96 protein-coding genes and 1 pseudogene (2 of these 97 only partly in view) are annotated in these 115,343 nt (G+C 65.3%); 46 read left to right on the top strand and 51 right to left on the bottom strand.

The annotated features are described in order from the left end of the window. The 3 genes from APT63_18505 to APT63_18515 all read right to left on the bottom strand — a co-directional run. Nucleotides 1-305: the 5' end (the start) of a PhoPQ-activated pathogenicity protein gene (locus APT63_18505; protein AMA47459.1), read on the bottom strand. It extends 1,126 nt beyond the left edge of the window; 305 of the gene's 1,431 nt are visible here — the first part of the coding sequence; the start codon lies at nucleotides 303-305; the stop codon falls past the left edge of the window. Nucleotides 306-489: 184 nt separating this feature from the next. Further along, the gene (locus tag APT63_18510; GenBank protein ID AMA47460.1) at nucleotides 490-2,310 is read right to left on the bottom strand and encodes a GTP-binding protein TypA; all 1,821 of its coding nucleotides are present in this window, start codon (nucleotides 2,308-2,310) and stop codon (nucleotides 490-492) included. 127 nt (nucleotides 2,311-2,437) lie between these two features. After that, nucleotides 2,438-3,892 (bottom strand): tRNA 4-thiouridine(8) synthase ThiI, encoded by a 1,455-nt coding sequence (locus APT63_18515; GenBank protein ID AMA47461.1) that lies wholly within the window; start codon nucleotides 3,890-3,892, stop codon nucleotides 2,438-2,440. Nucleotides 3,893-4,222: 330 nt separating this feature from the next. On the opposite strand from APT63_18515, the gene glnA reads away from it, so the two are divergent. From glnA to glnG, 4 genes are all read left to right on the top strand, one after another. After that, complete coding sequence (gene glnA / locus APT63_18520) at nucleotides 4,223-5,629, top strand: glutamine synthetase (protein ID AMA47462.1); 1,407 nt, start codon at nucleotides 4,223-4,225, stop codon at nucleotides 5,627-5,629. Nucleotides 5,630-5,885: 256 nt separating this feature from the next. Beyond that, a complete protein-coding gene (locus tag APT63_18525) occupies nucleotides 5,886-6,341 on the top strand; it encodes a chorismate mutase (protein AMA47942.1) in 456 nt (151 codons plus the stop codon). A 254-nt stretch (nucleotides 6,342-6,595) separates the two neighbouring features. Then, a complete protein-coding gene (locus APT63_18530) occupies nucleotides 6,596-7,681 on the top strand; it encodes a PAS domain-containing sensor histidine kinase (protein ID AMA47463.1) in 1,086 nt (361 codons plus the stop codon). Then, nucleotides 7,678-9,114 carry a nitrogen regulation protein NR(I) gene (gene glnG / locus APT63_18535; protein AMA47464.1) on the top strand — a complete coding sequence of 479 codons (1,437 nt, stop codon included), beginning with the start codon at nucleotides 7,678-7,680 and terminating at the stop codon, nucleotides 9,112-9,114. The genes APT63_18530 and glnG overlap by 4 nt, the downstream gene beginning before the upstream one ends. Before the next feature lie 205 nt (nucleotides 9,115-9,319). On the opposite strand, the gene APT63_18540 is transcribed toward glnG, so the two are convergent. After that, complete coding sequence (locus APT63_18540) at nucleotides 9,320-9,757, bottom strand: hypothetical protein (GenBank protein ID AMA47465.1); 438 nt, start codon at nucleotides 9,755-9,757, stop codon at nucleotides 9,320-9,322. Between APT63_18540 and APT63_18545 the strand changes: the two genes are divergently transcribed. Continuing rightward, the gene (locus APT63_18545) at nucleotides 9,756-10,211 is read left to right on the top strand and encodes a tRNA (cytosine(34)-2'-O)-methyltransferase TrmL (GenBank protein AMA47466.1); all 456 of its coding nucleotides are present in this window, start codon (nucleotides 9,756-9,758) and stop codon (nucleotides 10,209-10,211) included. The genes APT63_18540 and APT63_18545 overlap by 2 nt on opposite strands. Nucleotides 10,212-10,560: 349 nt before the next feature. On the opposite strand, the gene APT63_18550 is transcribed toward APT63_18545, so the two are convergent. The 3 genes from APT63_18550 to APT63_18560 are packed head-to-tail and all read right to left on the bottom strand — an operon-like array spanning nucleotide 10,561 to nucleotide 11,754. Continuing rightward, nucleotides 10,561-11,043, bottom strand: coding sequence for a preprotein translocase subunit SecB (locus tag APT63_18550; GenBank protein ID AMA47467.1), 483 nt, complete (start codon nucleotides 11,041-11,043; stop codon nucleotides 10,561-10,563). A 41-nt stretch (nucleotides 11,044-11,084) separates the two neighbouring features. Next, entirely contained in the window at nucleotides 11,085-11,339 is a 255-nt protein-coding gene (locus tag APT63_18555; GenBank protein ID AMA47468.1) for a glutaredoxin, read from the bottom strand. Nucleotide 11,340: 1 nt separating this feature from the next. Next, entirely contained in the window at nucleotides 11,341-11,754 is a 414-nt protein-coding gene (locus APT63_18560) for a sulfurtransferase (GenBank protein ID AMA47469.1), read from the bottom strand. 207 nt (nucleotides 11,755-11,961) lie between these two features. On the opposite strand from APT63_18560, the gene APT63_18565 reads away from it, so the two are divergent. From APT63_18565 to APT63_18580, 4 genes are all read left to right on the top strand, one after another. Further along, nucleotides 11,962-13,497: a 2,3-bisphosphoglycerate-independent phosphoglycerate mutase gene (locus tag APT63_18565; protein ID AMA47470.1), complete on the top strand. Its 1,536-nt coding sequence runs from the start codon at nucleotides 11,962-11,964 to the stop codon at nucleotides 13,495-13,497. 150 nt (nucleotides 13,498-13,647) lie between these two features. Further along, nucleotides 13,648-14,955 (top strand): peptidase M23, encoded by a 1,308-nt coding sequence (locus APT63_18570; GenBank protein ID AMA47471.1) that lies wholly within the window; start codon nucleotides 13,648-13,650, stop codon nucleotides 14,953-14,955. Between the two features lie 90 nt (nucleotides 14,956-15,045). After that, on the top strand, nucleotides 15,046-16,359 hold the full coding sequence (locus APT63_18575; protein ID AMA47472.1) for a peptidase S41: 1,314 nt from the start codon (nucleotides 15,046-15,048) through the stop codon (nucleotides 16,357-16,359). An 8-nt stretch (nucleotides 16,360-16,367) separates the two neighbouring features. After that, the gene (locus tag APT63_18580) at nucleotides 16,368-17,132 is read left to right on the top strand and encodes a hypothetical protein (protein AMA47473.1); all 765 of its coding nucleotides are present in this window, start codon (nucleotides 16,368-16,370) and stop codon (nucleotides 17,130-17,132) included. 15 nt (nucleotides 17,133-17,147) lie between these two features. Here APT63_18580 and APT63_18585 read toward each other — a convergent pair whose 3' ends face one another. Together APT63_18585 and APT63_18590 are read right to left on the bottom strand one after the other, a co-directional pair. Continuing rightward, nucleotides 17,148-21,821, bottom strand: a complete 4,674-nt coding sequence (locus tag APT63_18585; protein ID AMA47474.1) for a hypothetical protein — start codon at nucleotides 21,819-21,821, stop codon at nucleotides 17,148-17,150. Nucleotides 21,822-21,961: 140 nt separating this feature from the next. Continuing rightward, nucleotides 21,962-23,965, bottom strand: a complete 2,004-nt coding sequence (locus APT63_18590; protein AMA47475.1) for a beta-aspartyl-peptidase — start codon at nucleotides 23,963-23,965, stop codon at nucleotides 21,962-21,964. Nucleotides 23,966-24,385: 420 nt separating this feature from the next. Between APT63_18590 and APT63_18595 the strand changes: the two genes are divergently transcribed. From APT63_18595 to APT63_18620, 6 genes are all read left to right on the top strand, one after another. After that, nucleotides 24,386-25,051, top strand: coding sequence for a transcriptional repressor BetI (locus APT63_18595; GenBank protein ID AMA47476.1), 666 nt, complete (start codon nucleotides 24,386-24,388; stop codon nucleotides 25,049-25,051). 31 nt (nucleotides 25,052-25,082) lie between these two features. Then, nucleotides 25,083-26,555, top strand: a complete 1,473-nt coding sequence (locus APT63_18600; protein ID AMA47477.1) for a betaine-aldehyde dehydrogenase — start codon at nucleotides 25,083-25,085, stop codon at nucleotides 26,553-26,555. A gap of 148 nt (nucleotides 26,556-26,703) precedes the next feature. Next, nucleotides 26,704-28,395 (top strand): choline dehydrogenase, encoded by a 1,692-nt coding sequence (locus tag APT63_18605; GenBank protein ID AMA47478.1) that lies wholly within the window; start codon nucleotides 26,704-26,706, stop codon nucleotides 28,393-28,395. A gap of 535 nt (nucleotides 28,396-28,930) precedes the next feature. Beyond that, entirely contained in the window at nucleotides 28,931-30,673 is a 1,743-nt protein-coding gene (gene cvrA / locus APT63_18610; GenBank protein ID AMA47943.1) for a K+/H+ antiporter, read from the top strand. A gap of 35 nt (nucleotides 30,674-30,708) precedes the next feature. Then, nucleotides 30,709-34,023, top strand: coding sequence for a potassium transporter KefA (locus APT63_18615; protein AMA47479.1), 3,315 nt, complete (start codon nucleotides 30,709-30,711; stop codon nucleotides 34,021-34,023). 119 nt (nucleotides 34,024-34,142) lie between these two features. Further along, nucleotides 34,143-35,603, top strand: coding sequence for a hypothetical protein (locus APT63_18620; GenBank protein ID AMA47480.1), 1,461 nt, complete (start codon nucleotides 34,143-34,145; stop codon nucleotides 35,601-35,603). A 24-nt stretch (nucleotides 35,604-35,627) separates the two neighbouring features. Here the strand turns inward: APT63_18620 and APT63_18625 are convergent, their stop codons facing one another. From APT63_18625 to APT63_18635, 3 genes and pseudogenes are all read right to left on the bottom strand, one after another. Beyond that, the gene (locus APT63_18625) at nucleotides 35,628-35,984 is read right to left on the bottom strand and encodes a transcriptional regulator (GenBank protein ID AMA47481.1); all 357 of its coding nucleotides are present in this window, start codon (nucleotides 35,982-35,984) and stop codon (nucleotides 35,628-35,630) included. Next, nucleotides 35,974-36,282, bottom strand: a complete 309-nt coding sequence (locus tag APT63_18630; protein AMA47482.1) for an addiction module toxin RelE — start codon at nucleotides 36,280-36,282, stop codon at nucleotides 35,974-35,976. The genes APT63_18625 and APT63_18630 overlap by 11 nt, the downstream gene beginning before the upstream one ends. 132 nt (nucleotides 36,283-36,414) lie before the next feature. Next, nucleotides 36,415-37,290 (bottom strand): annotated as a pseudogene (locus tag APT63_18635) (LysR family transcriptional regulator). A 139-nt stretch (nucleotides 37,291-37,429) separates the two neighbouring features. On the opposite strand from APT63_18635, the gene APT63_18640 reads away from it, so the two are divergent. Beyond that, nucleotides 37,430-38,662: a hypothetical protein gene (locus APT63_18640; GenBank protein ID AMA47944.1), complete on the top strand. Its 1,233-nt coding sequence runs from the start codon at nucleotides 37,430-37,432 to the stop codon at nucleotides 38,660-38,662. Between the two features lie 345 nt (nucleotides 38,663-39,007). Here the strand turns inward: APT63_18640 and APT63_18645 are convergent, their stop codons facing one another. The 11 genes from APT63_18645 to APT63_18695 form a co-directional block, all read right to left on the bottom strand. After that, the gene (locus APT63_18645) at nucleotides 39,008-39,355 is read right to left on the bottom strand and encodes a stress-induced protein YgiW (protein ID AMA47483.1); all 348 of its coding nucleotides are present in this window, start codon (nucleotides 39,353-39,355) and stop codon (nucleotides 39,008-39,010) included. Between the two features lie 110 nt (nucleotides 39,356-39,465). After that, nucleotides 39,466-40,530: a uroporphyrinogen decarboxylase gene (gene hemE / locus APT63_18650; protein AMA47484.1), complete on the bottom strand. Its 1,065-nt coding sequence runs from the start codon at nucleotides 40,528-40,530 to the stop codon at nucleotides 39,466-39,468. 209 nt (nucleotides 40,531-40,739) lie between these two features. Beyond that, nucleotides 40,740-42,158, bottom strand: coding sequence for a glutamate synthase (locus tag APT63_18655; GenBank protein AMA47485.1), 1,419 nt, complete (start codon nucleotides 42,156-42,158; stop codon nucleotides 40,740-40,742). A gap of 120 nt (nucleotides 42,159-42,278) precedes the next feature. Beyond that, nucleotides 42,279-46,724, bottom strand: a complete 4,446-nt coding sequence (gltB, locus tag APT63_18660; protein AMA47486.1) for a glutamate synthase large subunit — start codon at nucleotides 46,722-46,724, stop codon at nucleotides 42,279-42,281. Between the two features lie 375 nt (nucleotides 46,725-47,099). Then, a complete protein-coding gene (locus APT63_18665; GenBank protein AMA47487.1) occupies nucleotides 47,100-48,707 on the bottom strand; it encodes a cell division protein in 1,608 nt (535 codons plus the stop codon). Beyond that, nucleotides 48,704-49,819: a 3-dehydroquinate synthase gene (locus tag APT63_18670; protein ID AMA47488.1), complete on the bottom strand. Its 1,116-nt coding sequence runs from the start codon at nucleotides 49,817-49,819 to the stop codon at nucleotides 48,704-48,706. Before APT63_18670 ends, APT63_18665 begins: the two co-directional genes overlap by 4 nt. A 90-nt stretch (nucleotides 49,820-49,909) precedes the next feature. Next, on the bottom strand, nucleotides 49,910-50,428 hold the full coding sequence (locus APT63_18675) for a shikimate kinase (protein AMA47489.1): 519 nt from the start codon (nucleotides 50,426-50,428) through the stop codon (nucleotides 49,910-49,912). 4 nt (nucleotides 50,429-50,432) lie between these two features. Then, on the bottom strand, nucleotides 50,433-51,683 hold the full coding sequence (locus tag APT63_18680) for a pilus assembly protein PilQ (protein ID AMA47490.1): 1,251 nt from the start codon (nucleotides 51,681-51,683) through the stop codon (nucleotides 50,433-50,435). Further along, nucleotides 51,607-52,617 carry a hypothetical protein gene (locus tag APT63_18685; protein ID AMA47491.1) on the bottom strand — a complete coding sequence of 337 codons (1,011 nt, stop codon included), beginning with the start codon at nucleotides 52,615-52,617 and terminating at the stop codon, nucleotides 51,607-51,609. Before APT63_18685 ends, APT63_18680 begins: the two co-directional genes overlap by 77 nt. After that, nucleotides 52,614-53,150, bottom strand: a complete 537-nt coding sequence (locus APT63_18690; GenBank protein AMA47492.1) for a hypothetical protein — start codon at nucleotides 53,148-53,150, stop codon at nucleotides 52,614-52,616. The genes APT63_18685 and APT63_18690 overlap by 4 nt, the downstream gene beginning before the upstream one ends. Further along, entirely contained in the window at nucleotides 53,147-54,001 is an 855-nt protein-coding gene (locus APT63_18695; GenBank protein ID AMA47493.1) for a hypothetical protein, read from the bottom strand. Before APT63_18695 ends, APT63_18690 begins: the two co-directional genes overlap by 4 nt. A 218-nt stretch (nucleotides 54,002-54,219) precedes the next feature. Here APT63_18695 and APT63_18700 point away from each other — a divergent pair, with 218 nt between their 5' ends. Further along, nucleotides 54,220-56,670 (top strand): peptidase, encoded by a 2,451-nt coding sequence (locus APT63_18700; GenBank protein AMA47494.1) that lies wholly within the window; start codon nucleotides 54,220-54,222, stop codon nucleotides 56,668-56,670. Nucleotides 56,671-56,794: 124 nt separating this feature from the next. Here APT63_18700 and APT63_18705 read toward each other — a convergent pair whose 3' ends face one another. From APT63_18705 to rpmE, 3 genes are all read right to left on the bottom strand, one after another. Next, nucleotides 56,795-58,063, bottom strand: a complete 1,269-nt coding sequence (locus APT63_18705) for a malate dehydrogenase (protein ID AMA47495.1) — start codon at nucleotides 58,061-58,063, stop codon at nucleotides 56,795-56,797. A gap of 165 nt (nucleotides 58,064-58,228) precedes the next feature. Next, complete coding sequence (locus APT63_18710; GenBank protein ID AMA47496.1) at nucleotides 58,229-59,050, bottom strand: nuclease; 822 nt, start codon at nucleotides 59,048-59,050, stop codon at nucleotides 58,229-58,231. 2 nt (nucleotides 59,051-59,052) lie between these two features. Next, on the bottom strand, nucleotides 59,053-59,268 hold the full coding sequence (gene rpmE, locus APT63_18715; GenBank protein AMA47497.1) for a 50S ribosomal protein L31: 216 nt from the start codon (nucleotides 59,266-59,268) through the stop codon (nucleotides 59,053-59,055). A 164-nt stretch (nucleotides 59,269-59,432) separates the two neighbouring features. Between rpmE and APT63_18720 the strand changes: the two genes are divergently transcribed. The 3 genes from APT63_18720 (at nucleotide 59,433) to APT63_18730 (ending at nucleotide 64,300) form a co-directional block, all read left to right on the top strand. Then, a complete protein-coding gene (locus APT63_18720; GenBank protein ID AMA47498.1) occupies nucleotides 59,433-61,652 on the top strand; it encodes a primosomal protein N' in 2,220 nt (739 codons plus the stop codon). 202 nt (nucleotides 61,653-61,854) lie between these two features. Continuing rightward, a complete protein-coding gene (locus APT63_18725; GenBank protein AMA47499.1) occupies nucleotides 61,855-63,591 on the top strand; it encodes an arginine--tRNA ligase in 1,737 nt (578 codons plus the stop codon). 1 nt (nucleotide 63,592) lies between these two features. Further along, nucleotides 63,593-64,300 (top strand): cell division protein, encoded by a 708-nt coding sequence (locus APT63_18730; GenBank protein AMA47500.1) that lies wholly within the window; start codon nucleotides 63,593-63,595, stop codon nucleotides 64,298-64,300. Between the two features lie 128 nt (nucleotides 64,301-64,428). Here APT63_18730 and APT63_18735 read toward each other — a convergent pair whose 3' ends face one another. After that, the gene (locus APT63_18735) at nucleotides 64,429-64,845 is read right to left on the bottom strand and encodes a hypothetical protein (GenBank protein AMA47501.1); all 417 of its coding nucleotides are present in this window, start codon (nucleotides 64,843-64,845) and stop codon (nucleotides 64,429-64,431) included. A gap of 163 nt (nucleotides 64,846-65,008) precedes the next feature. Between APT63_18735 and APT63_18740 the strand changes: the two genes are divergently transcribed. Further along, nucleotides 65,009-65,638, top strand: a complete 630-nt coding sequence (locus APT63_18740) for a peptidase P60 (protein AMA47502.1) — start codon at nucleotides 65,009-65,011, stop codon at nucleotides 65,636-65,638. 57 nt (nucleotides 65,639-65,695) lie between these two features. Here APT63_18740 and APT63_18745 read toward each other — a convergent pair whose 3' ends face one another. Further along, nucleotides 65,696-66,700, bottom strand: coding sequence for a type IV pili twitching motility protein PilT (locus APT63_18745; GenBank protein AMA47503.1), 1,005 nt, complete (start codon nucleotides 66,698-66,700; stop codon nucleotides 65,696-65,698). Nucleotides 66,701-66,765: 65 nt separating this feature from the next. Between APT63_18745 and APT63_18750 the strand changes: the two genes are divergently transcribed. The 8 genes from APT63_18750 to APT63_18785 all read left to right on the top strand — a co-directional run bounded on the left by APT63_18750 (nucleotide 66,766) and on the right by APT63_18785 (nucleotide 73,592). Next, nucleotides 66,766-67,452 (top strand): YggS family pyridoxal phosphate enzyme, encoded by a 687-nt coding sequence (locus APT63_18750; GenBank protein ID AMA47504.1) that lies wholly within the window; start codon nucleotides 66,766-66,768, stop codon nucleotides 67,450-67,452. 38 nt (nucleotides 67,453-67,490) lie between these two features. Further along, nucleotides 67,491-68,309: a pyrroline-5-carboxylate reductase gene (locus APT63_18755; GenBank protein ID AMA47505.1), complete on the top strand. Its 819-nt coding sequence runs from the start codon at nucleotides 67,491-67,493 to the stop codon at nucleotides 68,307-68,309. A gap of 10 nt (nucleotides 68,310-68,319) precedes the next feature. After that, entirely contained in the window at nucleotides 68,320-68,910 is a 591-nt protein-coding gene (locus APT63_18760; GenBank protein ID AMA47506.1) for a hypothetical protein, read from the top strand. Nucleotides 68,911-69,592: 682 nt separating this feature from the next. Further along, complete coding sequence (metX, locus tag APT63_18765; GenBank protein AMA47507.1) at nucleotides 69,593-70,732, top strand: homoserine O-acetyltransferase; 1,140 nt, start codon at nucleotides 69,593-69,595, stop codon at nucleotides 70,730-70,732. A gap of 7 nt (nucleotides 70,733-70,739) precedes the next feature. Further along, nucleotides 70,740-71,360, top strand: a complete 621-nt coding sequence (locus APT63_18770) for a methionine biosynthesis protein MetW (GenBank protein ID AMA47508.1) — start codon at nucleotides 70,740-70,742, stop codon at nucleotides 71,358-71,360. 135 nt (nucleotides 71,361-71,495) lie between these two features. Beyond that, nucleotides 71,496-72,092 carry a non-canonical purine NTP pyrophosphatase gene (locus APT63_18775; protein ID AMA47509.1) on the top strand — a complete coding sequence of 199 codons (597 nt, stop codon included), beginning with the start codon at nucleotides 71,496-71,498 and terminating at the stop codon, nucleotides 72,090-72,092. Next, nucleotides 72,089-73,255 carry a YggW family oxidoreductase gene (locus APT63_18780; GenBank protein ID AMA47510.1) on the top strand — a complete coding sequence of 389 codons (1,167 nt, stop codon included), beginning with the start codon at nucleotides 72,089-72,091 and terminating at the stop codon, nucleotides 73,253-73,255. The genes APT63_18775 and APT63_18780 overlap by 4 nt, the downstream gene beginning before the upstream one ends. A gap of 10 nt (nucleotides 73,256-73,265) precedes the next feature. Next, on the top strand, nucleotides 73,266-73,592 hold the full coding sequence (locus APT63_18785) for a hypothetical protein (GenBank protein ID AMA47511.1): 327 nt from the start codon (nucleotides 73,266-73,268) through the stop codon (nucleotides 73,590-73,592). Nucleotides 73,593-73,645: 53 nt separating this feature from the next. Here APT63_18785 and APT63_18790 read toward each other — a convergent pair whose 3' ends face one another. The 4 genes from APT63_18790 to APT63_18805 all read right to left on the bottom strand — a co-directional run bounded on the left by APT63_18790 (nucleotide 73,646) and on the right by APT63_18805 (nucleotide 75,899). Then, nucleotides 73,646-74,365 (bottom strand): tRNA (guanine-N7)-methyltransferase, encoded by a 720-nt coding sequence (locus APT63_18790; protein AMA47512.1) that lies wholly within the window; start codon nucleotides 74,363-74,365, stop codon nucleotides 73,646-73,648. 9 nt (nucleotides 74,366-74,374) lie between these two features. Then, entirely contained in the window at nucleotides 74,375-75,169 is a 795-nt protein-coding gene (locus tag APT63_18795; protein AMA47513.1) for a thiazole synthase, read from the bottom strand. Between the two features lie 54 nt (nucleotides 75,170-75,223). Then, entirely contained in the window at nucleotides 75,224-75,424 is a 201-nt protein-coding gene (locus APT63_18800) for a thiamine biosynthesis protein ThiS (GenBank protein AMA47514.1), read from the bottom strand. A 103-nt stretch (nucleotides 75,425-75,527) separates the two neighbouring features. Beyond that, a complete protein-coding gene (locus tag APT63_18805; protein AMA47515.1) occupies nucleotides 75,528-75,899 on the bottom strand; it encodes a hypothetical protein in 372 nt (123 codons plus the stop codon). 64 nt (nucleotides 75,900-75,963) lie between these two features. Here APT63_18805 and mtgA point away from each other — a divergent pair, with 64 nt between their 5' ends. Further along, complete coding sequence (gene mtgA, locus APT63_18810; GenBank protein ID AMA47516.1) at nucleotides 75,964-76,701, top strand: monofunctional biosynthetic peptidoglycan transglycosylase; 738 nt, start codon at nucleotides 75,964-75,966, stop codon at nucleotides 76,699-76,701. Between the two features lie 70 nt (nucleotides 76,702-76,771). On the opposite strand, the gene APT63_18815 is transcribed toward mtgA, so the two are convergent. From APT63_18815 to APT63_18830, 4 genes are all read right to left on the bottom strand, one after another. Continuing rightward, nucleotides 76,772-77,626 (bottom strand): RNA polymerase subunit sigma-70, encoded by an 855-nt coding sequence (locus APT63_18815; GenBank protein AMA47517.1) that lies wholly within the window; start codon nucleotides 77,624-77,626, stop codon nucleotides 76,772-76,774. A gap of 108 nt (nucleotides 77,627-77,734) precedes the next feature. Continuing rightward, nucleotides 77,735-78,760, bottom strand: a complete 1,026-nt coding sequence (locus tag APT63_18820) for a cell division protein FtsX (protein ID AMA47518.1) — start codon at nucleotides 78,758-78,760, stop codon at nucleotides 77,735-77,737. Further along, nucleotides 78,757-79,428 (bottom strand): cell division ATP-binding protein FtsE, encoded by a 672-nt coding sequence (locus APT63_18825; GenBank protein AMA47519.1) that lies wholly within the window; start codon nucleotides 79,426-79,428, stop codon nucleotides 78,757-78,759. The genes APT63_18820 and APT63_18825 overlap by 4 nt, the downstream gene beginning before the upstream one ends. Further along, complete coding sequence (locus APT63_18830) at nucleotides 79,425-81,035, bottom strand: signal recognition particle-docking protein FtsY (GenBank protein AMA47520.1); 1,611 nt, start codon at nucleotides 81,033-81,035, stop codon at nucleotides 79,425-79,427. Before APT63_18830 ends, APT63_18825 begins: the two co-directional genes overlap by 4 nt. 231 nt (nucleotides 81,036-81,266) lie before the next feature. Here APT63_18830 and APT63_18835 point away from each other — a divergent pair, with 231 nt between their 5' ends. The 4 genes from APT63_18835 to APT63_18850 all read left to right on the top strand — a co-directional run bounded on the left by APT63_18835 (nucleotide 81,267) and on the right by APT63_18850 (nucleotide 85,790). Continuing rightward, a complete protein-coding gene (locus tag APT63_18835) occupies nucleotides 81,267-82,622 on the top strand; it encodes a peptidase M16 (protein AMA47521.1) in 1,356 nt (451 codons plus the stop codon). Then, nucleotides 82,615-84,102 carry a peptidase M16 gene (locus APT63_18840; protein ID AMA47522.1) on the top strand — a complete coding sequence of 496 codons (1,488 nt, stop codon included), beginning with the start codon at nucleotides 82,615-82,617 and terminating at the stop codon, nucleotides 84,100-84,102. The genes APT63_18835 and APT63_18840 overlap by 8 nt, the downstream gene beginning before the upstream one ends. Continuing rightward, on the top strand, nucleotides 84,102-84,692 hold the full coding sequence (gene rsmD, locus APT63_18845; GenBank protein ID AMA47523.1) for a 16S rRNA (guanine(966)-N(2))-methyltransferase RsmD: 591 nt from the start codon (nucleotides 84,102-84,104) through the stop codon (nucleotides 84,690-84,692). The genes APT63_18840 and rsmD overlap by 1 nt, the downstream gene beginning before the upstream one ends. A gap of 105 nt (nucleotides 84,693-84,797) precedes the next feature. Continuing rightward, nucleotides 84,798-85,790: an alpha/beta hydrolase gene (locus tag APT63_18850; protein AMA47524.1), complete on the top strand. Its 993-nt coding sequence runs from the start codon at nucleotides 84,798-84,800 to the stop codon at nucleotides 85,788-85,790. Nucleotides 85,791-86,645: 855 nt separating this feature from the next. On the opposite strand, the gene APT63_18855 is transcribed toward APT63_18850, so the two are convergent. Beyond that, nucleotides 86,646-87,500: a 3-mercaptopyruvate sulfurtransferase gene (locus tag APT63_18855; GenBank protein AMA47525.1), complete on the bottom strand. Its 855-nt coding sequence runs from the start codon at nucleotides 87,498-87,500 to the stop codon at nucleotides 86,646-86,648. Between the two features lie 294 nt (nucleotides 87,501-87,794). Here APT63_18855 and APT63_18860 point away from each other — a divergent pair, with 294 nt between their 5' ends. Both APT63_18860 and APT63_18865 read left to right on the top strand, forming a co-directional pair. Then, entirely contained in the window at nucleotides 87,795-88,274 is a 480-nt protein-coding gene (locus APT63_18860) for a phosphopantetheine adenylyltransferase (GenBank protein AMA47526.1), read from the top strand. A gap of 109 nt (nucleotides 88,275-88,383) precedes the next feature. Then, nucleotides 88,384-88,635 carry a ferredoxin gene (locus APT63_18865; protein AMA47527.1) on the top strand — a complete coding sequence of 84 codons (252 nt, stop codon included), beginning with the start codon at nucleotides 88,384-88,386 and terminating at the stop codon, nucleotides 88,633-88,635. A 43-nt stretch (nucleotides 88,636-88,678) separates the two neighbouring features. Here APT63_18865 and APT63_18870 read toward each other — a convergent pair whose 3' ends face one another. Then, nucleotides 88,679-89,491: a 5-hydroxymethyluracil DNA glycosylase gene (locus tag APT63_18870; GenBank protein ID AMA47528.1), complete on the bottom strand. Its 813-nt coding sequence runs from the start codon at nucleotides 89,489-89,491 to the stop codon at nucleotides 88,679-88,681. Nucleotides 89,492-89,494: 3 nt separating this feature from the next. Next, complete coding sequence (locus APT63_18875) at nucleotides 89,495-90,364, bottom strand: histidine kinase (protein ID AMA47529.1); 870 nt, start codon at nucleotides 90,362-90,364, stop codon at nucleotides 89,495-89,497. Between the two features lie 139 nt (nucleotides 90,365-90,503). On the opposite strand from APT63_18875, the gene APT63_18880 reads away from it, so the two are divergent. After that, the gene (locus APT63_18880; protein ID AMA47530.1) at nucleotides 90,504-91,040 is read left to right on the top strand and encodes a glutamine amidotransferase; all 537 of its coding nucleotides are present in this window, start codon (nucleotides 90,504-90,506) and stop codon (nucleotides 91,038-91,040) included. Between the two features lie 75 nt (nucleotides 91,041-91,115). After that, a complete protein-coding gene (locus APT63_18885) occupies nucleotides 91,116-92,312 on the top strand; it encodes an SAM-dependent methyltransferase (protein AMA47531.1) in 1,197 nt (398 codons plus the stop codon). 95 nt (nucleotides 92,313-92,407) lie between these two features. Here the strand turns inward: APT63_18885 and APT63_18890 are convergent, their stop codons facing one another. Further along, on the bottom strand, nucleotides 92,408-93,463 hold the full coding sequence (locus APT63_18890; GenBank protein AMA47532.1) for a magnesium transporter MgtE: 1,056 nt from the start codon (nucleotides 93,461-93,463) through the stop codon (nucleotides 92,408-92,410). A gap of 500 nt (nucleotides 93,464-93,963) precedes the next feature. Between APT63_18890 and APT63_18895 the strand changes: the two genes are divergently transcribed. Together APT63_18895 and APT63_18900 are read left to right on the top strand one after the other, a co-directional pair. Beyond that, nucleotides 93,964-95,805: a dihydroxy-acid dehydratase gene (locus tag APT63_18895; protein AMA47533.1), complete on the top strand. Its 1,842-nt coding sequence runs from the start codon at nucleotides 93,964-93,966 to the stop codon at nucleotides 95,803-95,805. Between the two features lie 237 nt (nucleotides 95,806-96,042). Further along, nucleotides 96,043-97,437: an L-cystine transporter tcyP gene (locus APT63_18900; GenBank protein AMA47534.1), complete on the top strand. Its 1,395-nt coding sequence runs from the start codon at nucleotides 96,043-96,045 to the stop codon at nucleotides 97,435-97,437. 48 nt (nucleotides 97,438-97,485) lie between these two features. Here the strand turns inward: APT63_18900 and APT63_18905 are convergent, their stop codons facing one another. Beyond that, nucleotides 97,486-98,001, bottom strand: coding sequence for a diacylglycerol kinase (locus APT63_18905; GenBank protein ID AMA47535.1), 516 nt, complete (start codon nucleotides 97,999-98,001; stop codon nucleotides 97,486-97,488). Between the two features lie 75 nt (nucleotides 98,002-98,076). On the opposite strand from APT63_18905, the gene APT63_18910 reads away from it, so the two are divergent. Both APT63_18910 and APT63_18915 read left to right on the top strand, forming a co-directional pair. Next, the gene (locus APT63_18910) at nucleotides 98,077-99,456 is read left to right on the top strand and encodes a hypothetical protein (protein AMA47536.1); all 1,380 of its coding nucleotides are present in this window, start codon (nucleotides 98,077-98,079) and stop codon (nucleotides 99,454-99,456) included. Beyond that, nucleotides 99,449-100,813 carry a GTPase SAR1 gene (locus APT63_18915; GenBank protein ID AMA47537.1) on the top strand — a complete coding sequence of 455 codons (1,365 nt, stop codon included), beginning with the start codon at nucleotides 99,449-99,451 and terminating at the stop codon, nucleotides 100,811-100,813. Before APT63_18910 ends, APT63_18915 begins: the two co-directional genes overlap by 8 nt. Before the next feature lie 30 nt (nucleotides 100,814-100,843). Here APT63_18915 and APT63_18920 read toward each other — a convergent pair whose 3' ends face one another. Next, entirely contained in the window at nucleotides 100,844-103,093 is a 2,250-nt protein-coding gene (locus APT63_18920; GenBank protein ID AMA47538.1) for an ATPase P, read from the bottom strand. Nucleotides 103,094-103,175: 82 nt separating this feature from the next. On the opposite strand from APT63_18920, the gene APT63_18925 reads away from it, so the two are divergent. Continuing rightward, nucleotides 103,176-103,619 carry a Cd(II)/Pb(II)-responsive transcriptional regulator gene (locus tag APT63_18925; protein ID AMA47539.1) on the top strand — a complete coding sequence of 148 codons (444 nt, stop codon included), beginning with the start codon at nucleotides 103,176-103,178 and terminating at the stop codon, nucleotides 103,617-103,619. Nucleotides 103,620-103,754: 135 nt separating this feature from the next. On the opposite strand, the gene APT63_18930 is transcribed toward APT63_18925, so the two are convergent. From APT63_18930 to APT63_18950, 5 genes are all read right to left on the bottom strand, one after another. Beyond that, a complete protein-coding gene (locus tag APT63_18930) occupies nucleotides 103,755-104,609 on the bottom strand; it encodes an integrase (GenBank protein ID AMA47540.1) in 855 nt (284 codons plus the stop codon). Then, entirely contained in the window at nucleotides 104,606-104,902 is a 297-nt protein-coding gene (locus tag APT63_18935; GenBank protein AMA47541.1) for a transposase, read from the bottom strand. The genes APT63_18930 and APT63_18935 overlap by 4 nt, the downstream gene beginning before the upstream one ends. A gap of 439 nt (nucleotides 104,903-105,341) precedes the next feature. Next, the gene (gene thyA, locus APT63_18940; protein AMA47542.1) at nucleotides 105,342-106,313 is read right to left on the bottom strand and encodes a thymidylate synthase; all 972 of its coding nucleotides are present in this window, start codon (nucleotides 106,311-106,313) and stop codon (nucleotides 105,342-105,344) included. A gap of 48 nt (nucleotides 106,314-106,361) precedes the next feature. Next, nucleotides 106,362-107,171, bottom strand: a complete 810-nt coding sequence (locus tag APT63_18945; protein AMA47543.1) for a prolipoprotein diacylglyceryl transferase — start codon at nucleotides 107,169-107,171, stop codon at nucleotides 106,362-106,364. A 16-nt stretch (nucleotides 107,172-107,187) separates the two neighbouring features. Beyond that, complete coding sequence (locus APT63_18950) at nucleotides 107,188-107,970, bottom strand: hypothetical protein (protein ID AMA47544.1); 783 nt, start codon at nucleotides 107,968-107,970, stop codon at nucleotides 107,188-107,190. Nucleotides 107,971-108,097: 127 nt separating this feature from the next. Here APT63_18950 and APT63_18955 point away from each other — a divergent pair, with 127 nt between their 5' ends. Beyond that, the gene (locus APT63_18955; GenBank protein AMA47545.1) at nucleotides 108,098-108,844 is read left to right on the top strand and encodes a hypothetical protein; all 747 of its coding nucleotides are present in this window, start codon (nucleotides 108,098-108,100) and stop codon (nucleotides 108,842-108,844) included. Between the two features lie 8 nt (nucleotides 108,845-108,852). On the opposite strand, the gene APT63_18960 is transcribed toward APT63_18955, so the two are convergent. Both APT63_18960 and APT63_18965 read right to left on the bottom strand, forming a co-directional pair. Continuing rightward, nucleotides 108,853-111,132 carry a phosphoenolpyruvate--protein phosphotransferase gene (locus tag APT63_18960; GenBank protein ID AMA47546.1) on the bottom strand — a complete coding sequence of 760 codons (2,280 nt, stop codon included), beginning with the start codon at nucleotides 111,130-111,132 and terminating at the stop codon, nucleotides 108,853-108,855. 22 nt (nucleotides 111,133-111,154) lie between these two features. Beyond that, on the bottom strand, nucleotides 111,155-111,634 hold the full coding sequence (locus APT63_18965) for an RNA pyrophosphohydrolase (protein ID AMA47547.1): 480 nt from the start codon (nucleotides 111,632-111,634) through the stop codon (nucleotides 111,155-111,157). A 141-nt stretch (nucleotides 111,635-111,775) separates the two neighbouring features. On the opposite strand from APT63_18965, the gene APT63_18970 reads away from it, so the two are divergent. Then, nucleotides 111,776-112,432 (top strand): phosphoserine phosphatase, encoded by a 657-nt coding sequence (locus APT63_18970; protein ID AMA47548.1) that lies wholly within the window; start codon nucleotides 111,776-111,778, stop codon nucleotides 112,430-112,432. 207 nt (nucleotides 112,433-112,639) lie between these two features. Here the strand turns inward: APT63_18970 and APT63_18975 are convergent, their stop codons facing one another. Together APT63_18975 and APT63_18980 are read right to left on the bottom strand one after the other, a co-directional pair. Further along, entirely contained in the window at nucleotides 112,640-113,035 is a 396-nt protein-coding gene (locus APT63_18975) for a hypothetical protein (protein AMA47549.1), read from the bottom strand. A 35-nt stretch (nucleotides 113,036-113,070) separates the two neighbouring features. Beyond that, a complete protein-coding gene (locus APT63_18980) occupies nucleotides 113,071-114,585 on the bottom strand; it encodes a threonine dehydratase (protein ID AMA47550.1) in 1,515 nt (504 codons plus the stop codon). A 143-nt stretch (nucleotides 114,586-114,728) separates the two neighbouring features. Between APT63_18980 and APT63_18985 the strand changes: the two genes are divergently transcribed. After that, nucleotides 114,729-115,343, top strand: partial view of a ribose-5-phosphate isomerase gene (locus APT63_18985; protein AMA47551.1) — the 5' portion only. It continues 66 nt past the right edge of the window; the window shows 615 of its 681 coding nt (coding positions 1-615); its start codon is at nucleotides 114,729-114,731; the stop codon falls past the right edge of the window.

Here is a 115,343-nt window from a genome sequence, read left to right on the forward strand (position 1 = left end):
ACCACCAGCAGCGCCTTGCCGGGCACGGCCTGGCTGGGCACGTGCAGTTCGACCGTATGCTTCCAGCGACGCGGCTCGACCACCGGCTGCGGGTCCCAGGTCTGGGACATCAGCTCGAAGCGCCGAAACGCGTAGCCCGGTTCGGCGCTCTGCTCGATCAGGACCGACTCGAGCGGCGCCTGACGGACATTGGCCATGTGGCACTGTACGACCTGCTGCGGGCGCAGGCTGCTGCAATCCTGCGCGGCGCTGGCCTGGAAACTGGCCATCAGGCAGGGAATGGCCAGTGCGAAACGATAGTTCATGGAAGGGCCTCCTTGGAATGAGGCACTCAACCTGGGGAAAGGGGCGCCTGCCTACAAGCTAGTAGCCGGCGGAAAAAGCACAACCTTACAACCATTTAGGAAAAAGCCCATGAACCGTGCAGCCCACAAACGAAAACGCCCCCGGCCTTTCGACCGGGGGCGTCTTCATTCAGCCTGAGCTCACTCAGTTCTTGGCTTTCTTGGCAGCGCGGGTACGCTCGCCTTCGTCCAGGATCTTCTTGCGCAGACGGATCGACTTCGGCGTGACTTCACACAGCTCGTCTTCCTGGATGTATTCCAGCGCCTGTTCCAGGGTGAAGCGAACCGGCGGAACCAGGGCGATGACTTCGTCTTTACCCGAAGCACGCATGTTGTCGAGCTTCTTGCCCTTGGTCGGGTTGACGCCCAGGTCATTGTCGCGGCTGTTCTGACCGATGATCTGGCCGCCGTAGATTTCCTGGCCGTGCTCGACGAACAGCTTGCCGCGCGCCTGCAGGGTTTCCAGCGAGTAGGTCAGGGCCTTGCCGGTCTCGACCGAGACCAGAACGCCGTTGAGGCGACCGGACATGTGGCCGGACTTCACGGCGTCGTAGCGATCGAAGATCGAGGTCAGGATGCCCGCACCGTTGGTCAGGGTCAGGAACTGGTTACGGAAACCGATCAAGCCACGTGCCGGGATGTTGTATTCCAGGCGCACACGGCCCTTGCCATCCGGAACCATGTTGGTCAGGTCGCCTTTACGCAGGCCCATCTCTTCCATGACCTTGCCCTGGGATTCCTCAGGGATGTCGATGGTGACGTTCTCGAACGGCTCTTGCTTGACGCCGTCGACTTCACGAATGATCACTTCCGGACGGCCCAGGGCCAGTTCGAAGCCTTCGCGGCGCATGGTTTCGATCAGTACCGAGAGGTGCAGCTCGCCACGGCCCGAGACCTTGAACTTGTCTGGGGAGTCGGTCTCTTCGACGCGCAGGGCAACGTTGTAGAGCAGCTCCTTGTCCAGACGGTCCTTGATGTTACGGCTGGTGACGAACTTGCCTTCTTTGCCGCAGAACGGCGAATCGTTGACCTGGAAGGTCATGGAAACGGTCGGCTCGTCGACGGTCAGCGGCTTCATCGCCTCGACGGCAGTCGGGTCGCACAGGGTGTCGGAGATGAACAGCTCGTCGAAACCGCTGATGCAGACGATGTCGCCGGCCTGGGCTTCTTCGACGTCCACACGGTGCAGACCGTGGTGACCCATCAGCTTGAGGATACGGCCGTTACGCTTCTTGCCGTCGGCATCGATGGCAACCACCGGGGTGTTCGGCTTGATGCGACCACGGGCGATGCGGCCGACGCCGATGACACCCAGGAAGCTGTTGTAGTCCAGTGCGGAGATCTGCATCTGGAACGGGCCGTCACGGTCGACCGCTGGGGCAGGCACGTGGTCGACGACCGCTTGGTACAGCGGGGTCATGTCTTCGGCCATGGCGGTGTGGTCGAGACCGGCGATGCCGTTCAGGGCCGAGGCGTAGACGACCTGGAAGTCCAGCTGCTCGTCGGTGGCGCCCAGGTTGTCGAACAGGTCGAAGATCTGGTCCAGTACCCAGTCAGGACGCGCGCCCGGACGGTCGACCTTGTTGATCACGACGATCGGCTTCAGGCCGGCTTCGAAAGCCTTCTTGGTCACGAAGCGGGTTTGCGGCATCGGGCCGTCTTGTGCGTCGACCAGCAGCAGCACGGAGTCGACCATCGACATCACACGCTCCACCTCGCCACCGAAGTCGGCGTGGCCGGGGGTGTCGACGATGTTGATGTGGTAGCCGTTCCAGTTGATGGCGGTGTTCTTCGCCAGAATGGTGATGCCGCGCTCTTTTTCCTGGTCGTTGGAGTCCATGACGCGCTCGTCATTGAGCTCGCCGCGCTCCAGGGTGCCGGACTGGCGCAGCAGCTTGTCGACGAGGGTGGTCTTGCCATGGTCGACGTGGGCGATGATGGCGATGTTACGCAGATTTTCGATCACAACTGTATCTCGATCAGAGGATTCGGTCGCCGCCCAGTGTAGGCGGCCAATAAGAACAAACAGTGCTCAGCAGGCCCGTTGGTCGGGAGGGCGATGGCGGATACTGCCGCCATACAGCCCCGGCGTCTTATGTCGGACGATAAACACGCACATTGGCATGTCCCTCACTGAGCAGATGATGCGCATGCAGGCGGCTCATGACGCCTCTGTCGCAATAAAGCAGGTACTGCCGGTTGGCATCGAGCTGCTTGAACCGGTTGTTGATCGCGTAGAACGGCAGGGCCTGGACCTCGATGCCGTCGAGCACCAGCGGTGCGTCTTCCTGGGCATCGGGGTGGCGGATGTCGATGACGATCTGGCCTGGCAGTGCCTCGCCGACCTCCTCGACCGCCACATCCTTGCCCAGCTCGTCGATGACGTTGTCGATCGAGATGAAGCGGGCACGCTCCAGGGCACGCTCGAGCACCGCCATGTCGAACTCCTGTTCCTCGCGCACGACGCGGTGCGGCTTGGCGCAGGTGGTCGGGTTCACCGAGATCACGCCGCAGTACTCAGGCATGTGCTTGGCGAACTCGGCGGTGCCGATCTGGTAGGCGGTGTCGATGATGTCTTGCTTGTGGCTGGCCAGCAGCGGGCGCAGGACCAGCTTGTCGGTGGCCTGGTCGATGATCGCCAGGTTCGGCAGGGTCTGGCTCGACACCTGGGAGATCGCCTCGCCGGTGACCAGCGCGTCGATCTGCAGCCGCTCGGCAATGTTAGCCGAGGCGCGCAGCATCATGCGCTTGAGGGTCACGCCCATGTAGCTGTCGTCGACCTTGCCGAGGATCTCGCCGACCACTTCCTCGAAGGGCACGCTGACGAACAGCACGCGCTGGCTGCTGCCGAACTTCTTCCACAGGTAGTGGGCGACTTCCATCACGCCCAGCTCGTGGGCGCGCCCACCCAGGTTGAAGAAGCAGAAATGGGTCATTAGGCCACGGCGCATCATCTGGTAGGCGGCGACCGTGGAGTCGAAGCCGCCGGACATCAGCACCAGGGTCTGCTCCAGGGCACCCAGCGGATAGCCGCCGATGCCGGGGTGACGGGTGTGCACGATGAACAGGCGCTGGTGACGGATCTCCAGGCGCACTTCCACCTCGGGGTGCTTGAGGTCGATGCCGGCGGCGCCGCACTGCTGGCGCAGCTGGCTGCCGACGTAGCGATCGACGTCCATCGAGGTGAAGTCATGATGACCGGCGCGCTTGCAGCGCACCGAGAAGCGCTTGCCGGCCAGCAACGGGCCAAAATGCGCGCGGCACTTGTCGACGATGTCGTCGAAGTCGCCCAGCGGGTATTCCTCGACCTGCAGGAAATGCGCGATACCCGGCATGCAGCTCATGCGCTCGACCATCTCGCGCTGGAGCTTTTCGTCCTCGACCTGGGTGTTGACCTCGAGATTGTCCCAGACACCATCGACCGACAGCGCCGGATCCAGGTCCTTGAGCACGGTACGGATGTTCTTGCCGAGCTGACGGATGAAGCGCTTGCGCACCGGCCGGCTCTTGATGGTGATCTCTGGGAAGACTTTGACGATAAGTTTCATGAAAGCGGTGCGCGCATGCCTGCCGAAAATGAGGGGCGCGAATTATAGCGGAAATGCCTGAGGGTTTGAGCAACTTTTGTACAAACGGTTTGTCATGCCCCAAATTGGTGCGTCGATTTGAAATCCTGCCTCCAAAGGGTGCGATCCTGGCCGCGCCATCGAGCCAAATGCCGCGCTCAGGCATGCAGGCGGCGCTGGCTGGCCATTTTCGGGCACTGGCATGCAATTTGCTCCCTTGTGAGGCAGGTAAGCTTGGCCGACTATGCGGGCCCAGCGACACCCTTTTCCAGGGCAGCGGCCTACCGCGCCCTAGACCATCCGGAGGACAACATGTCGAAGTCGGTTCAACTCATCAAAGATCATGACGTCAAGTGGATTGATCTGCGTTTCACGGACACCAAAGGCAAGCAGCAACACGTCACCATGCCAGCTCGCGATGCGCTGGAAGACGACTTCTTCGAAGCTGGCAAGATGTTCGACGGTTCCTCCATCGAGGGCTGGAAAGGCATCGAAGCCTCCGACATGATCCTCCTGCCGGATGACAGCACCGCCGTGCTGGACCCGTTCACCGAAGAGCCGACCCTGATCCTGGTCTGCGACGTGATCGAGCCGTCCACCATGCAGGGCTACGACCGCGACCCACGCGCCATCGCCCGCCGCGCCGAGGAATACCTCAAGTCCACCGGCATCGGCGACACCGTGTTCGTCGGTCCCGAGCCTGAGTTCTTCATCTTCGACGAAGTGAAGTTCAAGTCCGACATCTCCGGCTCGATGTTCAAGATCTACTCCGAGCAGGGTTCCTGGATGACCGACCAGGCCGTCGAAGGCGGCAACAAGGGCCACCGCCCGGGCGTCAAGGGTGGCTACTTCCCCCTGCCGCCGGTCGACCATGACCACGAAATCCGTACCGCCATGTGCAACGCCCTGGAAGAGATGGGCCAGGTGGTCGAAGTCCACCACCACGAAGTGGCGACCGCCGGTCAGAACGAAATCGGCGTGAAGTTCAACACCCTGGTGGCCAAGGCCGACGAAGTCCAGACCCTGAAGTACTGCGTGCACAACGTCGCCGACGCCTATGGCCGTACCGCGACCTTCATGCCCAAGCCTCTGTACGGCGACAACGGCTCGGGCATGCACGTGCACATGTCGATCTCCAAGGACGGCAAGAACACCTTCTCCGGCGAAGGCTATGCCGGCCTGTCCGACACCGCCCTGTACTTCATCGGCGGCATCATCAAGCACGGCAAGGCCCTGAACGGCTTCACCAACCCGGCCACCAACTCCTACAAGCGTCTGGTGCCTGGTTTCGAAGCGCCGGTCATGCTGGCCTACTCGGCGCGCAACCGCTCGGCCTCGATCCGTATCCCGTACGTATCCAGCCCGAAAGCCCGTCGTATCGAGGCACGCTTCCCGGATCCGGCAGCCAACCCGTACCTGTGCTTCGCCGCGCTGCTGATGGCCGGCCTGGACGGTATCCAGAACAAGATCCACCCAGGCGATGCCGCCGACAAGAACCTGTACGACCTGCCGCCAGAAGAGGCCAAGCAGATCCCGCAGGTCTGCGGCAGCCTGAAGGAAGCCCTGGAAGAGCTGGACAAGGGCCGCGCCTTCCTGACCAAGGGCGGCGTCTTCTCCGACGACTTCATCGATGCCTACATCGAGCTGAAGTCCGAAGAAGAGATCAAGGTGCGCACCTTCGTGCACCCACTGGAGTACGACCTGTACTACAGCCTCTGATGCACTGACGTCCTGACGTCGAGCATCCGAAACGGCCTCCCCTGGAGGCCGTTTTTCATTTTCCGATCGCTATTTGGGAAGCGTCTGACTTGAGCGCCTGGGTACGACGAGCACACTCGACGTCTCGCCCCCCGGAGACGTTCCCATGCGCCTTACCCTGTTGCTGCCGCTGATCTTGATCCTGACCGTGAGCCTGAGCCTGATAACCTTCGCCAGTTTCTCTTCTGCCACGCCCGTCGAATCGAGGCTGAAACCCCTGGTGGACCTCATCGAGCGCAGGCTGGACATTGCCGAAGCCGTCGCCTTGCACAAGTGGGACCTTGGACAGCCCGTCCAGGACGATGAGCGCGAGCGACAGATCATCGCCAGCGTGCGCCGCGAAGCGCCGAAGCATGGGCTGGATCCCGATCGGGCAGAAACGTTCTTCGTCGACCAGATGACCGCCGGGAAGCTCATCCAGCAGACCTTGCTGAACCGCTGGAAGGACAACCAACAGGCGCCCGAAACCCCACGCCAGGACTTGCGCGCCGAGCTGCGACCTCAGCTTGACGCCCTGCAGCACGAATTGCTGCGCCACCTTGCTGTCTTCGAGCAGGCGGGTATACCCACCTGTGGGCCGTGGATGTATCAGATAATAGTCTCTAGCTCAAACGACCTTCTTCGACAAGCGGCGCTCGGCGTTGCCACCCTGCAACTTTGCAAAGACGCCTGATACAGTCAATGCTCTAATTTGGTGCGTTTTACTTGTGAGCCAGGGCAAGCGCACTCTTTTATAGGGCATTCACCAAGATCGAAATACGCCTCCTTGGGGAGGCACGCCCGAATATAGGTCTTTTCCCCGAAACGCCGCTTCTTTTCGGAGCCTTGGTTTGTTTCTTGCATTTCTCGGGGACCATGGATCGCCAAGGCGCCCGCCGACGGTCCTCACCGAGGCAGCCATGTGCCAAAAGAGGTCGACGACGCCCCATGACCATCAGTGATGCCCTGCACCGTCTGCTCCTGGACAACCTGACCACTGCCACCCTGCTGCTCGACAGTGCGCTGCGCCTGGAATACATGAACCCGGCCGCCGAGATGCTGCTGGCGGTCAGCGGTCAACGCAGCCATGGGCAGTTCATCAGCGAGCTGTTCACCGAGTCGACCGAGGCGCTCAACTCGCTGCGTCAGGCCGTCGAACAGGCACACCCGTTCACCAAGCGCGAGGCACAGCTGACCTCGCTCAACGGCCAGAGCCTGACCGTCGACTACGCCGTCACGCCCATCCTCAATCAAGGCCAGACGCTGTTGCTGCTGGAGGTGCACCCGCGTGATCGCCTGTTGCGCATCACCAAGGAAGAGGCGCAGCTGTCCAAGCAGGAAACCACCAAGATGCTGGTGCGGGGCCTGGCCCACGAGATCAAGAACCCGCTGGGGGGCATCCGCGGTGCCGCCCAACTGCTGGCCCGGCAACTGCCCGGGGATGACCTGCGCGATTACACCAACGTGATCATCGAGGAAGCCGACCGCCTGCGGAACCTGGTCGACCGCATGCTGGGCTCGAACAAGCTGCCCTCCCTGGCCATGACCAACATCCACGAGGTGCTGGAGCGGGTCTGCAGCCTGGTGGAAGCCGAAAGCCAAGGCGTGATCACCCTGGTACGCGACTACGACCCGAGCCTGCCGGACGTGCTGATCGATCGCGAGCAGATGATTCAGGCCGTGCTGAACATCGTGCGCAACGCCATGCAGGCGATCGGCGCGCAGAATGAACTGCGCCTGGGCCGCATCACCTTGCGCAGCCGCGCCATGCGCCAGTTCACCATCGGTCATACCCGGCACCGCCTGGTGGCCCGCGTCGAGATCATCGACAACGGCCCCGGCATTCCAGCCGAGCTGCAGGACACCCTCTTCTACCCCATGGTCAGCGGACGCCCGGACGGTACCGGGCTCGGCCTGGCCATCACCCAGAACATCATCAGCCAGCATCAGGGCCTGATCGAATGTGACAGCCATCCTGGCCACACCACGTTCTCGATCTTCCTGCCCCTGGAACAAGGAGCCACCGCCTCATGAGCCGAAGTGAAACCGTCTGGATCGTCGACGACGACCGCTCGATCCGCTGGGTGCTGGAAAAAGCCCTGCAGCAGGAGGGCATGAACACCCAGAGTTTCGACAGCGCCGACGGGGTCATGGGCCGCCTGGCTCGCCAACAGCCGGACGTGATCATTTCCGACATTCGCATGCCCGGTGCCAGCGGCCTGGACCTGCTGGCCCAGATCCGTGAACAGTACCCCCGCCTGCCCGTGATCATCATGACCGCGCATTCGGACCTGGACAGTGCCGTGGCCTCCTATCAGGGGGGTGCCTTCGAATACCTGCCCAAGCCGTTCGACATCGACGAGGCGGTGGCGCTGGTCAAGCGCGCCAACCAGCATGCCCAGGAGCAACAGGGCCTGAGCGCGCCTGCGGTGCTGGCCCGTACGCCCGAGATCATCGGTGAGGCGCCGGCGATGCAGGAGGTGTTTCGCGCCATCGGCCGACTGAGCCATTCCAACATCACCGTGCTGATCAATGGCGAGTCCGGCACCGGCAAGGAACTGGTGGCGCATGCGCTGCACCGGCACAGCCCGCGCGCCGCATCACCGTTCATCGCACTGAACATGGCCGCCATTCCCAAGGACCTGATGGAGTCCGAGCTGTTCGGCCATGAGAAAGGTGCGTTCACCGGGGCCGCCAACCTGCGTCGCGGTCGCTTCGAGCAGGCCGACGGCGGCACGCTGTTCCTCGACGAGATCGGCGACATGCCGGCCGATACCCAGACGCGGTTGCTGCGGGTGCTGGCCGATGGCGAATTCTACAGGGTGGGTGGACACATTCCGGTGAAGGTGGACGTGCGCATCATCGCGGCGACCCACCAGAACCTGGAAACCCTGGTGCAGGCCGGCAAGTTCCGCGAAGACCTCTTCCACCGGCTGAACGTGATCCGTATCCATATCCCGCGCCTGGCCGACCGCCGCGAGGACATCCACACCCTGGCGCGGCATTTCCTGGGCCGGGCTGCACAGGAGCTGGCGGTCGAGCCGAAACTGCTCAAGCCGGAAACCGAGGCGTTCATGCGCAACCTGCCCTGGCCGGGCAACGTTCGGCAACTGGAGAACACCTGCCGCTGGATCACCGTGATGGCGTCGAGCCGTGAAGTGCTGATCGGCGACCTGCCGCCCGAGCTGCTGAACCTGCCTCAGGACGCGGCGCCGGTTTCCAACTGGGAGCAGGCCTTGCGCCAATGGGCCGACCAGGCTCTGGCGCGCGGCCAGACCAGCCTGCTGGACAGCGCCGTGCCGAGCTTCGAGCGGATCATGATCGAGACCGCACTCAAGCACACGGCCGGACGTCGACGTGATGCCGCACTACTGCTGGGCTGGGGCCGCAATACGCTGACACGCAAGATCAAGGAGCTGGAGATGAACGTCGGCGGCGCGGAAGAGGACGACGGCGAGGACCACTGAGACCGATGGAGAAGGAAAAGGCGGCTCGTGCACCGTGCTTGTGCCGCCTGCACCGCATCAAGGCAATTTTACTGGTGAGTCTCACTGGAATACCGCCGAATCCTGCGGTTTTACGGGATTTGTGAAGTTGGCACGGCGCCTGCAATAGCTCAGGTACTTCCAGTTTCGGGGACCTTGGTACAGGCAGGCCGAGATATCCCCTCTTTTATTCCCGCAGCGTCACCCTGACCCGCCAGCGCCCCGCCTCTTCTGCACCGTGCCAATCGCCGTGCAGGGGGCGGGCAGCCACCAGGGTCAACAATAACCCCTCCTTGCGCGCACGCACTTGCCAGGCCACAGGCTTGCCTTGCCATTGCACGTGGCCCTGGGCCGGCGCCCCGGTCGCGTCGAACAGCACCGCGACAGTGCCCTCCACGTTTTCGCCGTGCACCTTCGGCGCCTCGTCGAACCAGAGGTCCAGCCCCCCTTCCTGCACCAGAATCTGCTCCAGTACAGGTGTCTGGGGCGCGGTCAGCCGGCCGATCATCAGGCCGACCAGCACCCCGAACAACGCCAGGGACAGCAGCATGCGCTTCCAAGCCTTATAACGCGGGTCCGGTTCGGGGGTAGAATGCTCACCATCTTCGTGCTTGGAGCCGTGCATGTTTCACGTGATCCTTTTTCAACCTGAAATTCCGCCGAACACCGGCAACATCATTCGTCTGTGCGCCAACAGTGGCTGCCACCTGCACCTGATCGAACCGATCGGCTTCGAGCTGGACGACAAGCGCCTGCGCCGCGCCGGGCTCGACTATCACGAGTATGCCACGCTCAAGCGCCACGAAAGTCTGGCGCAGTGCCTGGAAAGCCTGGGGCAACCGCGGGTGTTCGCGTTCACCACCAAGGCGTCGCACCCGTACCATGAGGTCGCCTATGAACCAGGCGATGCGTTTCTGTTCGGGCCGGAAAGCCGCGGTTTGCCGGCCGATGTACTCGACAGCCTGCCCGCCGAACAACGGGTGCGGTTGCCGATGCAACCGGGGTGCAGGAGTCTGAACCTGTCCAACACGGTCGCGGTGGCGGTCTATGAGGCGTGGCGCCAGCAGGACTTCAGGTAGCACGCAGCGGGGCTCGAGAGCGCCGTGGCAGCGGGCGTTCGAGGCGGTGACGTCACGAGCCTATCGCTGGCAAGCCAGCTCCCACAACGCTCGCAGAGTTCGCCGAAAGACGGAGACGCTCATGCCTACCTGCAAGAGCAAGCTCCTGCAAAGGCTCATGCGGTTTTCCGAAAGGCGGGGGTCGTTCATGCCGACCTGTGGGCTTGTCCGCGAGAGCGGTAGCCGCTTCGCCGCATGCCTCGACCCTGGTGTATCACTGGCAGACCAGCGCCTGCCAAGGCCTGTTGCAGGCCAGTAACGATGGCAGGGTATCGGCCCGAGGCATTGCCAGCGGGCCGAAAGCCTTGGCTTACTGCTGAGTCGGCGCCTCGCCGGCTTCCTGCATGCGCTGCATTTCCTGCGCGTACAGGGCGTCGAAGTTGACCGGCGACAGCATCAGGGCCGGGAACGAACCACGGGTCACCAGGCTGTCCAGGGTCTCGCGCGCGTAGGGGAACAGGATGTTCGGGCAGAACGCACCTAGGGTGTGGCTCATCGAGGACGCGTCGAGGTTCTTGATCAGGAAGATGCCCGCCTGCTGAACTTCGGCGATGAACGCGACTTCTTCACCGTTCTTGACCGTGACCGACAAGGTCAGGACCACTTCGTGGAAGTCGCCTTCCAGGGCCTTCTGCTTGGTGTTCAGGTCCAGCGCGACGCTCGGCTCCCACTGCTGGCGGAAGATCGCCGGGCTCTTGGGGGCTTCGAACGACAGGTCACGCACGTAGATGCGCTGCATGGAGAACTGCGGGGAAGTGTCTTCGGCCGCGCCGGTGGTCTGTTGGTCAGTCATGGCAGATCCTTATCCTGAAAGAGGGTGGAACAGTGGGGGCATCACGCCTCGAGCAGCGCGTCGAGCCGACCGGCGCGCTCGAGGGCGTGGAGTTCGTCGCAACCGCCGACGTGGGTGTCACCGATCCAGATCTGCGGCACCGACGTGCGGCCGGCCTTCTGGCTCATCTCGGCGCGCAGCTGCGGCTTGCCGTCGACCCTGATCTCCTCGAAGTCGACGCCTTTGCGGGTCAGCAGCTGCTTGGCGCGGATGCAGTAGGGGCAATAATCGCTGGAGTAGATGAGGACGGGCTTCATATCACTTCACCAAAGGCAGGTTGTCGGCTTTCCAGCTGGACACGCCGCCGCTGAGCTTGGCGGCGGTGAAGCCGGACTTGAGCAGTTCGCGGCAGTGCGTGCCGGCGTGCTGGCCCATGCTGTCGACCAGGATGAGGGTCTTGGCCTTGTGCTTTTCCAGCTCGCCCACGCGGCCGAGCAGCTTGTCCTGCGGGATGTTCAGGGCGCCGACGATGTGGCCTGCGGCGTATTCCTTGGCAGGACGGATGTCGATGACCACGGCCTTGTCGGCGTTGACCAGCGCGGTCAGCTGGCCATTGCTCAGGCTCTGGCCGCCGCGACGCATTTCGTTGACCAGCAGCAGAACCAGCAGAACGACGAAGATCGCCACCAAGAGCATGTGGTTGGTAGCGAATTGAATCAGGTTGGCAACCATCGATGGGTGTTCCAGGCGAATGAAAATGTCGGCCAGTATACACACCGCCCCTGGCCCACCAAAGCCCGACCGGCGCCTGGAAAGATCTTGTCATCCACTGGCGAGTCGACCCGATCGACGGCCCGCCGGACGAATGTTCGTCAGCCCCGGTGAATTTGCCCTAAAATGCGTGTCCTTATCCTCTTTGACAATTGTGAGTGGGATCCGATGACGAGTACGCCCAAACCCTTGGTCCTGATCATCCTGGATGGCTTCGGGCACAGCGAGAGCCCCGAGTACAACGCCATCCACGCCGCGAACACGCCGGTCTACGATCGCCTGCGCGCCACCCTGCCCCACGGGCTGATCTCGGGCTCCGGGATGGACGTCGGCCTGCCGGACGGGCAGATGGGCAACTCCGAAGTCGGACACATGAACCTGGGCGCCGGGCGCGTCGTGTACCAGGACTTCACCCGCGTCACCAAGGCCATCCGCGACGGCGAGTTCTTCGAGAACCCGGTGCTGACTGGCGCCGTGGACAAGGCCGTGAGCGCCGGCAAGGCGGTCCACGTCCTGGGCCTGCTGTCGGACGGTGGCGTCCACAGTCACCAGGACCACCTGGTCGCCATGGTCGAGCTGGCAGCCCAGCGTGGCGCCGAGAAGATCTACCTGCACGCCTTCCTCGACGGTCGCGACACCGCGCCGCGCAGCGCCCAGGCGTCCATCGAACTGATGGACGCCACGTTCGCCCGCCTGGGCAAAGGCCGCATCGCCAGCCTGATCGGCCGTTACTTCGCGATGGACCGCGACAACCGTTGGGACCGCGTCAGCGCAGCCTACAACCTGATCGTCGACAGCACCGCCGACTACACCGCCGACACCGCCCTGGCTGGCCTGCAGGCGGCCTACGCACGGGACGAGAGCGACGAATTCGTCAAGGCCACGCGCATTGGCGAGGCGGTCACGGTCGACGATGGCGATGCGGTGATCTTCATGAACTTCCGCGCCGACCGCGCCCGCGAACTGTCGCGCGCCTTCGTCGAGCCGGACTTCAGCGAATTCCCACGGGCGCGCCTGCCCAAGCTCGCGGCCTACATCGGCCTGACCCAGTACTCGGCCAAGATCGCGGCACCGGCGGCCTTCGCACCGGCCAGCCTGGACAACGTATTGGGCGAGTACCTGGCCAAGCACGGCAAGACCCAGCTGCGCATCGCCGAGACCGAGAAGTACGCCCACGTGACCTTCTTCTTCTCTGGTGGCCGTGAGGAACCGTTCGAAGGTGAAGAGCGCATCCTGATCCCCTCGCCGAAGGTCGCGACCTACGACCTGCAACCGGAGATGAACGCGCCGCAAGTCACCGACCGCATCGTCGAGGCCATCGAGCAGCAGCGCTTCGACGTGATCATCGTCAACTACGCCAACGGCGACATGGTCGGTCATACCGGCGTGTTCGCGGCGGCCGTCAAGGCGGTCGAGGCGCTCGACACCTGCGTGGGCCGCATCGTCGAGGCCCTGGACAAGGTCGGCGGCGAGGCGCTGGTGACCGCCGACCATGGCAACGTCGAGCAGATGGAAGACGAAAGCACGGGCCAGGCGCACACCGCGCACACCACCGAGCCGGTACCGTTCATCTATGTCGGCAAGCGCAGCCTCAAGGTCCGCGAAGGCGGCGTCCTGGCGGACGTGGCGCCGACCATGCTCAAGCTGCTGGGCCTGGAACAGCCGGCCGAAATGACCGGCACATCGATCCTGATCGACGCCTGAGCCCTGCCTTTCGCCAGCTCGCAGGAGCGGCCCAGGCCGCCGACGCTGGCTGGCGACGGCATCGCTGGCGTCCTGGATGCCCGCAAGCATTTTTTTTGTGCGCCATGGCGGGCATACTAGGTCGATCTCCATCCCCGGTATGCCCACCCCATGCTTCGCGCCCTGATCCCCTTAGCCCTGACCTGCCTGCTGAGCCCGGCCTTCGCCGACGAACGCGCGCAGACCCAGCAGCAGCTGGACGCCACACGCCAGGATATCGTCGAGCTGCAGAAGGTCCTGCGTAAACTGGAAGCGGAAAAGTCCGGGGTGCAGAAAGACCTCAAGGCCACCGAGACCGATATCGGCACCCTGGAAAAGCAGGTGGAGGCCCTGCAGGAGTCGCTAAAAAAGACCGAGGGCGAACTGGAGCGCCTTGATCTCGAGAAAAAAAAACTCCAGTCCGCCCGCCTCGAACAACAACGCCTGATCGCCATCCAGGCGCGCTCGGCCTATCAGAACGGCCGTGAGGAATACCTCAAGCTGCTGCTCAACCAGCAGAACCCGGAGCGGTTCGCCCGCACGCTGACCTACTACGATTACCTGAGCAAGGCGCGTCTGGCGCAACTGCATGCCTTCAACCAGACCCTGAAGCAGTTGGCGGGCGTCGAGCAGGACATCGCCCGGCAACAGGCGCAGCTGCTGGCCGAGCGTGGCAACCTCGACAGCCGCCGGCAGGAACTCGAAGCCGTGCGCAGCGAGCGCCGCCAGGTGCTGGCCAAGCTCAACGCCGACATGAAGGACCGCGACCAGAAGCTTCAGGCACGCCAGCAGGACCAGGCCGAGCTGGGCAAGGTGCTCAAGACCATCGAGGAAACCTTGGCCCGCCAGGCGCGGGAGGCCGAAGAAGCGCGCCAGCGTGCCCTGCTCGCCCAGCAGGAGGCCGAGCGTCGTCAACGGGAGGCCCAGGCCCGCGCCCAGGCCAGTCGCGAGACCCAGGACACGCCGCCGCCGCCAACGCCGACGCCTCCGCGCACCTCCAGCGGTCCGCTGGTCAGCAGCGGCGGCGCCAGTTATGGGGGGGCTTTTTCTGCCGCCCGTGGAAAACTTCCATGGCCAGTCGATGGTCGACTGCTGGCACGTTTCGGCGATGCACGCGGCGGCGACGTCAGGGCCAAGTGGGACGGCGTGATGATCGGTGCCCCGGTCGGCACGCGCGTACGCGCCGTGCACGGCGGTCGCGTGGTGTTCGCCGAGTGGTTGCGGGGCGCGGGGCTGTTGGTCATTCTCGACCACGGCAACGGCTACCTGAGCCTGTATGGTCACAACCAGAGCCTGCTCAAGAGCGCCGGTGACATCGTCAAGGCGGGCGAAGCCATTTCCACCGTCGGCGACAGCGGTGGGCAGGAAAGCGCGGGCTTGTACTTCGCGATCCGCCAGCAAGGCCGTCCGAGCGACCCGACCCAGTGGTGTCGAGGCTAGCCGGCGGTTCGTTCATCGTGCGGCGCAGTGCCGTTTCACGGCGCCGATGCTCCCCAGAGGGGCGCCATCAGGATCAGGAGTTCGTTCGACATGCTGCATTCGCCTCGCCTCTCTCAGTTGGCCCTGACCGTCGCCTTGGTCATGGGCGCGCCCGCGCTACTGGCCGCCGAGCCGGCTGCCCGCGTCATCCCCTCGGCCACCGAAGCCACGCCCCAGGGGCCGCTGCCGCTGGACGAGCTGCGGACCTTCGCCGAGGTGATGGACCGGATCAAGGCGGCCTACGTCGAACCCGTGGACGACAAGACCCTGCTGGAAAACGCCATCAAGGGCATGCTCAGCAACCTGGACCCCCACTCGGCCTACCTGGGTCCGGAGGACTTCCAGGAGTTGCAGGAAAGCACCAGCGGCGAGTTCGGTGGGTTGGGCATCGAGGTCGGGATGGAGGACAACTTCATCAAGGTCGTCTCGCCGATCGACGACACGCCGGCCTCCCGCGCGGGCATCCAGGCGGGCGACCTGATCGTCAAGATCAACGGCCAGCCGACGCGTGGCCAGTCCATGACCGAAGCCGTCGACAAGATGCGCGGCAAGATCGGCGACAAGATCACCCTGACCTTGATACGCAACGGCGGCAATCCGTTCGACGTGACCCTGGCGCGCGCCGTGATCCAGGTCAAGAGCGTCAAGAGCCAGCTCATGGAGAGCGATTACGGCTACATCCGCATCACCCAATTCCAGGTCAAGACCGGCGAGGAAGTCGGCAAGGCCCTGGCCAAGCTGCGCAAGGACAATGGCAAGAAATTGCGCGGGATCGTGCTGGACCTGCGCAACAACCCAGGCGGGGTTCTGCAATCGGCGGTCGAAGTGGCGGATCACTTCCTGACCAAGGGGCTGATCGTCTACACCAAAGGCCGGATCCCCAACTCCGAGCTGCGCTTCTCCGCCGACCCGGCCGACGCCAGCGAGCATGTGCCGCTGGTGGTACTGATCAACGGCGGCAGCGCCTCGGCCTCGGAAATCGTCGCCGGCGCGTTGCAGGATCAGAAACGCGCCGTGCTGATGGGCACCGACAGCTTCGGCAAGGGCTCGGTGCAGACCGTGCTACCGCTGAACAACGACCGTGCCCTGAAGCTCACCACGGCGCTGTACTTCACCCCCAACGGACGTTCGATCCAGGCCCAGGGCATCGTTCCGGACATCGAGGTGCGCCAGGCCAAGCTCACCGCCGAGGCCGACACCGAGAACTTCAAGGAAGCCGACCTGCAGGGCCACCTGGGCAATGGTAACGGCGGTGCCGATCGTCCTTCGGGCGGCAAGCGCAAGGAACGTCCTCAGGATGACGACTTCCAGTTGAGCCAGGCGCTCAGCCTGCTCAAGGGCCTCAACATCACCAAGGGCGCGTGACCCTGCTCATGCGCGCCATCCTGTTCGCGCTGGCCTGGTTGCTGGCCAGCGTCGCCCAGGCGGCGCCGGCCAAGGCCTACCTGACCCTGATCATCGACGACCTCGGGCAGAACGTGGCTCGCGACAATCGGGTGCTGGCCCTGCCGGGGCCGGTGACCCTGGCGATCATGCCCGACACGCCCCATGCCACCACCTTCGCCCGGCAAGGCCACGCGGCTGGCAAGACGGTGATCCTGCACATGCCCATGGATCCGGCCACCGGTCCCTACGCGTGGCACCCCGGCCTGCCGACCGCCACGTTGGCCACGCGCCTGGCGAACGCGCTGGACAAGGTGCCCTTTGCGGCCGGGATCAACAACCACATGGGCAGCCGCATGACGTCGCAGCCCGAGGCGATGACCGGGTTGATGGAAGACCTGCAACGGCGTGGCCTGTTCTTCGTCGACAGCCGCACCAGCGCTGCCACGGTGGCGGCCGCCAAGGCACAGGCCATCGGCCTGGCGCATGTCTCGCGGGACGTGTTTCTGGACGACGTGCGCACGCCGGAGGCGATTGCCGGCCAGTTGCGCATCGGCATCGAGCTGGCACGCCGGCAAGGCTCGGCAGTCCTGATCGGCCACCCCTACCCGCAGACGCTCGAGGTGCTGGAGCGCGAGCTGCCCCGGCTCAAGGGCCAGGGCATCGAATGGATCGAGATTCACCAGATGATCGCGCAGCGCAGCAACCTGGCCATGCCAGCCCACGGCAAACAGGGGCGCTACCCCGGTCGCTAGCAGGCCAGGGCGCCGTCAGTCGAACGGAATCAAGCCTTCCACCTGCTCCAGGCGCAGGTCGCTGCGGTAGATGGCCAGCAGGTCCTTGCCCGTGGCCGCGGCGCGCAGTTGGGCCTCGCGACCGAGCTTGCGCTGAGACCACAGTTTCAAGTGCCCCTTGCTGAACGCCCTACCCGGTGCCGTGGCGCTCGGGTAGTGAAAGTGTGCCTCCCACAGCCCCTGACCGCGCTCCTCTCCCGGCCGTGGCAGGCGCCTGATCTGATAGACATCCAGGTAATCCCCCGGCCCCAGCATCTTGCGTTCCGTCACGCGCGCAAGGGTGACCTGGCCATGCTGCATCAGGAACGCCAGGCTCTGCGCGGTAGGGTGGCTGGTCGACAAGTGGAGTCCGGTCAACAGGTCCTGTCGCGCCGCCTGCAAGCGTTCGATGCTGCTCGTCAGGTTGCGATGCAAAGCCTCGTCCAGGTCACTTCGGGGCAACTTCGCCTGCACGGTGAGCAGTTTCTCCACGTGCCAATCGATGACCGAGGCCAGCCCATGCGGCTCGTCAGACTTGACGTACTGGCGCGCCAGGCGGATGACCGACTCGACTTCGGCGATCAGCGCCTGGGCACGCTGTCGCAGTGCGCCCGGATCCTGAACGGGCGTAGGCGTCTCGATAGGGGTCGAGGCGTCTTCGAACCATTCGCTGCCATGCTGCCGGAAGGTCTTGAGCACCTGGTTGGTATGCGCATCGCGCTGTTCGATCACGGCCACGCCATCGACCTCCGCCTCGACGCCGACCACGCTACGTCCTCGCTGCGTGCGTACCACGTGCCGTCGGCCACCACCGCGCGACGGATAGACAGTCGGACGCGGGACCCGGGGCTCGGCCAGTTCCTTCTCGCGTACCGCCTCGGCCAGCTCCTTCTCGGCCAACGCCTTGAGCCGCTCGAGCGTTTCGCGGTACCGTTTGAGCGTTTCGGCGCGCAGCGTATTGCCCGATACGTTGCTCAGGTAATCGAGGGACACCAACGTTTCCTCGTACCCTTCCAGTACCCCGTTGAGCACGCTGATCTGGGCCTCCAGAGGCAGATCGCTGCCGGCCAGTTCACCGTGCGCGGAGCCGGCGCTTCTCAGGGCCTCCCCGGCGATACCGGCCTCGATTCGACGCAGTGTGCGTTCGTCGGCGCCTGACAGACGATCGATGCTCAGTTCGCCCAGGTCGATCAGCAGGCGAAACTCGATGTCCACCGCATTGAGTCGATGCTGCCGGGTGATGCCCGCGAGCCAGCGGTGCTTGTCCAGACGGGCACCCGTGTCGTCATCCTTGAAATTGATCGAGCTGTCGCTGAGGGTGGACGCCAACAGCCCCTCGAACTGCCGGGAGACCTCGACCAGATCGGTCTCCCACTTCACCACTTTTGCCAGCACCTCGCGGTAGGCATGGTACTGTCGGATCTCGTCCTCGCCTTCGGGACGGATCGCGATGGTATCGGCCAGCGCTTCCAGGCTCTCGGCATTGATCAGCGCGGCGATCTCGTTGTAGAAGATCTCGCAGTGCTCGAGCAATTCCTTGCGCGTGGCCGACCGATGGACCTGCACCGTCTCATCGAGCAGGGGCTCGCCGTGACGCAGCTCAGCAATATCGTTCATCAGCCGATCGTGTTTCAACCCATTGTCGATCAGCGCCTTGATGTCGTAGACGACGGTTTCCCGGATCCGTTTTCCAAGGTCGCGCAGCATCGTCAGTTCCCGTACCTGCAACTCGCTTGGCTGCTCGACAGCCTCGAGCGCTCGGATCTGCGCGGTCTTGTCCAGCAGCAGGTCGCGGTGCATGCCCAAGACGCGTGACAGCTCGTTGCGGCGGTCGGTCAACTGGAGTTCATCGTCCTTCAGGGTTTCCAGACGCTTGCGGTTCTTCTCGCGCAGCAGTTGCAGCCGACCTTTCGGCATGCCGCCGCGAAGCCGCAGCCGGGCATCGACCCGCCAGACACCGAACTCGAGCACCAGCCACGGCCCTGGCTCGCCGCGCTCGCCCATCACGCGAACACCGTCCCCGGCCAGTTCGACGTGGTACACATCGCCCTGCATGATCACATACAAGCGCTCATTCACCGCGTACAGCCCCGTGGCCGTGGCGGAGTGCCCCGTCAGGTCGATGCCCGAGCGCAAGGCCAGCAGACGTTCGCGCTGGTCAGCCGGCAGGACATTGAACCCCCGGGTGCCCTGCCAGGCGAACTCCAGGTGCGTGCCACGCCTGTCGGCCAGGCCCTGCACCGACACGACCGGCCCGCGTACCGGCTCGATCGCGCGAGGCAGGGGCATTGCCTCTGGTGTGCGCAGGGCGCCGGGGATGAGCCGTTTCGACAAGCGGGGCTGAGGAGGCGAGGCCGCTGCGGGCAGCAGGGTGTGCGCCACGGCCATGCCCAGGCCGAGCACCAGGTCGACCACGGCCGCCGAGCGTTCGAAGGCCGTGCCTTCCACAAGGGCCGGCAGGTCGTGCTCGAGGCTGGCGACCCCCTGCACCAGCCACGCCACCGCAGCCGCCGGCCCTCGCAGGATCAGGCTGACGACGTCGAACAGCAGCCAGGCGCCCTGTACCAGCGAAGCCCAACGCCTCTCCGCATCGGAGAGCGACTGCCGATCGGCCAGTTCGATGAGCAGGTCACGGTTGGCCTGGTAGAGCCTGTCGTCGACATGGTCGAGCCAGAAGCGCGTCTGCAGCACTGCCGGACCGGCCGAGGACGGCCCTGTCGAATCGTCCTCGATCGGTTGCAACCGGTGAGGCTCGCGGAAGCCCCCATGGTCGTACACACGCCGGGCTTGCGCAGGCAGCCAGTCGAGCACGCTGTCGTGCAGGTCGCCGGGGCTGGCGATGGCCGCGAAGAGCGCCTCCAGGCTCTTGAAGGCCCGTAGTGGGGCATGACGGTAGAGCGGCCGGTACAAGATCACCACCCTGGGCTCGGCCGAAAACAGGACATACATGCCACGCACCACGTCCGCCGTGTCGGCCTTGGGCTCGGACAGGAAAGCCAGGGGCATGAGCGCGATGGCGGGCAGACGGCGGTCCACCTGCCCACGGCAATAGTCGACCACGCACTGCAACGCGGCCTCGTCGAGCGTGCCAGCCAGTTTTGCCGCGAGCGCTGCGCTCAGCAGCGAGCAGCGCCACTCGCGGGCGAAGCAGGCGATGCGCTGGGCCCTGCCGCCGGGCTCGTCCATGGCGCGCGCGACGTAGGCCGGGTAGTGACCGCCGATGTCGACACGGCGCACCAGGGCATCGAGGTAACGAGGGGTCAGCCAGTCCATGATCAGTTGCCCCTGGCGATGTTCGACCGCGATCAGCACGGCGTCCTGATAGGCACCGGGCGCGCCGATGGCGTAATCGAGAAAGCTCGCCTGGTACGTCTGCACATGCCCGTCGCCGGGCCCGACCCCTGCACCGCCCGGCTGGCCATGCGCGACGCGCAAGGTCAGCAGAAGGTCGTCGGGGAAGTAATTGGCATCGTCCGGGTGATCGGCCAGCAACGCCTGTCGCAATTGCTGACGCGCATACTGGCGCAGGTCGAGGATGGCGTCGCGGGAGGTGCAACCGGAGGCATCGCTTTGCGCGAGGGCCAGCTCGAACAGGGCCGCCTGGCAGGCGAACCCGTCCGCTGGCGACAGATGACGCAGACCGATCGGCAGGACCAGGGCAGGCTGGCTGTCGACCCGATAGCCTTCGATGAACGCGGCGGATGGATCGCTCAAGGTGGCGAACAGGTCATCGAGTGTTTCGGGGTCCTTGCATTGCCAGTAGTAGGTCTCGCCCAGGGCATCGAGCAGGCCCTCGAGCAGCAGAGCGGACTGCCTGGCGAACGGATCACCCTCCAGCGGATAGCGGGTCCACGTCAAGGTCTCGAAGCAGTAATGCTCGGCCAGCTCGTCGCACAGCGCCGCCTCGAAGGCCTCGAGGGTGTCGAAGGCGCGGATCACGCTCGACGGCGCGCACCAGAGCAGGATCCGTCGCTCGTCATAATCGACGTCGATCAACAGGTTGGGCAGCAGCGTCTGGCGCACCCCCGCGCCGTTCGTCAGATGCGCCTCGACCGCAAAGACCGCCGGCTGGGCCTCGCCGCCCTTCAGCACGCCATGGATGCAGGCCGTCTGCTGCCGGTCGAGACCTTGCAGCGGCAGGTTCTCCAGCCAGGCGGACTTGATGATCAGCTGCAGCCAGCGATCACGGCTCACGCCCAGGCTGCCAGGTGCGGACCAATAGTCGACCTGGGCCTGGCAGAACTGCTGGACCAGGGTCTGTCGCAGCGCATCGATCGCGTCCAGCTGCGCATCGATCGACAGTGCACCGTCCTGCACGAGGCCCTGCGCCTCCCTGAACGGGTGCTCGGCGCCTGCGACGATCATGAACTCGCCTCCTTGCAGGCCACGTGAGCGCAGTGGCTCGCCACGGATCATCGACTCGAGCAACGCCTCCACCAGCGGCTGACGTGCCCAGTACACATAGGCGGACGATGACGTCTCGCTGGCCTGGGGGATCAGCAGCACGATCGAGTCGGCATCGGGCAGGTCGGCGGCCGCCACTGCCGGGTGCGCGGCGGCCAGCAAGGACAGCAGATGGGTAGCGGCCACCTGACGCACGGTGGGCCGTGCGGCGAACTCGCTGGCGACCGCGTGTCTGTAGTCCTGGGCGAGGTGGGTTCGGGATGTCATGCGCATTGCTCCTGTGGGTCAATGCGGCGGACGGTAGAAGGGATCGGTACACGCGCGGCGGTACATAAGGCAGGGACCGGCAGGCGCAAGCGTGCCGGAACAGGCCGGTGCCTAGGGAACCGGCCTGCCGACCTGGCGCGTCAGCTGTAGACGCGGCCCAGCACCTGGCGGTGGCTTTCGAACTGGTCCAGGACATCGCGCACGATCTGTTCGGCGCTGAAGCCCATCAGGTCGTACTCCTGACTGCCATCGTGCAGGTACACCTCGGCACGGTAGAAGCGTTGCCGTACCTCCGGCTCGCCCTCGGTCGACAGATCGCCGGCAGGCGCCTGGTAACCGTCCAGGCTCACTTCGTAGACGAACGGATTGCCTTCTTCCATCATCACCCGCAGCCCCATCAGGGCACGGGACTGGCCCAGCCGGCTCTCGACCGCATAGCCCAGGGCACCGAGCTGCGTGGCAGCCTCCTTCAGGGCCGGGCTGACATGCTTGTCCATGTAGCGCTGGACCACCGCCTGCGTCGGCTGCAGCTCCAGGGGCGTCAGGCGCTCACTGAAACCGCGGCGACCCCGGGCCGCCAGTTCGGCGCGTTCTTGCTCGATCTGCACGTCCTGCTTCATGGCCTTGTAGAGGCCGAACATGAACAGTACCAGCACCACCGAGAACGGCAGGCCGGCCAGCACCACCATCGTCTGCATGGCTTCGAAGTTGCCGGCGAACAATAGCCCGATGGTGACCAGGGTGATGACCACCGACCAGAAGATCCGCAGCCAGTTGGGCGCATCCTCGTCGACATGCCCGCCCTTGCAAGACAGGTTGGCCATCATCACCGCGCCGGAGTCGGCGGGCGTCAGGAACAGCACGAAGCCGACGAACACCGCCACACCCACGACGATGCGTGCGGCCGGGAAGTATTCCAGCAGGTGGTAGATCGACATCGACGGCTGCTCGACCGCCGTCTTGCCCAGCTCCACGGCCCCTTGGTTGATCACCAGGTCCAGCGCGGTGTTGCCGAAGATCGACAGCCAGGCCAGGGTGAAGCCCAGCGGGATCAGCAATACGCCAGCAACCAGCTCGCGCACGGTGCGGCCCTTGGAGATGCGCGCGATGAACATGCCCACGAACGGGCCCCAGGAGATCCACCAGGCCCAGTAGAACACGGTCCACAGGCCCAGCCAGCGCTCGGACTTGGCGCCGTCGGGCTCGTAGGCATAGAGGTCGAAGGTCTTGAGCACGAAGCCGTTGAGGTAGTCGCCGACGTTCTGCACGAAGCCATTGAGCAGGTGCAGCGTCTGCCCACTCATCAGCACGAACAGCAACAGGCCGCTGAACAGCACGATGTTCAGGTTGGACAGGCGGCGGATGCCGTTTTCCACACCGGACACCGCCGCGATGGTCGCCACGCCACTCATGACCAGGATGACCACCAGCAGGTTGGTCTTGCTGTGGTCCATGCCGAACAGGTACTCCAGCCCCGAAGCCACCTGCATCGAGCCGATGCCCAGGTTGGTCACCAGGCCCAGCAGGGTCACGAACATGCCGAAGATGTCCACGGCGTGCCCTGCCCCACCTTTCACCCAACGCTCGCCGAACAAGGGGAACAGGGCCGAGCGCAGCGCCAGAGGCTGGTTGTGGCGGTAGGCGAAGTAACCCACGGCCAGCCCCACCAACGCGTAGATGGCCCAGCCGTGCAGCCCCCAGTGCAGGAAGGTCAGCTGCAGGCCCTGACGCGCGGCCTCCAGGCTTCCCGGCGTGCCTTCAGGCGGGTTCAGGTAATGGTCCAGCGGCTCGGAGGCGCCGAAGTACAACAGCGAGATGCCGATGCCCGACGAAAACAGCATGCCGGCCCAGGCGCCATAGCTGAAGTCCGGGTGATCGTCCTTGCCACCGAGCTTGAGCTTGCCGAAATCGGAGAACGCCAGGGCGACGACGAACACCAGGTAACCGCAGATCACCAGCATGTAGTACCAGCCGAACGAGCGGGTCAGCCAGGACTGGGCCACACCCAGCAGGCGACCCGCGGTGTCGGGCACGGCGATCAGCAGCACGGTCAGTGAGAGGATCAGCAAGGCGGAGGTGTAGAACACCACACGGTTGACCCGCACCCGCTCGGCGGGAGGTTTGGTAAGGGAGGCAGAACTCATTGCACGAAGGCTCCGGGCAGGCGCAAGGGAAGGCTAACGATCAGGTGTCGAGCCATAGGTGCAATAGCCCCATGGCTTCAGGTGTTATAAAAAGGATCCGAAAATCGAACGTCTGCGTTGCATGCCGTGATGCCTTGACCCTTCCCGGTGCGCTCGGAACCTTCGTCATGCGGTCGATGGCCGCAGGTGATGCCGTGTTCCGCCTGCTGCTCGGGCCTGTCAACGCCACGTATCACAAGGCTTTCACGATTTTCATCGCGATCATTTGGGCCATCTGGGACGTCATTGACGCCTGTCAATGGCACAAATTGTCGCAGAGCTTATTCTTTATTGATTGAACGTTCAATCAAAACAAAATAGACTGGTCTTCGTCGAGACAGCGGCTTGCCGCCCGCTCGCAGGCCTGAGGAGAAGTACGAGATGCCCAAGGTCGGTATGCAACCCATTCGTCGCCAGCAGTTGATCGACGCTACCTTGACGGCGGTGGATCAGGTCGGCATGGGAGATGCCAGCATCGCGCTGATCGCCCGTTTGGCCGGCGTGTCGAATGGCATCATCAGTCACTACTTTCGGGACAAGAACGGCCTGATCGAAGCGACCATGCGCCATATCCTGAGCATGCTCAACGAAGGCGTCGCACAGCGGCGTCGGGCCCTGGCGGACGACAGCCCGCGGGCCCACCTGAAGGTGATCATCGAAGGCAACTTCGACGCCAGTCAGGTCACCGGACCGGCCATGAAGACCTGGCTGGCCTTCTGGGCCTCGAGCATGCACCAACCGACCTTGCATCGGTTGCAGCGAGTCAACGACCACCGCTTGTACTCGAACCTGTGCTGCCAGTTCCGCCGTGTGCTGCCACTGGACCAGGCACGTGTCGCAGCCCGCGGCCTGGCAGCGTTGATCGACGGATTATGGCTGCGCGGTGCGCTGTCGGGCGACTCGTTCGACACCGAGCAGGCAGTACGCATCGCTTATCAATACATGGATCTACAACTGGCTACCCAGCAGGAACCGGGGCAAACGACCCCCGCCGCTGGAGAACCGCGCGACGTGAATGCCCGATGGGCAGGCGCGCGACGCGGCTAGCCATTCACCCCATTGCACTTGCGAGGACACTATGGCCCGTTTCGGAACGCAAAAACTCTACATCGACGGCGGTTATGTCGACGCCAGCACCGATGCCACCTTCGAAGCCATCAACCCGGCCACGGGCGAAGTGCTCGCCCTCGTGCAGCGGGCTGGCGAAGCTGACGTCGAGCGTGCGGTCGAAAGCGCCGAGCGCGGCCAGAAGGTCTGGGCGGCGATGACCGCCATGCAGCGTTCGCGCATCCTGCGTCGTGCCGTCGACATCCTGCGCGAGCGCAACGACGAGCTGGCCATGCTGGAAACCCTCGACACCGGCAAGTCCTACTCGGAAACCCGCTACGTCGACATCGTCACCGGTGCCGACGTGCTCGAGTACTACGCTGGCCTGGTGCCTGCCATCGAAGGCGAGCAGATCCCCCTGCGTGACAGCTCGTTCGTCTACACCCGCCGCGAGCCGCTGGGCGTGACCGCAGGCATCGGTGCCTGGAACTACCCGATCCAGATCGCCCTGTGGAAATCCGCGCCCGCCCTGGCCGCTGGCAACGCGATGATCTTCAAGCCGAGCGAAGTCACCTCGCTGACCACCCTCAAGCTGGCCGAGATCTACACCGAAGCCGGCCTGCCGGCCGGTGTGTTCAACGTCCTGACCGGCAGCGGTCGCGATGTGGGCGGCCTGCTGACCGAGCACCCGCGCATCGAGAAGATCTCCTTCACCGGCGGCACCACCACCGGCAAGAAGGTCATGGCCAGCGCCTCGAGCTCCTCGCTCAAGGAAGTCACCATGGAACTGGGCGGCAAGTCGCCGCTGATCGTCTGTGAAGACGCCGACCTGGATCGCGCCGCCGACATCGCGATGATGGCCAACTTCTACAGCTCCGGCCAGGTCTGCACCAACGGCACCCGCGTGTTCGTGCCGGCGTCGCTCAAGGAAGCCTTCGAGGCCAAGATCCTCGAGCGCGTGGCGCGTATCCGCGTCGGCAACCCGGAAGACGAGAACACCAACTTCGGCCCGCTGGTCAGCTTCGCCCACATGGAAAGCGTGCTGGGCTACATCGCCAAGGGCAAGGAACAAGGTGCCCGCCTGCTGTGCGGCGGCGAGCGTCTGCAGGAAGGCGACCTGGCCAAGGGTGCCTTCGTGGCGCCGACCGTGTTCACCGACTGCCGCGACGACATGACCATCGTCCAGGAAGAGATCTTCGGCCCGGTCATGAGCATCCTCAGCTACGAGACCGAAGAAGAAGTCATCCGTCGCGCCAACGACACTGACTACGGCCTGGCCGCAGGTGTCTGCACCCAGGACCTGAGCCGCGCCCATCGCATCATCCACAAGCTCGAAGCGGGCATCTGCTGGATCAACGCCTGGGGCGAATCGCCGGCCGAAATGCCGGTCGGTGGCTACAAGCAATCCGGTGTCGGCCGCGAGAACGGCATCAGCTCCCTGGCGCAGTACACCCGCATCAAGTCGGTGCAGGTCGAGCTGGGCGACTACGCGTCGGTGTTCTGAACGACCGCTGCCTGCGGCTAGCTGCAGGACAGGGTCGGTGGCTTTCTCGTCACCGGCCCTGACGGCCCCATTCATTCGCGAGTGTCGCGCAGCTGCCTTGCTTGCAACCTGACGCTGGACACTTGCCGCTCCCCTTCGGAGAAACGTCATGGAATATGATTACATCATCGTCGGTGCCGGCTCGGCCGGTAACACCCTCGCCACGCGCCTGACCGAAGACGCCGGCACCACCGTGCTGCTGCTCGAGGCAGGCGGCCCGGACTACCGGTTCGACTTCCGCACGCAGATGCCGGCCGCCCTGGCCTTCCCCCTGCAAGGTCGCCGCTACAACTGGGCCTACGAGACCGATCCCGAGCCGCACATGGACAACCGTCGCATGGAATGTGGCCGCGGCAAGGGCCTGGGTGGCTCGTCGCTGATCAACGGCATGTGCTACATCCGCGGCAACGCCATGGACTTCGATGGCTGGGCCAAGCTGCCAGGCCTGGAAGACTGGACCTACCTCGATTGCCTGCCCTACTTCCGCAAGGCCGAAACCCGTGACATCGGGCCGAACGATTACCACGGTGGCGACGGCCCGCTCAGCGTGACCACGCCCAAGGCCGGCAACAACCCGTTGTTCAACGCCATGGTCGAAGCCGGTGTGCAGGCGGGCTACCCCCGTACCGAAGACCTCAACGGCTACCAGCAGGAAGGCTTCGGTCCGATGGACCGTTCGGTGACCAAGAACGGCCGTCGCTCCAGCACCGCGCGCGGTTACCTGGACCAGGCCAAGAAGCGTCCGAACCTGACCATCGTCACCCATGCCCTGAGCGACCGCATCCTGTTCGACGGCAAGCGCGCGATCGGCGTGTCCTACCTGGTCGGCGACAGCGAAGAGCGCATCGAGGCCCGTGCCCGCAAGGAAGTGATCGTCAGCTCTGGCGCCATCGCGTCGCCCCAGCTGCTGCAGCGCTCGGGCGTCGGTCCGCGCGCGCTGCTCGAAAGCCTCGACATCCCGGTCGTGCATGACCTGCCGGGCGTGGGCGAGAACCTGCAGGACCACCTGGAGCTGTACTTGCAGTACGCCTGCACCCAGCCCGTGTCGCTGTACCCCTCGCTGCTGTGGTGGAACCAGCCGGCCATCGGTGCCGAGTGGCTGTTCAACGGCACCGGCATCGGCGCCAGCAACCAGTTCGAGGCAGGCGGGTTCATCCGCAGCCGTCCCGAATTCGAGTGGCCGAACATCCAGTACCACTTCCTGCCCGTGGCCATCAACTACAACGGCAGCAAGGGCGTCCAGGAACATGGCTTCCAGGCGCACATGGGGTCGATGCGTTCGCCGAGCCGTGGTCGCGTGCACGTCAAGTCCAAGGACCCGCGCCAGCACCCGAGCATCCTGTTCAACTACATGGCCACCGAGCAGGACTGGCAGGAATTCCGTGACGGCATCCGCCTGACCCGCGAGATCATGGCCCAGCCGGCGCTCGATCAGTACCGCGGTCGCGAGATCAGCCCAGGCGAGCACGTACAGTCGGACGAAGAGCTGGACAAGTTCATCCGCGAGCATGCCGAAACCGCCTACCACCCGTCCTGCTCGTGCAAGATGGGCGACGACGACATGGCCGTGGTCGATGGCCAGGGTCGCGTCCATGGCATGCAAGGCCTGCGCGTGGTGGATGCGTCGATCATGCCGATCATCATCACCGGCAACCTCAACGCGACCACCATCATGATCGCCGAGAAGATCGCCGACCGCATCCGCAACCGCGCACCGCTGCCACGCAGCACCGCCACATACTACGTCGCCGATGGCGCACCGGTGAAAGGCAAGCCGATGCGTGAGGTTGCGCAGGGCTGAGCACGCCTGTGGATAGAAGGCGCTTGCAGGCGCCTCGATCCGCTTTGCCGGACAGACGCACGGTGTCCGTTCAGTAATCGCCTGCATCGCGGGCAAGCTCGCTCCCACACCAGGATGAGCTGCGCCTGCGTCTTGCAGGGTTGCCTGCGGAGCCATGCACCTTGGCAGGCCAGATCGGACCCTATGTGCTCTGGCAGGCCAGGTCGCCTCCCTATGCCCTGGCAGGCTGGATCGATAGTGTGACAGGCTGAATCGGACCTTGTGGGAGCTGGCTTGCCAGCGATGGCGTCCGATCAGCCACCGCCCGCATCGCAGGCAAGCTCGCTTCCCCAGCAACAGCGCAGCGCCGACAGAGCGCCTGCCGACGTCACCCACACGCAATCGCCCCTACCTTTCTTGCCACTCGCTCCTTGCAGCGTGTTGCGCTCCCCACGCCCCTTACACCTCATCAATTCATCAGGTTAGAATCGATTGGCACACGACCTGCTTGTCAATCCAGGTCTTTCCCGTCAACGTCATCGCGGAGTACCTGCATTTGGATGCGAGCACCATCAACAGTCTGTTCTTGATCGGCGCTTTGCTGGTGAGTGCAAGTATCCTGGTCAGTTCGCTGTCGTCACGCCTGGGTATCCCGATCCTGGTGATCATCCTGGCGGTCGGCATGGTCGCCGGCGTGGACGGCGGCGGCATCATCTTCAACAACTACTCGACCGCCTACCTGGTGGGCAACCTGGCGCTGGCGGTGATCCTGCTCGACGGCGGCCTGCGCACCCGAGTGGCAAGCTTCCGGGTGGCCTTGTGGCCCGCGCTGTCGCTGGCCACGGTCGGGGTGTTGATCACCACCGGCCTGACGGGCATGGCCGCCGCCTGGCTGTTCGACCTGAGCCTGATCCAGGGTTTGCTGATCGGTGCCATCGTCGGCTCCACCGACGCCGCGGCGGTGTTTTCGCTGCTCGGCGGCAAGGGCCTCAACGAGCGGGTCACCGCCACCCTGGAGATCGAGTCGGGCAGCAACGACCCGATGGCGGTGTTCCTGACCGTGACCCTGATCGACATGATCGCCAGCCACCAGACCGGCCTGCACTGGAGCCTGCTGACGCACCTGATCCGCGAGTTCGGTATCGGCGGCTTGCTGGGCCTGGGCGGGGGCTGGCTGATGCTGCAACTGGTCAACCGCATCCACCTGGGCAGTGCCCTGTACCCGATTCTGGTGATCGCTGGCGGCCTGGTGGTATTCGCCTTGACCAACGCCCTGCACGGCAGCGGCTTCCTGGCGGTCTACCTGTGCGGCCTGGTGCTGGGTAACCGCCCCATTCGCAGCCGGCATGGCATCCTGCACATGCTCGACGGCATGGCCTGGCTGGCGCAGATCGGCATGTTCCTGGTGCTCGGCCTGCTGGTCACGCCCCATGACCTGTTGCCCATCGCCCTGCCGGCGCTGGGCCTGGCGCTGTGGATGATCCTCTTCGCCCGCCCCCTCTCGGTGGCGGTCGCGCTGCTGCCGTTCAAGGCGTTCCATGGCCGCGAGAAAGGGTTCATTTCCTGGGTCGGACTGCGTGGCGCGGTCCCGATCATCCTGGCGGTCTTCCCGTTGATGGCCGGCCTGCCGGATGCCCAGCTGTTCTTCAACCTGGCCTTCTTCATCGTGCTGGTATCGCTGCTGGTACAAGGCACCAGCCTGCCGTGGATGGCCAAGCTGCTCAAGGTGACCGTGCCACCGGACCCGGCGCCGATTTCGCGTTCGGCACTGGAGGTCAACATCACCAGTGAATGGGAGCTGTTCGTCTATCGCCTGGGTGCCGAGAAATGGTGCATCGGTGCGGCGCTGCGCGAATTGAAGATGCCCGAGGGCACACGCATCGCGGCACTGTTCCGCGGTGAGCAATTGCTGCACCCCTCGGGCAGCACGGTGCTGCAGGTCGACGACCTGCTCTGCGTGATCGGCCACGAGCACCACCTGCCGGCGCTGGGCAAGCTGTTCAGCAAGCCGCCTCAGCGCGGGCAGGACCTGCGCTTCTTCGGCGACTTCGTCCTCGAGGGCGATGCCGAACTGGCCGCCGTGGCAGCGCTGTATGGCCTCAAGCTCGACGTCCAAGACCCGCAGATGCCGCTGGCGCAGTTCATCCGACAGAAGGTCGGGGGCGCGCCCGTGGTGGGCGACCAGATCGAATGGGCCGGTACGTTGTGGACCGTAGCGGCCATGGAAGGGAACAAGATCCTCAAAGTGGGCGTCAAATTCCCCGAAGGTGCTCGACCGGCCCCCGGTCTGTTCCTCTAGAATCCGTCTCCGCCCCGCTCTGCAAGATCCTGACTATGTCCCTGCGCGCAGTTCTCCGCGCAGCCCTTCTGGGGCTGTGCGTTTCCCTTCCGGTCGTCGGCCTGGCTGCCGAGGCACTCACGCCCCAAGGCGTCCAGGGCAGCCTGGACAAGATCGCCGAGCGCAAGCTGCCCGAGGCCGACCAGAAGGCCTTGCAGCAGGTGCTCGAGCAGACCTTGACGCTGCTGGCCAACCAGCAGGACAGCGAGGACAAGCTTGCCGCGCTCAAGCAGCAGCTCGACCAGGCCCCCGGCGAGATCCGTGACAGCCAGCAGGCGCTGATCAAGCTCAAGCAGAGCCCGAACGTGGCGGTGGCCGAGCGCTACGCCAACGCCAGCGTGCCCCAGCTCGAACAGATGCTGGCCGAGCGCAGCACCCAGCAGGGCGACCTGCAGAAAGCGCTGTCCGAAGCCAACAGCCTGATCATCAATTCGCAGACCCGCCCGGAGCGCGCCCAGGCCGAGATCAGCAGCAACCAGACCCGCGCCCAGCAGATCAACAGCAGCCTCAAGTCCGGCAAGGACAACGGCAAGTCGCTCAACGCCGATCAGCGCAACCAGCTCAATGCCGAACTCGCCTCACTCAATGCCCTGACCCTGCTGCGCCGTCAGGAACTGGCGGGCAACAGCCTGCTGCAGGACCTGGGCAATGCCCGGCACGACCTGTTGATCGAGCGTGCCACGCGCCTGGAGCAGGAAATCCAGGACTTGCAGTCGCTGATCAACGCCAAGCGCCTGGCGCAGTCGCAGCAGACCGTCACCCAGCAGTCGATCGAAGCGCAGAAGGCCGGCGGCAGCACCCTGCTGGCCACCGAGAGCGCCGCCAACCTGCGCCTGTCCGACTACCTGCTCAAGAGCACCGACCGCCTCAACGAGCTGACCCAGCAGAACCTGCAGACCAAGCAGCAGCTGGATGTACTGACCCAGGCCGACCAGGCGCTCGACGAGCAGATCAACGTGCTCAAGGGCAGCCTGTTGCTGTCGAAGATCCTCTACAAGCAGAAGCAGGCGCTGCCGCACCTCAAGCTCGACCGTGACCTGGCTGACCAGATCGCCGACATCCGCCTGTACCAGTTCGAGGTCAACCAGCAGCGTGAACAGATGAGCACGCCCGGCAGCTACGTCGAGCGCCTGCTCGCCGGGCAACCGGAAGAAGAGGTCACGCCGGCCTTGCGCAAGGCGCTGCTGGAAGTGGCCATCACCCGCAGCGACCTGCTCGAACGCCTGAACCGCGAACTCAGCGCCCTGCTCAACGAGTCGATCACCCTGCAGCTGAACCAGAAGCAGTTGCTCAGCACGGCCCAGGGGCTGCGCACTACCCTCGACGAGCAGATGTTCTGGATCCCCAGCAACAAGCCGCTGGACTGGGAATGGCTGCGCTACGTGCCGGAACGCTTCGTCGACCAGATCGCCAGCCTGCCGTGGGCATCCGGGTTCAAGGAGCTGTCGGATGGGCTGACCCAACGGCCCCTGCTGTTCCTGCCCCTGCTGGTGCTGATCGCCGCCCTGCTGTGGCGGCGTACCTACCTGTACGAACGCCTGAACGCGGTGCATCAGGACATCGGCCACTTCAAGCGCGACAGCCAGTGGCACACGCCCCAGGCGATCCTGATCAACATCCTGCTGGCATTGCCGGTCGCATTGGGCCTGGCCCTGTGCGGGTATGCCCTGCAGATCGATGCGCGCGGACAGAACGCCAACCTGGGGGCGGCGCTCTGGCAACTGGCCCAGGCCTGGCTGGTGTTCTACACCGCCTACCGCATCCTCTCCCCAGGCGGTGTGGCCGAGGTGCATTTCCGCTGGTACAAGCCCCAGGTCGAGTTCCTGCGCGGCTGGGTACGCCGGCTGGGCACGGTGGTGCTGGCCCTGGTCGGTGTCGTGGCGGTGGCCGAACACCAACCGTCTGCGCTGGCCGAGGACGTGCTCGGCATCGGCGTGGTGCTGGCCTGCTACGCGCTGATGGCCTGGCTGCTCAGCCGCCTGTTGCTCAGCAGCCCGGCGCACCGCGATGCCTCGTTGTTCCGCAAGACCGTGGGCGTCGCCTTCACGGCGCTGCCGATCGCGTTGTTCGTGGCCGTGTGCTTCGGCTATTACTACACCGCCCTCAAGCTGACCGACCGACTCATCTACACCCTCTACCTGCTGCTGTTCTGGCTGGTCATCGAAGCCGCCTTCGTGCGCGGCCTGGGCGTGGCGGCGCGGCGCCTGGCCTACCAGCGTGCCCTGAGCAAGCGCCAGGCGGCCAAAGACAGCCAGGAAGGCGAGGTCATCAGCGAAGAGCCCAAGCTGGACATCGAGCAGGTCAACCAGCAATCGCTGCGCCTGATCCGTTTGGCCCTGCTGGGCGGCTTCATCGGCGGGCTGTACTGGGTCTGGTCGGACCTGATCACGGTGTTCTCGTACCTCAACAACATCACGCTCTACGAATACACCAGCGGCACCGGCGCGACCGCCAGCATGGTACCGATCAGCCTGGGCGACCTGCTCAGCGCCATGGTGATCGTGGGCATCACCTTCGCCCTGGCCGGCAACCTGCCCGGCCTGCTCGAAGTCCTGGTGCTGTCGCGGCTCAACCTGGCCCAGGGCAGCGCCTACGCCACCACCACCCTGCTGTCCTACGCCATCGCCGGCATCGGCTTCGTCAGCACCCTGTCGACCCTCGGCCTGAGCTGGGACAAGCTGCAGTGGCTGGTCGCGGCCCTGTCCCTGGGCCTGGGCTTCGGCATGCAGGAGATCTTCGCCAACTTCATTTCCGGGATCATGATCCTGTTCGAACGCCCGGCGCGGATCGGTGACACCATCACCATCGGCAACCTGTCGGGCACGGTGAGCAAGATCCGCATCCGTGCCACCACCATCACTGACTTCGACCGCAAGGACATCATCGTCCCGAACAAGACTTTCATCACCGGGCAGTTGATCAACTGGTCGCTGACCGACACCATCACCCGCGTCACGCTCAAGCTGGGCATCGACTACGGCTCGGATCTGGAACTGGTACGCGACCTGCTGCTCAAGGGCGCCCACGAGAACCCGCGCGTGCTCAAGGACCCCGAGCCGCTGGTGTACTTCCTCAATTTCGGCGAGAACGCCCTGGAGCATGAGCTGCGCATGCACGTGCGCGACCTGGGCGACCGCAACCCGACGCTCGACGAAATCAACCGATACATCGACCGTGAATTCCGCGCCCATGGCATCAAGATCTCGGTGCGCCAGGTGGAGGTGTTCCTGATGGACACCCAAGGCACCCGGCAGCAACTGATCGCACGGGGTGGCGACGTCGGTCAGATCGATGGCACTGGATCGATCTGAACCCGGTCCACTGACCATGAGCGCGCGGTGACATGACGCTGGGCGACATCGGGCAGGTTGGTGCGAGGTCCTTGGGCTTGTCGCGGTGGCCGCCCTCGCACCCTGTAAGGAGCACTCTCTTGAAAACGCTCGATCAACTGACGTTCGACAACCGCTTCGCCCGCCTGGGCGATGCCTTCTCCACCCAAGTCCTGCCCGAGCCGATTGCCGAGCCGCGCCTGGTGGTGGCCAGCGAAGCGGCGATGGCGCTGCTCGACCTGGACCCCAGCGAGGCCAGCACGCCCCTGTTCGCCGAGCTGTTCAGCGGACATAAGCTATGGGAAGAGGCCGATCCGCGCGCGATGGTCTATTCCGGCCACCAGTTCGGTGGCTACACGCCGCGCCTGGGCGATGGCCGTGGGCTGTTGCTCGGCGAAGTGCTCAACGACGCGGGCGAACACTGGGACCTGCACCTCAAGGGCGCCGGGCCGACTCCCTACTCGCGCATGGGTGATGGACGCGCGGTACTGCGCTCGTCGATTCGCGAATTCCTCGCTTCCGAGGCCCTGCACGCGCTGGGCATTCCCAGCAGCCGTGCCCTGTGCGTGGTCGGCTCGAGCACGACCGTGTGGCGCGAGACTGCCGAAACCGCAGCGATGGTGCTGCGCCTGGCCGAGAGCCATATCCGCTTCGGGCATTTCGAGTATTTCTACTACACCCGTCAGCCGGAACAGGCGCAGGCCCTGCTCGATCATGTGCTCCAGGCCCACTACCCCGAATGCCTGCAGGACGAGCAGCCGTGCCTGGCGATGTTCCGCGCCATCGTCGAAGCCAACGCCGAGCTGATCGCCCGTTGGCAGGCCTACGGGTTCTGCCACGGGGTGATGAACACCGACAACATGTCGATCCTGGGCATCACTTTCGATTTCGGCCCGTTTGCCTTCCTCGACGACTTCGACGCCAACTTCATCTGCAACCACTCCGACGACCGGGGTCGCTACAGCTACAGCAACCAGGTGCCGATCGCCCACTGGAACCTCAGCGCCCTGGCCCAGGCCCTCACGCCTTTCGTCGAGGTCGAGGCGCTGAAGCAGGCGCTGGACCTGTTCCTGCCGCTGTACCAGACCCATTACCTGGACCTGATGCGCCGTCGCCTGGGCTTCACGGTCGCCGAGCCGGATGACCTGGAGCTGGTCGAGCGGCTGTTGCAACTGATGCAGAAAGGCGCCGTGGACTACCACCTGTTCTTCCGCCAGTTGGGCGACCAACCTGTGGCCGAGGCCCTGCGCGTGGTACGCGACGACTTCGTCGACCTGGCCGGTTTCGATCAGTGGGGCGAGGCTTACCTGGCCCGCTGCACCCGTGAACCGGACAACGCGAGCGGTCGCCGCGCCCGTATGCATGCGGTCAATCCACTGTACGTGCTGCGCAACTACCTCGCCCAACAGGCCATCGAAGCGGCCGAGGCGGGGGACTACACCGAGGTGCGTCGGTTGCACCATGTGCTGAGTAAGCCTTTCGAAGAACAACCTGGGATGCAGGCCTATGCCGAGCGGCCACCGACATGGGGCAAGCATCTGGAGATCAGTTGTTCCTCGTGATGTTCCGTGCAATGCCCTCAAGGGTCATGCACTGGCCAGTAAAGACTCGTACGGTATTCGCAAGCCGTCGTGCAGACGTTTGATCATGGACAGGCTAAGGCCGCGTTTCCCGTTCAGCACTTCAGAAACGCGGCCGCTAGGCCCGATGTATTTCTCTAAATCACGTGCGCTTAGACCCTGTTGCTCCATGCAAAACTTGATCGCAGCTACCGGGGTAGCAGGATGGATCGGATAGTGTTGGTTCTCATACACTTCGATCAAGGTTACCAAAATCTCCATTTCATCGGCCTCTGGCGTACCTGGCTCAGCCTGGAAAATCGCTTCGAGCCGCTGAAAGGCTACGTGCAGGTCATCATCTGTACGGATCGGCTTAATATTCATTGATCGTCTCCACGTCTATCTCGTCATAGCGCTTGTGCGTACCGATGAACTTTACCCAAGCGATACCGGCCCGATACTGCATTTCAACTACAAGCCGGTACTTGTTACCTGCAACATTGAACACAACGCGATTTTTCGCACAGATGCTTGCACTGCCTATCTGATTCTTGACGTCTTGTGGACTACGCCACGAGGCCTTAAGCGCGATGTCATGCCAACTTTCCAGTGCTGCCTTAGCATCCTCATGTCCCGGCAGTTCCCAAAATTTAACTAGCGTGCTTTTGGCTATGACGCGCATCCGAGCTCAATCTCCCGTTTTGGGAGATGATAATGCTGTACGTTGCTTCTCGCAAGCAGGACGATGAGGCGTTAGCCGTGCCGGGACCCTCTCTTTACTCGATGAATCGGTTACCCCTTTCGAATCCTTTCCTCCTGCAAGCAGTTCCACGAACGCATTGGCCATGGCAGACAAGGCGCCCTGCCGACGTACCAGCCAGACGGCACTCATGGCGCCTTCATCGGTCAGCGTCCGGTACACCACACCCTCGATGCGCATGCGCTGGTAGGACGCGGGCAGCACCGATACGCCCAAGCCTGCGGCTACCAGCCCGATGATCGTCATCACCTCCCCGGCTTCCTGGGCAATGCGCGGCGTGAATCCGGCCTGGCGGGCCAGACTCAGCAACTGGGCGTACAGCCCGCTGCCATAACTGCGCGGGAAGAACACAAAGGGCTCCTCGGCCAGCGCCGTCATCGAGAGTCCTTCCTCGCTCGCCGCCAGGGGATGCGCCGCATTGAGCACGGCGATCAAGGGTTCATTGAACAGCGGCGTGACGATCAATCCTTCCGGCAATGGCATCGGCCGCATCAACCCGATATCGAGCGTGGCGTCGAACACCCCGTCCGCCACTTCGCGGCTGCTCATTTCCTTGAGGTCCAGATGCACGGCCGGAAAGCGTTGTCGGAACGTACGTAGGGCCTTGGGAATACGGGACGTGAAGGGCGCCGAGGAGGTAAAGCCGATTTTTAACTCACCCAGTTCGCCTTGCTGGGCTCGACGCGCGACATCGGCCGCCCGTTCGACTTGCGCCAGCACCTGCCGTGCTTCTTCCAGGAACAGCCGCCCGGCCTCGCTCAACTCGACCCGTCTGTTGTTGCGATCGAACAAGCGGGCACCGACCTCCTGTTCCAGGGCCTGAATCTGCTGGCTCAGCGGTGGCTGGGAAATGCCCAGTTGCTGCGCGGCGCGACCGAAATGCAGTTCCTCGGCGACGGCGATGAAATACCGCAGATGACGCAGTTCCATGCTGACCTCAATGAGTCGTCAAAGCTATCAAATAGGTCGAACAATATATTGGATCTAATCATTAGCCAGCTATATGATTTTTCCTGTCGCTCATTGGCTCATGCCCGAGGTGTTCGTCGTGAAAGCCGCTGCCGTTCCTTTGCCTGCCCACGCCGCTCTGTCCACGGCCGGAGTGCGCCCCGAGGTGTGGATCGAGAAAGGCACACCGGCCTTCATGCGCACGGTGCTGGCCCTGTTCAGTGGTGGGTTCGCCACGTTCGCCCTGCTGTACTGCGTGCAGCCGATGATGCCGCTGCTGTCGCAGGAGTTCTCGATCAACGCGGCGCAGAGCAGCCTGGTGCTGTCGGTCTCCACGGCGATGCTGGCAATCGGTCTCTTGGTGACCGGGCCGATTTCCGATCGCATCGGGCGCAAGCCGGTGATGCTCTTCGCCCTGGTGTGCGCCGCCGTGGCGACGGTGGCCAGTGCGCTGATGCCGACCTGGGAGAGCGTGCTGGTGACGCGCGCGCTGGTCGGCCTGTCGCTGAGCGGGCTGGCGGCCGTGGCCATGACCTACCTCAGCGAAGAGATTCATCCGAGCCATATCGGCCTGGCCATGGGGCTGTACATCGGCGGCAATGCCATCGGCGGCATGAGCGGGCGCCTGATCGCGGGCGTGCTGATCGACTTCGTCAGCTGGCACATCGCGATGTTGATCATCGGCGGGCTGGGCCTGATCGCGGCGGCGGTGTTCTGGAAGGTGCTGCCCGAGTCGCGCAACTTCCGCCCCCAGCCGCTACGGCCTCGAAGCCTGCTCGAAGGGTTCACGATGCACTTCAAGGACGCCGGGCTGCCCTGGCTGTTCCTCGAGGCCTTCCTGCTGATGGGTGCGTTCGTCACCCTGTTCAACTACATCGGCTACCGACTGCTGGCCGGGCCCTACCATTTGAACCAGGCGTGGGTCGGGCTGCTGTCGGTGGTGTACCTGTCGGGCATCTACAGCTCGGCGCAGGTGGGCGCCCTGGCCGACCGGCTGGGTCGGCGCAAGGTGTTCTGGGCCAGCATCCTGGTGATGGGCGGGGGCATGCTGACCACTCTGGCCAGCCCGCTGCCGCTGATCATCGTCGGCATGCTGGTGTTCACCTTCGGCTTCTTCGGCGCGCATTCGGTCGCCAGCAGCTGGATCGGTCGTCGTGCGCTGAAGGCCAAGGGGCAGGCGTCTTCCCTGTATTTGTTCAGCTACTACGCCGGTTCGAGCGTGGCGGGTACGGCAGGCGGGATGTTCTGGCACTGGGGCGGCTGGAGTGGGGTTGGGCTGTTCATCGGCGCATTGCTGAGCGTGGCCTTGCTGGTGGCGCTGCACCTGAGCCGGTTGGCGCCGAAGACGGCTTGAGGTTGGTGGGGCGTTGGTCTGGTGAATAAGGCTGGACCGTAGAGGCTTCCTCGCTGGCAAGCCAGCTCCCACCCAGATCTTTGTAGCGTCGGTCTAGGCATGGCTGCGCAAGCAGTTTGTGGAGCTTGCCCGCAACGCAGGCGACGCCTGACAGGGCCCTATCGCTGGCAAGCCAGCTCCCACCCAGATCTTTGTAGCCGTCGGCCTAGGCATGGCTGCGCAAGCAGTTTGTGGGAGCGGGCTTGCCCGCGATGAAGCCACCGCGTTCGAAGCAGGTCTTCGCAGGTTTTGAGGCCGGCGGGGCAAGGCACGATGGCGTCATCCTCCTTGCCGCACCACGCCTGTTCAGTTGACGAGTTCGACCGTATCCACATCCACTTCACGATTGACCAGGTGCTTCTCTACCTCGCCGGTCAGCTTGACCTTGGTCTTGTCGTTGAACGGGGTCGCTGGCAGGTCTTCATCGTCGATCTCGACGGTGATGGTGCCGGTGTTGTCCTTGAACTCGTACTTGTCGTCGTTGTTGATCTTCTTGGTCACGAAGCCTTGCAGCACGACGGGGGTATCGTCGGCGGCCTCTTTGGCGGCGGCCACGCTGGTGACAGGCTGAGCGCCCGGGCCGGTGTAGCCTGCAGCCAGGACGGCGGTGCTGAAGAGCGGGGCGAGCAGCAGGGTGAGGTAACGTGCTTTCATGGTTCGAATCCTGTCTGGGTGGGAATGGGGCCAGCTTACCCAGACAGGCTGAAACCAAGCTTAATCCGCTCTGCCGCGGGTGCTACACCGACAGCGCATGCGAGACCGACTCAGGCGTGGTAAGGCGCGGACAGTTCGTGCACCGCTTCGATGAACGCTCCGGCGTGTGCCGGATCGACTTCCGGCGTGATGCCATGCCCGAGGTTGAAGACATGGCCCGTGCCGCGACCGTAACTGGCCAGGATACGGCCCACTTCCTGGCGAATGGCCTCGGGTTTGGCGTACAGCACGGTCGGGTCCATGTTGCCTTGCAGAGCGACCCGTTCGCCCACCCGGCGACGGGCTTCGCCGATGTCGCAGGTCCAGTCCAGACCCAGTGCATCGGCCCCGGCGTCGGCAATGCTCTCGAGCCACAGGCCGCCGTTCTTGGTGAACAGGATCACGGGCACCTTGCGGCCTTCACGCTCGCGGATCAGGCCGCTGACGATCTTGCGCATGTAGGCCAGAGAGAACTCCTGGTAGGCCGCCGACGACAGGTTGCCACCCCAGGTATCGAAGATCTGCACCGCCTGAGCGCCGGCCTCGATCTGCCCGTTGAGGTACTGGGTGACCGACTGGGCCAGCTTGTCCAGCAGCAGGTGCATGGCCTGTGGATCGTCGTACAGCATCGCCTTGGTCTTGCGGAAGTCTTTCGATGAGCCGCCTTCGACCATGTAGGTCGCCAGCGTCCAGGGGCTGCCGGAGAAGCCGATCAGCGGTACGCGACCGTTGAGCGCCTGGCGAATGGTGCTGACCGCGTCCATGACGTAGCCCAGATCCTTGTGGGCATCCGGCACCGGCAGGGCCTCGATGTCGGCACGGGTGTTGATGACCTTGCGAAAGCGCGGCCCTTCGCCGGTTTCGAAGTACAGGCCCTGCCCCATGGCATCGGGAATGGTGAGGATGTCGGAGAACAGGATCGCCGCATCCAGCGGGTAGCGGTCCAACGGCTGCAGGGTCACCTCGCAGGCGAACTGCGGGTTCTTGCACAGGCTCATGAAGTCACCGGCCTTGGCGCGACTGGCGCGGTACTCCGGCAGGTAGCGGCCGGCCTGGCGCATCATCCAGACAGGGGTCACGTCCACGGGTTGCTTGAGCAGCGCGCGCAGGAAACGGTCGTTCTTCAGGGCAGTCATGTCGGCATCCGGGAAAAGAGTGGAGGCATTTTCTCAGACACACGACAAAAAGGCACGGCGAACGCCGTGAAGACGGTTGGTTCAACGAATTGGAGGGGTGGTTGCGAGCCACAAGCTACAAGCTACATGCGGAGATCGCGGTGGGTGGGGGCGCATTCATGGCTGCCCCCACACGTTCAGCTCGCAGCTTGCCACTTGCTGCTTGCCTCTCAGACCTCCAGGTAGTCCAGGATCCCCTCGGCCGCCGTGCGGCCTTCGAAGATCGCGGTCACCACCAGGTCGGAGCCGCGCACCATGTCACCCCCGGCGAAGATCTTCGGGTGGCTGGTCTGGTGCTTGAAGCGGCCCTGCTCGGGCGCGACGACACGGCCCTGGCTGTCGGTCCGGATGTCGAACTGTTCGAACCAGGCGGCCGGGCTGGGCCGGAAACCGAAGGCGATGACCACGGCATCGGCCGGCAGGATCTGTTCGGACCCCGGAATCGGCTCGGGACTGCGGCGACCCCGGGCGTCGGGCTCGCCGAGACGGGTCTCGACCACTTTCACGCCTTCGACCCGGTCCTCGCCGACGATGGCGATCGGCTGGCGGTTGTAGAGGAACTTCACGCCCTCTTCCTTGGCGTTCTTCACTTCCTTGCGCGAACCCGGCATGTTCGCCTCGTCACGGCGGTAGGCACAGGTGACGGACTTGGCGCCCTGGCGGATCGAGGTGCGGTTGCAGTCCATCGCCGTATCGCCACCCCCCAGGACCACCACGGTCTTGCCCTGCATGTCGACGAAGTCTTCCGGCGCCTTCTCGAAGCCCAGGTTGCGGTTGACGTTGGCGACCAGGAAGTCCAGCGCATCGTGCACGCCCGGCAGGTCTTCGCCCGGGAAGCCACCTTTCATGTAGGTGTAGGTGCCCATGCCCATGAACACCGCATCGTACTCGGCGAGCAACTGCTCCAGGGTGACGTCCCTGCCGATCTCGGTGTTCAGGCGGAACTCGATGCCCATGCCGGTGAAGACTTCGCGGCGATTGCTCAGCACGGTCTTCTCGAGCTTGAACTCAGGGATGCCGAAGGTCAGCAGACCACCGATCTCCGGGTTGCGGTCGAACACCACCGGCGTCACACCTGCACGCACCAGCACGTCGGCACACCCCAGCCCCGCAGGGCCGGCACCGATGATGGCGACACGCTTGCCGGTCGGCTTGACCTTGGACATGTCCGGGCGCCAGCCCATGGCGAATGCGGTGTCGGTGATGTACTTCTCCACCGAACCGATGGTGACCGCGCCGAAACCGTCGTTCAGGGTGCAGGCACCCTCGCAGAGGCGGTCCTGCGGGCAGACCCGGCCACAGACTTCCGGCAGGGTGTTGGTCTGGTGCGACAGCTCGGCCGCCGCCAGGATGTTGCCTTCGGACACCAGCTTGAGCCAGTTGGGAATGAAGTTGTGCACCGGGCACTTCCATTCACAGTACGGGTTGCCACACCCCAGGCAGCGGTGCGCCTGTTCGGTGGTCTGCTGCGGCTTGAAGGGTTCGTAGATCTCGACGAACTCCTTCTTGCGCTGGCGCAGCAGCTTTTTCTTGGGATCCTTGCGCCCTACTTCGATGAACTGGAAGTCATTGCTCAGACGTTCAGCCATTTTCAAAACCTCTTGACAGCAGCGGCGAGCTTCACGCTTCAAGCCGCAAGTCGATCACGTAAGCCGGTGAGTGCTGGGCTGCCATCGCGTGCAGCCTGGCACTCACTACTTGCAGCGGTGTTATTGCGGGTTGGCGCGGGTGCTGGAGAGCAGGTGCTTGAGGTTGGCCGCCTTGGGCTTGACCAGCCAGAAGCGCCGCACGTAGTCCTCCAGGTTCTCCGAGAGCTCACGCCCCCACTCGCTGCCGGTTTCCTGCACGTATTCGGCCAGGACGCGCGCCAGGTGCGTGCGGTAGGCCTCCATCGCCTCGCCACTGATGCGCTGGATTTCCACCAGCTCGTGGTTGAGCTTGTCGACGAAGGTGTTGTCCTGGTCGAGCACGTAGGCGAAACCGCCGGTCATGCCAGAGCCGAAGTTGTAACCGGTCTTGCCCAGGACGCAGACGAAGCCACCGGTCATGTATTCACAGCAGTGATCGCCCGTGCCTTCCACCACCGCGTGGGCACCGGAGTTGCGCACGCCGAAACGCTCGCCCGCCGTGCCGGCGGCGAACAGCCGGCCACCGGTGGCGCCATACAGGCAGGTATTGCCGATGATGGCGCTGTGCTGCGTCTCGAACGGGCTGCCGGCCGGTGGCACGATGGTCAGCTTGCCACCGGTCATGCCCTTGCCGACGTAGTCATTGGCATCGCCTTCCAGGTGCAGGTGCAGGCCACCGGCGTTCCAGACGCCGAAGCTCTGCCCGGCCGTGCCCTTGAAGCGGAAGGTGAGCGGCGCGGCGGCCATGCCCTGGTTGCCATGCAGGCGGGCGATCTCGCCGGACACCCGCGCACCGATGGAGCGGTCGCAGTTGCAGATGTTCAGGTCGAAGCTGCCACCGGCCTTGTCGCGCACGGCCGGCAGGGCCAGGGCGACCATCTTCTCGGCCAGCTCGCCCTTGTCGAACGGCGGGTTCTTCTCGACCTGGCAGAACTGCGGCTTGTCGGCCGGCACATGGCTGCTGCCCAGCAGCGGGCTGAGGTCCAGGTGCTGCTGGCGCTCGGTGTCGCCCGGCAGCACGTCCAGCAGGTCGGTACGACCGATCAGCTCACCCAGGCTGCGCACGCCCAGGCGCGCCAGCCACTCGCGGGTTTCCTCGGCGACGAAGGTGAAGAAGTTCACCACCATGTCGACGGTGCCGATGTAGTGGTCCTTGCGCAGCTTGTCGTTCTGCGTGGCCACGCCCGTGGCGCAGTTGTTCAGGTGGCAGATGCGCAGGTACTTGCAGCCCAGGGCGATCATCGGCGCGGTGCCGAAGCCGAAGCTCTCGGCGCCGAGAATGGCCGCCTTGATCACGTCCAGGCCGGTCTTCAGGCCGCCGTCGGTCTGCACTCGCACCTTGCCGCGCAGGTCGTTGCCACGCAGGGTCTGGTGCGTTTCGGCCAGGCCCAGTTCCCATGGCGCACCGGCGTACTTGATCGAGGTCAGCGGCGAGGCGCCGGTACCACCGTCGTAGCCGGAGATGGTGATGAGGTCGGCGTAGGCCTTGGCCACACCTGCGGCGATGGTGCCGACGCCGGCCTCGGCGACCAGCTTGACCGACACCAGCGCCTGCGGATTGACCTGCTTGAGGTCGAAGATCAGCTGGGCCAGGTCTTCGATCGAGTAGATGTCGTGGTGCGGAGGTGGCGAGATCAGCGTCACACCCGGGACCGCGTAGCGCAGCTTGGCGATCAGGCCATTGACCTTGCCGCCCGGCAGCTGACCGCCCTCACCGGGCTTGGCGCCTTGGGCCACCTTGATCTGCAGCACTTCGGCGTTGACCAGGTATTCGGGGGTGACGCCGAAACGGCCCGTGGCCACCTGCTTGATCTTGGAACTGCGCAGGGTGCCGTAGCGCGCCGGGTCTTCGCCGCCTTCGCCGGAGTTGGAGCGTGCGCCCAGGCGGTTCATCGCCTCGGCCAGGGCTTCGTGCGCCTCGGGCGACAACGCACCGAGGGAGATACCGGCGGAGTCGAAGCGCTTGAGGATCTCGGTCAGCGGCTCGACCTGCTCCAGGGTGATCGGCTGCTCGGCGACCTTGACCTTGAGCAGGTCACGGATCATCGACACCGGGCGCTGATCGACCAGCGCGGTGTATTCCTTGAACTTGACGTAGTCGCCCTGCTGCACGGCGGCCTGCAAGGTGTTGACCACGTCCGGGTTGTAGGCGTGGTATTCGCCGCCGTGGACGAACTTCAGCAGCCCGCCTTGCTGGATCGGCTTGCGCGCGCTCCAGGCTTCGATCGCCAGCAGCTTCTGGTCACCTTCGAGGTCGACGAAGCGCGCGCCCTTGATACGGCTCGGCACACCCTTGAAGCTCAGGCCGACCACCTCGTCCGACAGGCCGATCGCTTCGAACAGCTGGGCGCCGCGGTAGGAGGCGATGGTGGAGATGCCCATCTTCGAGAGGATCTTGAGCAGGCCCTTGGAGATGCCCTTGCGGTAGTACTTGAACACCTCGTCCAGGTCGCCCAGCACTTCGCCGGTACGGATCAGGTCGGCCAGCACTTCGTAGGCCAGGTAGGGGTAGACCGCCGAGGCGCCGAAGCCGATCAGCACGGCGAAGTGGTGCGGATCGCGCGCCGTGGCGGTTTCCACCAGGATGTTGCTGTCGCAGCGCAGGCCCTGCTCGGTCAGACGATGGTGCACCGCGCCGACGGCCAGCGAAGCATGCACCGGCAACTTGCCCGGTGCGATGGCACGGTCGCTGAGCACCAGCTGGGTCTTGCCGCCACGGACCGCTTCTTCGGCCTGGTCGGCGATGTTGCGGATGGCCGCTTCGAGGCCGATGTGTTCTTCGTAGTTGAGGTCGATCAGCTCACGCTCGAACCCGTCGCGCTCCAGCGCCATCAGCGAGCGCCACTTGGCCGGGGACACCACCGGCGAGCTGAGGATCACCCGCGAGGCATGCTCGGGGGACTCCTGGAAGATGTTGCGCTCGGCGCCCAGGCAGATTTCCAGCGACATGACGATCGCTTCGCGCAGCGGATCGATCGGCGGGTTGGTGACCTGGGCGAACTGCTGACGGAAATAGTCGAACGGCGACCGTACGCGCCGCGACAGGATCGCCATGGGTGTGTCGTCGCCCATCGAGCCGACCGCTTCCTGGCCCTGCTCGCCCAGCGGGCGCAGTACCTGATCGCGTTCTTCGAAGGTGACCTGGAACATCTTCATGTACTGCTTGAGCTGATCGACGTCGTAGCTGGCCACGCCGGGGTCATCGCTCAGGTTGGCCTGGATGCGCAGGGCATGCTGGCGCAACCAGCGCTTGTACGGGTGGCGCGACTTGAGGCGGTTGTCGATCGCATCGGTGTCGAGGATCTGTCCGGTCTCGGTATCGACGGCGAAGATCTGACCAGGGCCGACGCGCCCCTTGGCGATCACGTCTTCGGGCTTGTAGTCCCACACGCCGATCTCGGACGCCAGGGTGATGTAGCCATTGGTGGTGGTCACCCAGCGCGCCGGACGCAGGCCGTTGCGGTCGAGCAGGCACACCGCGTGACGGCCTTCGGTCATTACCACACCGGCCGGGCCGTCCCACGGCTCCATGTGCATGGAGTTGTATTCGTAGAACGCGCGCAGGTCGGCGTCCATGGTCTCGACGTTCTGCCAGGCCGGCGGAATGATCATGCGCACGCCACGGAACAGGTCGATGCCGCCGGTCACCATCAGCTCGAGCATGTTGTCCATGCTGGAAGAGTCGGAGCCCACGCGGTTGACCAGTGGACCGAGTTCCTCGAGGTCCGGGATCAGGTCGTTGGCGAACTTGGTACGCCGGGCCATGGCCCAGTTGCGGTTGCCGGTGATGGTGTTGATCTCGCCGTTGTGGGCGAGGAACCGGAACGGCTGTGCCAGTGGCCACTTGGGCAAGGTATTGGTGGAGAAGCGCTGGTGGAACACGCAGATGGCGGTCTGCAGACGCTCGTCACCCAGGTCCGGGAAGAAGGCGGCGAGGTCCGCCGGCATCATCAGCCCTTTGTAGATGATGGTCTTGTGCGAAAAGCTGCAGATGTAGTGATCGGCATCGGCGGCGTTGGCCACCGAGGAACGACGACGGGCGCTGAACAGCTTGATGGCGAAGTCCTGGTCGCTCAGCCCTTCCCCGCCGATGAACACCTGCTCGATCTGCGGCAGGCGCTCGAGCGCCAGCTGGCCCAGCACGCTGGTGTCGATCGGCACCTTGCGCCAGCCGACCAGCTGCAGGCCGGCCGCCAGGATTTCACGGTCCATGTTGGCGCGGGCCGCTTCGGCCTTGGCCGGGTCCTGATTGAAGAACACCATGCCCACGGCGTACTGCGCGGGCAGCTCGACGCCGAACTGTTCGGTCGCCACGGCACGCAGGAAGGCGTCGGGCTTCTGCATCAGCAGGCCACAGCCGTCACCGGTCTTGCCGTCGGCGTTGATCCCGCCACGGTGGGTCATGCACGTCAGGGCTTGCATGGCGGTTTGCAGCAGGTGGTGACTCGGCGTGCCCGTCATGTGGGCAATCAGGCCGAAGCCACAGTTATCCTTGAATTCTTCGGGACGATACAGACCTGTTTTCATAGACACATTCTCACCAGGTTCGCCTCTCAACCAAGGCAAATCTCTTTTTTAAACAAACACTTACCATCCGCGCTGATCATTTGCCAGCTTTTTGTGCGGGGGTAATGGATGGGCATTGTGGCACAGCGGCGATCGCGCTCACAAACGATAGTGACGATCCACTTACGCTTTATGTCGCATTTTTGAATGCTTGTCGCGATTTTTATGTGTTACCGCGTATGAAAGCAAGATCGCGGTGGATAACACGGGGCTGCATGCGGGGCTCGTGGCCAACAGCCTGGGACGGACACGCCTGCCGTGCGGGGCACGGCAGGCGCATTCGGGTCCGGGATCGCTCAACGATGGGACGGCTGGGGTGGCGCCGCCCGGAAGGTATCAGCGGGAGGTCGACAGCTCTTGTTGGACGCTGGCGACGGTACGTGGCCAAGGTTTACCAGCCTGGACCTTGGCTGGCAAGGATTTGATGGCAGCGACCGCGGCATCACGGTTGGCGAAGCTGCCGTAGGTCACCACGTACAGCGGCTTGCCCTGCAGGGTTTTCTTGAAGTAGCGGTACTCGCCACCCTGCGCCTTGACGAACGCCTGGGCCGAGGCCTCGGAACTGGTGCCCAGAATCTGCAGCACGTAGTTGCCCGACTTCTGCCCGGCGTACCAGCTGCTGCCGGCACCGCCGCTGGCGGGCTTTTCAGCAGGCTTGGCGGTCGCGACCTGAGTGGCCGGCGCAGCAGGCTTGGCAGCGGGCGCAGCGGGCTTGGCCGGTGCCTGGGGTGCAGGCTTGGGCGCCGGCGCCACGGCGGCCTGCTGGGCAGGTGCGGTGCTCTGTGGCTGCACCGGGGTAGGCGCAGGACCTGCTGCCATGCCCTGGGGCGGAGCGGTGGTGGTCACGGTCGGCGGCGTGGAAGGCTGCGGCGCGGTAGCGCCTGCGGCAGTGCCTTCTTCGCCTTCACCCATGCCGGCGGCTTCGGCCAGCGGCTCGCGCACGACCGGCGATTGCCCGTTCATCGGCAGGGATTGCGACGACCCGGAGAACTCGATGGCCGGCTTGCCGTTGTTGGACTGGACGGTGTTCGGCTGACCCTGGCCGAGCGGCAGTTGCGCCTGCTCGGCGGGTGCCTGGGCAGGCGTGTCGCTTTTCTTGGGCATCAGGACGGCGGCTGCGACGGCCACCACGACGACGGCGGACAGTGCCAGTACGTGCTTCTTAGGCATAGGGAACCCCATGGCTGGTCGCTTGGCCGAACTCCGGCTGGCGATCATGGCTTCGATCAATGTATCCCGGGCGACCTGGTTGATGGTGCCAGGCCAGCCATCGGAATGCTCATGGATATCGACGATCTGCTCGCGCGTGAACACGTCGATGCCACGGCCGGCGCCTTCCAGGCGCTGCTCGAGGTATTCGCGGGTCTCGTCCTCGCTGTAGGGCTCGAGCTCGATGACGTGGAACCGCTCCTGGCCCTCGCTGAGCTCGTCCAGCCCTGCGATCAGCGACGGCTCGCCGAACAGGAACACGTGCGGGCGCGCCTCGGGCGTGCCTGCCGTCAATTCCAGCAACGCTTGGAGTGCCGACTCGTCGAGTTGTTCCGCGTCGTCCACCAGCAGATAGACTTCCTGGCCGGTCAGGGCCAGTTGCACGACCTGGGCGAGGATGCTCTGTACCTCTGGCTGGGCGATGCCCAGGGACTGCGCCACCTGCCCCAGGACGCTGGCCGCATCGCCGGCGCCACGCGCCGAGACCACGATGCTCTGCACCGCCTGCTTGTTGGTGCTGGCCACCAGCGCCTGGCGCAGCAGGGTCTTGCCACTGCCGACCGGTCCGGTGACCACCAGCAGCAACTGGCTGTAGCGCGCCAGGTGATGAAGCTGGCCGAGCACCGGCTTGCGCTGTGCCGGGAAGAACTTGAAGCCCGGCACGCGCGCGGCGAACGGGTCATGGCTCAATTGATAGTGTTCGAGAAAGGCCTCATCGGCATGCAGACTGGTCATTGCGCGGTCACACCCTCAACCTGAGCCACGATCACGCGGTAGTCCGCCGCCAGCGTGGCTTGAAGAATCTCTGTCGGATAATCGTCGGTCACCACGGCCTGGCCGAGCTGACGCAGCAGCACCAGGCGCAGGCGGCCGTCGAGGACCTTCTTGTCGACGGCCATGTGCTCCATGAACTGGGCAGGCGTCATCTGCGCAGGTGGCACCACGGGCAGCCCTGCCGCCTGCATCAGGCGGATGCCGCGATCACGTGCCTGGCGGTCGATCCAGCCCAGGCGCATGGACATTTCCAGCGCCATGACGGTCCCGGCAGCCACGGCTTCGCCGTGCAACCAGACGCCATAGCCCATGTGGGTCTCGATGGCATGGCCGAAGGTATGCCCCAGGTTCAGGGTGGCGCGCACCCCGGACTCGCGCTCGTCGGCGCCGACCACCGCCGCCTTCGCCGCGCAGGAGCGACGGATCGCTTCGGTCAGTGCCTGGGCGTCGAGCTGGCGCAGGGCCGTCATGTGCGTTTCGAGCCAGCCGAGGAACGGTTCGTCGCAGATCAACCCGTACTTGATGACCTCGGCCAGGCCCGCCGAAAGCTCGCGCGCAGGCAAGGTCGACAGGCTAGTGGTGTCGATCAGCACCGCCTGGGGCTGGTAGAACGCACCGACCATGTTCTTGCCCAGTGGGTGATTGATGCCGGTCTTGCCACCGACCGAGGAGTCGACCTGCGACAGCAGGGTGGTCGGCACCTGGATGAAATCGACGCCGCGCTGGTAGCACGCGGCCGCGAAACCGGCCATGTCGCCGATGACGCCGCCCCCCAGGGCCACCACGGTAGTGCGGCGGTCGTGCCGCGCCCCGAGCAGGGCATCGAAGATCAGTTGCAGGGTTTCCCAGTTCTTGAAGGCTTCGCCATCGGGCAGGACCACCGGCAGCACCGAGTAGGCGCCCAGGGTTCGGGTCAGGCGCTCGAGGTACAAGGGCGCTACAGTCTGGTTGGAGACGATCGCCACCTGCCGTCCGGCGATGTGTGGCGCCAGCAGCGCCGCCTGGTCCAGCAGGCCTTCGCCAATGTAGATCGGGTAGCTACGCTCGCCCAGGTCGACCTTTAGTGTCTGCATGTATCCCCACGATTGAACTGGGCGCGGCATCGTTCGCACGACCCGCGCACTGACGTCTGGTCTGTTTACCGGCCCGAGGATAGTACCGGCTTATCGGGGCGGCAACTTCTGCAAGCGCTCGAGAATGTCGAGCATCACCATGCGCGGCGGCCGCTCGTCGGTTTCCACGATGAGGTCGGCGATCTCCCGGTAGAGCGGATCGCGGATTTCCAGGAGGTTGCGCAGCGTGGCTTCGGGGTTGGCCGTGCGCAACAGCGGGCGATTGCGATCCCGCGCGGTGCGGCCCACCTGCTGCTCCACCGAGGCATGCAGGTAGATCACGCGCCCCCCTTGGTGCAGCGCGCGCCGATTGGCCTCGCGCATCACCACGCCACCGCCGGTGGCCACGACCTGGCCGTGGAGGGCGCACAGCTCGGCGATCATCGCCTCTTCACGGTCACGGAAGCCAGGTTCGCCTTCCTTGTCGAAGATCCACGGGATGTTGGCGCCGGTGCGCTGCTCGATCTCCTTGTCGGAGTCCTTGAACGACAGGCGCAGCTCTTTGGCCAGCAGCCGCCCGATGGTGCTTTTGCCTGCACCCATGGGGCCTACAAGTATCAAATTTTGCACAGAATCAACGACTCACGACAATCGCCCGGTCATCCATGATACGCGGAGTCAGGAAGACCAGCAGCTCGGATTTTTTTTCTTGGACCGCTTCACGTCGGAACAGCCGTCCAACATACGGCAGATCGCCCAGAAATGGCACCTTGTCGACGACATTGTTTCGCACCGTGGAGTACACGCCACCGATCACCACGGTCTCGCCATCGCCGACGCGCACCTTGGCGTTGACCTCGTTCTTGCGGATCGGCGGCACCTCGTTGCGGGCGTTGATGTAGTCGGGCTCATCCTTGGTCACGCGCACGGCCATGACGACCCGGTCATCGGGGGTGATCTGCGGCGTGACCTCGAGCGACAGCGAGGCTTCGCGAAACGACACCGACGTGGCGCCGCTGCCGCTGGTCTCCTGATAGGGAATCTCGGCCCCTTTGAGAATGCGCGCGGTCTCCTTGTCGGCCGTGAAGACCTTGGGCTGCGAGACGATCTCGCCATGGCCGTTCTTCTCCATGGCGCTCAGCTCGAGGTCGAGCAGCACATCGCCCCGCAGCAGACCCAGCCCGAGCCCGGCAGTCGCCTGTTCGACCCCCAGGTCGACGAACAGCTCGCTGCCCAGCCTGACCTTATCGCCATACAGCGGCCCACCCCAGCGCACCCCCAGCGCACGCTGAAAGTCCACATCCGCCTCGACGATGCGGGCCTCGATCATCACCTGGCGCATGGGCACGTCGAGCTGGGCCACCAGGGCCCGGATCTGCGCCAGACGCCCGGCAGGCTGGGTCACCACCAGCGTGTTGGTGCGCTCGTCCACGCCTACCCCGCCCCGGCCTGCCAGAAGCCCTTCCTCTTCGAAGGCGGCCATCAACAGACTGGCCAGCTCGCTGGCCTTGGCGTGATGGATGGGCAACAGCGCCCGCTCCAGAGGCGCCTGCTCCAGCTCGACGTCGACCCGTCGCTCGGCCAGCTCCGCCAACGGCGCGACCAGCAACACGTTGCCCTGCAGCCGACGTCCCAGCCCCTTGCTGCTCAGTATCAGGTCCAGCGCCTGCTCCCAGGGCACGTCCTGCAGGCGCAGGGTGACATGGCCCTGGACCGCGTCGCTGGCCACCAGGTTGATGCCGGCGTGGTCCGCCAGCACCTGCAGGGCCGCGCGGACGTCCACGTCCTGAAAATGCAGGGACAATGGCTCATCCCGTCCTGCGGCCAGACTGACCGTCATGGCCCCCATCAGCGCCGCGCCCATCGCCCATCTGCGTCCGTTCATTCGCTTCATCCTTGGTTTTGCCATCGCGCATCCGCAGCTCGCGCCGGCGTTCGAACTCGCCCTCCCGCCCTTCCCCGGCAGGCTCGCCCACCACCAGGCGCTGCGCATCGATGCTCAGCACGCGCCCGCCTTCGCCCCCCAGGGGAGCACCCACGGCAATCCGGTGCAGGTGCCCGTTCGCGTCGAGAATCGCCTCGTACTGGCCACGGCGCGCCAGCACGCCGACCATCTCCAGATGCTCGAGCGGCAGGTGAGCCAGCCCCCGTGCGCTGCGTGGATCGACGGCCTGAAAGGGGTCGCTGCCTGTCCAGGGTTCATCGGCATGGACAGGCTGGTGCGCCAACGCCGCAGGCACGGGCAACTCCGTCATTTCGCTCTGGTAGGCGTGCACCACCATCTGCCAGCGCAGGGCCGACGCGGCCGAGTCGAGCGGTCGCATGTCGAGCCGCTCCAGGCGCAGCAGCCGCAGTTGACCCAGCCACTCGTCGAGCCAGCGGCGCAGCATCGGGTAGGCACCAGCGACCTCGAGGTGCACAGGGGTCACACGGTATCCCTCGCCGGCATGCTCGTCCTTGACGTCGATGCGCTCGAAGCGCAGCCCGTACCGGTGTCCGTGACTGGCCAACTGCGCGATCAACTCGCTGGTTCCGTCACCGGCCGCCAGTTGCCAGTGCGCCTCCTGCAGCGCCTGTCTGGCCTGCCGGACCTGCTCGCCCAGCGCCTGCAATGGCTCGAGGGCGGCGAGTTCGGCGGCGTGCCGCGCCTTGAGCGATTCACCCTCCAGACGTGCGCCCTGAAGCCGCTCCAGGCTGGGGCCGACGCTCCATGGATAGCCCGCGGCCAGCGTCGACAGCAGGATGCCGCCCCAGCCGAACAGCCTGAGGGGCCAGGGCAGCGTGGCCAGCTGCTGCACACGTCGGCGCCACAGGCTCACGGGCGACTCCCGCGCACGTCCAGCGACACGCGAAAGACCTGGGCGTCACCCTGCGCCTGCACGTCCTGCAAGGTCACCGCCTCTGCCTGGGGCAGGGCCTGGAGCGCCCGCATCAGCTCAGCGATCAGCAGGCCCGAAGGTGCCTGCCCGGACACCAGCAGGCGCTGCCGCTCGAACGTCAGCGCCGTCAACCGAAGACCGGGTGGAATCGCACGCTCGAGCGACCCGAGCATGTCCGGCAGGTCGCCGCCACCCCTACGCAGGGCGGACAGTTCGGCCCGTCGGCGCATCACGTCTTCGAGGGTTTCCCTTTCGTCGGCGGCCTGCTGCCGAGTCCTGTCGAGGGTCTGCAAGCGCGCCATCCAGGCGGCGTTGACGCTTTCCTGCTGCTGCAGGCGCTGACGCTGGTCGTGCGCACAGACCGCCAGCATCGCCACGGCCAGCAGGCAGACGGCAGCCAGCGTGGTCAGGCCTTGGTACACGACGGCACGGCGTCGCTGCGCGCGCCACGGCAGCAGGTTGAACCCTGTCATCGCTCCAGCCCCCGTATGGCAAGGCAAGTGGCCAATGCCAGGCAGGACCTGGCCGCACTGTCGACCTGCGCCGACGCGAGGCCTTCCAGAACGAGGCCTGCCCAAGGATCGATGGTGTGACAAGGGAGGGCCAGCTGCGTGGCGATCGCCTCGCGATGCGCCTCCTCGGCGCCGATGACGCCCACGACATCCACCCCCGACCAGCCCAGGCGTGGCGCGAGCCACTGCCGAGCCATCTGAAGCCAGCCGTCCTGCTCGTCCATCGTCCAGGCATGGGACTGCGGCGATTGCCCGGAAGGCCATGCATACAGCGTTGCCCAGCGCCGGTGCAGCCGCATCAGCGCAGGGCACTGCCCGGGCAGGCCGGCAGCCAGTCGCCACAAGGCCACGGCATCGACGTCCACGACCGAAGCCCTGAGTCCGGCGCTGCCCAGCCTGCCGGTCAGTTCCTCGAGCTGCGCCTGCCGGCAGGCCGCGACCCAGACCTCGAGGTCACCCGAAGCGGATCGCGGCGCGTCGGCAAGACAGAAGTCCAGGGCCACTTCGTCCAGTGGAAAAGGCACGAAACGGTCTGCATCGGCCAGCAACCACGCCTCCATGGACTCTTCATCCAGCGCGTGCGGCACCTGACGCGATTTGACGATCACCTGATGGGCAGGCAAGGACACGACCAGCCGTCCCTCGCCGACGCGCTGGCGAGCCCGCCGCAGCGCCATGAGCATCGGGTCGGTGACGGGCGCTGGGTGCGTCGCGGTGGCCGCTCCGGCGCAGGATTCGAGCGCCCAGCCCTGCAGATGAATACGTCCGTGGCGCCGACGTGCGCGTACCATGCGTACGCTTTCGGCCTCCATTTCCAGCCCCACGACGGAACTGCACCCCCTGCTGAAGCATCCGAGCATCGTGACGTCCTTGTGCGTGTTCTGGTTCAGGCATCGCACCTTGCGGGGTAGGGTCCGAGCCCGTCGGCCGGTCACCCCGCCAGGTGAAAAATGCTTATAATGCCCAGCGATTTTTCCTGTTCGCCGGCCCTCGCGCGCCCTCCACTTCCCAACCTGGACACCCAAAAGCCTTGATACGCCTGCTGAAGTTCTTCTGGTGGTCTTTCGTCGCTGTCATCTGTGCGCTGGTACTCGGTGTAAGCGGTGCGTTTCTCTACCTTAGCCCGAGCCTGCCTTCGGTCGATGCGCTCCGAAGCATCCAGTTGCAGATACCGCTGAGGGTCTTCAGCAGCGATGGCAAGCTGATCGCCGAATTCGGCGAAATGCGCCGCTCGCCGATCCGTTTCGATGAAATCCCCCCTCAGTTCATTCAGGCGCTTCTGTCAGCCGAGGACGACAATTTCCTCAATCACTATGGGGTCGATCCCAGCAGCCTGATGCGCGCGGCCACCCAGCTGGTCAAGTCCGGGCACATCCAGACCGGCGGCAGCACGATCACCATGCAGGTGGCGAAGAACTTCTTCCTGAGCAGCGAGCGCAGCTTCTCGCGCAAGACCACCGAGATCCTGCTGGCCCTGCAGATCGAGCGCGAGCTGACCAAGGACGAGATCCTCGAGCTGTACGTCAACAAGATCTACCTGGGCAACCGTGCCTATGGGATCGAGGCCGCCGCGCAGGTGTACTACGGCAAGTCGATCCGTGACGTGAGCCTGGCGCAGATGGCCATGATCGCCGGCCTGCCCAAGGCGCCTTCGCGCTTCAACCCGCTGGCCAACCCGGTGCGTGCCAAGGAGCGACGCGACTGGATCCTGGGCCGCATGTACCGCCTGGGCAAGATCGACCAGGCCAGCTACCAGACCGCCCTGGCCGAGCCACTGAACGCCAGCTACCACGTGCCGACGCCTGAGGTGAACGCACCCTGGATCGCCGAGATGGCGCGTGCGGAAATGGTCGGCCGCTATGGCAGCGAGGCCTACACCGAAGGCTTCCGCGTCACCACCACGGTGCCGAGCGACCTGCAGGAAATCGCCAACAGCGCCGTGCTCGACGGCCTGTCCGCCTACGACGAGCGCCATGGCTACCGCGGCCCGGAAGCGCGTTACCCAGGCAAGACATTCGCCGAATGGCAACGCGTGCTGGGCAAGCAGCGCAACCTGGGCGGCCTGGAGCCGGCCATCGTGATGCAGGTCACCAAGACCGGCCTGTTGGTGATGACCCGGGGCGGCAAAGAGGAACAGGTGGCCTGGGACACCCTGAAGTGGGCCCGCCCTCACCTGAACGTCAACAGCCTGGGACGCGCGCCCACCTCACCGGCCGACGTCGCCCAGGCCGGCGACCTGATCCGTGTGCAGCGGCTGGCCGACGGCACGCTGAAATTCAGTCAGGTCCCGGCGGCACAGAGCGCTCTGGTGACCCTGGACCCGAACAACGGCGCCATCCGCGCCCTGGTCGGTGGCTTCTCCTTCGAGCAGAGCAACTACAACCGTGCGATGCAGGCCAAGCGTCAGCCCGGTTCGAGCTTCAAGCCGTTCATCTACAGCGCGGCACTCGACAGCGGCTACACCGCGGCCAGCCTGGTCAACGATGCGCCGATCGTCTTCGTCGACCCGTCCGTCGACAAGGTCTGGCGTCCGAAGAACGATACCAACACGTTCCTGGGCCCGATCCGCATGCGCGAAGCGCTGTACAAGTCGCGCAACCTGGTGTCCATCCGCCTGCTGCAGGCGATGGGTGTGGACAAGACTATCGACTACATCGCCCAGTTCGGCTTCAACAAGCAGGACCTGCCGCGCAACCTGTCCCTGGCGCTGGGCACCGCCACGTTGACGCCCATGGAGATCGCCACCGGCTGGAGCACCTTCGCCAACGGGGGTTACAAGATCAGCCCTTACCTGATCGAGCGCATCGAAAGCCGCTCGGGCGAGACGCTGTTCACCGCCAACCCGGCGCGCGTGCCGCAGGCACAGCAGGACCAGGCCGGCATCGCGGCGCCGGAGCAGCCGCTCAACGTCCAGTTGCCAGGGGAAGCCGCACCGGCCAATGCCCAGCTGGCCGCCACCCCGCAACTGCCCCAGATCGCCGAGCGCATCATCGACGGTCGCACCACCTACATCCTGACCAGCATGCTGCAGGACGTCATCAAGCGCGGCACCGGGCGTCGCGCCCTGGCCCTGGGCCGTGACGACCTGGCCGGCAAGACCGGAACGACCAACGACTCCAAGGATGCCTGGTTCTCGGGCTACAACGCCGACTACATGACGACGGTCTGGAGCGGTTTCGACCAGCCCGAGACCCTGGGTCGACGCGAATACGGTGGCACCGTGTCGCTGCCGATCTGGATGAACTTCATGGGGGCGGCGCTCAAGGGCAAGCCAAGCCATCCGCCGGCCGAGCCGGAGGGCATCCTGAGCCTGCGCGTCGACCCGATCAGCGGTCGCGCAGCCCGACCGGACACGCCCAACGCCTACTTCGAGCTGTTCAAGGCCGAGGACTCGCCACCGTCGTCCGGCGAGCTGGGCAATGGCGTGGCACCGGGCAGCCCGCTGCCCGCCGACGAGGCGACGCCGATGGACCTGTTCTAACGGCGGCGTTCAGGGACCTTCGGGTCCCATCGTCTTCGCTCCCGAGGCCGACAACGGCTTCATCGCACACAAAAAAAGCCCTGGTGCTCACGCACCAGGGCTTTTTCATGACAGCGCCGGCCGATCAGCCGTTGAACACGTCATCCACGCTCTTGAGCGGGTAGTGCTTCGGGTACGGCAGGGTCGCGACGCCGGACTCGATGGCGGCCTTGGCCACCGCATCCGAGACCACAGTGATCAGGCGCGCGTCCATCGGTTTCGGGATGATGTACTCGCGACCGAAGCTCAGCGATTCGACGCCGTAGGCCTCGCAGACTTCTTTGGGCACCGGCAGCTTGGCCAGGTCCTTCAGGGCGATGGCGGCGGCGATCTTCATCTCTTCGTTGATGCGCTTGGCACGCACGTCCAGGGCGCCACGGAAGATGAAGGGGAAGCCCAGGACGTTGTTGACCTGGTTCGGGTAGTCGGAACGGCCGGTTGCCATGATCACGTCGTCACGGGTGGCGTGCGCCAGCTCGGGCTTGATTTCCGGGTCCGGGTTGGAACAGGCGAAGACGATCGGGTTCGCTGCCATGGAGGCGAGGCCTTCGGCGCTCAGCAGGTTCGGGCCGGACAGACCGACGAACACGTCGGCACCTTCCAGGGCGTCGGCCAGGGTGCGCTTGTCGGTGGCATGGGCGAACTGCGCCTTGTACTGGTTCAGGTCTTCACGGCCCGCGTGGATGACACCACTGCGGTCGATCATGAAGATGTTCTCGACCTTGGCACCCATGCTGACCAGCAGCTTCATGCACGAGATCGCGGCAGCGCCAGCGCCCAGGCAGACGATCTTCGCCTCTTCCAGCGTCTTCCCGGCGATTTCCAGCGCGTTGATCATGCCAGCCGCGGTCACGATCGCGGTGCCATGCTGGTCATCGTGGAACACTGGGATGTCGCACTGTTCGATCAGCGCGCGCTCGATCTCGAAGCACTCCGGTGCCTTGATATCTTCCAGGTTGATGCCGCCGAAGGTGATGGAGATGCGCTTGACGGTGTCGATGAAGGCTTGCGGGCTTTCGGCATCGACTTCGATGTCGAACACGTCCACACCGGCGAACCGCTTGAACAGAACGCCCTTGCCCTCCATGACCGGCTTGGAGGCCAGCGGGCCCAGGTCACCGAGGCCGAGAATGGCGGTGCCATCGGAGATCACCGCCACCAGGTTGCCCTTGCCGGTGTACTTGTAGGCCAGCTCAGGGTCACGGCCGATCTCGCGCACCGGCTCGGCGACGCCCGGGCTGTAGGCCAGGGACAGGTCACGTGCAGTGGAGGTCGGCTTGGTGAGTTCGACGCTCAGTTTCCCTGGGCGCGGCTTGGCATGGTATTCGAGGGCGGCGGTTTTGAGATCTGACATGAGGGCTTTCCGCTAATTGGACTGTTCTGACGGACCGCCGAGGATACGCAAAGAGCCAGGGAGCGACAAGACTGCCCGGTCACTTGTGTCAAGACCTTCGTCCTACGACTTTACGCTAGGTTCATCGTCTCCACTGAACAGCCCCATGACCCTGGGGCACTTTGCTCAGCGCGCCTCAAGCATGCTCGGATCGGTCAGCGACAGGCTCCAGCGCGGCCCGTTGCGCTTGCCCGTCCCCGTGCCAGCACGCTGGCGCACCCAGCCGCGCACCTCCACCTGGCGACCGCGAAGGCGCTCGAGTGCGCTCACGGACAGCCGGTCGTGCAGACGGGCAGGCACCGTCACCAGGAGTCGATCGTCGAGCACCAGCGACACGCCCGAGCGGTGACGCCTGACCTGGCCGACGCGCCCCGTGACCACGGCAAAGCCGGGGCGCCGCAGCTCGGCAGCCTGACGCACGGCCTGGCGTCGCCACAGCCCGACACCCGCCTCCCGGGCCTGGCGCTCGGCCTGCCGATGGCAGCGGGTCAGGGCCACGTTGGGCGCGATGGCCACGCGGTAGCCCAGGCCTTCGCTGAGCAACCGGGCTTCGAGATTCCGGCCATCGCGGCCATAGGCATGGGCCAGCAGCCGGCCATAGTGGTCGCTGCGCTCCTTGCCCACCACCAGGCCAAGGCGCCCGCCACTGGCCTTGACCAATGCCCGCAGGCGTTGCCGCGCAGCGTCGGCGAACGGTTCGCTGGGGTGACCCCGTCGACCAATCTCCGGCGCGTTGATACCGATCAGACGCACACTGCGCCCATCGGTCAGCCTAAGGGTATCGCCGTCCACGACATGGCGAACGGTCGCCTGCTGCACGAGCCCAGGCGGGGCACAGCGCAGCTCGGCCTGAGCGGACGATCCCCAGATCGCAGCCATGAAAAAGGCGCCCACGAGGGGCGCCTTCTTGTGCAGCGGTGCGAAGCCCAGAGGGTTCGCCATGCGCATGCTTACTTCTTGGTACCGAACATGCCGAAGCGGTCGGCGAACTTCTGTACGCGACCACCGGTGTCCAGGACTTTCTGCTTGCCGGTGTAGAAGGGGTGGCACTGCGAGCACACGTCGATCGCCAGCGGCTTGGCCAGGGTCGAACGGGTTTCGAACTTGCTGCCGCAGCTGCAGGTAACTTCTACAACTTCGTAATTCGGGTGGATATCTGCTTTCATGGTCACTTCCTCGGCTGCGTGCCGCCATCCAACACCATTGTTGAATACCGCACGGAATCAGGCGACGTATGATAGCAGAGCCATGCGCCAGCGCAAGTTGCCGCACCCACCGACCGTCGTGCTAGGCTCGCCAGGCCCTTCGTTTCCTTTCAGAGATCTGCCGCGTGCCCGACGTCATCCTGCGCCTTGCCCTTCCTTCGCCGTTGCGCAGGTTGTTCGACTACCGTGCGCCACCCGGAACCTCGGGCAAGACCTTTGTACCAGGCATGCGGCTGCGCGTGCCGTTCGGTCGGCGCGAACTGATCGGCATTCTGGTCGAGGTGACCGACACCAGTGACGTGCCGCCCGACAAGCTGCGTCCGGCCACGGCGCTGCTCGATCCGGTCTCGCCCCTGCCCTCACCCTTGCTCAAGCTGTGCCTGTGGACGGCGCAGTACTACCAGCACAGCCTGGGCGACACCTTCAACTGGGCCTTGCCGACTTTGTTGCGCCAAGGTGAACCGGCCGAGATGCGTCAGGAGCGGTTCTGGCAGATCGCCCCCGGCGCGCGCCTGGACGACCCGCGCATCGCCCGAGCGCCCCGCCAGCGCGAAGCCTTGCAGACACTGGCGCAGCACCCCCACGGCGTGGCCCACGCGGTGCTGAGCAAGCTGGGCCTGAGCAAGGACAGCCTCGACCTGCTGCTGGCCAAGCAACTGGTCGAGATCGAACTGCGCCGTCACCTGCCTGCCGCGCGCCACGAACACTGGCTCGCCCAGCCTGAGCTGCCGCTGAACGAAGAACAGCGCGCCGCGTTCGACGCCGTGCGCTCCTCGTTCGGCGGCTTCCAGGCGTTTCTCCTGGCGGGGGTGACCGGCAGCGGCAAGACCGAGGTGTACCTGCAACTGATCCGCGAAACCCTTGAGGCCGGCAAGCAGGCGCTGGTGCTGATCCCCGAGATCAACCTGGGGCCACAGACCCTGGCGCGCTTCGAACAACGCTTCAATGCACGCATCGCCCTGCTGCATTCGGCGGTCAACGACCGCGAGCGGCTCGATGCCTGGCTCGCGGCGCGCGATGGCGAGGCGGACATCATCATCGGCACGCGCTCGGCGCTGTTCACACCGATGAAGCACCCGGGCCTGATCATCATCGACGAAGAGCACGATGGCTCCTATAAACAGCAGGAAGGCCTGCGCTACCACGCCCGGGATCTGGCGCTGGTGCGTGCGCGCCAGGAAGACGTGCCGATCCTGCTCGGTTCGGCCACCCCGTCGCTGGAAAGCCTGCACAACGCCCACGGCGGCCGCTACGGCCTGCTGCGCATGCACCAGCGCGCCGGTGGCGCCCGGCAGCCACGCTTCCTGCGCCTGGACGTCAAGAGCCGGCCCCTGGACAGCGGCATCAGCGGCCCTCTGCAACAGGCCATCGGCCAGACCCTCGCGGCCGGGCAGCAGGTACTGGTCTTCCTCAACCGACGCGGCTTCGCGCCGACCCTGCTGTGCCATGACTGCGGCTGGCTGTCCGGCTGCCCGCGTTGCGATGCGCGCATGACCGTGCACCAGCGCTCGGGATTGCTGCGCTGCCATCATTGCGGCCACGAAGAGCGCATCCCGCACCAGTGCCCACAGTGCAACCATGTGGACCTGCGCCCGGTCGGCGCAGGCACCGAGCGGGCCGAAGAGCGCCTGAGCACGCTGTTCCCGGAATACCCGGTGCTGCGCGTGGACCGCGACAGCACCGCGCGCAAGGACGCCATGCAGAACCTGTTCGCCACCATCCAGCGAGGCCAGCCCTGCATCCTGGTCGGCACCCAGATGCTCGCCAAGGGGCACCACTTCCCACGGGTGACCCTGGTGGCGATCCTGGACGCCGACGGTGGTCTGTTCTCGGGCGATTTCCGCGCCAGCGAGCACATGGCGCAGCTGATCGTGCAGGTGGCCGGCCGCGCCGGACGGGCCGAGGAGCCCGGCAAGGTGATCGTGCAGACACACCTGGCCGAGCACCCCTTGCTGGTGCAACTGACCGAGCAGGGGTACTTCGCCTTCGCCGACCAGGCCTTGAGCGAGCGCCGGGCGGCAAGCTTGCCGCCTTTCTCCCACCTGGCCCTGCTGCGCGCCGAAGCGCACAAGCCGGGTCAGGCCGAAGCCTTCCTCGACGAAGCCTGCACGGCGGCCGAGCGCCTGCTCGCCGCGCAGGGTGCCAGCGGTATCGAACTGCTCGGACCGGTCCCGGCCCCCATGGAGCGTCGCGCGGGTCGCTACCGCGCTCAACTGCTGCTGCAAGCCAATGCCAGGGCCGCCTTGCACCGTCTGCTCGCCAGCTGGCTGCTGGAACTCGAGCAGATGCCTTCGGGCCGTCAGGTCCGCTGGTCGCTCGACGTGGACCCTGTGGATCTTTATTGAGGGGCGAGCTTCAGGCCAGAGCGACGCTGCCTGCCCCAATGACTGGCACGTACCTCCAGCGCCGCCCAGCTTGCGGCTTGTGGCTTGTGGCTTGCCACTTGCCGCTTACGACTTGCCGCCTGCCGCCCGCGACCGGATAATGCCCAGTTTTTCCACCTGCGCCTCGAAGCGCCCGCCGCGCGTGCGGTCGAAAGAGAACCTGATGAAAGACACCATTCGCCAGCTGATCCAGCAAGCCCTCACCCAACTCGTCACCGACGGTGTGCTGCCTGATGGGCTGACGCCGTCGATCCAGGTGGAGAACGCCCGGGACAAGACCCACGGCGACTTCGCCAGCAACATCGCCATGATGCTGGCCAAGCCGGCCGGCCTGAAGCCGCGCGACCTGGCTGAACAGCTGATCGCCGCGCTGCCGGCCTGCGAAGACGTCAGCAAGGTCGAGATCGCCGGTCCGGGCTTCCTCAATTTCTTCCAGAACACCCAGGCCCTGGCCAATCGCCTGGACGCCGCGCTGGCCGATGCGCACCTCAACGTGCGCAAGGCAGGCCCTGCCGAGAAGGTGGTGGTCGACCTGTCGGCACCGAACCTGGCCAAGGAAATGCACGTCGGCCACCTGCGCTCGACGATCATCGGCGACAGCGTCGCCCGTGTGCTGGAGTTCCTCGGCGACGAGGTGATTCGTCAGAACCACGTCGGCGACTGGGGCACCCAGTTCGGCATGCTGTTGGCCTACCTCCAGGAAAACCCGGTCACCAGCGACGAGCTGTCGGACCTGGAAAACTTCTATCGCGCGGCCAAGAAACGCTTCGACGAGTCCGAGGAATTCGCCACCCGTGCCCGTGGCCTGGTGGTCAAGCTGCAGGCCGGCGACCCTGACTGCCTGGCGCTGTGGACGCGCTTCAAGGACATCTCGCTGTCGCATTGCCAGAAGACCTACGAGCTGCTCAACGTCAAGCTGAGCATGGCCGATGTCATGGGCGAGAGCGCCTACAACGCCGACCTGGCCAACGTGGTCGCGGACCTGGCGGCCACCGGCCTGCTGGTCGAGAGCCAGGGCGCGCAGTGCGTGTTCCTCGACGAATACAAGACCGCCGATGGCGACCCGCTGCCGGTGATCGTGCAGAAGGCCGACGGTGGCTACCTGTACGCCACCACCGACCTGGCAGCCGTGCGCTACCGCAGCAACGTGCTCAAGGCAGACCGTGCGCTGTACTTCGTCGACCAGCGCCAGGCCCTGCACTTCAACCAGGTGTTCGAAGTCGCCCGTCGGGCTGGCTTCGTCGGCCACCCGATGCGCATGGAGCACATGGGCTTCGGCACCATGAACGGCGCCGACGGCCGTCCGTTCAAGACCCGCGACGGCGGCACCGTCAAGCTCGTGGACCTGCTCCAGGAAGCCAAGGAGCGCGCCTATGCGCTGGTCAAGGAAAAGAACACCGACCTGGACGAGCAGGCCCTGCGCCAGATCGGCGAAGTCGTCGGCATCGGCGCGGTCAAGTACGCCGACCTGTCCAAGCACCGCACCAGCGACTACAGCTTCAACTTCGAGCTGATGCTCAACTTCGACGGCAATACTGCGCCTTACCTACTGTACGCCTACACCCGTGTCGCCAGCGTCTTCCGCAAGCTGGGCAAGCAGTTCGAGGACATCGAAGGCCAGATCGTGCTGCAGGCGCCGCAGGAGCAGGACCTCGGTGCCCGTCTGGCGCAGTTCGGCGAAGTGCTCAACAGCGTCGCCGACAAGGGCACGCCGCACGTGCTGTGCGCCTACCTGTACGACATCGCCGGCCTGTTCTCGAGCTTCTACGAGAACTGCCCGATTCTCGCAGCCGAAACGCCTGAGCAGCAGCAGAGCCGCCTGCGCCTGGCGGCGCTGACCGGACGGACCCTCAAGCAGGGTCTGGAGCTGCTTGGCCTGGAAACCCTGGAGCGCATGTAAGGTGGCCGCCAAGAAGAAGCCTGCGCCCAAGCGTGGCGCCAGCCGCACGCAAGCCCCTGCCAAGCAGCCCATCCCAGGCTGGGTATGGCTGGCGGCAGGCCTGACGATCGGTGCGTTCGTGGTCTTCCTGATGAAGCTCGAGCCTGGCAGCGGCGACGTCAAGCGCACCCAGCCCGAGCAGCAGCAGGCCGAGAAGGCCGCGCAAGCGGCCAAGACGCCGCCCTCGCCCGAGCAGCCGGTCAAGCCCAAGTACGACTTCTACACCCTGCTCCCGGAGTCGGAAGTGATCGTGCCGCCGGAAGCTGTGCCGGAGAAGACGCCACCGGTGCCTGCCCAGCCCGTGCCGCCGCCGACCAAGCCGGTCACGGCCGAGGAAGCGGCGAAGATCGACACCGCACGCGCCCAGGCGGCCCTGTCCGGGCAGACGCCACCGCCTGCACCGCCGGTGCTCAAGCCCGCCGCGACCACCCAGTACTTCCTGCAGGCCGGCTCGTTCCGCAAGCAGGCCGATGCCGACAAGGTTCGCGCGCAGATCATCCTGCTCGGTCAGGCGGTCAAGGTCGAATCCGGCACCGTGAAGGAAGAAACCTGGTACCGCGTCCTGGTCGGCCCGTTCAGCAACCGCGAACAGCTGACCGTGGCCCAGAAGCAGCTGGGCGGTGCCGGCTTCAACAACCTCCTGCTGCAGCAGCGCCAGATTCGGCAGTAAGGCAGCTACAAGCTACAAGCTACAACATGGGGCGAAGCGACGAGGCTTTGCCCCATGCCTTTCTCCCCTCGCTCCATCGCCCGACTTGAAGCTTGCAGCTAACCGCTTGCCGCTGCTTGCCGCTGCCCCTACCGCCGCTGGCTGTTGACCTGCGACACCTGGCCATTGAGCGTCCAGAAGTCGTACAGCACGCCCAACAGGAACACGCCGCCGGTCAGCAGGTAGATCAGGGCGCTGATCCACTTGCCCTGATACAGGCGGTGCACGCCGAAGATGCCGAGGAAGGTCAGGAAGATCCAGGCCAGGCTGTAGTTCACATGGCCCGGCTGGAAGCGCACGTCCGCTTCACGGTCCATGGCCGGAATCAGGAAGAAGTCGATGATCCAGCCGATGCCCAGCAGGCCCAGGGTGAAGAACCAGATCGTCCCGGTGATGGGCTTGCCGTAGTAGAAGCGGTGCGCACCGGTGAAGCCGAAGATCCAGAGCAGATAGCCCATGACCTTGCTGTGGGTGTCGTGTGACGCAGACTGCTGATAACCATTCATTCGTAAAGTCTCGCTGTATAATCCTAAAAATTTCTAAGCATTCATGTGACTTTTGTGAACCTTGCCGACGTATGGCGGTCTTGGATCGACCAACGGATCATTATTTGATCAGAAGGTGTTATAGAGTTGCCCGCCTAAACAAACACCCACAAGAGCTTCACCTATGCCACCTTTGTTCAAGACATGGCTGACCCTCTGCCTCTTATTGCCCCTGGCCGCCCACGCCACCAACCGTGAGCAACGTCTTCCCAACGGCTTTACCGGTTATACCGTCCATTACGGTACTTCGGCCAAGGTCGCCCACGCACCGCTTCGCGCCAAGCCCAGCAACGCCGCCAAGCTCAAGGCCGGCCCGACCGTCGCGTCTGCCAACAAGCAGAGCAGCGCCGTACTCAAGCGTGCGGTCAACGCGATCGGTACCCCTTATCGTTGGGGCGGCAGCAGCCCGAGCAAAGGGTTCGACTGCAGCGGCCTGGTGAAATACGCCTTCGACGATGTCGCCAACGTGAACCTGCCACGCACCTCCAGCGCCATGGCCCAGGGGCATGGTGTGAAGGTAGCACGCGAGGACCTGAAACCGGGCGATCTGATCTTCTTCAACATCAAGAGCCGCCGGGTCAACCACGTTGCCATCTACCTGGGCAACGACCGCTTCATCCATGCGCCGCGTCGCGGCAAGCGGGTCAGCATCGACACGCTGAACAAGCCCTACTGGAAGCAGCACTACGTGGTCGCCAAGCGGGTCCTGCCGAAGGACACGGGCACTGCAGGCCTGCAGGTGGTCAAACGCTGAAGGCACACGCCGTTCAACATGCCATATCCGAGGCGCCGTACTGGCGCCTCGTTTCGTTCAGGTGTCCTGCGCCTCGATCAGCCCTTGCGCCTGCAAGGCGCGCAAGGCGTCCTCCAGGGTCTGCATGCCCTGCCCCGCTCCGGTCTGCATGACCGACTGCAACTGCGCCAGGCGCCCTTCCCGAATCAGATTGCGCACCGCAGCCGTGGCCACCAGCACCTCGCGTGCGGCCACGCGCCCGCCGCCCCTGCGCTTGACCAACCGCTGCACCACGACCATGCGCAGCGACTCGGCCAGCAGGCTGCGAATCAGGGTTTTCTCCTGGGCGTCGAACACGTCGACCAGGTGATCGATGCTGCTCACGGCGCAGCGGGCATGCACCGTGGCCAGCACCAGATGGCCGGTCTGTGCGGCCCGTAGCGCCAGGCGAATGCTCTCCAGGTCACGCAGTTCGCCCAGCAGGATCACGTCAGGGTCCTGGCGCAAGGCGCTGCGCAGGGCCTGGGCGAAGTCGCGGGTGTGCCGCCCCACTTCGCGCTGCGTGACCAGGCTGCGCTGACTGTGGTGAACGATCTCGATGGGGTCTTCCAGGGTGATCACGTGGGCCGGACGCTCCCGGTTCAGGTGGTCGACCAAGGCCGCCAGGGTGCTGGACTTGCCGCTGCCGGTGGGCCCGGCGACCAGCAGCAGCCCATCCTGCCACTGTGAAACAGGGCGAAACACATTGGTCAGCCCCAGGGCATCGAGGCTGGGCGCCTGTGCCGGCAGCAGGCGCAGGCTGACAGCCGGCCCCTGGCGTTGGCGGAACAGGTTCACCCGCACCCGCTGCGCGTCGGGCAAGGTCAAGGCCAGGTCGAGCTCATCGCCCTCACGCCACTGCGTGCGCTGGCTGTCCTGCAGCCAGGGGGACAGGCTGTCGAACACCTGCGCCTCGGTCGACGGCGGCAGCTCGAGCCGGCGCAGGTCGCCGTCCACGCGCACGCACGGGGGATGCCCGGCAGCCAGGTGCAGGTCGCAAGCGCCCGCGGCGGCTGCCTGGGCCACGAGTACAGTCACGTCCATGAGACTCCTCAACAGCCAGCAAGCAGGTAGAATGCCGCAGACCCTCAGGCCGTCGGCAGCGATCCATGTCCACACTAGCAGACAATCTTTCCGCCCTTGCCACCCGTATCGAGCACGCCGCGACCGCCGCGGGCCGTGACCCTGCCGAGGTTCGGCTGCTGGCGGTGAGCAAGACCAAACCCGCTGAAACGGTGCGCCAGGCCTATGCCGCCGGCGTGCGCGACGTGGGCGAGAACTACCTTCAGGAAGCCCTGGACAAGCAGCAGGCGCTGACCGACCTGACCTTGATCTGGCACTTCATCGGCCCCATTCAATCGAACAAGACGCGTGCCATCGCCGAACACTTCGACTGGGTGCACTCGGTGGACCGCCTGAAGATCGCGCAACGCCTGTCGGCGCAACGCCCTGCCCATCTGCCGGCGCTGAACATTTGCCTGCAGGTGAACGTCAGTGGCGAAGACAGCAAGTCCGGGTGCAGCCCGGACGAGCTGGCAGCGTTGGCCACGGCTGTCGCGGCGCTGCCCGGCCTGCACCTGCGCGGGCTGATGGCGATCCCTGAGCCCACCGACGATCGCGCGGCCCAGGAAGCCGCCTTCGCGCGCCTGCGCGTCCTGCGTGATGGCCTCGGGCTGGACCTGGACACCTTGTCGATGGGCATGAGCCACGACCTGGAAGCGGCGATCGCGCAAGGTGCGACCTGGGTCCGCATCGGCACCGCCTTGTTCGGGGCGCGCGACTACGGGCGCGCCTGATTCCATGCTTTACTCACTCTTTCCCTCAAGGACCTGACATGAGCACTACACGTATCGCTTTCATCGGCGCGGGCAACATGGCGGCGAGTCTGATCGGCGGCATGCGCGCCCAAGGCGTGGAGGCCTCGCGCCTGCGTGCCAGCGACCCGGGCGCCGAGACCCGCGCGCGGATCCAGGCCGAGCAGGGCATCGAGGTGTTCGAGGACAACGCCCAGGCCATCGCCGGTGCCGACGTGATCGTGCTGGCGGTCAAGCCCCAGGTGATGAAGGCCGTGTGCCAGAGCCTGCAGCCCGAGCTGAAGCCCGGTCAGCTGGTCGTGTCCATCGCCGCCGGGATCACCTGCCAGAGCCTGCAAGGCTGGCTGGGCGACTGCCCGGTGGTGCGCTGCATGCCTAACACCCCTTCGCTGTTGCGCCAGGGCGTCAGCGGTCTGTATGCCACCGCCGAGGTTTCGGATGTGCAGCGCCAACAGGCGGAGCACTTGCTCTCGGCAGTCGGCACGGTGGTCTGGGTGGAAGAAGAACGGCAGATCGACGCGGTGACCGCCGTCTCCGGCAGTGGCCCGGCCTATTTCTTCCTGATGATCGAGGCCATGACCGCAGCCGGGGAAAAGCTCGGCCTGTCGCGCGAGACCGCCTCGCAACTGACGCTGCAGACCGCACTCGGTGCTGCGCACATGGCCGTGGCCAGTGATGTCGATGCCGCCGAGCTGCGCCGCCGCGTGACCTCGCCGGCCGGTACCACCGAAGCGGCGATCCGCTCCTTCCAAGACAATGGCTTCGAAGCACTGGTCGAACAGGCCTTGCACGCCGCCGCGCACCGTTCCGCCGAACTGGCCGAACAACTGGGTAAATGAGGAGCCCCCGATGAATGCACTGTCCGGCGCCGCGATCTTCGTGGTGCAAACCCTGGTCAGCCTGTACCTGGTGATCGTCCTGCTGCGCTTCGTGCTGCAACTGGTCAAGGCCAACTTCTACAATCCGTTGAGCCAGTTCGCCGTGCGCGCCACCCAACCGCTGCTCAAGCCCATTCGCCGGATCGTGCCGAGCATCGCCGGGCTCGATACGTCCTCGCTGCTGCTGGCGATCGTGATCCAGGCCCTGCTGATGGCCTTCGTGCTGATGGTCAGCTACGGCACCTTCGGCGATATCCCGCACCTGCTGATGTGGGCATTGATCGGCATCGCCTCGCTGTTCCTGAAGATCTTCTGGGTCGCGATGATCGTGATGGTGATCGTGTCGTGGATCGCCCCGAACAGCCACAACCCAGCCGCCGAGCTCGCCTACCAGATCAGCGAACCGGTGCTGGCGCCGTTCCGTCGCATCGTGCCCAACCTGGGCGGCATGGACATCTCACCGATCTTCGCCTTCCTGGCGATCCAGGTGATCCAGTCGTTCGTCATGCCGCCTCTCGCCGCCTATGCCGGCATGCCGCAAGAACTGTGGCGAATGATCTGATTCGACCGATGACCCGCTGAAAGGGCTGCGTTGCAGCCCGATCGCGGACAAGCCCGCACACAAGCTGCTTGCGCAGCCATGTCTACACTGGCAGATTGCCGAGATCTGGGTGGGAGCTGGCTTGCCAGCGATAGGGCCCTATCAAGCGCCGCCTGCATCGCGGGCAAGCCCGCTCCCACAAGCTGCTGCGCAGCCATGTCTACACTGGCAGATTGCCGAGATCTGGGTGGGAGCTGGCTTGCCAGCGATAGGGCCCTATCAAGCGCCGCCTGCATGGCGGGCAAGCCCGCTCCCACAGACTGCTTGCGCAGCCATACTTATACCGACAAATTGCAGAGATCTGGGTGGGAGCTGGCTTGCCAGCGATAGGGTCCTGTCAGGCGCCTCCTGCATCGCAGGCAAGCCCCACAGGGTCCGCGATAGCCTACAACGCCGTGATGCTCATATGGGTGTGGATCCCTGCCGGGGCGCCGGACCGGCCGCAATTGGGCCCGCCAGGGCCCACATTAGCACTTGGCAAAAACCATAGAATCTCCCACACCCGTAGCGTCATGCCGGTCCTGCCGGCAGTCGGGCTCCATGCCGCCGTCGGTTGCCTCATCACTCGCATCCCCCTCATGCGCCTTGCCGCTGCCGGGAGGGGTCTTTAGACTTACGCCTCATTCACGCGTGAGCAGGGTCGATGTCCACTGTCTTTCCCGAAGATTCCGTCGGTCTGGTCGTGCCACAACTGGCGCGGTTCGACGAACCCCTGGCACTGGCCTGCGGCCGCTCGCTGGCAGGCTACGAACTGATCTACGAAACCTATGGCACGCTCAACGCCAGCGCCAGCAACGCGGTACTGATCTGCCATGCGCTGTCGGGTCATCACCATGCAGCGGGCTATCACACGCCGCAGGACCGCAAGCCGGGGTGGTGGGACAGCTGCATCGGCCCCGGCAAGCCGATCGACACCGAGCGCTTCTTCGTGGTGAGCCTCAACAACCTCGGCGGCTGCAATGGCAGCACCGGCCCGAGCAGCATCAACCCGGCCAACGGCAAGCCCTATGGCGCCGACTTCCCGGTGCTGACCGTCGAGGACTGGGTGCACAGCCAAGCGCGCCTGGCCGACCGCCTGGGCATCGGCCAGTGGGCCGCCGTGGTCGGTGGCAGCCTGGGCGGCATGCAGGCGCTGCAATGGACCATGACCTACCCCGACCGGGTCCGGCACTGCGTGAACATCGCCTCGGCGCCCAAGCTGTCGGCGCAGAACATCGCGTTCAACGAGGTGGCCCGCCAGGCCATTCTCACCGACCCGGAATTCCACGGCGGCTCGTTCCAGGACCAGGGCGTGATCCCCAAGCGCGGTCTGATGCTGGCGCGCATGGTCGGTCATATCACCTACCTGTCCGACGACTCCATGGGCGAGAAATTCGGCCGCGAGCTCAAGAGCGACAAGCTCAACTACGATTTCCACAGCGTCGAGTTCCAGGTGGAAAGCTACCTGCGCTACCAGGGCGAAGAGTTTTCCGGGCGCTTCGATGCCAACACCTACCTGGTGATGACCAAGGCGCTGGACTACTTCGACCCGGCTGCGGCCCACGACGGTGACCTGGCCGCGACCCTGGCGCACGTCAAGGCCAACTACTGCGTGATCTCCTTCAGCACCGACTGGCGTTTCTCGCCGGCCCGCTCACGGGAAATGGTCGACGCCCTGATGGCCGCACGCAAGAACGTCTGCTACCTGGAGATCGATGCCCCCTACGGCCACGATGCCTTCCTGATCCCGTCCCCGCGCTACATGCAGGGTTTCTCGAACTACATGAACCGCATCGACATCTGAGGACCCCATGAGAGCCGATCTGGAAATCATCCAACAGTGGATTCCCGCCGGTAGCCGGGTGCTCGACCTCGGCTGCGGCAACGGCGACCTGCTGGCCTCGCTGCAGGCGCACAAGCAGGTCACCGGCTATGGCCTGGAAATCGACCCGGACAACATCGCCGCCTGCGTGGCCAAGGGCGTCAATGTCATCGAGCAGGACCTGGACAAGGGCCTGGGCAACTTCGCCAGCGACAGCTTCGACGTGGTGATCATGACCCAGGCATTGCAGGCCGTAGAGTATCCGGACCGCATTCTCGAAGAAATGCTGCGCGTCGGTCGCCAGTGCGTGATCACCTTCCCCAACTTCGGCCACTGGCGCTGCCGCTGGTACCTGGCGACCAAAGGCCGCATGCCGGTCTCGGACTTCATGCCGTACACCTGGTACAACACGCCGAACATCCACTTCTGCACCTTCGCCGACTTCGAAGCCTTGTGCGTCGAACGTCAAGCGAGGATCATCGATCGTCTGGCCGTCGACCGCCTGCACCGACATGGATGGGCCAGTCGACTGTGGCCCAACCTGCTCGGGGAGATCGGCATTTACCGGCTGAGCGGCCCAGGCCTCCAAGGGCACAAGGTCGCGGTCTGAGCCGACGCTGCTCGGCACTCGTCCCCGTCCTTCCGTACCGCAGGCTTCACAGGCCTGCACGTGCCCCGCGTGTCCGTGATCGTTCCGGCCCGCGCGGTGCATCCCGCGCTTCCACCCAGACAGACTTCCAGGCTCATGATGAACTTCCCACAACTCGTATTGGCCAGCCACAACGCTGGCAAGCTCAAGGAACTGCAAGCCATGCTCGGCGACGCCGTGCAGCTGCGCTCGGTCGGTGAGTTCAGCCAGGTCGAACCCGAAGAGACCGGCCTGTCGTTCATCGAGAACGCCATTCTCAAGGCGCGCAACGCCGCACGTCTTTCGGGCTTGCCGGCCCTGGCCGATGATTCCGGCCTGGCGGTCGATCACCTGGGCGGCGCGCCGGGCATCTACTCGGCGCGCTATGCCGATGGCCAGGGCGACGCGGCCAACAATGCCAAGCTGCTCGCGGCGCTCAAGGACGTGCCAGAGGCACAGCGTACTGCGCAGTTCGTGTGCGCGCTGGCCTTGGTGCGGCATGCCGACGACCCGCTGCCGATCCTCTGCGAAGGTCTCTGGCACGGGCGCATCCTGCTCCAGGCCAGCGGCGAGCATGGTTTTGGCTACGACCCGTTGTTCTGGGTACCGGAGCGCGGCTGCTCCAGCGCCGAACTGAGCCCTGCCGAGAAGAACCAGCTCAGCCACCGCGCACGCGCCATGGCGCTGCTGCGTCAACGCCTGGGGCTGGCATGACGGGCAATGCTTCGATGCCGACACTGGCGACCCTGCCACCGCTGGCGCTGTACATCCACATCCCGTGGTGCGTGCGCAAATGCCCGTACTGCGACTTCAATTCGCACACGGCCGGCCCTGAGCTGCCCGAACAGGCCTACGTCGATGCACTGCTGGCCGACCTCGAGCAGGACTTGCCGGCCGCCCAGGGCCGCCCGCTGACATCGATCTTCTTCGGCGGAGGAACGCCCAGCCTGTTCAGTGCCGATGCGCTGGGTCGGCTGCTGCGCGGCATCGAAGCACGCATCGCCTTCAGTCCCGACATCGAGATCACCCTGGAGGCCAACCCCGGGACGTTCGAGCAGGACAAGTTCAAGGCCTACCGGCAACTGGGCATCAATCGCCTGTCGATCGGCGTGCAGAGCTTCCAGCAGGCCAAGCTGCAGGCCCTGGGACGCATCCATGACGGCGGCGAGGCGGTACGTGCGGCGGGCATGGCCCAGGCGGCCGGGTTCGACAACTTCAACCTCGACCTGATGCATGGCCTGCCAGGGCAGTCTCTCGAAGAAGCCTTGGGCGACCTGCGCCAGGCCATCGACCTGGGCGCCACCCACCTGTCGTGGTACCAGCTGACCCTGGAACCCAATACCGTGTTCTGGAACCAGCCGCCCGTGCTGCCGGAAGACGATATTCTCTGGGACATCCAGGAAGCCGGCCAGGCACTGCTGGCCGAGCAGGGCTTCGCCCAGTACGAGGTCTCGGCCTATGCGCGTCCAGGGCGCGCCGCCCGGCACAACCTCAACTACTGGAGCTTCGGTGATTTCATCGGCATCGGCGCCGGGGCCCACGGCAAGCTCAGCTACCCGGACGGGCGCATCCTGCGCACCTGGAAGACACGCCTGCCCAAGGACTACCTGAACCCGGCCAAGCCGTTCCAGGCAGGAGAAAAACGGCTGCCGCTGGACGAGTTGCCGTTCGAATTCCTGATGAACGCCCTGCGCCTGACCAACGGCGTCGACGCCCAGCTGTTCACCGAGCGGACGGGCGTGCCGCTCGCGCAGCTGGACAGCGCGCGGCGCGAGGCCGAACAAAAGGGGCTTTTACGGGTCGAACCGCAGCGCTTGGTCGCCACGCCACGCGGACAGCTGTTCCTGAACGACCTGCTGCAGTACTTCCTGACCTGAGGAACCTTCCATGGATGTGATGCTGGACCTGCTCTCGAACGTGTCGCACTGGAGTCGCGGTCACCTGTCGGAGATATCGTTGGCACTGGTCGGCTGCCTGCTGGTGCTGTTCGGCGCAGACCTCAAGGGCGCGGTAGAGCAACGCCTGGGCGGGGTGAACGGCGCGCTGCGGGTACCGGCCATGGCGGCCTTGATGCTGGTCGGCTGCGGCGCCGCACTGATCCATGCGACACCGTGGGTGGAGAAGGGATTGGCGCAGTTCGGCAACTACGCGCTGGGGCCGGTCTTGCTGGTGGTGATCGTGTTGATCGGGATCGTCGCGGACCGGCGGGGATAAAGCACACCTTGAGTCATCGCTGACCGACCCGGCCGGTCAGCGATCCTGCCTCGTTACACCTTTTCGAACTTCAGGTCCCAGACCCCGTGCCCGAGCCGCTCGCCGCGGCGCTCGAACTTGGTGATCGGCCGCTCGGGCGGACGCGGCACGTAGGCGTTGTCGGCCGCCTGGTTGCGATAGCCCGGCGCGGCCTGCATCACCTCCAGCATGTACTCGGCATACGGCTCCCAGTCGGTCGCCATGTGGAAGACGCCACCCAACTTGAGCTTGCGACGTACCAGTTCGGCGAAGCCTGCCTGGACGATACGGCGCTTGTGGTGACGCGCCTTGTGCCACGGGTCGGGGAAGAACAGCATCAGGCGGTCGAGGCTGTCGTCCGCCACGCAGCGGTTCAGCACCTCGATGGCGTCGCAATCGTACACGCGCAGGTTGGTCAGCCCCTGGGTCAGCACCCCATTGAGCAATGCACCGACACCGGGCCGATGTACCTCGACGCCGATGAAGTCCTGCTCGGGCGCGGCGGCGGCCATCTCCAGCAGGGAATGGCCCATGCCGAAACCGATCTCCAGTGTGCGCGGCGCCGAGCGCCCGAACACCTGATCGTAGTCGACGACGCTGTCCGCCAGCGGCAGGATGTACAGCGGACCGCCCTGGTCCAGACCGCGCTGCTGGCCTTCGGTCATGCGGCCGGCGCGCATCACGAAACTCTTGATACGGCGCTGGGGGCGCGCTTCGCCGTCTTCGGGGATCGGCGTTTCTTGCGATTCAGTCATCAGGGGCTCTTACTTGATCAGGCCTTCCAGCGGCGAGGACGCGCTGGCATAGAGTTTTTTCGGCATGCGACCGGCCAGGTAGGCCAGGCGCCCGGCGACGATGGCATGCTTCATGGCTTCGGCCATCATCACCGGTTGCTGGGCGTGGGCGATGGCCGAGTTCATCAGTACGGCCTCGCAGCCCATTTCCATGGCGATGGTGGCATCGGAAGCCGTGCCGACGCCGGCATCGACCAGCACCGGCACCTTGGATTCTTCGAGGATGATCTGCAGGTTGTAGGGGTTGCAGATGCCCAACCCGGTGCCGATCAGGCCGGCCAATGGCATCACCGCGATACACCCGGCTTCGGCCAGCTGACGGGCGATGATCGGATCGTCGCTGGTATAGACCATCACGTCGAACCCGTCCTTGACCAGCACCTCGGCGGCCTTGAGCGTCTCGATGACATTGGGGAACAAGGTCTTCTGGTCGGCCAGCACTTCCAGCTTGACCAGGTTGTGCCCATCGAGCAGCTCGCGCGCCAGACGGCAGGTACGCACGGCCTCGACGGCGTCGTAGCAGCCTGCGGTGTTCGGCAGGATGGTGTAGCGATCCGGCGGCAGTACGTCCAGCAGGTTGGGCTCGCCCGGGTTCTGGCCGATGTTGGTACGGCGCACGGCGACGGTGACGATTTCGGCGCCCGAGGCCTCGATGGCCAGACGGGTCTCTTCCAGGTCACGGTACTTGCCCGTGCCGACCAGCAGGCGCGAGGCGAAGGTGCGGCCGGCCAGGGTGAAAGGCGTGTCGCTGCGAAGGTTGCTCATCGTTGTTCCTCTGGAAAGGTTGCAAGGGCCTGCAGGCCGTCGACATCCGTCGGCTCAGCCGCCACCGATGGCGTGAACCACCTCGACGTGGTCGCCTTCGGTGAGCAGCGTGCCTTCATGCAGGCTGCGCGGCACGATGTCCTGGTTGAGTTCCACGGCAACCCGGCGACCGGCCAGGTCGAGCCGAGCCAGCAGGGCCGAGACGCTCTCGCCCTCCGGGACGTCGTAGGGTTCACCGTTCAGTTGAATGCGCATGGCACGAGCACCACTGTTCTTTGGGGCCCGCATTCTAGCCCCGATCTGCACCCGAACCCAAGGGCACCCCGCGCCATTCGTCCCGCGGGCCTACCCCTTGGGTTCATGCCAGGCGCCAGGCCGCCAGCCCCAGGCACAGCCAACCGCCCAGGAAGCACGCGCCCCCGAAGGGCGTGATGATGCCCAGTTTGCTCACGCCCGTCAGGGTCAGCAGGTACAAGCTGCCCGAGAACAGCACGATACCCAGCGTGAACAGGCCACCGGCCCAGCCCACCAGACGCCCTGGCAGATGGGCGCACAGCAAGGCGACACCGAACAGGGCCAGCGCATGCACCAGTTGATACAGCACACCGGTATGGAAGATCGCCAGATAGTCTGCGCTCAACCGGTTCTTCAGACCGTGGGCAGCGAAGGCGCCCAGCGCGACGCCGGTGAAACCGAAGCAGGCGGCAAGCATCAGGAAGCTGCGAAGCATGGGGCGACTCCTTCAAAGGGGTCTGTATAATGGCCGGTTCCATCCGTCCGGCCAAGTCACCGACATGCTGACCTCCCTGCTTCGCCGACTCGCCTCGGTCCTGCTCTGGTTCGCCGCCGCCAGCGTCGTGCTCGTGATCCTGCTGCGCTGGCTACCACCGCCTGGCACCGCGTTGATGGTCGAGCGCAAGGTGCAGTCATGGTTCAGCGGCGAGTCCATCGACCTGCAGCGGCAATGGCGCCCGCTGGAAGACATTGCCGATCCTCTGAAACTGGCGGTCATCGCCGGGGAAGACCAGAAGTTCGCCGAGCACCATGGCTTCGACATTCCGGCCATCCGCGCGGCCTTGCTGCACAACGAGCAGGGCGGCAGCCTGCGCGGTGCCAGCACCTTGACCCAGCAGGTCGCCAAGAACCTGTTCCTGTGGCCTGGTCGCAGCTGGCCGCGCAAGGCCCTGGAAGCCTGGTTCACTGGTCTGATCGAGCTGTTCTGGTCGAAAGAACGGATCCTCGAGGTCTACCTCAACAGCGTCGAGTGGGGTCCGGGCGTCTTCGGGGCCCAGGCGGCAGCGCAGTATCATTTCAAGGTCGATGCCGACCGGTTGTCCCGCCAGCAAGCCAGCCAGTTGGCCGCCGTGCTGCCCAGCCCGTTGCGCTGGAGTGCCAGCCGCCCCAGCACCTACGTGGCAGGCCGGGCCAGCTGGATCCAGCGTCAGATGAGCCAGCTCGGCGGTTCGGCCTACCTCATGCAGCTGCAAGGCACGCCGGCGGCGTCCCAGGACGAGCAGACCAGCGGGCGCTGAGCGAACGCCAGAAACGACGAGGGGGAGCAGGCCACTGTCAGGCCTGCTCCCCCTCGTCACTTGAGAGCGGTCAGGCTGCGATCAGCGCCTTGACCTTGTTCATGGCGTTCTTTTCCAGCTGTCGGATACGTTCGGCCGACACGCTGTACTTGTCCGCCAGCTCGTGCAGGGTCGCCTTCTCCTCGGCCAGCCAGCGCTGGTAGAGGATGTCGCGGCTGCGATCGTCCAGACCGTTGAGCGCTTCATGGAGGTTGTTGCTGGAGTTGTCGCTCCAGTCGGCATCCTCGAGCTGCGTGGCCGGGTCGTAACGGTGGTCTTCCAGGTAGTGCGCAGGCGACTGGAAGGCGCTGTCGTCATCGGCTTCGGCCGCCGGATCGAAGGCCATGTCCTGGCCGCTCAGACGGCTTTCCATCTCGCGCACTTCACGCGGCTCCACGCCCAGGCTTTCGGCGACGCGATGCACCTCGTCGTTGTTCAGCCAAGCCAGGCGCTTCTTCTGGCTGCGCAGGTTGAAGAACAGCTTGCGCTGGGCTTTGGTGGTCGCCACCTTGACGATGCGCCAATTGCGCAGGATGAATTCGTGGATCTCGGCCTTGATCCAATGCACGGCAAAGGACACCAGGCGCACACCCATTTCCGGGTTGAAGCGTTTCACGGCCTTCATCAGGCCGACGTTGCCTTCCTGGATCAGGTCGGCCTGGGCCAACCCATAGCCGGCATAGCTGCGCGCGATATGGACGACGAAGCGCAGGTGCGCCATCACCATCTGCCGGGCGGCTTCCAGGTCTTGCTCATAGTAGAGACGCTCGCCCAGTTCACGCTCCTGCTCGACCGTCAGCAGCGGGATGCTGTTGACCGTGTGCACGTAGGCTTCCAGATTTGCACCGGGCACCAGGGCATAGGCAGGTTGCAACGAAGTGGTCATTCAAGAACCTCCGACTCACTGAAAATGTGCTCATGGCACTGCCAACATTGACCAGAACCCGCAGGGCAAGTTCCGGTCGTGAAAAAGGCTTAATGTTGGCGAAAGGACTTAACGTGGCGCCAGCTCGTTCAGGTGACGAGCCACGGCGATCCATGCACCGATATACCCCAACAGTACAGCACCGATCAAGAGTGAAAGTCCATCGGCCCCTGGTACCCCTGCGAGGGCGAAGTCGCTGCCATAGAGGTCGGAAAGCCCCACCACGGCATCGTTGAGCCAGTCCAGTGCGAAGGCCAGGATGCCCCAGGCCAGCACGCCTGCACCCAGGCCGTAGAGCGCGCCCATGTACAGGAAAGGCCGTCGGACATAGCTGTCGGTACCGCCCACCAGCTTGATCACTTCGATCTCGATCCGGCGATTCTCGATGTGTAGACGAATAGTGTTACCAATTACTAACAGCAAGGCGGAAATCAGCAGCACGGCCAGGCCGAAGACGAAGCGATCGCCCAGCTTGAGGATCGCGGCCAGGCGTTCGACCCACACCAGGTCGAGCTGCGCGACATCGACCCGGGGCAGCTCCGCCAGGCGCTGACGCAAGGCTTCGAGCGCTGGCTTGTCGACCTCGGTCGGGGTCACCACCACCACGCCGGGCAACGGGTTGTCCGGCAGTTCGCGCAGCGCTTCGCCAAGGCCCGACTGCTGCTGGAATTCTTCCAGCGCCTGTTCGCGACTGACGTACTGCGCATCCGCGACACCCGGCATGCCTTCGATCTGCTTGCGCAGCGCCTCGCCCTGGGCACTGCTGGCATCGAGCTTCAGGTACAGGGAAATCTGCGCCGCGCGCTGCCAGGAGCCGCCCAGGCGCTCGACGTTCTTCAGCAGCAGCGACAGGCCCATGGGCATGCTCAACGCCACGGCCATCACCAGGCAGGTGAAGAAACTGCCGACAGGCTGTTTGCCCAGGCGTCGCAGGCTGTCGGCCAGGCTGGCCCGATGGCTCTCGCCCCAGGCGCGCAGCAGGGCCTTGAACCCAGGCCCATCGTCGTCGTGCTGGCCGCGCTTCTTGGCAGGCTTGGCGTCGGCGGCCTTCGGCGCGACGCGCTCGGACACCTTGGGGCTACGAATCTCGCTCATTGTCCGGCCTCCCCGTCGCCGATCAGTCGGCCGCGCTGCAAGGTCAGCATGCGGTGGCGCATGCGGGCGATGAGGGCCAGGTCGTGACTGGCGATCAGCACGGTGGTGCCCAGCCGGTTGATGTCTTCGAACACGCCCATGATCTCGGCTGCCAGGCGCGGGTCGAGGTTACCGGTCGGTTCGTCGGCCAGCAGCAGGGCCGGCTGATGCACGATGGCACGGGCGATCCCGACGCGCTGCTGCTGCCCGGTGGACAGGTCCGCCGGGAACAGCTCGCCCTTGTCGCTCAGCGACACCCGCTCGAGCGCCGAATCGACGCGCTTGGCGATCTCGTCCTTGGACAGGCCGAGGATCTGCAGTGGCAGGGCGATGTTGTTGAAGACCGTACGGTCGAACAGCAGCTGGTGGTTCTGGAACACCACACCGATCTGTCGACGCAGGAACGGGATCTGCGCATTGGTGATCTGACCCAGGTCCTGCCCGGCCAGCAGCAGCTTGCCACTGGTCGGTCGCTCCATCGCCAGCAGCAGGCGCAGCAAGGTGCTCTTGCCAGCGCCGGAGTGGCCGGTCACGAACAGGAATTCGCCACGGCGCGCACGAAAGCTCAGTTCGTGCAGGCCGATGTGGCCGTTGGGGTAGCGCTTGGCAACCTGTTCGAAGCGGATCATGGATGCTCCCGCTCGGCGAACAGGGCCTTGACGAACGGCTCGGCCTCGAAGGTGCGCAGGTCGTCGATGCCCTCGCCCACACCGATGAAGCGGATCGGCAGGCCGAACTGCTTGGCCAGGGCGAAGATCACGCCACCCTTGGCGGTGCCGTCGAGCTTGGTCAGGGCCAGGCCGGTCAGCTCGACGCTCTGGTTGAAGTGCTTGGCCTGGTTGATGGCGTTCTGGCCCGTGCCGGCGTCGAGCACCAGCAGCACCTCGTGAGGGGCGTCGGCATCCAGCTTGCCGATGACCCGGCGCACCTTCTTGAGCTCCTCCATGAGGTTGTCCTTGGTGTGCAGACGGCCGGCGGTGTCGGCGATCAGCACGTCGATGTTGCGCGCCTTGGCGGCCTGCACGGCGTCGAAGATCACCGAGGCCGAGTCGGCGCCCGTGTGCTGGGCGATGACCGGGATGCTGTTGCGCTCACCCCAGACCTGCAGCTGTTCGACTGCCGCGGCGCGGAAGGTATCGCCAGCGGCCAGCATGACCTTCTTGCCTTCGAGCTGGAGCTTCTTGGCCAGCTTGCCGATGGTGGTGGTCTTGCCGGCGCCGTTGACGCCCACGACCAGGATCACGAACGGCTTGTTCTGCGACTGGACGCGCAAGGGCTGCTCGACGGGACGCAGCAGGCCGGCCAACTCGTCTTGCAGGGACTTGTACAGCGCATCGGCATCGGCCAACTGCTTGCGCGCGACCTTCTGCGTCAGGCTCTGGACGATCACCGAGGTCGCTTCGACGCCGACGTCGGCCGTCAGCAGACGCGTCTCGATCTCCTCGAGCAGGTCGTCGTCGATGGCCTTGCGGCCCAGGAACAGACTGGCCATGCCTTCGCCGATGCTGGCGCTGGTCTTGCTCAGGCCTTGCTTGAGGCGGGCGAAGAAGCCGGTCTTGGGTTCTTCGGGACGTGCCGGGGCGGCGGGGGTCGGCTCGACCTCTGGCTCCGGTGCCGCGGCAGGTGCAGGTACAGATACAGGCGACGCGACCGGTGCGGCAGGTGCTGGCTCACGGAGCGCGGGCGCGGGCTGTGCAGGCGATGGCGATGCAGCAGGCGAAGACACTACCGGCGCAGGCGCAGGCGGTGTGGCAGGCGGTTCGGGCAGGCGCGCCGTCGGTGCGGGCGCGACGACCGGTGCTTCTGGCACCACGTCGGCGGTGACCGGGGCCGGCTCTGCCGGAACAGGCTCGACCAGCACCGACGCAGGGCGCTCCGGGATCTCCGGCGGCGCCTGCGGCGTCAGGTCGCTTACCAGCGCGACGGGCTCCTCGGCCACGGGCAGCACCAGGCTGCCGGTCGGCGGTTCGTCAGGGTCGATGTGCTCGGGCATCGCCTGCACGGGGGCCTCCGGCAGCGGCTCGGCGCGCGGCGGGATGGCAGGCGGCGGCTCGACCGGCACCACCACGGGTGCATCCGCCGTGACCGGCGCGGCTTCACTGGCCGGCGGTGCTACAGGCTCGGGTGCCGACGGCTCGGCGACAGGGGTCTGCGGCTTCTTGCGAAACCAGCTGAACAGGCCTTTTTTACCGCCAGCGTCGGCCGGGGCTTTCTTGTCGTCGTTGGAACCAAACATGGGAGACGGCTATCTCAGGCAAGCGATGGGCCACCAGCGGCGCATCGGAGTTCTTCAAATGCAGAACAGACTATTTTGAATCCGCCTGGTTCATGCGCACTAATTTGTCGTGAGGCCTGCGGGGCGAGAACGGCAACAGGCATGGTCGCCAGGCAAGCGGATCAGTATCCTAGCACCTCCTGGCCCACGGACGCTAAGTCCGCGCTGGCCGCCCTACAGGTTAAACAACGTATGAATGCTCTCGCTCGCCGCGCCGCTGGCCTGTTGCTCAGCGCGCTCTGCTTGCCCCTGACGGGCTATGCCGCCACCGCTCAACCCACCCATGAATTCACCCTGGACAACGGCCTCAAGGTGGTCGTGCGCGAAGATCATCGCGCCCCCGTGGTCGTCTCCCAGATCTGGTACAAGGTCGGGTCGAGCTACGAGACCCCGGGCCAGACCGGCCTGTCCCACGCCCTCGAGCACATGATGTTCAAAGGCAGCGCCAAGCTCGGGCCAGGCGAGGCCTCGCGGGTCCTGCGCGACCTGGGCGCCGAGGAAAACGCCTTCACCAGCGACGACTACACCGCCTATTACCAGGTCCTGGCCCGTGATCGCCTGCCGGTCGCCCTGGAGCTGGAGGCCGATCGCATGGCCAGCCTGCGCCTGCCGGCCGACGAGTTCAGCCGCGAGATCGAGGTGATCAAGGAAGAGCGGCGCCTGCGCACCGACGACAAGCCGGCCGGCAAGGCCTTCGAGCTGTTCCGGGCCATGGCGTACCCGGCCAGCGGCTACCACACGCCGACCATCGGCTGGATGGCCGACCTCGAGCGCATGAAGGTCGAGGAACTGCGCCACTGGTACGACGCCTGGTATACGCCCAACAACGCCACGCTGGTCGTCGTCGGCGACGTCACGGCCGACGAGGTCAAAGGCCTGGCACAGAAGTATTTCGGCGCGATCCCCAAGCGCGCGGTGCCGCCGGCCAAGCTGCCGATCGAACTGGCCGAGCCCGGCCAGCGCCAGCTGACCCTGCACCTGCGCACCCAGCTGCCGATGCTGCTTTATGGCTTCAACGTGCCCGGCCTGGCCACCGCCAAGGACCCGCGCGACGTGCACGCGCTGCGCCTGATCTCGGCCTTGCTCGACGGAGGTTACAGCGCCCGCCTGCCTTCGCGCCTGGAGCGCGGCCAAGAACTGGTCGCCGGGGCGTCCACCAGCTACGACGCCTTCACCCGTGGCGACAGCCTGTTCATGATTTCGGCCACGCCCAACGTGCAGAAGCAGAAGTCCCTGGGCGACGTCGAGCAGGGCCTCTGGCAGCAGCTCGACGAGCTCAAGAACACCCCGCCCAGCGCCGAGGAACTCGAACGCGTGCGCGCCCAGGTGATCGCCGGGCTGGTCTACGAGCGCGACTCGATCAGCAGCCAGGCCACCACCATCGGCCAGCTGGAGACCGTTGGGCTGTCCTGGAAGCTGATCGACCAAGAACTCGACGCGCTCAAGCAGGTGACGCCCCAGGACGTCCAGAACGCCGCCCGTACCTATTTCACCCGCGAACGCCTGAGCGTCGCCCACGTCCTGCCGGAGGCATCGGCCCATGAATGATCGTCGCGCACTGCGCTCGCTACCCTGGGGCCTGGGCGGCCTGGCCCATGCCATGGCCCTGGCCTTACTGCTGGTCGGCCCGGTCCAGGCCGACAGCACCCCACAGGATGCCCCCCCTCCTGGCAGCGCCCTGAAATCGTTGGCCGAGCTGAATGACAAGGCCCCTGCCCGGCGCACGCTGGACATCCAGTCCTGGAAGACCGCGGAGGGCGCCAGGGTCCTGTTCGTCGAGGCGCGCGAGCTGCCGATGTTCAACCTGCAGGTGACCTTCGCCGCAGGCAGCAGCCAGGACGGCGATACGCCGGGCGTGGCTGCGCTGACCAACGCCATGCTCAACGAGGGCGTTCCGGGCAAGGACGTCACCGCCATCGCCCAGGGCTTCGAAGGCCTGGGCGCGGAGTTCGGCAACGGCTCTTACCGCGACATGGCCATCGCCTCGCTGCGCAGCCTGAGCGCCGCCGACAAGCGCGAACCGGCGCTCGAGCTGTTCGCCCAGGTGGTCGGCAAGCCGACGTTCCCGCAGGATTCCCTGGCCCGGATCAAGAACCAGATCCTGGCCGGCTTCGAGTACGAGAAGCAGAACCCCGAGCGGATCGCCAGCAAGGCCCTGTTCAGCCAGCTGTACGCCACCCATCCTTATGCCCACCCCAGCGACGGGACGCCCGAGAGCGTGCCGCCGATCAGCCTTGCGCAACTGCGTGCCTTCCATGCCAAGGCCTATGCGGCCGGCAACGCGGTGATCGCCATCGTCGGCGACCTGGATCGTCAGCAGGCCGAACAGGTGGCCGCACGCGTGTCCTCGGCGCTGCCCAAAGGACCCGCCCTGCCCTCGCCGTCGGCGCCTGGCGAGCCCAAGGCGGGCGTCACCACTATCGACTTCCCGTCCAAGCAGACCCACCTGATGCTGGCCGAGCTGGGCATCGACCGCGCCGATCCCGATTGGCCGGCGCTGTCGCTGGGCAACCAGATCCTCGGCGGTGGCGGCTTCGGCACGCGGCTGATGAGCGAAGTGCGGGAGAAACGCGGCCTGACCTATGGCGTGTATTCGATGTTCAGCCCCATGCAGGTCCGTGGCCCCTTCATGATCACGCTGCAAACCCGCGCCGAGCTGAGCGAAGGCACGCTGGACCTGGTGCGCCGCCTTCTTACCGACTACCTCAAAGATGGGCCGACCCAGCAGGAGCTGGACGACGCCAAGCGCGAACTGGCCGGCAGTTTCCCACTGTCGAATGCCAGCAACGCCAGCATCGTCGGGCAGCTGGGTGTGATCGGCTTCTATGGCCTGCCACTGACCTGGCTGGAAGATTTCATGCAGCAGTCGCAGGCGCTGACCGTCGCGCAGGTCCGGGATGCGATGCGTCGCCACCTGGACGCCGACAAGCTGGTCATCGTCACCGTGGGCCCGAAGGTTGCGCAGAAGCCGCTGCCGCCCCCAACTGACAAACCTGCCGAGCAGCCACTCGGCGTACCGGAGCATTGATGGCAAGATCGTCTCAACCCGCCCGTCCCAGCCGGGGCCAGGGCCACGTACGGATCATCGCCGGCGAATGGCGCAGCCGCCGCCTGAACGTTCCGGAGGGCGCAGGCCTGCGCCCGACCCCGGACCGCGTGCGCGAAACCGTCTTCAACTGGCTTGCGCCCAGCATCGAGGGTGCGCACGTACTCGATGCCTTCACCGGCAGTGGTGCTCTGGTGCTCGAGGCGTTGTCCCGTGGTGCGGCCGACGCCGTGGCCTTGGACACCAACCCCGCCGCCATCGCCAACCTGCGCGACAACCTCGAAGTGCTGCGCTGCCCACGCGGGCAGCTCTTGCAGACCGATGCGGTGCGCTACCTGGAAGGCCCGGTGAAGCAGGCGTTCGACGTGGTCTTCCTCGATCCGCCGTTCCATGAGGGCCTGCTCGCCACCGTCTGCACGCTGCTCGACGAGCGTCAGTGGCTGCGCGAACACGCCTGGATCTACACCGAAAGCGAGGCGGCGCCCTCGACCCTGGCCATGCCGGAAAGCTGGCGCCTGCACCGCGAGAAGAAAACCGGCCAGGTGCATTACGCCCTGTGGCAAAAGCATTGACCTGACCGGGCCCGCCCGCCTGCTTCGCACCCACCGACGCAGGCGGTCTTTGCGCCACGGTCAGCCCGGCTGGATGCCTTGCGCACCGTATCCGGAGTTCTACACATGCCCTTCGATCGCTCTCCCTTCCACCCTGCCATCGGCTTGGGCAACCCCCACTTGCAGACACTGTGGGGACCGTTCATCCGCCGCCAACAGGAGTTGTCACGCACACGCGAACGCCTCTGGCTGGACGATGGGGATTTCCTCGATCTGGACTGGCATGGCCCCCACTCGGCACAGGCTCCGCTCGTCGTCGTGCTGCATGGGCTGACCGGGTCCTCCCAGTCACCGTACGTCATCGGTCTGCAACGCGCCCTGGCTGGCTGCGGCTGGGCCAGCGTGGCCGTCAACTGGCGAGGGTGCTCGGGGGAGCCGAACCGGTTGGCGCGCAGCTATCATTCGGGCATCAGCGAAGACCTGGCACAGGTGGTCGAACACCTGCGCCGCGTGCGTCCCCTGGCCTCTCTGCATGCGGTGGGGTATTCGCTGGGCGGCAACGTGCTGCTCAAGTACCTGGGCGAGCGCGGCGCCGACAGCGCGTTGCACGCGGCCGTGGCGGTCTCTGTGCCCTTTCGACTCGACCAGTGCGCCGACCGTATCGCCCTGGGGTTTTCCCGGGTGTACCAGGCGCATTTCATGCGTGAGCTGTCAGCGCACCTGTCGGCCAAGCATGATTACTTGCGCCAGCAGGGCCATCTCGAGGGGCTGGCGGCGCTGGAGCGTCTGGGGCCACTCGGGCGCTTGCGCACGTTCTGGGACTTCGATGGCAAGGTCACCGCGCCGCTCAACGGGTTCGACAGTGCCCAGGACTATTACCGACGGGCTTCCAGCCGGTATTACCTGGGCCAGATCGAGACGCCGACGCTGATCATCCAGGCACGCGACGATCCCTTCATCTTCGCCCACAGTTTGCCGACGGCCGAAGAACTGGCGCCCGGTACGTCCTTCGAGCTGCACGCACGTGGCGGGCACGTGGGATTCGTCGAGGGCAGCGTGCGGCGACCTCGCTACTACCTGGAACGGCGCATTCCGCAGTGGTTGCTCGAACAGGCCTGAAGCGTGCCTCGACACCCTGATCGCGTCACGGTGAGTTCGGCTGCCACGGCCCTGTGGGAGCGGGCTTGCCCGCGATAGCGTCCGGTCCGTCGCCGCCTGCATCGCGGGCAAGCCCGCACACACAAGGGGAGGCGTCGGCCTGTCAGATCAGCGAGGCTGTCCATACATCCCTGATCACGCCGGGATGAGGCCGGCTGTCACGGGCCTGTGGGAGTCCGCTCGCCGCCTTGGCGCCGCGCTGTCGCGCAGAGAACATGTCGATAGCTGGCAGGATCCGGAGCTTTATTGCTAATCGATTTAGGGCCGCTTTGCGGCCCATCGCGGCACAGGGGCCGCTCCTACACCCGTAGCGCCACCGCGGGGTTACAGGCTATCGCGGTCACCTGTGGGAGCGGCCCCAGCCGGGGCGCCGGACCGGCCGCGATTGGGCCCGCAGGGCCCACAAGATTCTAAAATTATTTCCTTTGAAATCAACAAGCTATTTTTTGTTCTATAGGAGCGGGCTTGCCTGCGATAGCGTCCGGTCCGTCGCTGCCTGGGCAAGCCCGCTCCCACAAGGGGAGGCGCCGGCCTGTCAGATCAGCGAGGCAGTCCATACATCCCTGATCACGCCGCGGTAAGGCAGGCTGTCACGGGCCTGTGGGAGCGGGCTTGCCCGCGATAGCGTCCGGCCCGTCGCTGCCTGCATCGCGGGCAAGCCCGCTCCCACAAGGGGATGCGTCGGCCTGTCAGATCAGCGAGGCTGTCCATACATCCCTGATCACGCCGCGGTGAGGCACGCTGTCACGGGCCTGTGGGAGCGGGCTTGCCCGCGATGGCGTCCGGTCCGCCGCCTGCATCGCGGGCAAGCCCGTCTCAATCCCCCGTGGCGATGGCATGTGCCGGATCGTTGATCCATTCGCTCCACGACCCGGCGTACAGACGGCCCAGCGGATAACCCGCCAAGGTCATTGCGAACAGGTTGTGGCAGGCCGTGACGCCAGAGCCGCAATAGGCGACCACACGCTCCGGCGGACGACCGGCCAGGTACGTCTCGAACCTCTGGCGCAGGCGATCGGCCGGCAGGAATCGGCCCTCTGCATCCAGGTTATCGGTGAACGTGGCGCACTGTGCGCCGGGGATATGCCCGGCCACCGGGTCGATGGGCTCGACCTCGCCCCGAAAGCGCGGCAGGGCGCGGGCGTCGAGCAACGTCTGGTCCGGACGCTGCAGGTGCCTGCCCAGGCGCTCGGCGTCGATGAGCAGGCTGGGATCCGGCTCGCCCGTGAACGTCCCCATGCGCTTGGCAGGCGGATCCAGGCTCAACGGCAGGTGCGCCGCGTGCCAGGCCTTGAGCCCCCCATCCAGCAGGCTGACGCCCTCCCGCTTGCCCAGCCAGGCCAGCAGCCACCAGGCCCGCGCAGCGAAAGCACCGGGGCCGTCGTCGTACAGCACGACCTCGCTGTCATCGTCCACGCCCCACTCGCGCAAGCGCTCGATCAGGCGCTGCGGCTCCGGCAGCGGATGACGGCCGGTCCGCCCCTTGCTCACCGGGCCGCTCAGGTCGCGGTCGAGATCGGCGTAATGGGCGCCGGCGATATGGCCCTGGGCATAGCTGCGCGGACCATGGTCGCGGTCTTCCAGGGCGAAGCGGCAATCGAGTATCACCAGCCCAGGCGTCTCCAGGCGTTCGGCCAGGCGCTCGGCGGTGATCAGGTGCGCAAGGGGCATGTCAGTCTCCTGCAGGACGAAACACGGGGGTCGCAGGCATTGATCGTACGCGTCGCGCAAGGCCTGCTTCGTTGGGGCAATAGGCCGTACGGTGACACGCCCCGCACCGCACTGCAAAGCCTGGCAGGTGATTTCGCAACGCCCCTAGACGTTGGTCGTAGCACCCGCCTGACGCATGGCGCTGCCGTGGGCGTTCAGTGGCCTGACGCACCGACAGCGAGCCACGCGACTTGGCCGGGCGCGGTCGCTGCGCTACCATCCGAGTCCCCCACGCACTCCAGCCAGGATGACGCGATGAACCGAGTGTTGTACCCGGGTACTTTCGACCCTATCACCCGAGGCCATGGCGACCTGGTCGAACGCGCTTCGCGGCTCTTCGATCACGTGATCATCGCGGTAGCGGCCAGCCCCAAGAAAAACCCCCTGTTCCCTCTCGAACAGCGGGTCGAGCTGGCGCGGGAGGTCACACGGCACCTGCCCAACGTCGAGGTCATCGGCTTTTCGACGCTATTGGCCAGCTTCGCCAAGGAGCAAGGGGCCAATGTCCTGCTGCGGGGCCTGCGTGCGGTGTCCGACTTCGAGTACGAGTTTCAGCTGGCCAACATGAACCGGCAGCTGGCACCGGACGTCGAGAGCCTGTTCCTGACGCCGTCGGAGCGCTACTCGTTCATCTCCTCGACCCTGGTGCGCGAGATCGCCGCATTGGGCGGAGACATCAGCAAGTTCGTGCATCCGGCCGTTGCCCAAGCGCTGACCGAACGCTTCAAGAAGTGACGCAGCGGGCCTGAACGTCGCGCCCGCGTGCACTGCGGGCGCGAATACGGCACAATTGCGCGCATCGGTATCTACATGCCCGGGCCCAGGCGCCCCGGCCGGAGTCTCCATGTCCCTGATCATCACCGACGATTGCATCAATTGCGACGTCTGCGAACCTGAGTGCCCGAACGCCGCCATCTCGCAAGGCGAAGAGATCTACGTGATCGACCCGAACCTGTGCACCCAGTGCGTCGGCCACTACGACGAACCTCAATGCCAGCAGGTCTGCCCGGTCGACTGCATCCCGTTGGACGAGGCCCATCCCGAGAGCCAGGATGAGCTGATGGCCAAGTACCGCCGGATCACTGGCAAGGTCTGACGCGGCCTGCCACCTGGCGTACCGCGTCCACCCCGGCCTGCGCTCAGCGCTGGCAGCGCGGGCAGTAGACGCTTGCCCGCTGACCCAGCCGCACCTCGCGCAGTGGCGTCGCGCAGACCTTGCACGGCAAGCCGCCGCGCCCGTAGACAAACAGCTCCTGCTGGAAATACCCCGGCTGCCCATCGCCACCGATGAAGTCGCGCAGCGTCGTGCCGCCCCGTTCGATGGCGGCGGCTAGCACGCGCTTGATCTCCACGGCCAGCTTGAGATAACGCGCCCGTGAGATGCCGCCTGCTGCCCGTCGTGGGTCGATGCCGGCGGCGAACAACGCTTCGGTCGCGTAGATGTTGCCCACGCCGACCACGATGGCGTTGTCCATGATGAACGGCTTGACCGCCATCGCCCGCCCCCGGGACAGCTGGTACAGGCGCTCGCCGTCGAACAGGTCGGTCAATGGCTCCGGGCCCAGCCGCGCGAGCAACTCATGGTTGTGCGGGTCCAGGCTCCAGAGCATGGCGCCGAAGCGTCGTGGGTCGGTGTAGCGCAGGGCCATCCCCGACTCCAGCTCGATGTCCACATGCTCATGGCGTGCCGGCGCCAGGCCCAGCTCCACCAGCCGCAGGTTGCCGGACATGCCCAGGTGACTGATCAGGGTGCCGGCCTCGGCATTGATGAGCAGGTACTTGGCGCGCCGCTCGACGGTCAGGATGCGTTGGCCGGACAGGCGCACGTCCAGGTCCTCGGGGATCGGCCAGCGCAGCCGGCGGTCGCGCACGACGACCCGCTGCACGCGTTGGCCTTCGAGAAAGGGCGCGATCCCGCGTCGCGTGGTTTCGACTTCTGGCAATTCCGGCATGGGTCAGCGTCCGCTCAGTTCACGAAGGGTGTGTTTGAGGTGCTCGAAGTCGTACTCCGACAGACCGATGTAGTCCAGCACCAGCGGCGCGATGGCCTGCCACTCGTGATCGACGGTCTGGTTGCCCAGCACCCGGTGCGAGGCGCAGATGTGCTCGGCCATCTTCAGCACGGCCAGCAGATTCTTGAGCTGGGTGTTGTGCGGCGAGTCGTCGCGAAACACCGCCAGCGCGTTGTGGTGGTTGGCGATGGTCGCGGTCAGGTGCTCCGGCAGGCGCCAGGACTTGGCGGTGAAATAGCCGACCACCGAATGGTTGGTGTTGAACGCACGGTTCTCGGTATCGACCACGCGGTGATCGGCGGTGGCGTTGGCATAGGCCTCTTCCAGCACCGTCATGTACGTGGGGAAGCGCTTGAGCATCAACGGTACGCCACAGTCGTGGAACAGGCCGACGGTGTAGGCCTCGTCCACCGCCTGCAACCCGGTGCGCTTGGCCAGGTTCAGGCAGGTCATGGCCACGTCCTGGGCGTTGTCCCAGAATCGGTTGAGGGTGACGATGGTCTCGTCGCTCATCTCGCCCTTGATCGATTGCGCGTTGATCAGGTTGATGATCGACCGGCTGCCCAGCAGGTTCACCGCGTGCTGGATGGAGCCGATCTTGTTGGACAGGTCGAAATGCGCCGAATTGACCAGCTTGAGCAAGGCACCGGACAGCCCCGGATCCTGGGAGATCAGCTTGGCAATGGTCTGCAGATCCGGGTCGGGCATGTACTGCTCGAATTGCAGATCGACCAGAATCTGCGGTTGCGGCGGGATGCTGATGCCTTGCAAGGCCTGCTGGATCTGCTCGGCAGTGAGTTCCTGTTGGGACATGAACGGCTTACTCGGTAATGACACGCGATTCTAACCTCTGACGCCACGTGCGCACTAACCGCTCATTTGAATTTCAGGAACTTTCACGCCACGGCGCGGGCCTGTTTCTCAGGTCCCATTGAAAACCGAGGAGTAACTCATGACGACTTCATTGAGCGGTAAGCGCGTAGCCTTCCTGGTCACCGATGGTTTCGAACAGGTCGAACTCACCGGTCCGCGCGATGCCTTGCAGCAGGCGGGCGCGACCGTCGACATCCTGAGCGAGAAAGCCGGCCAGGTGAAAGGCTGGAACCACGACAAGCCGGCGGACGATTTCGCCGTCGATGCCACCTTCAATGACGCCCAGGCCAACGTCTATGACGCCGTGGTCCTGCCAGGCGGCGTGCAGAACTCCGATACCATTCGTCTGAGCGAAGGCGCGCAGGCGATCGTGAAAAAGCACGCGACTGAAAACAAGCCACTGGCCGTCATCTGCCATGGGGGCTGGCTGCTGATTTCCAGCGGTCTGGTCGACGGCCGTCGCATGACCAGCTTCAAGACCTTGCAGGATGACCTGCGCAACGCCGGTGCCCAGTGGGTCGACGAAGAGGTCGTGGTCGATGGCAACCTGATCAGCAGCCGCCAGCCGGATGACATTCCAGCCTTCAACAAGGCGATCGTCGACGCCCTGTCCTGATCGACGCCCGTCGTCGGCCGCGCCTGGGTAGCGGCCGACGCGCTATACTCCCGCTCTTTTTTTCGGAGCGACGTCATGTCCCTGCCCAGCCTTCGCCTCAAAGCCAACGCCGATCGCCGCTTGCGCGCTGGCCACCTGTGGGTCTATAGCAACGAAATCGACGTCGCCGCCACCCCCCTGCAAGGGTTGCAGGCCGGCCAGCAGGCCATCCTCGAAACCGCCAGCGGCAAGCCTCTCGGCATCGTGGCCCTGAGCCCGAACAACCTGATCTGCGCACGCCTGGTGTCGCGTGACATCAAGCTGCCGCTGGACAAGTCCCTGCTCGTTCACCGGCTCAACGTCGCGCTGTCACTGCGCGAGCGCCTGTTCGACAAGCCCTGCTACCGTCTGGTGTACGGCGACTCCGACCTGCTGCCAGGCCTGGTTGTCGACCGCTTCTTCGACGTGCTGGTGGTCCAGCTGGCTTCGGCCACCATGGAACAGCACAAGGACGACGTGATTGCAGCCCTGGTGCAGGTACTCAAGCCCAGCGGCATCCTGTTCAAGAACGACTCCGCCGCGCGCGACGCCGAAGGCTTGCAGCGTTATGTGGAAACGGTCTACGGCGACGTGCCGGACTGGGTTGCTCTGGAAGAGAACGGTGTGCGTTTCGAAGCGCCGGTGCGTGAAGGCCAGAAGACCGGCTGGTTCTACGACCACCGCATGAACCGTGCGCGCCTGGCGCCCTACGTCAAGGGCAAGCGTGTCCTGGACCTGTTCAGCTACATCGGTGGCTGGGGTGTGCAGGCTGGTGCCTTCGGGGCCAGCGAAGTGTTCTGCGTGGATGCGTCGGGCTTCGCCCTGGACGGCGTCGAGCGCAACGCCGCGCTCAACGGCATCGCCGACAAGCTCACCTGCATCGAAGGCGATGTGTTCGAGGCCCTCAAGGAGCTGAAGGCTGCCGAAGAACGCTTCGACGTGATCGTCGCCGACCCGCCTGCGTTCATCAAGCGCAAGAAAGACCTGAAAAATGGTGAAGGTGCCTACCGTCGCCTGAACGAGCAGGCCATGCGCCTGTTGACCAAGGACGGCATCCTGGTCAGCGCCTCGTGCTCCATGCACCTGCCGGAAGACGACCTGAACGGCATCCTGCTGACCAGCGCACGCCACCTAGACCGTAACCTGCAGCTGCTCGAGCGTGGTGGTCAGGGCCCGGATCACCCCGTGCACCCGGCGATCCCGGAAACCCGGTACATCAAGAGCATCACCTGCCGCTTGCTGCCCAACAGCTGACTGAGACCGACCACAGGCGCGCCGTTCTCGCTCGAGCGTGCCCCGTGGTCCGTCGCGCATGGCGGCTTCAGGCTGGCCGCCATGCGCCTGCCGTCTCAGATGTCCAACACCTGCGACGCGATCGCGAAATACACCAGCACGCCTGCCGCATCGGCAATCGACGTGACCAGCGGACCGCTGGCCGTGGCGGGATCGAGCTTGAGCCGGCTGAGCAAGAACGGCAGGCTCATGCCGATCAGGCTGCCCAGCAGCACGATGATCACCATGCTGCTGGCCACGATCATCGCGATATCAGGGCCGCCTCGCAGCACTCCTAATCCGGCCACGGCTACCGCCATGGTGCCGCCCAGGGCCAGGGCAACGCCGCATTCCCGCCCGAGCAGGTAGAGCCAGTCACGCAAGACCACTTCGCCCGTCGCCAGGCCGCGGACCATCAAGGTCGCGGATTGCGCGCCAGCGTTGCCGCCGCTGTCGATCAGCAGGGGCAGGAAGAACACCAGCGCGATATGCGCCGCGATGGTGTCCTCGAACGCCGCGATGCCGGCCCCCGAGAACAGGTTGCCGAAGACCAGCAGTACCAGCCACAGCACCCGCTTGCGGTACAACAGGCCAAGGGTGGCCTCTTTCAGGTTGCCGACATGGTTGGTGATCGAGGCGCCCTTGTGGAAGTCTTCGGTCGCTTCGTCGACCACCACATCCATGGCTTCGTCATGCGTGATGATTCCGACCAGCCGACCGGCCTCGTCGAGCACCGGCACGGCCAGCAGGTCATGCGTGCGAACCAGCCGCGCGACGTCTTCCTGCAGCGTGGACACGCTCACGCTGAGCACGTCACGGGTCATGATCTGCTCGACCGGCACGTTCGGCGCGGCGAGGATCAGCTCGCGCAAGGAGACGGTGCCGAGCAGGTTGCGTGCGCCATCCAGGACGTAGGATTGATAGATGGTTTCAGCATCGGCGGCTTCGCGGCGCAACATGTCGATGGCCTGGCTGGCGCACAGGCCATGGTCGAGGCTCGAGTAGTGGCTCGTCATGAGCGCGCCAGCCGTGCCTTCGCGGTAGCGGCCGAGTTTCAGGAGCTGATCGCGACGGGCCTGGGCGGCCTGCCGGGGATCGTTCGAGGACGGGGTGAGGCAGATATCGTGATGCATGAGAGTCTCCAGGCGCCGACCAGGCGCCCACAGACCTCACCCGGACGGGCTCAGGCCTTCGGCAGCCCTGGCGACGGCGCGCTCAGTGCCAGATGACAGGTTCCTAGGGAACTGAAACTGGGAAGGTCCATTGAGGTGTGTCTCGTTGAGCCGCACATGCGGCGACGGAATGATAGGAGACGCACGGCGCACCGTCAGTACCCAAACGCGGTGTCGATGCACTTTCAGAAGCGTCCTACAAAGTGGTTCACATAGCCCTCGTCCGACCCCGCAGCGTCCACCCCGCCATCTCGCGGTTCCCTCACCGCCCCAGGGGTGTAGAATCGCGGTATTCATCGCCAGACATCCCCGGCGGGTTTATGAGCTCTGGTCGAGTACACGGCGATCCCGTGCAGTCCCCGACCCCCATCCACGCCATCGGCTACCGGCCCTGGCCAGCAAGGACAAGAGAAGCTCACTCCCCTTTTCTGTGACCCTGATTCAGCCGCCAGGAGTGCTTCATGCCTGATTACCGTTCCAAGACTTCCACCCACGGCCGCAACATGGCCGGCGCCCGTGCCCTGTGGCGTGCCACCGGCATGAAGGATGACGACTTCAAGAAGCCGATCATCGCCATCGCCAACTCGTTCACCCAGTTCGTCCCGGGCCATGTGCACCTGAAGGACCTGGGTCAGCTCGTGGCGCGCGAGATCGAGCGCGCCGGTGGCGTGGCCAAGGAATTCAACACCATCGCGGTCGACGACGGCATCGCCATGGGCCACGACGGCATGCTCTATTCGCTGCCCAGCCGCGAGATCATCGCCGATGCGGTCGAATACATGGTCAACGCGCACTGCGCCGATGCCATCGTCTGCATCTCCAACTGCGACAAGATCACCCCCGGCATGCTGATGGCCGCCCTGCGCCTGAACATCCCTGTGATCTTCGTTTCCGGCGGCCCCATGGAAGCCGGCAAGACCAAACTGGCCAGCCACGGCCTGGATCTGGTCGACGCGATGGTCATCGCCGCCGACAGCTCGGCCTCCGACGAGAAGGTCGCCGAGTACGAGCGCAGCGCCTGCCCGACCTGCGGGTCGTGCTCGGGCATGTTCACCGCCAACTCGATGAACTGCCTGACCGAGGCCCTGGGCCTGGCCTTGCCTGGCAACGGCTCGACCCTGGCCACCCACTCGGACCGCGAGCAGCTGTTCCTCAAGGCCGGCCGCACCATCGTCGAGCTGTGCCAGCGCTACTATGGCGAGAACGACGCCTCGGTCCTGCCGCGCAGCATCGCCAACTTCAAGGCGTTCGAGAACGCCATGATGCTCGACATCGCCATGGGCGGCTCGACCAACACCATCCTGCACCTGCTGGCCGCGGCCCAGGAAGGCGAAGTCGAGTTCGACCTGCGCGACATCGATCGCCTGTCGCGTACCGTACCGCAGCTGTGCAAGGTGGCGCCGAACATCCAGAAGTACCACATGGAGGACGTCCACCGCGCCGGTGGCATCTTCAGCATCCTCGGCTCTCTGGCCCGTGGTGGCCTGCTGCATACCGACCTGCCGACCGTGCACAGTTCGAGCATGGCCGAGGCCATCGCCCAGTGGGACATCACCCAGACCGATGACGAAGCGGTGCACACCTTCTTCAAGGCAGGCCCGGCCGGCATCCCGACCCAGACCGCCTTCAGCCAGTCGACCCGCTGGGACACGCTGGACGATGACCGCGAGCATGGCTGCATCCGGAGTGTCGAGCACGCCTACTCGCAGGAAGGTGGCCTAGCCGTGCTGTACGGCAACATCGCCCAGGATGGCTGCGTGGTGAAGACGGCGGGCGTGGACGAGTCGATCCACGTGTTCGAGGGCACTGCCAAGATCTTCGAGAGCCAGGACAGCGCCGTGCGCGGCATCCTCGCCGACGAGGTGAAGGCGGGCGACATCGTCATCATCCGCTATGAAGGCCCGAAAGGTGGCCCGGGCATGCAGGAAATGCTCTACCCGACCTCCTACCTGAAGTCCAAAGGCCTGGGCAAAGCCTGCGCCTTGCTGACCGACGGGCGCTTCTCCGGCGGCACCTCGGGCCTGTCCATCGGCCATGCCTCGCCGGAAGCGGCGGCAGGCGGCGCCATCGGCCTGGTCAAGGATGGCGACAAGGTGTTGATCGACATCCCCAATCGCTCGATCAACCTGCTGGTCAGCGACGAAGAGCTGTCGCACCGCCGCATCGAGCAGGACAAGAAAGGCTGGAAACCTGTCGAAGTCCGGCCACGCAAGGTCACCACGGCCTTGAAGGCTTATGCCCTGCTGGCCACCAGCGCCGACAAGGGTGCGGTGCGCAACAAGGCGATGCTTGAGGGGCTGTAAGGCACTGACGGCACAAGAAACCGGCGCCTGGAGCGCCGGTTTTTTATTGTCCAATGCCAGCCCCTGTCTTAGGTCGAGGGGAACCCGGCATCCAATCGGCGGCGAGCTTTATTCCATAAAGCACTATACACATTCCATTTGGGTATAAATCCGTTTGATTTCAGCCTGTTAGGATTTCCGGTTCGCATTCGCTTACAGAGGCGATGCCCCCCTCTGCCTTTTATTGCTGGAGCTTCAATGAACCTGCCGCTGTCGCTTAACCTGCTGGCGTTCCTGGCCCTGTTGCTGGGCCTGGCACAAACCCGCCGCACCGACTGGAGCCTGGCCAAGAAGGTGCTGCTGGGCCTGGTGCTGGGCGTGGTCTTTGGCGTGGTCCTGCATACGCTCTATGGCGCCGGCCACCCTGTGCTGCAAGCCACCATCGGCTGGCTCGAGCTGGTCGGCAACGGCTACGTCGGCCTGCTGCAGATGATGATCATGCCGCTGATCTTCGCCTCGATCCTCAGCGCCGTGGCCCGTCTGCACAACGCGTCTTCGCTGGGCCGCATCAGTGTACTGAGCATCGGTACCCTGCTGCTGACCACGGCCATCGCCGCGCTGATCGGCATCGTCCTGACCAACCTGTTCGGCCTGACCGCCGAAGGGCTGGTGGCCGGTGCGCAGGAGTCGGCCCGTTTGCAGACCATCCACGGCGAATACGCCGGCAAGGTCGCCAATCTCGACATTCCCAAGCTGCTGCTGTCGTTCATTCCGAGCAATCCGGTGGCCGACCTGGCACGGGCCAAGCCGACCTCGATCATCAGCGTGGTGATCTTCGCCGTGTTCGTCGGGCTGGCGGCGCTGCAATTGATCAAGGATGACGCCGACAAGGGCGGGCGGGCGCTGTCCGCCATCGACACCTTGCAGGCCTGGGTGATCCGCCTGGTTCGCCTGGTGATGAAGCTCACGCCCTATGGCGTGCTGGCCCTGATGGCCAAGGTGGTGGCCGGCTCCAACCTGGACGACATCCTCAAGCTGGGCAGCTTCGTGGCGGTGTCCTACTTGGGGCTGGGCCTGATGTTCCTGGTCCATGCACTGATCCTGGCCGGGACCGGCGTCAGCCCGGTGCGTTTCTTCCGCAAGGTATGGCCGGTGCTGACCTTTGCCTTCACCAGCCGCTCCAGCGCGGCCAGCATTCCGTTGAACATCGAGGCGCAGACCTTGCGCCTAGGCGTGCCGCAATCGATCGCCAGCTTCTCGGCCTCCTTCGGTGCCACGGTCGGCCAGAACGGCTGCGCGGGTCTGTACCCGGCCATGCTGGCGGTGATGGTCGCGCCCGTGGTCGGTATCGACCCGCTGGACCCGTGGTGGATCGCGACGCTGGTGGCCATCGTCACCCTGAGTTCGGTCGGCGTGGCCGGCGTCGGTGGCGGTGCAACCTTCGCCGCACTGATCGTCCTGCCGGCCATGGGTCTGCCGGTCGAGCTGGTGGCCTTGCTGATCTCGGTCGAGCCGCTGATCGACATGGGGCGCACGGCGCTCAATGTGAACGGTTCGATGGCGGCGGGTGTGGTCACCAGCCAGCTGTTGGGCCAGACCGATCGGCAGGTGCTGCTGGCGGAAGAGCGGGCCGAGCTGACCCAGGCGGGATAAGAGAAGGATCGCTGGCGTACACGCTCGGGTACGCCAGCGAGAACGACGTCAGCGCTTGTCCCAGACTTCGAACCGGTAGGGAGGACGCCCCTCCTCCACCTGCGGCTGGTCGGACGACAACCGCCACTGCGCTTCGTCGAACGCGGGAAACCAGGCATCACCCTCCGGCTGCAAGGCCACCTGCGTCAAGTACAGGCGATCGACCCTGCCTTGCTCCAGCGCCTGCGCGTACAGCTGCGCGCCTCCGATCAGCATCAGTTCCTGGACACCCTGTTCCCTTGCCCAGGCGTCGGCCCGGGCGATGGCCTCGTCCAACGACGGAAACACCTCGGCACCCTCGAGCCGCAGGTCCGGTTGCCGGCTGACCACCAGGTTCAGACGCCCTGGCAGAGGCCGCCCCAGGGAGTCCCACGTCTTGCGCCCCATGATGATCGGCTTGCCGAGCGTGACGGACTTGAAATATTTGAAGTCGCCTGGCAGATGCCAAGGCATGCGATTGTCGATGCCGATGACGCGGTTCTCGGCGAGTGCCGCGATCAGGCTGAGGGGGAGTGAGGTCTTCATGGGTCCGAGGATAGCAAAGCCGATGGGTGAACGCCTGGGTTATGCTGTGGACTGGACTGTCCGACGGAAGCCGCTGTGACTCAACTGACCGAACTCGACACACACTGGCTGACCGAAGCGGTGCGTTTGCGTGAAGCGCAGGCCGGCCCGCTGGAGGATCAGGAAGCCAATCGACAGGCGCGCCAACAGGGCGGAGACCTGACCACGCGCATTCAACGCCGTGCCCTGTGGCTGGCCGACCGTGACGGCCTGGTCGAGGCCCTGCGCCACTGGAAGCAAGGCGCGCGCCTCGCATTGCTGGGGCTGATGCTGCTGGCACTGTTCAGCGGCGCCGGCCTGGCATTCGCCGCGCTGGGCGACGGCCAGCGACCGGTCAACGTCTTCTGGGCCCTGGGCAGCTTGCTGGGGGTCAACCTGGTGCTGCTGCTGGGCTGGGCCGTCGGCTTTTCCCTGTCGGGCGCGCACGGCGAGGGGCTGGGACGCCTGTGGCTGTGGCTCAGTGCGCGCCTGGCCCGCGACGCCAAAGCCACGCAACTGGCGCCAGCACTGCTGGTCCTGCTGCAGCGGCAGCGCCTGGACCGCTGGCTGCTCGGCCTGCTGGTGCATGGGCTCTGGCTGCTGGCCCTGAGCACGGCCCTGGTCATGGCGCTGGTGCTGTTGGCGACCCGCCGTTATGGCTTCGTGTGGGAAACCACCATTCTGGGCAGCGACACCTTCGTTGGCCTTACCCAGGCCCTGGGCGCCCTGCCCGCCTCGCTGGGCTTCAACGTTCCGGACGTAGGCATGATCCGCAGCAGTGGCGCCGATCAACCGTCCTTCGACCTGGCGCGCCAGGCCTGGGCAGGCTGGCTGCTCGGTGTACTGGTGGTCTACGGTATCGTGCCGCGCCTGCTGCTCGCCTTGCTCTGTTTGTGGCGCTGGCGTCGAGGGCGCGCGCGCCTGACGCTGGACCTCGACCAACCCGCCTACGGCCAATTGCGTGCCCACCTGATACCCAGCAGCGAGCGGCTGGGCGTGCAGGATGCCGCGCCTGAACGCTTGCACCAGGTGCAGGCCCTGCCGGCGAATGCCTCGGACGAAGGCGCGGTGCTAGTAGGACTCGAGCTGGATGACCGACGTCCCTGGCCGCCCAGCCTGCCGACCCGTGTCACCGATGCGGGCCTGCTCGACAGCCGCGCTTCGCGCCAGCGCTTGCTCGAGCAACTGAGTCATTACCCACCCGCGCGCCTGCTGGTCGCCTGCGACCCCTTGCGCTCGCCCGATCGCGGCAGCATGGCCCTGCTGGCGGAGCTGGCGCGTACGGCCGGCAATACGCGGATCTGGCTGCTGCCTGCCGCACCGGACCTGCCCGTCGACCCGGCACGCCTGGACGACTGGCATCAGGCCCTGGCGCAACTGGGGTTGAGTGCGGATTCGACCTCCCCTCTGACGTGGCTGGAGCATGGGCATGACTGAGCCGCTGAAACTGGCCGTGGTCGGCCACACCAATGTGGGCAAGACGTCGCTGCTGCGCACGCTGACCCGGGATGTCGGCTTTGGCGAGGTCTCCCACCGCCCGAGCACCACCCGTCATGTCGAAGGTGCGCGCCTGTCGGTCGACGGCCAGGCGCTGATGGAGCTGTACGACACCCCCGGCCTGGAGGATGCGATCGCGCTGCTGGACTACCTGGAGCGACTGGATCGCCCCGGCGAACGGCTCGACGGCCCGTCGCGGGTCGAGCGCTTTCTGGAGGGCAGCGAGGCTCGCCAGCGCTTCGAGCAGGAGGCCAAGGTGCTGCGCCAATTGCTCGCCAGTGACGCCGGCCTCTATGTGATCGATGCGCGTGAACCCGTCCTGGCCAAGTACCGCGACGAGCTGGAGGTACTGGCCAATTGCGGCAAGCCCCTGCTGCCGGTGCTGAATTTCGTGGCCAGCCCTACCCACCGTGAACCCCAGTGGCGCGAAGCGCTGGCTCGTCTGGGCTTGCATGCGCTGGTGCGCTTCGACAGTGTCGCGCCGCCCGAGGACGGCGAACGTCGCCTGTACGAAAGCTTAGCCTTGCTGCTCGAGTCCGCCCGCCCGGCCTTGCAGCGACTGATCGACGATCAGCAGGCGCAACGGCTCGCGCGCCAGCAGGCGGGCAAGCGGCTGATCGCCGAGCTGCTGCTCGATTGCGCCGCCTGCCGACGCAGCGTGGTGGCCGAACCGGCTGCCGAAGCCGCTGCCATCGAAGCCCTGCGCCAGACGGTGCGCCAGCGCGAGCAGCACTGCGTCGAGGCCTTGCTGCGCCTGTATGCCTTCCGACGCGAAGACGCCACCGCCCATGACCTCCCGTTGCTGGATGGACGCTGGGGCGACGACCTGTTCAATCCCGAGACCTTGCGTGTGCTGGGCGTGCGGGTAGGCAGTGGCGTTGCGGCAGGGGCGGCGGCAGGCGCGGGCGTCGACCTGCTGATGGGGGGCCTGACCTTGGGCGCGGCGGCCCTGGCCGGTGCCGTGGCGGGTGGCGCCTTGCAGACGGCGCGCAACTATGGCTCGCGCCTGATGGGCAAGTTCAAGGGCGCACGCGAATTGACGGTGCACGACGATGTGCTGCGCCTGCTGGCCTTGCGCCAACAGCAGTTGATGGTTGCCCTGGATCACCGGGGTCATGCCGCGCAAGGCAGCGTGCAGCTCGACGCCCTGGACGAGCAGACCTGGCGCAAGGGCAAGCTGCCCGAGCCGCTGCTCAAGGCACGCGCGCACCCGCGCTGGTCGACGCTCAACCCGCAGGGCAACTCGCGGCTGGAAGAGCGGCAGGAACAGGTAGAGCGGCTGGCGCAGGGGCTATAGCGCTCGCCCCTGCCCACGCGTCAAACCGTATCAGTGCCGTAACAGCCGCAGGCCGTTGAACACCACCAGCAGGCTGACACCCATGTCGGCGAATACTGCCATCCACAGGGTCGACAGGCCTGCGAAGGTGATCGCCAGGAACACGGCCTTGATGCCTAGGGCCAGCACCAGGTTCTGCGTCAGGATAGTGGCCGTCTGCCGAGACAGCGCAATGAAGGCCGGGATCTTGCGCAGATCGTCGTCCATCAGTGCGACATCGGCCGTCTCGATCGCCGTGTCGGTGCCGGCCGCTGCCATGGCGAACCCGATGTCGGCACGGGCCAATGCGGGCGCATCGTTGATCCCGTCGCCGACCATGCCGACCCGCTGCCCTTGCCCGGCATGACGCTCGATCAGGCGCAGCTTGTCCTCCGGCAGCAGGTTGCCTTCGGCCTCATCGATACCGACCTGTTCGGCGATGGCCTGGGCGGTGTGCGGGTTGTCACCGGTCAGCATGAGCGTGCGTACGCCCAGGGCATGCAACTGCGCGATGGCTTCGCGGCTGCTGCTCTTCACCGTGTCCGCCACCGCGAACAGTGCCAACGGACCTGAAGGATCGAGCAGCAAGACCACGGTCTTGCCCTGGCGCTCCAGCCGATCGAGTTCGGTTTCCAGCACGGGCGAACACAGGCCCAGCTCCTCGACCAGGCGATGATTGCCCAAATGGTACGTCTGCCCGCCGATCTCGCCACGCACGCCGCGGCCTGCCAGGGCCGTGAAGGCCTCGACCGGGTCATCGGCCAGCCCTTGGGCACGGCCCTGTTCGGCGATGGCACGTGACACCGGGTGATCGGAGCGCGCCGCCAGGCTGGCGGCCAGGGCCTGGGCACGCGCCTCGAAGGCCGGCTGCAGGACTTGGAAATCGGTCTGGACCGGGCGGCCATGGGTCAGCGTGCCGGTCTTGTCGAGCGCCAGCACGCTGAGCTTGCGGCCTTCCTCGAGGTAGACCCCGCCCTTGACCAGGATGCCCTTGCGCGCGGCGGCGGCCAGCCCGCTGACGATGGTCACTGGCGTGGAGATCACCAGGGCGCAGGGGCAGGCGACCACCAGCAGTACCAGGGCCCGGTAGATCCAGTCGAACCACAGGCCACCCAGCAACAGCGGTGGAACCAGCGCCACCAACAGGGCCACGGCAAAGACGATGGGGGTATACAGCCGCGAGAAGCGGTCGACGAAGCGCTGGGTCGGCGCCTTGGCGCCCTGCGCCTGTTCCACGGCCTTGATGATGCGCGCCAGCGTCGATTCGCCGGCCGCAGCGGTCACGTGGTATTCCAGGGCGCCGGACTGATTGATGGTGCCGGCGAACACCTTGTCGCCCACCCCCTTCTCCACTGGCAGGCTCTCGCCGGTGATCGGCGCCTGGTCGACGGTCGACTGCCCGCGGACCACTTCACCGTCCAGGCCGATGCGTTCGCCTGGCTTGACCCGCACCATTGCGCCCAAGGCCACCTCACGCACGGGTAGCTCACGCCACTGACCCTCGGCCTGCTGCACGGTGGCCACGTCCGGGGTGAGCTGCATCAACCCGCCGATGGCGCGTCGCGCGCGATCCAGGGAGCGGGCCTCGATCAGTTCGGCCAGGGTGAACAACACCATCACCATGGCGGCTTCGGGCCACTGGCCGATCAGCACGGCGCCCGTCACGGCGATGCTCATCAGGGCATTGATGTTCAGGTTGAGGTGGCGCAGCGCGATCCAGCCCTTGCGGTAGGTGCCCAGGCCACACCCCAGGATGGCGCCGAGCGCCAGCACGGCCACCACCCACTCTGGCGCCAAGCCGGTGAAGTGCAGGACTTCAGCCGCCAGCGCGGCTGAGGCGGACAATGCCAGGGGCCACCAGCGCGTGGGAGTGGAGCCGCCAAGCGGCGCGCTGTCGGCATCGTCGGCCAGCGGTTCGGCGTGCATGCCCAGGCTGGCGATGGCCTGCTGGATCTCGGCGGTATCGGCCAGGGTATGGCGCACGCCCAGCACGCGGTTGAGCAGGTTGAATTCCAGTTGCTCGATGCCCGGCATGCGGCTCAGCTGGTCCTGGATCAGCCCTTGCTCGGTGGGACAGTCCATGGCCTCGATGCGAAAGCGGCTCAGGCTTGCGTCATCGCTGGCCTGGTCCGTCAGCGTCACCTGCGCGGGAGCGGCCTGGGTGCCGCAGCAGGTGTGTGCAGCGTGCTCATGGCCGTGATCGTGATCGTGATCGTGCGAAGCATGCGCGTGTTTATGGTCGTGGCTGACAGGCTGGCCCATGGACAGATCCCCGAAGATGCGTATTGCCAAAGTGAACACCCTGTAGCCACTATAGGGTCAAGTATCTTCGACGAGGTGAGCGATGAAGATTGGAGAACTGGCGGCGGCCACCGATTGCGCGGTCGAGACCATTCGCTACTACGAACGCGAGCGCCTGCTGCCCGCGCCAGCGCGTAGCGAGGGCAATTACCGGGTGTACACCCAGGCCCATGTCGAGCGGCTGACGTTCATCCGCAACTGCCGCACCCTGGACATGACCCTCGACGAGATCCGTAGCCTGCTGCGCTTGCGTGACAGCCCTGAAGACCAGTGCGCCAGCGTCAATGCGCTGATCGACGAGCACATCGAGCACGTGCAGGCGCGCATCGACGGGCTGATGGCCTTGCAGACGCAGCTGACCGATTTGCGCCAGCGCTGCCAGGCCCGGGAAGCGCAGTGTTCGATCCTTCAGCGCCTGGAGGTGACGGGTGCGGTGACGGCGGTGGACGTCGAGCATTCGCATGTCGGGCGCAGTCACGAGCGTTAGGCGTCGGGGGCAGATGGGGGTTCTGTAGCGGATGACCTGGCGCTATCGCGGGCAAGCCCGCTCCCACACCTCCCCTTCACATTGCAGTGATATCTGCGGTGGTCAACTTTTTCCGGACACCTTGATCGGTGATTTTCAGGCGGCCTTCAGCTCGTATTGATTCGGAGCCAGGTAGCCTAGTGTCGAGTGCAACCGTGTCCTGTTGTAGAAGCGCATGATGTAGTCCGTGATGTCCTTGATCGCCTCGCCATGATTGGCGTAATCCTTGCGCCAGACGCGCTCCATCTTCAGGTTCAGGAAGAAGCGCTCCATCACGGCGTTGTCCCAACAGTTCCCCTTGCGACTCATGCTGCAGTGCATGCCGTGCCGCGCCAGCAGACTCTGATAGGCAACGCCGGCGTACTGGCTGCCGCGGTCAGAGTGGGCAATCAGGCCCGGTGGCGGCTGCCGTTGCGCAATCGCCAGTTGCAGGGCATTGCATACCAGGTCGGCACGCATGTGCGGCGCCATCGCCCAACCCACGATCTTGCGCGAGAACAAGTCCATGACCACGGCCAGGTACAGCCAGCCGCTGCGGGTACGGATGTACGTGATGTCAGCTACCCAAGACTGATTGACCCCTGCTGGCGTGAACTGGCGGTTGAGCAGGTTTGGGGCGACCGGGTAACTGTGCTTGCTGTTGGTAGTATGAACAAACTTGCGTTTCCAGACTGGGCGTAAGCCCTGTTGTTTCATGAGGCTGCGGACCTTGAAGCGACCGATGACCATGCCCTCATTGCGCAGTGCGCCGAGCAGGCGGCGGCTTCCGTAGCAGCGCTCCGTGGATTCGAAGGTGGCCTTGAGCCGGGCAGTGATCGGACAGGCCGGACGCGGTCTGGCTTGTTGCTGACGGGCTTCGTAGAACCTCGAGCGACTGATCCGCAGTACCCGGCAGACACGTGCCACCGGGTAGGCCTTGCGTTGCAATTGGTGAACCAGCTGGTGGATCACTTCAATTCGCGGGCAAAGAAGGCCGTAGCTTTTTTTAAGATGTCGTTGTCCATCTTCAACTCGCGAACCTGCTGCTCCAGCTGGCGAATCCGCTGCTGCTCACTGGTAAGCGGCTTGCCGATGCCCGGACCACCCAGCTGCTCGGCCTTGTACTGCTGAACCCAGCGGCGCACGGCCGTGTCGCTCAGGCTCAGATCCATGCACACCGAGTTCACACTCTGGCCCTGGTCGACGATCAGCCGGCAAACCTCCAGCTTGAACGCAGCATCGAATTGTCTGTATTTCTTGGTCATGAAAACTCCTCAGTAGGGGTATTTTCACCTATTGAGGTGTCCGGGGCCATTAGACCAGCTCAATCGGCTGCTGCGGCTCAGTTCCTTGTGGGAGTCCGCCCGCCGCCTTGGCGCCGCGCTGTCGCGCAGAGAACATGGTGATAGCTGGCAGGATCCGAAGCTTCATTGCTAATCGATTTTAGGGCCGCCTTGCGGCCCATCGCGGCACTGGGGCCGCTCCTACACCCGTAGTCCCACCGCAGGGTTGCAGGCTATCGCGGCCACCTGTGGGAGCGGCCCCTGTGCCGCGATTGGGCCCGCAGGGCCCACAAAATCCTGAAATTATTCCTTTTAAAATCAACAAGATATTTTATGTTCTATGAAAGCGGGCTTGCCCGCGATGCAGGCAGTGAGGTGCTGGCCCCTGATCACCAGGCCAACACCCTACGGAATCGCACGATCAGACCGCCATGGGCGCCGTCATGGGGGCATGGTGCTCATACCCTTCCAGCCGGAAATCGCTTGGCTCGATCCGCTCCAGCCACTCCGGCGCATAGACGCCCGTGTCCGCGAACGCCGGCACGCGCTCGTCGATCACCAGCCGCGGCGCAGCGAGCGGCTCACGCTTGAGCTGTTCGCCCAGCATGTCCAGGTGGTTTTCGTAGACGTGCGCGTCGCCGATGAAATAGGTGAACCAGCGCGGCGTGTAGCCCGTCAGCCGACCGAACAGCGACAGCAGCGCCGCGCCTTCGGTGAGGTTGAACGGTGTGCCGAGACCCAGGTCGTTGGAGCGAATGTACAAGGTCAGGGAAATCTCCCGGGTCTCGACGTTCGGGTGGAACTGGTACAGCAGGTGGCACGGCGGCAGGGCCATCTCGTCGAGCTGGGCGCAGTTCCAACCGTGGAACAGGATGCGTCGGCTGCCCGGATCGTTGACGATGGTGTCCAGGCACTGGCGCACCTGGTCGATGGCCTTGTACAGCACCACGAAGGCCTGACCGTCCTCCTGGTCCTGGGCGATCTGCCGGTACCCCTGCTGCTCGGCCAGGGCGATCGCCGCCGGGTTGCTCAGGGGAATGCGCTTGTAACCCGGCCACTGGCGCCACTGCACGCCATAGATCTCGCCCAGGTCGTCGTGCCCCTGGCGAAACGGGTTGGCCAGCCACTGGGCATTCTCGTTGGCGTTCTGGTCCCAGACCTTGCAGCCCAGGTCGCGGAACTGCCCGGCATCACGCACGCCGCGCAGAAAGCCGACCATCTCGCCGATCGCCGACTTGAAGGCCAGCTTGCGCGTGGTGATCGCCGGGAAGCCCTTCTGCAGGTCGAAGCGCAGCATGGCGCCGGGCAAGCTGATGGTGCGCACGCCGGTACGGTTCTGCTGCAGCGTGCCGTTCTCGATGACGTCGCGCACCAGGTCTAGATACTGTTTCATGGCCTACCTGTAACGAAAACGGCAGGAGGATCGCCCCTGCCGTGGGAATCAAAGGGCGGGTTTCGCCGTCGGTGTACGATTATAAGCCCACCAGATCAGTCCCAGGCCACCGAGTATCATCGGCAGGCACAGCAACTGACCCATGGTCAGCCAGCCGAAGGCGATGTAGCCCAGCTGGGCATCCGGCACGCGAACGAACTCGACGATGAAGCGGAAGATGCCGTAGAACAGCGCGAACATGCCTGACACGGCCATGGTCGGGCGCGGCTTGCGCGAGAACGCCCAGAGGATGATGAACAGCGCCACACCTTCCAGGGCGAACTGGTACAGCTGCGAGGGGTGACGCGGCAACTGCGCCGGGTCGCTGAACGGCGGGAAGACCATGGCCCAGGGCACATCGGTCGGCTTGCCCCACAACTCGGCGTTGATGAAGTTGCCGATGCGCCCGGCGCCCAGGCCGATCGGCACCAGCGGCGCGACGAAGTCCATCAGCTCGAAGAACGACTTGTTGTTGCGCTTGCCGAACCACAAGGCAGCCAGCATCACGCCGATGAAGCCGCCGTGGAACGACATGCCACCCTTCCACACTTCGAAGATCAGCGTCGGCTGGGCCAGATAGGCCTGCAGATCGTAGAACAGCACGTATCCCAGCCGCCCGCCGACGATCACGCCCATGGAGAGCCAGAACACCAGGTCGGAGAGCTTTTCCCGACTCCAGGTCGGATCGAAACGGTGCAACCGTCGCGAGGCCAGCAGCCAGGCGCCGCCGATGCCGATCAGGTACATCAGACCGTACCAGTGGATTTTCAGCGGCCCGATGGCGACGGCCACGGGGTCGATCTGCGGGTAAGGCAGCATGGTGGTTCCTCTTGGTTCAGAACAGGAAGCTGAGGCCGACGCTGAACAGCAGCGCGGCGAACAGGCGCTTGAGCAAGCGCGGTGAAAGTCGATGCGCCAGGCGCGCGCCGAAGCGGGCGAAGAACATGCTGGTCACGGCGATGCCGATCATCGCCGGCAGGTAAACGTAACCCAGGCTGTGCGCGGGCAGGCGTGCATCCTGCCAGCCCAGCAGCATGAAACTGGCGGCACTGGCCAGGGCGATCGGCAGCCCGCAGGCCGAGGACGTCGCCACGGCCTGTTGCATGGACAGGCTGCGCCAGGTCAGGAAGGGCACGGTGAGCGAGCCGCCGCCGATCCCGAAGATCGCCGAGGCCCAGCCGACCACGCCACCGGCCGCTGCCAGGCCGACCTTGCCCGGGACCTCGCGGCGTGCCTTGGGCTTGAGGTCGAGGGCCATCTGCAGGGCGACCAGCACCGCGAACACGCCGATGATCTTTTGCAGCGACGGCCCCTGGATCAGTGACGCGGTCTTGGCCCCGAGCAAGGCGCCGGCGAGGATGCCCAGGGTCATCCAGGCGAAGATCGGCCAGCGCACCGCGCCCTTGCGGTGGTGCTCGAGGATGGCATTGATCGAGGTGAAGACGATGCTCGCCAGCGAGGTACCGACGGCCAGGTGGGTCAGAATCGACGGATCGAAGCCTTGCAGCGTGAAGCTGAACACCAGCACGGGCACGATGATGATGCCGCCGCCCACGCCGAACAGCCCCGCCAGTACGCCAGCGCAGGCGCCCAACAGCAGGTAGAGTGCGAACTCCATGCAGCGTCCTCCAGAAAACCAGCACGCATGGTAACGGAAGCCGGGCGCGAGGCCCTAGTGAACTCTGCGCAGGGGCGGAAGGAGGCGTGGAGACTGGTACAGTAGGGCAAATCCCGGAGGTTCACCGATGTGCCTGATCGTATTCGCCTGGCAGCCTGGCCAGGCGCTGCCGTTGATCGTGGCCGCCAACCGCGATGAGTTCTACCAGCGACCGACACGGCCCCTGGGCCCCTGGGCGGATGCACCGGGTGTGTATGCCGGGCGTGACCTGGAAGCGGGCGGTACCTGGCTCGGCGTAGGGCCCGAGGGGCGCTTCGCTGCGCTGACCAATATCCGTCAGCCTGGGCAACCCAGCGGCCAGCGCTCGCGCGGACACCTGGTCGCCGGGTTTCTTCAAGGCGCCTTGACGCCGCACGAGTACCTGGAGCGCGTGGCCCGTGAAGCGGACGCGTATGCAGGCTTCAACCTGCTGGTCGGTGATGGCAGGACGCTGGGTTATCTGCATGCCCACGAGGGTGTACCGCGCCTGCTGGCGCCCGGCGTCTATGGGCTGTCGAACGCGGCGCTGGACACGCCCTGGCCCAAGCTGGTCAGGGCGCGGGAGGCCTTGGCGCAGACCCTGGACAGGCCCGAGCCGGAGCGTTTGCTGGCGTTGCTGGCGGACGAGACCCCGGTGCCCGACGCCGAACTGCCCGACACCGGCATAGGGTTGGTCACCGAGCGGTTGCTGTCCACGGCCTTCATCGCCAGCCCCCACTACGGCACACGGGCGCGAACGGTGGTGATCGTCGATGCACAGGGGCGACGACAGGTGATCGAGCGAAGCCATGGCCCCTTGGGCGCACCACAGGGGGATGTCAGTCTGACAGTCTGAGCAACGGCTCAGAGCGTCTTGTCTGCCCCAGGCCCGATCATCCGCGCCAGCCCCAGGTTCTTCAGCGCCAGTTGCAGCGAGCTGTGGATGACATGGGGGTTGTCATGGGACATCGCCTCGCTGAGCATCTCGCGGGCCTTGCCCATGTCGATCTGGCGCAGCATCCATTTCACCTTGGGCAGGTTGGTGGCGTTCATCGACAGGCTGTCGAACCCCATCGCCATCAACAGCACCGCCGCTGCCGGGTCACCGGCCATTTCGCCGCAGATGCTCACCGGCTTGCCTTCGGCATGGGCATCGCGCACCACGTTCTGCAGCGCTTGCAGGACGGCCGGGTGCAGGTAGTCGTAGAGGTCGGCGACCCGCGGGTTGTTGCGGTCCACCGCCAGCAGGTATTGCGTCAGGTCGTTGGAGCCGACCGACAGGAAGTCGACCTGGCGTGCCAGCTCGCGGGTCTGGTAGACCGCCGCGGGAATCTCGACCATGACACCGACCGGCGGCATGGGCACGTCGGTGCCTTCGTCGCGCACCTCCCCCCAGGCCCGGTGGATCAGGTGCAGGGCTTCCTCCAGCTCGTGGATGCCGGAAATCATCGGCAGCAGAATGCGCAGGTTGTTCAGCCCCTCGCTGGCCTTGAGCATGGCGCGGGCCTGCACCAGGAAGATCTCCGGGTGGTCGAGGGTCACGCGGATGCCGCGCCAGCCGAGGAACGGGTTGTCTTCCTTGATGGGGAAGTACGACAGCGCTTTGTCGCCGCCGATGTCGAGGCTGCGCATGGTCACTGGCAAGGGGTGAAACGCCGCCAGCTGTTCGCGGTAGATGGCCAGCTGTTCTTTCTCGCTGGGAAAGCGCTGGTTGATCATGAACGGCACTTCGGTGCGGTACAGCCCTACGCCCTCGGCACCGCGCTGCTGGGCACGGGCAACATCGGCGAGCAGGCCGGTGTTGACCCACAACGGCATGCGGTGACCATCCGGGGTGATGCACGGCAATTCGCGCAGTGCATCCAGGCCCTGGGCCAGCTGGCGCTCTTCCTCGACCACCTCGCCGTATTGCTTGCGCAATACCTCGCTGGGGTTGGTGAAGACCTCGCCCTTGTAGCCGTCGACGATCAGCTCGATGCCGTCGACCTTGGAATACGGCAGGTCGACCAGGCCCATGACGGTCGGGATACCCATGGCCCGCGCCAGGATGGCCACGTGGGAGTTGCCCGAGCCCAGCACCGAGACCAGCCCGGCCAGCTTGCCTTCCGGCACTTCGCCGAGCATCGCCGGGGTCAGCTCCTCGCTGACCAGAATGGTGTTGTCGGCGTACACCAGGGTCGACTGGCGTGCCTCCTGCAGGTACGCCAGCAGCCGGCGACCCAGGTCCTTGACGTCCGAGGCGCGCTCGCGCAGGTAGGCATCGTCCATCAGCTCGAAGCGGTTGACGTGTTCGGTCACCACCTGGCGCAGCGCGCCCTGGGCCCATTGCCCGGTGCGGATGACCTGCACCACCTCGCCGCCGAGCGCGGCGTCCTCGAGCATCATCAGGTAGACGTCGAACAGCGCGCGCTCTTCGGGACGCAGCTGCGTGGCCAGCTTGGCGGACAGGACACGCATGTCCTCGCGCACGCTTTCCAGGGCGGTGTTGAACAGCCGCAGTTCGGCGTCGATGTCATCGACGGTCTTGTCGGGCACCACGTCGAGGTCGGCCGGTGGCAGCATGACCACCGCACGGCCGACCGCCGCACCGGGCGAACCCGGCACCCCGACGAAGCGCGCTTCCTGGATGCCCTTGCCCTGACGCCCGAGGCCGCGGATCGAGCCGGTGGCCTCGGCATGGGCGATGACCCCGGCGAGCTGCGCGCTCATGGTGACCAGGAAGGCTTCTTCGCCCTCGTCGAACTGGCGACGCTCCTTCTGCTGGATGACCACGACGCCGACGACCCGGCGGTGGTGGATGATCGGCGCACCGAGGAATGAGGCGAAGCGTTCCTCGCCGGTCTCGGCGAAATAGCGATAGCGGGGATGGTCGGCGGCGTTTTCCAGGTTCAGCGGTTCTTCCCGCGTCCCGACCAGACCGACCAGGCCCTCGTTGGGCGCCATGCTGACCTTGCCGATGGAGCGCTTGTTCAGACCCTCGCTGGCCATGAGGACGAACCGGTTGCTTTCCGGGTCGAGCAGGTAGACCGAGCAGACCTGGCTGCCCATGGCCTCCTTCACACGCAAGACAATGATCCCCAACGCCGTCTTGAGATCTTTGGCGGCGTTCACTTCCTGGACGATCTTGCGCAGCGTATTGAGCATGGCTCGGGGTCGAACTCCGTCGTCAGTCGCGCGTCAGAAGACGCGGTGCAAGCTCTTTGAGGGCGCGCCGGTACACCTCGCGCTTGAATGTCACCACCTGGCCCAGCGGGTACCAGTAGCTGACCCAGCGCCAGCCATCGAACTCCGGCTTGCCGGTCAGGTCCATCCTGACGCGCTGCTCGTTGCTCACCAGCCGCAGCAGGAACCACTTCTGCTTCTGACCGATGCACAAGGGCTGGCTGTGCGTGCGCACCAGGCGCTGGGGCAGACGATAACGCAACCAGCCGCGTGTGCAGGCCAGTATTTCCACGTCCTGGCGTTCCAGGCCGACTTCTTCGTTGAGCTCTCGGTACAAGGCTTCTTCCGGCGTCTCTTCAGGGTTGATGCCACCCTGGGGAAACTGCCAGGCATCCTGGTTGATCCGTCGAGCCCATAACACCTGTCCGGCATCATTCGTGAGAATGATTCCGACATTGGGGCGGAAACCATCCGGGTCGATCACGGCAGCAACCTCGCAAACGCATGTTCAGGCATTGTTCCACAAAGCCGGCGAGCGCAGCAACGCGCCCGCCCGCTTATGTGCAGCGACCTGGAAACTCCGTATTCTGCGGGGTCTCACCCGAAGACGTTGCGAGCGACTGCGATGCGCCTGGCTTTATTCGACCTGGACAATACCCTCCTCGGCGGCGACAGCGATCATGCCTGGGGCGATTACCTCTGCGCACGGGGCCTACTCGACCCGATCGCCTACAAGCGCCGCAACGATGCGTTCTACCAGGATTACCTGGCCGGGACCCTCGACCTGCAAGCCTACCTGGCCTTTTCCCTGGAGATCCTCGCCGTGACCGAGCCGGCCACCTTGGCGCACTGGCACCAGGACTTCATGCGCGACTGCATCGAGCCGATCATCCTGCCCAAGGCCCTGGCGTTGCTGCAGCAGCACCGCGAGGCGGGCGACCAGCTGGTGATCATCACCGCGACCAACCGTTTCGTGACCGGCCCGATCGCCCGGCGCCTGGGGGTCCGGACGCTGCTGGCCACCGAATGCGAGCGCCAGGACGGCCGTTTCACGGGACGCAGTACCGATATACCGTGCTTTCGTGAAGGCAAGGTGACACGGCTCGAGCGCTGGATGCTGGAGAACGGGCATGACCTGGAGGACAGCTACTTCTACAGCGACTCGATGAACGACCTGCCGCTGCTGGCACGGGTGACTCACCCTGTGGCCGTGGACCCGGACCCGGCGTTGCGGGCGGAAGCCGAGCGGCGGGGGTGGGAGATCATTTCGCTGAGGGGGTGAGGCCGGGGTATCGCGCTTACACACCCTGTGGACCCTGCGGGCCCAATCGCGGCACGGGGGCCGCTCACCCGTAGCCCCACCGCGGGGTTGCAGGTTATGGCGGTCATCTGTGGGAGCGGCCCCTGTGCCGCGATCGGCTCCGCAGGAGCCGTGAGATCCGCCACGCCGGGCTAACAGGCCCCACCCAGATCCATCAGTGCCCGCCCCTCACACCGGTCGCATCACCGTCAGCACGGCCATTGCCACGCAGCACCCGAGCAGGCCCACGGCCAATACCCGCTTGGTGCCCGCCCGCTGCGGGCGCCACAGGTACCACCCGCTCACACTACACAGCACGACGGCATAGAGCACGCTGGAGCCGAGGATCCAGGTCTGGCCCAGCGGCCAGCCGTTGAGATGGACCAGCCACCAGCCGGTGAACGGCAGCACGGCCAGGCTGACCAGCAGCACGAACCCGCCCAGCACACACGGCCAGCGCTTCGGCCGTCCTTCATGATCGGCACGGCCTGCGCATACTGCGGCATACGCCAGGCCAAGCGCGCTGCCGACCAGCAACACCATGGCCACGGCATGCACACGGTTGAGCCAGGTCAGATGGTCCATGGCGTCCGGCCTCGCGGAGTGGCAGGGCTTTTCATTCAGCCAAGAAACAGCCGATAGGCCGGGTTGTCGGTCTCGTCCCAGTAGGGATAACCGATCTTCGCCAGGGCATCCGGCACCAGATGGCGCTCCTCCTCGGGGACCTGCAGGCCCGCGACCACGCGCCCGTCGGCGGCGCCGTGGTTGCGGTAGTGGAACATCGAGATGTTCCAGTGCCCGCCCAGCTTGTCGAGGAAGTTGAACAGCGCACCCGGCCGCTCGGGGAATTCGAAGCGCAGCACCATCTCGTCGCCCGCACCGGCCGAATGCCCGCCGACCATGTGGCGAATGTGCAGCTTGGCCAGTTCGTTGTCGGTCAGGTCGATCACCGGGAAGCCCTGCTCGCCCAGGTGCCGGACCAGGGCGGCGCGCGGGTCGGTGTCCGGGTGGGTCTGCACGCCGACGAAGATGTGCGCTTCGCCCGCGGCATGGTAGCGGTAGTTGAATTCGGTGATCTGGCGCTTGCCGATCGCCTCGCAGAACGCCTTGAAGCTGCCTGGTCGCTCGGGGATGGTCACCGCGATGATCGCCTCGCGACGCTCACCCAGCTCGGCGCGCTCGGCGACATGGCGCAGGCGGTCGAAGTTGACGTTGGCGCCCGACTCGATCGCCACCAGGGTCTGCCCGACGGCGCCTTTGAGTTCCACATAACGTTTGATGCCCGCCACCGCCAGTGCCCCGGAAGGCTCGGTGATCGAGCGGGTATCATCGTAGATGTCCTTGATCGCCGCACAGATCTCGTCAGTGCTGACGGTGATCACCTCATCGACATGGTGACGGCAGATCTCGAAGGTGTGCTGGCCGATCTGCGCCACCGCCACGCCGTCGGCGAACAGCCCGACCTGGGGCAGGACCACGCGCTCGCCCGCCGCCATGGCCGCCTGCAGGCAGTTGGAGTCGTCCGGTTCCACGCCGATGACCTTGATCTCCGGGCGCAGGTATTTCACGTAGGCGGCGATTCCGGCGATCAGCCCGCCACCGCCCACCGGCACGAAGATGGCATCGAGAGGGGCTGGGTGCTGGCGCAGGATTTCCATGGCCACCGTGCCCTGACCGGCGATGGTGTGGGGGTCGTCGTAGGGGTGGATGTAGACGTAGCCTTTTTCTTCCACCAGCTTCAGCGAGTAGGCCAGCGCCTCGGGGAACGAGTCACCGTGCAGCACCACCTTGCCGCCCCGGGAGCGTACACCCTCGACCTTGATCTCCGGCGTGGTCTTGGGCATCACGATGGTCGCTTTGATGCCCAGCTCCCGCGCCGCCAGGGCCAGGCCCTGGGCATGGTTGCCCGCCGAGGCGGTGACCACGCCGCGCGCCAGTTCCTCGGGGCTCAGCTGGACCAGTTTGTTGTAGGCCCCGCGAATCTTGAAGGAGAACACCGGCTGCAGGTCTTCGCGCTTGAGCAGGACCTCGTTGCCCAGGCGCTTGCTCAACTGCCCGGCACGGTGCAGGGGCGTTTCGACGGCGACATCGTAGACGCGCGAGGTGAGGATCTTCTTGACGTACTGTTCGAGCATCGGGAAAGCATCACTGGTCACGGGACGAGAGCGGGCAGTCTACCGTAGCGTTCGCCGGCGCGACCATCGCAAAGCCGAGGTTTTACCGACGCGTGGCGCTATAATGAGCGACTTTGACAGACGCTTGCCTCACCGGAGCCCGCATGACCCAGGACCAACTCAAACAGGCCGTCGCCCAGGCCGCCGTCGATCTCATCCTGCCCAAGCTCGATGCCAAGAGCATCCTGGGCGTAGGCACAGGGTCGACCGCCAACTGCTTCATCGACGCCCTGGCCCAGCACAAGACCGCCTTCGACGGCGCCGTCGCCAGCTCCGAAGCCACGGCAGCCCGTCTGAAGGGCCATGGCATTCCGGTCTATGAACTCAACACCGTGAGCGAGCTGGAGTTCTACATCGACGGCGCCGACGAAAGCGACGAGCACCTGAACCTGATCAAGGGCGGGGGCGCTGCCCTGACCCGCGAGAAGATCGTCGCCGCGGTTGCCCGCACCTTCATCTGCATCGCCGATGGCAGCAAGCTGGTCCCCGTGCTGGGCGCCTTCCCGCTGCCGGTCGAGGTCATCCCCATGGCCCGCAGCCATGTCGCGCGCCAACTGGTGAAGCTGGGCGGCGATCCGGTCTACCGCGAAGGCGTCGTGACCGACAACGGCAACGTCATCCTCGACGTGCACAACCTGCAGATCACCGACCCCGTGACCCTGGAGCGTGACATCAACGCCATCGTCGGCGTCGTGACCAACGGCCTGTTCGCCGCGCGG

It is taken from the genome of Pseudomonas monteilii (assembly GCA_001534745.1).
Taxonomy (GTDB): domain Bacteria; phylum Pseudomonadota; class Gammaproteobacteria; order Pseudomonadales; family Pseudomonadaceae; genus Aquipseudomonas; species Aquipseudomonas alabamensis.

Excerpts from the sequence above, each read along its gene's own strand:
- APT63_18830 (AMA47520.1), bottom strand. The coding sequence starts at position 81,035 with ATGTTTGGTTCCAACGACGACAAGAAAGCCCCGGCCGACGCTGGCGGT.
- APT63_18970 (AMA47548.1), top strand. The coding sequence starts at position 111,776 with ATGCGCCTGGCTTTATTCGACCTGGACAATACCCTCCTCGGCGGCGAC.
- APT63_18550 (AMA47467.1), bottom strand. The coding sequence starts at position 11,043 with ATGACTGACCAACAGACCACCGGCGCGGCCGAAGACACTTCCCCGCAG.
- APT63_18920 (AMA47538.1), bottom strand. The coding sequence starts at position 103,093 with ATGGGCCAGCCTGTCAGCCACGACCATAAACACGCGCATGCTTCGCAC.
- APT63_18935 (AMA47541.1), bottom strand. The coding sequence starts at position 104,902 with ATGACCAAGAAATACAGACAATTCGATGCTGCGTTCAAGCTGGAGGTT.
- APT63_18545 (AMA47466.1), top strand. The coding sequence starts at position 9,756 with ATGTTTCACGTGATCCTTTTTCAACCTGAAATTCCGCCGAACACCGGC.
- mtgA (AMA47516.1), top strand. The coding sequence starts at position 75,964 with ATGCTGACCTCCCTGCTTCGCCGACTCGCCTCGGTCCTGCTCTGGTTC.
- APT63_18975 (AMA47549.1), bottom strand. The coding sequence starts at position 113,035 with ATGGACCATCTGACCTGGCTCAACCGTGTGCATGCCGTGGCCATGGTG.
- APT63_18750 (AMA47504.1), top strand. The coding sequence starts at position 66,766 with ATGTCCACACTAGCAGACAATCTTTCCGCCCTTGCCACCCGTATCGAG.
- APT63_18615 (AMA47479.1), top strand. The coding sequence starts at position 30,709 with ATGTCCCTGCGCGCAGTTCTCCGCGCAGCCCTTCTGGGGCTGTGCGTT.
- APT63_18560 (AMA47469.1), bottom strand. The coding sequence starts at position 11,754 with ATGGTTGCCAACCTGATTCAATTCGCTACCAACCACATGCTCTTGGTG.
- APT63_18955 (AMA47545.1), top strand. The coding sequence starts at position 108,098 with ATGTGCCTGATCGTATTCGCCTGGCAGCCTGGCCAGGCGCTGCCGTTG.
- APT63_18790 (AMA47512.1), bottom strand. The coding sequence starts at position 74,365 with ATGACTGAATCGCAAGAAACGCCGATCCCCGAAGACGGCGAAGCGCGC.
- APT63_18945 (AMA47543.1), bottom strand. The coding sequence starts at position 107,171 with ATGCTGCCTTACCCGCAGATCGACCCCGTGGCCGTCGCCATCGGGCCG.
- APT63_18590 (AMA47475.1), bottom strand. The coding sequence starts at position 23,965 with ATGAGTTCTGCCTCCCTTACCAAACCTCCCGCCGAGCGGGTGCGGGTC.
- APT63_18665 (AMA47487.1), bottom strand. The coding sequence starts at position 48,707 with ATGACCAGTCTGCATGCCGATGAGGCCTTTCTCGAACACTATCAATTG.
- APT63_18585 (AMA47474.1), bottom strand. The coding sequence starts at position 21,821 with ATGACATCCCGAACCCACCTCGCCCAGGACTACAGACACGCGGTCGCC.
- thyA (AMA47542.1), bottom strand. The coding sequence starts at position 106,313 with ATGAAACAGTATCTAGACCTGGTGCGCGACGTCATCGAGAACGGCACG.
- APT63_18905 (AMA47535.1), bottom strand. The coding sequence starts at position 98,001 with ATGAAGACCTCACTCCCCCTCAGCCTGATCGCGGCACTCGCCGAGAAC.
- APT63_18890 (AMA47532.1), bottom strand. The coding sequence starts at position 93,463 with ATGCATCACGATATCTGCCTCACCCCGTCCTCGAACGATCCCCGGCAG.
- APT63_18815 (AMA47517.1), bottom strand. The coding sequence starts at position 77,626 with ATGACCACTTCGTTGCAACCTGCCTATGCCCTGGTGCCCGGTGCAAAT.
- APT63_18695 (AMA47493.1), bottom strand. The coding sequence starts at position 54,001 with ATGGAGGCCGAAAGCGTACGCATGGTACGCGCACGTCGGCGCCACGGA.
- APT63_18895 (AMA47533.1), top strand. The coding sequence starts at position 93,964 with ATGCCTGATTACCGTTCCAAGACTTCCACCCACGGCCGCAACATGGCC.
- APT63_18570 (AMA47471.1), top strand. The coding sequence starts at position 13,648 with ATGCTTCGCGCCCTGATCCCCTTAGCCCTGACCTGCCTGCTGAGCCCG.
- APT63_18710 (AMA47496.1), bottom strand. The coding sequence starts at position 59,050 with ATGCGCATGGCGAACCCTCTGGGCTTCGCACCGCTGCACAAGAAGGCG.
- APT63_18785 (AMA47511.1), top strand. The coding sequence starts at position 73,266 with ATGGATGTGATGCTGGACCTGCTCTCGAACGTGTCGCACTGGAGTCGC.
- APT63_18600 (AMA47477.1), top strand. The coding sequence starts at position 25,083 with ATGGCCCGTTTCGGAACGCAAAAACTCTACATCGACGGCGGTTATGTC.
- APT63_18875 (AMA47529.1), bottom strand. The coding sequence starts at position 90,364 with ATGTCCCAACAGGAACTCACTGCCGAGCAGATCCAGCAGGCCTTGCAA.
- APT63_18760 (AMA47506.1), top strand. The coding sequence starts at position 68,320 with ATGAATGCACTGTCCGGCGCCGCGATCTTCGTGGTGCAAACCCTGGTC.
- APT63_18835 (AMA47521.1), top strand. The coding sequence starts at position 81,267 with ATGAATGCTCTCGCTCGCCGCGCCGCTGGCCTGTTGCTCAGCGCGCTC.
- APT63_18745 (AMA47503.1), bottom strand. The coding sequence starts at position 66,700 with ATGGACGTGACTGTACTCGTGGCCCAGGCAGCCGCCGCGGGCGCTTGC.
- APT63_18605 (AMA47478.1), top strand. The coding sequence starts at position 26,704 with ATGGAATATGATTACATCATCGTCGGTGCCGGCTCGGCCGGTAACACC.
- APT63_18680 (AMA47490.1), bottom strand. The coding sequence starts at position 51,683 with ATGAACGGACGCAGATGGGCGATGGGCGCGGCGCTGATGGGGGCCATG.
- APT63_18820 (AMA47518.1), bottom strand. The coding sequence starts at position 78,760 with ATGAGCGAGATTCGTAGCCCCAAGGTGTCCGAGCGCGTCGCGCCGAAG.
- APT63_18625 (AMA47481.1), bottom strand. The coding sequence starts at position 35,984 with ATGAATATTAAGCCGATCCGTACAGATGATGACCTGCACGTAGCCTTT.
- APT63_18580 (AMA47473.1), top strand. The coding sequence starts at position 16,368 with ATGCGCGCCATCCTGTTCGCGCTGGCCTGGTTGCTGGCCAGCGTCGCC.
- APT63_18690 (AMA47492.1), bottom strand. The coding sequence starts at position 53,150 with ATGACAGGGTTCAACCTGCTGCCGTGGCGCGCGCAGCGACGCCGTGCC.
- APT63_18725 (AMA47499.1), top strand. The coding sequence starts at position 61,855 with ATGAAAGACACCATTCGCCAGCTGATCCAGCAAGCCCTCACCCAACTC.
- APT63_18960 (AMA47546.1), bottom strand. The coding sequence starts at position 111,132 with ATGCTCAATACGCTGCGCAAGATCGTCCAGGAAGTGAACGCCGCCAAA.
- APT63_18555 (AMA47468.1), bottom strand. The coding sequence starts at position 11,339 with ATGAAGCCCGTCCTCATCTACTCCAGCGATTATTGCCCCTACTGCATC.
- APT63_18950 (AMA47544.1), bottom strand. The coding sequence starts at position 107,970 with ATGGAGTTCGCACTCTACCTGCTGTTGGGCGCCTGCGCTGGCGTACTG.
- APT63_18800 (AMA47514.1), bottom strand. The coding sequence starts at position 75,424 with ATGCGCATTCAACTGAACGGTGAACCCTACGACGTCCCGGAGGGCGAG.
- APT63_18740 (AMA47502.1), top strand. The coding sequence starts at position 65,009 with ATGCCACCTTTGTTCAAGACATGGCTGACCCTCTGCCTCTTATTGCCC.
- APT63_18565 (AMA47470.1), top strand. The coding sequence starts at position 11,962 with ATGACGAGTACGCCCAAACCCTTGGTCCTGATCATCCTGGATGGCTTC.
- APT63_18515 (AMA47461.1), bottom strand. The coding sequence starts at position 3,892 with ATGAAACTTATCGTCAAAGTCTTCCCAGAGATCACCATCAAGAGCCGG.
- APT63_18865 (AMA47527.1), top strand. The coding sequence starts at position 88,384 with ATGTCCCTGATCATCACCGACGATTGCATCAATTGCGACGTCTGCGAA.
- APT63_18850 (AMA47524.1), top strand. The coding sequence starts at position 84,798 with ATGCCCTTCGATCGCTCTCCCTTCCACCCTGCCATCGGCTTGGGCAAC.
- APT63_18900 (AMA47534.1), top strand. The coding sequence starts at position 96,043 with ATGAACCTGCCGCTGTCGCTTAACCTGCTGGCGTTCCTGGCCCTGTTG.
- APT63_18735 (AMA47501.1), bottom strand. The coding sequence starts at position 64,845 with ATGAATGGTTATCAGCAGTCTGCGTCACACGACACCCACAGCAAGGTC.
- rpmE (AMA47497.1), bottom strand. The coding sequence starts at position 59,268 with ATGAAAGCAGATATCCACCCGAATTACGAAGTTGTAGAAGTTACCTGC.
- APT63_18540 (AMA47465.1), bottom strand. The coding sequence starts at position 9,757 with ATGCACGGCTCCAAGCACGAAGATGGTGAGCATTCTACCCCCGAACCG.
- gltB (AMA47486.1), bottom strand. The coding sequence starts at position 46,724 with ATGAAAACAGGTCTGTATCGTCCCGAAGAATTCAAGGATAACTGTGGC.
- APT63_18855 (AMA47525.1), bottom strand. The coding sequence starts at position 87,500 with ATGCCCCTTGCGCACCTGATCACCGCCGAGCGCCTGGCCGAACGCCTG.
- APT63_18870 (AMA47528.1), bottom strand. The coding sequence starts at position 89,491 with ATGCCGGAATTGCCAGAAGTCGAAACCACGCGACGCGGGATCGCGCCC.
- APT63_18530 (AMA47463.1), top strand. The coding sequence starts at position 6,596 with ATGACCATCAGTGATGCCCTGCACCGTCTGCTCCTGGACAACCTGACC.
- APT63_18645 (AMA47483.1), bottom strand. The coding sequence starts at position 39,355 with ATGAAAGCACGTTACCTCACCCTGCTGCTCGCCCCGCTCTTCAGCACC.
- APT63_18915 (AMA47537.1), top strand. The coding sequence starts at position 99,449 with ATGACTGAGCCGCTGAAACTGGCCGTGGTCGGCCACACCAATGTGGGC.
- APT63_18655 (AMA47485.1), bottom strand. The coding sequence starts at position 42,158 with ATGGCTGAACGTCTGAGCAATGACTTCCAGTTCATCGAAGTAGGGCGC.
- APT63_18840 (AMA47522.1), top strand. The coding sequence starts at position 82,615 with ATGAATGATCGTCGCGCACTGCGCTCGCTACCCTGGGGCCTGGGCGGC.
- APT63_18575 (AMA47472.1), top strand. The coding sequence starts at position 15,046 with ATGCTGCATTCGCCTCGCCTCTCTCAGTTGGCCCTGACCGTCGCCTTG.
- APT63_18770 (AMA47508.1), top strand. The coding sequence starts at position 70,740 with ATGAGAGCCGATCTGGAAATCATCCAACAGTGGATTCCCGCCGGTAGC.
- APT63_18755 (AMA47505.1), top strand. The coding sequence starts at position 67,491 with ATGAGCACTACACGTATCGCTTTCATCGGCGCGGGCAACATGGCGGCG.
- APT63_18825 (AMA47519.1), bottom strand. The coding sequence starts at position 79,428 with ATGATCCGCTTCGAACAGGTTGCCAAGCGCTACCCCAACGGCCACATC.
- APT63_18860 (AMA47526.1), top strand. The coding sequence starts at position 87,795 with ATGAACCGAGTGTTGTACCCGGGTACTTTCGACCCTATCACCCGAGGC.
- APT63_18670 (AMA47488.1), bottom strand. The coding sequence starts at position 49,819 with ATGCAGACACTAAAGGTCGACCTGGGCGAGCGTAGCTACCCGATCTAC.
- APT63_18775 (AMA47509.1), top strand. The coding sequence starts at position 71,496 with ATGATGAACTTCCCACAACTCGTATTGGCCAGCCACAACGCTGGCAAG.
- rsmD (AMA47523.1), top strand. The coding sequence starts at position 84,102 with ATGGCAAGATCGTCTCAACCCGCCCGTCCCAGCCGGGGCCAGGGCCAC.
- APT63_18880 (AMA47530.1), top strand. The coding sequence starts at position 90,504 with ATGACGACTTCATTGAGCGGTAAGCGCGTAGCCTTCCTGGTCACCGAT.
- metX (AMA47507.1), top strand. The coding sequence starts at position 69,593 with ATGTCCACTGTCTTTCCCGAAGATTCCGTCGGTCTGGTCGTGCCACAA.
- APT63_18595 (AMA47476.1), top strand. The coding sequence starts at position 24,386 with ATGCCCAAGGTCGGTATGCAACCCATTCGTCGCCAGCAGTTGATCGAC.
- APT63_18980 (AMA47550.1), bottom strand. The coding sequence starts at position 114,585 with ATGCTCGAACAGTACGTCAAGAAGATCCTCACCTCGCGCGTCTACGAT.
- APT63_18885 (AMA47531.1), top strand. The coding sequence starts at position 91,116 with ATGTCCCTGCCCAGCCTTCGCCTCAAAGCCAACGCCGATCGCCGCTTG.
- APT63_18925 (AMA47539.1), top strand. The coding sequence starts at position 103,176 with ATGAAGATTGGAGAACTGGCGGCGGCCACCGATTGCGCGGTCGAGACC.
- APT63_18630 (AMA47482.1), bottom strand. The coding sequence starts at position 36,282 with ATGCGCGTCATAGCCAAAAGCACGCTAGTTAAATTTTGGGAACTGCCG.
- glnG (AMA47464.1), top strand. The coding sequence starts at position 7,678 with ATGAGCCGAAGTGAAACCGTCTGGATCGTCGACGACGACCGCTCGATC.
- hemE (AMA47484.1), bottom strand. The coding sequence starts at position 40,530 with ATGACTGCCCTGAAGAACGACCGTTTCCTGCGCGCGCTGCTCAAGCAA.
- APT63_18705 (AMA47495.1), bottom strand. The coding sequence starts at position 58,063 with ATGTCAGATCTCAAAACCGCCGCCCTCGAATACCATGCCAAGCCGCGC.
- glnA (AMA47462.1), top strand. The coding sequence starts at position 4,223 with ATGTCGAAGTCGGTTCAACTCATCAAAGATCATGACGTCAAGTGGATT.
- APT63_18795 (AMA47513.1), bottom strand. The coding sequence starts at position 75,169 with ATGAGCAACCTTCGCAGCGACACGCCTTTCACCCTGGCCGGCCGCACC.
- APT63_18780 (AMA47510.1), top strand. The coding sequence starts at position 72,089 with ATGACGGGCAATGCTTCGATGCCGACACTGGCGACCCTGCCACCGCTG.
- APT63_18805 (AMA47515.1), bottom strand. The coding sequence starts at position 75,899 with ATGCTTCGCAGCTTCCTGATGCTTGCCGCCTGCTTCGGTTTCACCGGC.